Raw genomic sequence first — 81924 nt, 5'->3', positions numbered from 1 at the left:
AAAATATTAGATGTTTTGAATCAATATCCTAATATGAAACTTGATATTCGCTCGCATACTGATAGCCGTGCTTCCTTTAAATACAACGAAGCTTTATCTGACAGAAGAGCTAAATCAACTATTAGCTGGTTAGTTCAAAACGGCATTAATGCAAATCGATTAACAGGTAAAGGATATGGGGAAAGCCAGCTGGTAAACAAATGTACGGACAACGTAAAATGTACCGAAGAAGAACACCAAATGAATCGTAGAAGTGAATTTATTATTACGGATTTGTAATCCAAATATTCTTTAATATCAAAAAACCCATCTCGTTTTTTAGAACGAAGATGGGTTTTTCTTTTTAACAATTAATCTATTAACAAACAACTATGATTTTGGTAACAAAACAGCATTTACAACATGAATTACACCATTAGATTGATTTACATCAGCAATTGTAACCTGAGACATTCCTCCTTTTTCATCTGTAACATATAATTTTTTTCCTTTCATCCAGGCTGTCAAAGTTCCGCCACTCACTGTTTTTAGAGTCGCTTTTCCATTTCCGGCTTTAATTGCTTTTGCAATATCAGATGCATTCATTTTTCCAGAGACTACATGATAAGTCAAAATAGTTTGCAGCATTTTTTTGTTTTCCGGTTTTAATAAAGTTTCTACAGTTCCTTTTGGTAATTTATCAAAAGCGGCATTTGTTGGGGCAAAAACGGTGAACGGTCCTTTTCCTTGTAAAGTTTCTACTAAATCGGCTGCTTTTACTGCAGCAACCAGAGTAGTATGATCTTTAGAGTTAACAGCATTTTCAATAATATTTTTAGTTGGATACATTGGTGCTCCGCCAACCGTTACTGCTTTTTGAGCGAAAGAAGTGACTCCAAATACTAATGCAAAAAATGCTACTGATAAAAATTTTCTGGTTTTCATAATGTATATTTTAAAGTTATATAAAGTCATTTACGACAATGTCTTCGATATGGTTTTAAAACAAATAAAAAATAAATCACTTTTTCAATTAAACACTATATATCAATCATTTACATCTGTTTATTTTTTTCTTAAAATAAAAAAAACAGTTCTAAAAACAAGAAACTGGGCTTTATGAGATAGGGTAACCTTAATTTTTAATGTGATTTTAGCTAGTGTAAAGATTTAATTAGTTTTCATTGTTTTCAATAGCAAATGCAACCTTCTCTTTTTATGAAAATTAAAACAAATAATACACTTGGAAAAAAGCAAAACAATAAAAATAAATTTCCTGCAAATAAACAAACTGAATTTCGTCTCAGAAAATTTACTGTTTCTGTCTCAATGTTTAACTATATTTGTAGATTAACAAAAATTATTAGAACAACCAAAGGCAAAGAATTAACAAAATGAAAAGAATGGTCAGATATATTTTTAAAAAAGCAATCATCATTTTGATGACTTTTTTTGTTTGTCTGCCGTGTTCTGCAAAAAAAGAATTCAAACAAATATTAGAAATTCCATTTTCTGATTTAGAGGCTTCGGAAAAACCAAATAAAAATTCGATTTGCCAAACCTTTACAAAATCAGAAAAGACAAAACTTTCTACTTCTAATCATAAAAAAAGTTTACAAAAATGGAATTACAATTGTGATTTAACTGTAATTCTTCACAAGACTTTATCTCTTCATTTCAATCCTTTTTTAAACTTTCAAATTGCTTCATCAGTACCTATTTACATATTGCATGAACAATACCTGATTTGATTTTTAATATAAATTTTCAATGCTTCAATAAGACTTTTATTGGAGTTTTCTGTATTTCATTTAATTAAATTTCAATTCAAATAACTATGAATAATCAATCATATACCGGAATGTTTACCACAGCATTACGCTGGGTAGCTGGCTGGACTTACTTTTCTGCTTTCTGGAGAAGACTATTATTAGAAAACAAACTCAATCCTGAAGAAGCAGGATATATTGGCGAAAAATTCAATCATTTCTTACCCAATGCACTTGGTATTAAACCTATTATTGAACATCTTGTTTCAAATCCTGACCTTCTTTGGTGGGCAATGATTTCCTTTACTATCATTGAGGGTATTGTTGGGTTATTTTTTATGCTTGGACTATTTACCCGATTGATGAGTATTGGTGTATTTAGCTTGGCCTTGGGAATTTTATTAGGTTCAGGATGGCTAGGAACAACGTGTTTAGATGAATGGCAAATAGGTGTTTTAGGAGTAGCCGCAGGATTTACTATTTTTCTTTCTGGTGGAGGAAAATATTCCCTTGACAACTATTTTATAAGGAAAAATAAAAGTTATACTTTAAAAAAATGGTTTCACTTCGCAGCATCAGGAACATTGCCTTTAGAAGAAAAAGTAATGAACCGAATTGTTCTGGTTGGCTCCCTTTTTATTTTAACACTAACCCTATTCACTAACCAATATTTTCATGGTGGCGTATATGGCAAATTACACAATCTTTCTGTTCGTCCCCATGTGAGTATCAGCAATCTTCAACTTCAAGATCAAACTTTATTATTTACTGTATTTAGAGATGAGGGAGCAGATGTGTATGGTTCTTTTCTAATTGGCATAAAACTGATAGATGAAAAAGGAAATACCGTTTTTGAGCAAACACAAAACCAACTTTCAAAACTGAGTTTAGCACAAATTAAAAATGCTTATGTAGCAAAAGTAAAACCTGGAAAACACAGCTTAATCCTTCCCTTAGGAGCAAAAGCAATATTGAGTTTTCAACAAAATGAATTTAAATATTTAAAAGGAAAATATACGCTGGAATTACTGGATATTAGCGGTGCAAAATGGCAAGAAAGTCTTTTTGTAAACTAAATATTTCTATTTTTTTATAAAAAAAGGTTTTCGAAAAATAGTATTTCGAAAACCTTTTTTACTACCTATAAAATGATTCTATTATAAATTTTTAATCACAAATTCACTTCTTCTGTTTAATTCATGCTGTTCTTCGGTACAGGATTCACTTGGCTGGCATTTTACAATCTGAACCGTTTCTCCATAACCTCGGGCAAAAATTCTTTTCTTATCAATACCCTGACTCAGGAAATACTCTCGGGTTGAATTAGCTCTCTGAGTTGATAAATCTAAATTATATTTATCATTTCCGCGATTATCAGTGTGTGAGCCTATTTCTACGACCATTTCCGGGTATTTTTTCATTAATTCGATTACTCGGTTCAAAATAGGTTTAGACTCTTTTCGAATATACCATAAATCATAATCAAAGTAAATAGGATCAGTTTTAATCAGTAATCGCTCTTTATCCTTAACAATATCTTTTTCGGCAGCAACGATAGCAGCGATCTTCTCTTTTTTCTTGGTTTCGGCATCTGCCAGCTGTTGCTTTTTCTTTTGTTGCTCAATCGCAAGTTCCTCTTCCTTAACAACTTTTATTGATTTTAAAGCCATCGAAGCATCATTTACTTTCTTTCTATCTTTATACAATTTCAGAAACTTTGAATCATTAGTATATTCTTCTTTAGACGCATATACGGTATAACTTTTTTCACAAGCTACTGAAAAAGAAAAACGTCCATCAGCAGTGGTAAAAGCGGATTCTATTTCTTTTTTATTAGCATCCTGCAAACTTACTTTTGCTTTTTCTAACGGAAGTTTAGTAGTAACATCAGTAATAATTCCTGAAATATATTGCATGCAATTTTCAACTACCAGTGGCTGGATTTCGCTTATTTCGTAAATATCATCTCCGCCTTTTCCGCCTTTTCTATTCGAAGCAAAATAACCGTGTTGTATATCTGAATCTATTACAAATGAAAAATCATCATATCCTGAATTTACTGGTAAACCAACGTTTACTGGCTTAACAAACTCGTTATTTTTTATTTCAGAAACAAAAACATCCATAAAGCCATAACCTGCATGACCATTCGAAGAAAAATACAATTTGTTATCTTTCGAAATAAACGGAAACTGTTCTTTTTTATCCGTATTAATTGTGGATCCAAGATTTTTTGGCGTACCATAATCGGAACCTAAAATGGGTACACTGTAAATATCAAAAGAACCTATTGAACCCGGCATATCTGAAGCAAAATACAATGTTTTTTCATCCGTACTCAATGCTGGATGTTCTACAGAGTAATTATCACTGTTAAACGGTAAAGCGGTTATATTTCGCCATTTTCCATCAACTAATTCGGCTTTAAAAATTTGAAGTACCGAAACTTTATTTTCGTTTTTAACTCTTACCCCATCTTTAGAATTATTGCGTGTAAAATACATTGTTTTTCCGTTTTTTGTAAAAACAGCATTCGATTCATGCAAAGGAGAATCTAATTCGACAGCAAACTTTTTAATGGAATCAACATTCATATTCTTAAGCGAAACCGACATTAAATCTAAATAACTCTCATTATTCCATTTATATACTTTTTCGAATGTAAACGGTTTTCTTTTTACAGCTGCAAAGACTAGTTTGTTTCCTAAGAGAACAGCTCCAAATTCTGAATTATGCGTGTTGATATTCAAATTTTTAATATCAAATCGATTGCCTAAAGCCGAGATGTTTTCCAGAATCAGATTGTCTTTTTCAAGATTCTCAATCGTTTTTTGGTTATTGGTACTTAAATAATAATCCCGCATTACCTTATTGGCTTCGTCATAATTTCCGGAAGCTTTCAGCGTTTGTGAATATTTAAAATAATATTCAGCATCAGCTGCTTCGGGAAACATCGAAATCAAAAAACGATATTGTCGCTGAGCATTCGCATAATCATTGGTATAATAATAGCTGTCTGCTAAGTTTTTTACTACTTCAAAGGAGCGATTTTGATCTATAATCCTTTCATACACCGGAATGGCTTCGCTATAATATGTTCTTTCGAATAAGCGTTTGGCTCTTTGTAAATCCTGTGTTTGTGCCTGAGCAAATTGTAGTGTGAATACAATTAAAATAAGGTATATTCTTTTCATTGCTGTCATATTAAAAGAATCTAGGTGATTTATCATATCCTTTGCCTAAAAGATCGATATTAAACAAAACAAAAACTTCATGGGTACCGGAATTGAACTGCCCTAAATTAGAAGTGGTATAGTCATAAGCATAACCTACATTAATCCCTGGTGAAACTTTAATGCTCATCAAAGCGCTTACAGCATCATCAAATCGATAGGCCGCGCCTAATTCAAACTTTTCATTAAATAATACATTAGCCGAAACATCTAAGGAAACCGCTGAACCGGCAACAATTTTAGACATAAAAGCAGGCTTTAATTTAAAAGTATCTGATAAATTAAAAACATAACCTCCGGTGAAAAACATGTGGATTTTTTCAGAACCAAAAGCATTGATCCCGGAGCGCTCTTCAATATGTTTTGATGAAAGTAAATTAGGTGTTGATAAACCCAGATAGTAATGATCTGTAAAATAATAAGCTCCTACCCCTATATTTGGGAAAATAGTATTAATATTTTCTTCAAAAGCAGGATCTGTTGATGAGTCACCAGTTTCAAATTGAAAACCGTTAAAATTAGTTTTAAACGAAGTAAAACCCGCTTTTAATCCAAATGATAATTTGGCTGTAGTATTCAAATCTAAAACATAGGCAAAATCAGCATAGAAATTATCTTCTTTTTTTGCTCCGTCGCCAATGTCGTCAGAGATTAATGAAAACCCCATTTCTACTTTTTTAGTTAACGAAGTATGTCCAAAAAAATTGAAGGTTTTAGGAGCTCCTTCCATTCCTGCCCATTGCGAACGATATAAAACTCCAAAATCTAACATTGCCTGTGTACCGGTTGCATAAGCCGGATTGACAATATTCATATTATACATATAATGAGTGTATTCAGGATCTTGTTGTGCTGATGCTTTTATTATAAATAATAAAAAGCTTATGATAAGTATTTTTCTTTTCATTAGAAATTTAATTTTTAGTGTAACAAAAATCAACTATCGGTTTAAGTATAGTCTTCCCTGAAGTGGTTTTCTATTTCCTTTATTAGGATGCAGAATATAAAAGTAAACTCCGTTAGGAGCTACTCCGTCAATTCCCACTTTATAATCCGAATTTTTACCGTCCCATGCCGGTTTATCTTTATTCCCTTTAAAAAGTAAATTTCCGTAGCGGTTATAGATTTCTAATGCAAAATCAGGATAAAGGAATTCAATTTGCGGAATTCTGAAAGTATCATTTCTGCTATCTCCATTTGGTGAAAACCCATCCGGAATAAAAACAGTACAGTTCTCAAGTGCGAAAGAAGTCGTGTTATTATCTAAAACAACTGCAATACAAGCATTCGAATCATTGACTAAAGAATGGAGTGTAAAATTTGTAGTTCCTGAATTTGCTAAAAGTTCCATAGGAATTATAAAGCTGGCTTCTCCTGAGCTAACTTCGGCGCTAATTGTTTGATTTGAAGCCATATTTGCTCCAGTCAATGAATAATTAAAAGTAACATTAGTTATATCACCCAACCCTGACAACTGAACGACTGTATCTCCTTCTAAACATTCATTCTCAATGCTCAAAGAAATTTCTGAAACATCCGGTGTGGCATTAATTGTAAATATTTTTGATAAACTTACAGCACTAGTACAGCCTGTAGTCCTGTTTACAATATTAGTGATAGTAAAAACCGTATTGGTTCCTGTATTAGGAATTAAATTAGCCGGTATGGCAAAATTTGCAACGCCATTTACAGCCGTAAAATCTATTTGTTGATTTGCAGCTGTATTATCACCCGAAAGACTGTACGTAATTCTATAACCTCCATTTGCTAAATTAGTATCTCCCGAGATTACAACTGCGGCATCATAACCACTACAAATTGGTTCAATTGTAACAGTAGCAGTATTAATTTTAGGCAAAGGAGAAATAGTCAACACATCAGAAATGATTCCTAAAAGATTCGTACAAATTCTACGACTTTCTGTTCGGACAATGTTTGTAATAGTAAAAGTATAACTACCTATAGCCGGAAGATTTACTTTATCAATATCAAAAACAAAATCGCCATTCACAAATTCATCATTTACTGAAAAAGATCTTGTAGTTGTACCATCAAAAAGACTGTAGGTAACAATATAATTCCCCGGAGGAATATTTTGAGGTCCTTTAGTCAACGTGGCTGTATAAGTAGCTGTAGCTATTTTGTCTTCACAAATATCCGAATTAACAACTAAGGTGCTTCCTCTAAAATCCAATGGATCTTCGATAATAATTTGAACTCTGGTTTCTGAAAAAGTACAAATAGGATTAGACGATAAAACCTTATATACAAAACTATAAACTCCGGCTCCAAAGTTATTGTAGATGTTTTCTACATTAATTCTGTTATCAGCAGTAGATGTTAACTCATTTGTACCGGACAAGTCAGTCCATCTTCCGCCAGTATCTTCTCCTGCGAGTCTGTCATTCAAATTGAGGTTGCTATGCACACTTAGATCATCGGTACTACAAAGCAATAAATTAGATGGTGCTCCGGAATCAGGTTTTTCAAAAATAGATACTGAAACTGTAGCTGATTGCTCCGGACAGGTATCTACAGCAGCAATTGTATATGTGTACAGATAAGTTCCTATACCTAAAACATTTGGTTTAATTGTGTTTCCCACTAAAGAAGCTGGATTGCTAATAGCTGTCCATACACCATTTTGCTGTGGTCCCAGTTGAGTTCCGTCAAATGCCTGAAACAAATTAAACAATTCATCATCATCACAGGCAGTAACATTAGGACTGGGAATACCTGCATATGGTCCAATTTTGAGAGTAACTGTAGCCGTATTAATTGTACAACTTGAAGGATCCTGAACATAAGTATAGGTATAAATACCGCTATTACGTAAAGTTTGAACATTTACAAATCCATTAAAAGTACTTTCTTCTAATGGCTTGGAGTTATCAATCCAAGTTCCGCCTGTTGCAGGACTTCCTCCTAAAAGACTAAAAAGATTAATACTGCTATTAGCAGGATCCTGAATATTACAAATAGTTACGCTATTGTCTTCTCCAGCACATTGCGAATAACTATTTGTGGATAAAAAAAACAAAAAAAGAAAAGAACATTTTATAAAATTGGCTTTTATAAAAGAAAGTAATTTTACTATCATACAGTACTTTTTAGGGTTAGATTTGGGGTAAAGTAAAGCTAATGTAAGAAATAAAGTAGTAAGAATATCAAAAAAAATCGACAAAATACATCAAAAACGTTCTACATCTTATTTTGAGAAAACTATTTCTAAAATAAGATATAAATTCTTTCAGTTTTGAAATTACCCGAAAATTAGTTCAAAAAAAAAGGTCCCGCAAATTGCGGGACCTTTCAATTATAAAAAAGTTTGAGAATTATTTTTTCTCTGATTTTTCCATTTTAGCTTTCAATGCAGCTAATACATCATTGTTATCTCCTAAAGTTGCAGCTGGTGCATTAGTAGTAGAAGCAGATGAAGTATTTTCAGTTGCAGCTTTCACATTTTTCTCTTCTTCTTCACGGAAGATAGCTGTGTGAGAAGCAACTACTCTTTTGAATTCTTTGTTGAATTCAATTACTTTGAAATCAGCAGATTCACCTTTTTTCAATTTCTTTCCGTCTTCTTTTTCAAGGTGACGAGTAGGAATGAAAGCAACGATATCATCTCCAAATTCTACAGTAGCTCCTTTGTCAACAATTTCAGAGATTTCTCCGTTGTGGATAGTTCCCACTGCGAAAGAATCTTCGTATTGATCCCAAGGATTAGCAGTAGTTTGTTTGTGACCTAAAGATAATTTACGTCCGTCAACATCTAATTCTAATACAACTACGTCTAATTTTTCACCAACATTTACAAATTCAGATGGGTGTTTGATTTTCTTAGTCCAAGACAAGTCAGAGATGTAGATTAATCCATCAATTCCTTCTTCTAATTCTACGAAAATACCAAAGTTTGTAAAGTTTCTAACGATACCTGTATGTTTAGAACCTACCGGGTATTTAGAAGTAATATCAGTCCAAGGATCCTGAGATAATTGTTTGATACCTAATGACATCTTACGATCGTCTCTGTCTAAAGTTAAGATTTGAGCTTCAACAACATCACCTACTTTTACGAAATCCTGAGCAGAACGTAAATGAGTAGACCATGACATTTCAGAAACGTGGATTAAACCTTCAACACCTTCAGCAACTTCGATGAAAGCTCCGTAATCAGCAATAACAACTACTTTACCGGAAACTTTATCACCAATAGTTAAGTTAGCATCTAATGCATCCCATGGGTGAGCGTTTAATTGTTTCAATCCTAATTGAATTCTTGTTTTCTCATCATCAAAATCAAGGATTACAACGTTCAGTTTTTGATCTAATTCAAGAACTTCAGATGGGTGGTTGATTCTTGACCAAGAAAGGTCAGTAATGTGGATTAATCCGTCAACACCACCTAAGTCAATAAATACACCATAAGAAGTAATGTTTTTAACAACACCTTCTAATACTTGTCCTTTTTGTAATTGACCGATGATTTCTTTTTTCTGTACTTCAATATCAGCCTCGATAAGCGCTTTGTGAGATACAACAACATTTTTGAATTCGTGGTTAATTTTTACCACTTTGAATTCCATAGTTTTATTTACATAAACATCGTAGTCTCTAATTGGCTTAACATCAATTTGAGATCCTGGTAAGAACGCTTCAATTCCAAAAACGTCAACGATCATACCACCTTTAGTTCTGCATTTAACGAAACCATTAACGATTTCTCCTGTTTCATTAGCTGCAATAACTCTATCCCAAGATTTAATAGTACGTGCTTTACGGTGAGATAATACTAACTGACCTGTTTTGTCCTCACGGATGTCAATTAATACCTCAACTTTGTCACCTACTTTTAAGTTTGGATTGTAACGGAATTCATTTAAAGAAATAACACCTTCAGACTTAGCATTGATATCAACGATAACGTCTCTATCAGTAATTCTAACTACAACTCCTTCAACTACTTCTTCCTGGTCAGTAGAGATGAAAGTTTTAGATACTAGTTCTTCAAACTCTAATAAGTTTTTTTCATCTACTGCATCAATACCTTCTTCAAAGTTGTGCCAGTTAAAATTTGCTAAAAACTCTTCTTGTGATTTAATTTGTTCAGACATGCTGATAAAATATTTGTATTCTGCATTCTCTCGAGTTTCTTAATGTGATAGAAAACAACAGAAGTTGTTTGTATAATTAGTTGATACCTAAAGGAAACTCTTATTCACCAAAAGGTGTGCAAAATTAATTCTTTTTTACGAAACTACAAAACAAATCCCGCTGATAATCACCACTAAACCCAAACTCTACGCCATTTATACACTTTTTTTCTTTTTCAACAGCACAATGAGTTGGTTTTCAAAGCACTTCCCTCCTGCTGTCCGCTCTATCTCTTGTCTCGTCCCAAAAGACGAGACAAGAGGATGCCGCTGCCATCAGGGCTATTTAGTTCGTTTTATTTTCAAAATACATTTTGTAAAGATATTTTGATATATTTGAAAACAAATACTGACGTTTATCAGACAAAGCTAGCCAATTTTGGGCCGATAGGTATGATAAAATCAGGCCTATCTACAAGTTAGTGATAATTTTACAAGATAAGCAGTTTAAACAAGAACAATAAATGGACGAAATATTTCTGACAATAATTTTAATTTTAGTAGTTCTGATTCCTACTGCTTTTTGTATTTGGTTAGTGTATATTTTATATTCAATCCCAGCCAAAAGCGGACAAAAGAAACTTGGAATATTTCTTTCTTCAATAGTTGGATTATTTTTTATTTATATAGCTGTAAGTATGATATTTGAAGATGAATTATTTTCAAAAAATGAAGCCGAAAATTTATTAGCTGAACAAAATATTACTTTAAATAATGATTTTGAACTTCTCGAAAATAAATCAATGTCAGCAATCGGCGATTACTACCATACATTTACTTTAAAAATTACTGCGGAAGATAAAATAAAGATAATTAACGAAATTAAGAGCTCTAAAAATTTCAATCTAGATTCTAAAATTGAGAATTATTTTGACAATCGAGAGGATTATTACAATGGCCCTAAAAGAATTAAAAATTATGAAACTGAAAAGCAATTCGTAAGAGAACTTTTTGAACCGCAAGGAAAAGGAAATGCACCAACTTGGAGAAAAATAGAAGTTGACAAAAATGAGAATACACTAACATTTGAAGATATTGCTGAATAAAAAACTACCCGATAGCGCGGATTTGCAATCCGTGCCGGTAAAAATGAGCAAATAGAAATACTTTGTCGAGCCACTTACGGAGTTCCCTCATTCTTCGGAAAGACAAGTTTGCGGCTAAGAATACTTTAACACAAGAGCGAGAAAGTTCTTTTCGTGCCCGCATTTATAATTAATTTTTTTTTAAAGTATATTTACAATACAAAAGCCGCCTGTTTCAATATAGAAACAGGCGGCTTTTTTTAATTTAATATGTAATTTGAATTATACTAATCGCTCAACATTTACAATTTCTAATTCCTTTTGTTCAGTATTAAAATTCCAGTGAATTACATCGCCTATTTTACATCCAACTAGAGCCAAACCAATGGTACTTAAAATAGATTCGGTATTATTGCGTCTTTTTGCACGATCAGGTGCTACAAGAGTATATATTTCCTCCTGATTTGTAGTTTTATTTTTAACTGTAACTTTTGTATCAATTGTTACCACGTCTAAAGGCAAATTTTTTCGTGTAACCTGTTTTGCTTTTTTTAATTGATTTTTTAAAACTTCTTCTTCTTCAACAGTTACTTTTTTTCTTCTAACATGATCTTTAATCAAATCATAAATACCTGTTGTTAATACAATTTCTTGTTCTGCAGCTTGAATCATTTTTTGTTCTTTTTATATCAATACTTAAAGCTTCATTGAATAGTACCCAAAATTATTCCTCCCCTATACTTTCGAATTGGAAAAGAACAACAATAAATCAGCTTAGTAATGATTGATGAATTATTAATTTATAAAGAAATAGGAAAAATTCCCTGCCTTGGGCGGACAGGGCTTACTTTATAAACTCTTTAGAACATTTTAAGAATGAGTCGTCATGCAAATAGAACAATATAAATAACTGCCCTATTGCAACGGTAATGATTGAATAAAAAAATGAGAAATCCATAGTCTTTTCAATTGAAACAGCAAGCTACAAATTATAAAGGGAACAACCACTTCTTTTAACAATTTGAAAACAATTAAAGCAGTAACTAGACAAGTGAAAAAAACAAGATATCGATATTCCTAAATTTAGAATCTGCTAAGTGTCCTCATGAAGCAAATTTTATAGAAGTAATTTAAAACACTGACTTTTAAACCATTTAAAAACTGAAAAATTGACATTTCATTCTTAAAAATTAATAAAATTTTCAGAATCAAAAAGACATAAAAAAAGCCAACAACTAACGTATTGTCAGTATTTTGCAAATGGTATTTTCTTTGCTGTTACACTATAAAAATATTGTTTAACTTAAAATTTTATTATTATTATGACACTTGTTAGATATCAAAATCAATGGCCTGGTTTATTTGACAGATTTTTTAATAATGATTTCGAAGGTTGGAATAGAAATAATTTTTCAATGACCAACACTACTCTACCTAATTTAAATATTAAAGAAACGAAAGATTCTTTTTTAGTAGAAGTAGCTGCTCCCGGTTTTGAAAAATCAGATTTCAAAATTGAACTGAATAATGATTTATTAACAATCTCTTCAGAAAAAAAAGTAAACAATGAACTCAAAGACGGAGAAAGAATTACCAAACAGGAATTTAGCTACCAGTCTTTCAGTCGCTCCTTTACGCTTCCTGAACATGTGGATGAAGAAAAAATTTCGGCTAAATATGAAAACGGAATTTTATTTATCGATATTCCTAAAAAAGAAGAAGCGAAACCAAAGCCTCCAAAACTTATCAGTATCAAATAAACCAAACTGTTAGCTAAAAACAAAAAATGAGTTAGGAATTACCTAACTCATTTTTTATAGGATTACGTTTAAAAGTATCTTTAATGCTTGTAATTTTCAATCACCTTCGGATCGTGTTTGTGCTTAAACAAAATGCCAAAAGCCACGGCAATTATCAAAGCATACAAAGCAAATGTCAACCAAATGGTTTGCCAGTCTTTCATAAAAACAGCCTGACTTAAAACTCCGTCTGTATCAATTTTTATATTCTGATTTTTAAGAAAATCAATCATCAACACATTTGACGGTTCCGTTTTTAAGAAACCGGCTAATTCTGTAGTATTCGTAAATGATTTGGTAAAAAAACGATCTATTGCCCATCCTGAAGTAAAACTCCCTATCACAGCACCAAAACCATTCGTCATCATCATAAACATTCCCTGAGCAGAAGCCCGGTTTTTAGAATCGGTATTGGTTTCTACAAATAAAGAACCTGAAACATTAAAAAAATCAAATGCCATTCCGTAAACAATACAAGACATAATAATAAGCCACAAGCCATCCAGCGGATTTCCAAATGCAAAAAAAGCAAAACGCAATACCCAGGCCATCATACTGATTAACATTACTGTTTTTATCCCAAAACGTTTCAGGAAAAAAGGAATTGCCAGTATAAATAAAGTTTCGGATACCTGAGAAACAGACATAATGATGGTGGAATATTTCACAACAAATGAATTTGCATATCTAGGAAAATATTTAAATTCATCTAAGAAAATATCTCCGTAGGCATTCGTAAGCTGTAATGTACTGCCCAGAAACATCGAGAAGATAAAAAACAAAGCCATTTTATAATCGGCAAATAACTTAAAAGCACCTAAACCCAGTATATCCACTGTAGAAGCATTTTCTTTTATCAGTCTTTGCGGTTTGCTTTCCGGTAAAGTAAAAGCATAAATACCTAATATTACCGCTACAATTCCGGCTATGTAAAACTGATAAGCAGTTGCTTTATTACCGGTTAGATTAGTTATCCACATCGCGGCAATAAAACCAATAGTTCCATAAACCCTGATGGGCGGAAAATCTTTTACAATGTCGCTTTTATTAAGGAGTAGTCCATTATAAGAAACAGAATTACACAATGAAATAGTGGGCATATAAAAACACATTGCCAGTAAAATAACATATATAAAAGTGGTGGAGTTAGTTACTATGGGCAAACAAAACAACACTGCTGCATACAGTAAATGAAGTATTCCGTATAATTTTTCGGCATTTACCCATCTGTCAGCGATTATTCCTGTTAGTGTAGGCATGAATAACGAAGCGATTCCCATGGTACTAAAAACTAAACCAAATTGAGTACCATCCCAGTTTTTTGTTCCAAACCAGTAATTTGCAATTGTAATTAACCAGGCTCCCCAAACAAAGAACTGGAGAAAACTCATTAACGCTAGCCTAAATTTAATACTCATTTGAAAGAATTTTGATATTTATAAAATTCCGAAAATCAAATACTGGTTTTTACAACAATCAACTCCTAAGAATTTCATTTACTACCTCTAAAACCAAATCAAACTGCTCTGCACGTGTCAGATTAGAATTGTCTATTTCTACCGCATCATCAGCTTTTGCTAAGGGCGAATTACTCCTATGAGTATCAATATAATCGCGCTCTACTACATTATTAAAAACTTCTTCAAAAGTAACGGTATCCCCTTTTTGAAGCAATTCGTCATAGCGTCTCTGAGCACGGGTTTGAGCACTGGCTGTCATGAATATTTTAAGTTCAGCTTCCGGAAAAACAACCGTTCCTATATCCCTTCCATCCATCACAATACCTTTGTCCTTCCCCATTTCCTGCTGTTGCTCGACTAATTTAGTGCGAACTTCTGTAATCTCAGCTACTTTACTCACAAAACCGGAAACTTCAAAACTTCGGATTTGTTTTTCTACGTTTTCACCATTCAGATACATTTCGGCAAAACCCAATTCGGCATTAAACTTAAATTGCAAACGAATTGTTGGCAAACTTTTTATTAAAGATTCTTTATCAAAAAAATCATTATTAATATATCCTTTTTGCATCGAAAAGAAAGCAATTGCACGGTACATTGCTCCCGTATCTATAAATACATACCCTAAATGTTTTGCCAGTTGTTTTGCCAAAGTACTTTTGCCGGTAGAAGAAAATCCGTCAATTGCAATTATAATTTTTTTATCCAAAATGAAGTTATTGAAATTATTAAGTAAATAAAAAGCAATAAAAGTACATTTTTTTAGCCTTAGCAAGCAAAGATTCCGGGGATATAATTTAGAAAAAACAAAAACGGCTACTGAATGTTTTCAATAGCCGCTTAGGTTAACAATTTGATTACAATTATTTATCTTTTGTAAAAGGAATTTTTCTGGTTTCACTTACAATCATATCAAATCCCGTTTTGTCTTCGTTGAACTGAAATTTCAAACCGGCACGTTTAGATTCAAAAAAATCTTTACCTATAGGACTTAATGAAAATTCCGGATAATCAGTAATTTCAACATTTAAAAGAGTATTTTTCTCTGTAATTACAATTTTAATAGGCATTCTGGAATTAGAATAACTTCCTAAATAAGGATCTAAAATAATATCTTTCTCAATTATTCCCTTGTCAGAAGTCCAGCTGTTATTGGCCCCATTAATATCAGGAAAAACATGATTCGGATCCAACGTTATACTTTCTATTTCTTCTGTCGAATGGTGTTTAAAAGTCCACTGCACATTTTTTTGCCAAACCTCTACAGGCAGTTTAACGCGCTCTGTTTTTCCGCTTTTTGTTTTGATGTCCATAATCACCGGCATTGGCATTTTTTCAAAATTCTCAATGGTAATTAAAACACCGTTTTTAGGATCATTTTTAATGTATTTTATCGCATTAACGCCCTGATCAAATTGCCAGTTGTATTGAAACCATCCTCTCCAGAACCAACTTAAATCTTCACCGCCTACATTTTCCATTGTTCTGAAAAAATCATCCGGTGTAGGATGCTTAAAAGCCCATCGTTCTACATATGTTCTAAAAGCTCTGTCAAAGCGATCTTCACCTAAAATTTGTTCTCTTAGTATAACTAATCCCGCACTGGGCTTGGAATAACATAAAGTACCAATGTTTGCTTCTTTCATATTATCCGGTGAACTCATCATGGTTTCTAAATCGGCTCTTGTATAAGTAGACGCACTCTCATGCATGTCTTCTTTTTCACCTTTATACTCGCCATTATTAAAATCAACATCACTCAATGTATTAATAAAAGAGTTAAATCCCTCATCCATCCAGGCAAATAAACGTTCATTAGAACCTACAACCATCGGAAACCAGTTATGTCCAAATTCATGATCAGTAACTCCCCACAGGCTTTTCCCTTTAGCTTTCCATCCACAAAAAACAATTCCCGGATATTCCATTCCTCCTTCATTCCCTGCTACATTTGTCGCTACAGGATAAGTATATTCCAGCCATCTTTTAGAATAATTCTCTATCGAATGTTTTACATATTCTGTAGAACGTCCCCAGGCTTCGTTTCCTGCACTTTCTTCCGGATAAGCAGATAAGGCTAATGCTTTTTTTCCGCTTGGTAAATTAATTTTGGCTCCATCTAAAATAAAAGCTGCCGAAGATGCCCATGAAACATCACGAGCGCTATTCAACTTATAATGCCAGGTTTTAGTAGTTGAAGCCGGAGCTTTAGCCGCTACTACATCTTCAACAGAATGAATCATCACTGTCTGGTCACTTTCTTTAGCCTGATTGAATCGTTTGAATCCTTCTGATGAATACACTTCTTTTGGATTTAATAATTCTCCGGAACAAACTACAATATGATTGGACGGAACGGTAAGAGAAATATCAAAATCACCATATTCTAAATAAAACTCTGAAGCACCCAGATAAGGATTTGTATTCCAGCCTCTAATGTCATCATACACACACATACGCGGATACCATTGCGCTATAGTAAATATTTTTCCGTTTTTAGTTTCCAGCACTCCTGTTCTATCCGAGCCTTCATTAGGAGAAATATAGGAAAACTCTATTTTGAATTCTACTTTTCCTCCTTTAGATTTTAAGGTTTCAGGTAAAAAAATCTGCATACGGGTATCGCTAATCAGATATTTAGCCTCTAAATCTTTAACTTTCTTATTATCGATTTTAATTATTTTAACCGATTTAATTTTATGACCTCCATCAAAAATTTGTCCTTGTTTTCCGTTTCTACTTCCGGTTACAGGTACAATTGCTTCACCACGGGAATCTTCTTTAAATAAGTTTTGATCTAAATTTAGCCATAAAAACGACATTTCATCCGTACTATTATTGGTATAAGTAATAATATCAGTACCTGTGATTTCATTTGTTTTTTCATTTAAACTGGCTGTCAGTATGTAATCGGCACGATTTTGCCAGTATGCAACTCCTGGTTTTCCACTTGCTGAACGTGTACTTGTTCCATTTTTAGTATAAAAAAACGGAGCAAAAGCATCGTGGTAATCATAGTTAGATTTTTGCTTTAAAATGGTAGTTTCCTGAGCTGTTAGAGCGCTTGCCCCTAAAAAAAGAGCTATTTGAAAGATAACTCCCAATCGAATGTTTTTCATATATTTTCAATTTGAAACAAATTAATAAAAAAAATTACACATTACTTTAATATAATTTAAGGTTTAATTAAAATTTATGAAATATATTTATGCGGACTTAACTTATTTAAAAAAATACGCTTTGATTACAACAATTTCTAATTCCGAACTTACAGCAAAAATAAATCATAAAGGAGCAGAATTATGCTCTTTAAAATCTAATTCAACCAGTAAAGAATACATCTGGGAAGGGAATCCTGAATACTGGGGAAAACATTCACCTGTATTATTTCCTATTGTGGGAACACTTAAAAACAATTCTTTTAAAATTGGAAATTCTCAATATAATTTATCCAGACATGGCTTTGCAAGAGATTTAGTATTCGAATTAACAGATAAAAAAGAAGACAAGGCTGTTTTTTCGATTCAATCAACAACTGAAACCTTAAAAGTTTATCCTTTTGAATTTGAATTACAAATTATTTACACTCTTGAAGGTCCAAGTCTGAACATTGAATACAAAGTAATTAACCGAAGTAAATCTAAAATGCCTTTCTCCATCGGGGCACACCCTGCTTTTGCATTAGAAGGAAATTTCGAAAACTATGCAATTGCTTTCGAAAAAGACGAACCTTTGGTTTATAATCTTTTAGAGAATGATTTAATTTCAGACAAAACGGAAACAATCGAAAAACAGGATGATTTAGTAGCAATAAATTATGCTTTATTCGAAAATGATGCACTTATATTTAAAAATCTGAAATCAAAAAGCTTAACTATAGTAAAAAACAAAACGACGTTACTTGAAGTTGCTTATAATGGATTTCCGCATTTAGGAATCTGGACTAAGCAAGACGCTCCGTTTATTTGTATCGAACCTTGGTATGGTTACTCAGATACAAATGATGCTACAGGGAATATTTTTGAAAAAGAAGGCATTCAAATAATAGAAGCTAATGAAGTTTTTGATTCAAAATTCAGTATTGCGATTTTTTAAAATTAATAATTGTAAAATTACTATTTAATACCCGTATCCTAATTAATATAATTATAGTAAATACTTTACAGCTAAAAAACATATATTTGCGTAGCTAACTGGCATTTTACATCAAAAATGCCAGGCTATGAACGACTATGAAAAAACTCACTCTCTCTGTCATTATTTTATTATTTTCGATAACACTACAAAGTCAGACTTATATTAAAATTAACGGATTATCCGCTTTAGTGGGAGTACCACAAGTAGGAATAGAAACAAGCATTGGAGCCAAATCTACCCTGAGTATTGATGTTTTTGCGTCATTCTGGAAATCTTTTGATGGAAAACCCATGCAGGCAGTCATGTTAACACCGGAATACCGCTACCATTTTAAAGAAAAATACAATGGTTTGTATGTAGGTGCTCATACCGGACCTGATGCTTATAAATTACAGAAATGGAATTACTGGGGAACTAATAAATATGAAAAAGGTTTGGGTTACCGGATAGGTGCCACCATTGGTTATCAAAAAAAATTAAGCGATAAATTAACATTAGATGCTTTCTTAGGAGGTGGATGGCATCAGGGATTTTACAAAGGATATTATACTGATGGAACGCCCGGAAGATATGAATCAGCTACAAAGTATAATAAAAGCGGGGAATGGCTTCCTTATAGAGGTGGTATTATGATTTCTTATAAGTTATAAAGAATCAAATTTAGATAAAGAGTTCACATACAGCTGCTCCACTTTTTTTCTGGCCCAATCTGTTTTTCTTAAAAAAGTCAAACTTGATTTTATGCTTGGATTTTCAGTGAAACATTTAATTTTTATTAATTCGCCTAAAGTGTCAAAACCATAAAAATCTACTAATTTTTCTAATATTACTTTTAATGTTACTCCGTGAAGCGGGTCATTTGATGTTTGTTTTTCCATAAAGCAAATTTATACCAATTTCATTAAAAAATTGTGGAATTTTAGTAATTGTTCTACATTTGCAATCCTATGCTAAAAACTGTCAACATACTTAACAAAAGAGCTCGATTTGATTATGAAATAATCGAAAAATTCACTGCCGGAATTGTTCTTGCAGGAACAGAAATCAAATCTATCCGTTTGGGAAAAGCAAATATTACCGAAAGTTTTTGTGAATTTAGCGGTACTGAACTCTTTGCTATCAACACTTACATAGAAGAATATTCTTTTGGTAACCAATTTAACCATAAATCCAGAAGCGAAAGAAAATTGCTTTTAAACAAGCGAGAATTAAAAAGTCTTGCCCGAAGTGTACAGGCCAAAGGTCTTACGATTATCCCCTTGCGCTTGTTTACAAATGAAAAAGGCATTGCAAAACTGGAAATTGGACTTTGCAAAGGAAAGAAAAACTACGACAAACGGGAATCTTTAAAAGATCAGGACACCAAACGTGACTTAGACCGTATCAAAAAAGCTTTTAATTAATAGTTATTTTTTTTTAGAGTAAGTTTGAATAATCGAATTTAAATGACTAAATTTGTCATGACATTTAAATTCAATTAAAAATGAAAACATTACTTAAAAATGCCCGTGAAAAAAAAGGACTCAAAACAAGAGAACTGGCTCATTTACTTGAGATTGATCAGGCACTGGTAAGTAAATTTGAAAGTGGCACACGCAAACCTACTAAAGAACAAATTCTAAAACTGGCAAACCTGCTGGAAATAGATTATGAAACCTTAATGGTAGCCTGGCTCAAAGAGAAAATTCTTTACGAAATAGGTGATGATAATCTGGCTTTGAAAGCTTTAAAAGTCGCAGAAGATGAAATAAAATTAAACAAAAAATCTTCGGGAAAATTAACTTCAAAAACATTGCAGAGCGTTTTAGATGAAATTAATATTTTAAAATCAAAATTAGATCAATATCGTCAATATGACAGCTATAGAATATCTCAGGCGTTAGAATTAGAGTATACCTTTGAAAGCAATAGAATAGAAGGAAATACACTTACACTTCGCGAAACTGATTTAGTAATCAATGAAGGATTAACTATTTCCGGTAAAAGCATGAGAGAACATCTGGAAGCGATAAATCATCAGGAAGCAATTGCTTACATTAAACATTTGATGGAGAAAAAAACCGTTATTAACGAGCGGGAAGTTTTATCTATTCATAATTTAATTTTGAGAGGAATCCATCCCGAAGATGCCGGAAGATATCGAAAAGTTCAGGTGATGATTAAAGGAAGTACTTACATGCCTCCGCAACCCTATATGGTTGCTAAAGATATGGAAGACTTTTTTATATGGTATGAAACTCATAAAAACAGCCTTCATCCTGTAGTTCTTGCCGCTGAAATGCATGAGCGTTTAGTTACAATTCATCCATTTATTGATGGAAACGGAAGAACTTCACGCTTAATTATGAATTTAATTTTATTGCAACACGGTTATGTCATTGCAAATATAAAAGGAGATTATGAAAATAGAATGCAGTATTATCAATCCCTTGAAACAGCACAAGTTCACAGTAACAAGGAAGATTTTTTACTGTTTATTGCTCAGATAGAAAAAGAGAGTCTAGAACGTTATATTACTATTATTGCTCCATAAAAAAACCATTCGGTGTCAAATCCGAATGGTTTTTAATTTTAATTTTTATCTTCTAATAAAGGTACGAATCTAAATTCGCCCAATTCGTGTTTTTCAAACTGTGTTTCGTTTTTTCTGATAAGCAGCGTCATTACCTGAACATCTTCTCCCAGCGGAATTACTAACCTGCCTCCTATTTTTAGCTGAGCCATTAAGGGTTTAGGTATAATCGGTGCTCCGGCAGTCACAATAATACCATCAAAAGGACCATAAGTAGGCAATCCTTTATATCCGTCACCAAAGGTGAGATGTTTAGGCCTGATTCCTAATTTAGGTAATAAAGCCGATGTTTGTTTAAACAATTCATTTTGTCTTTCTATACTGTACACTTTAGCACCCATCATGCACAAAACAGCGGTCTGGTAGCCGGAACCGGTACCTATTTCTAATATTTTATGGTCTTTTTTTATTTCCAGTAACTGCGATTGAAATGCTACCGTATAAGGTTGTGAAATGGTTTGTCCGGCACCAATAGGGAATGCTTTATCCTGATAGGCATAATCTTCAAAACTGGAATTCAAAAAAAGGTGTCTTGGGATTTTTTTTATCGCATCAAGTACTTTTAAATCAGTAATTCCTTTTTGCTGCAAAGTGCTTACTAATTGATTGCGAAGTCCTTGATGTTTTGCTGTATCTTTCAATGCGTGGAGTTTATTTTTTGGTAAAAATAGCAGTAAAAATTCCAAAATCCAAAATCCAAAATCCAAATCAATTATTCTATATTTTAATTTGAATTTCCTATTTTTGTTAAAAATACATTATCATGCTAAAAGTAGGAGTTTTAGGTGCCGGTCATCTGGGAAAAATTCATTTGCGTTTATTACAACAATCTGAAAAATATGAATTAGTTGGTTTTTATGATGAAAATCAGGAATACGCTCAAAAAATTTCAAAAGAATTTGGATACACAAACTTCAATACTATTGCTAAATTAATTCACGCTGTAGATGTAATTGATATTGTTACTCCTACCCTTTCACATTATAAATGTGCCAGAGCAGCAATCAAATCAGGAAAACATGTTTTTATAGAAAAACCTATTTCCAACACTATTGAAGAAGCCGAAGAAATTATTGCTTTAGCAAATGAATATAGCGTAAAAGGACAAGTAGGACATGTTGAACGCTTTAACCCTGCTTTCATTGCTACTAAAAGCATGATCGAAAACCCTATGTTTATAGAAACGCATCGCTTGGCCGAATTCAATCCGCGTGGTACCGATGTTCCTGTAGTTTTAGACTTGATGATTCACGATATTGATGTGATTTTAAGTGTGGTAAAATCTAAAGTAAAAAACATTAGTGCCAGTGGTGTCTCCGTAATCAGTGATACTCCGGATATTGCCAATGCCAGAATCGAATTTGAAAATGGCTGTGTTGCTAATTTAACTTCGAGTAGAATTTCGATGAAAAACATGCGAAAAACCCGTTTTTTCCAAAAAGATGCTTATATATCCGTTGACTTCTTAGAAAAAAAATGTGAAGTAGTAAAAATGAAAGACGCTCCGGAAGTTCCCGGTGATTTTGATATGATTTTACAAAATGCCGAAGGAGTAAAAAAGCAAATCTATTTTTCGAATCCTGACGTACAACAAAATAACGCTATCTTAGAAGAATTAGAAACTTTTGCAGATGCTATTGTTAATAATACAACACCAATTGTAACTTTAGATCAGGCAACAGAAGCTTTAAGAGTAGCACATCAAATTATAGCTTGTTTTAAGAAATAATTTTAAAAATAAAAAAATAAGTTAGCCACGAAATCACGAAGCAATTGGTGAATTCGTGGCTAAAATATAAATATCAATTTTTACAAAAATGAAAATAGTAGCAGTAATCGGTGCAGGAACTATGGGTAACGGAATTGCTCATACTTTTGCCCAAAACGGTTTTACCGTAAAATTGATTGATGTTTCCGAAGAAGCTTTGGAAAAAGGAATGACTACTATTTTTAGCAACCTGGACAGAATGCTGGCTAAAGGAAGCATCACTGCCGAGGACAAAATGAAAACCATCACCAATATTATTTGCTATACTGATATTGAAGACGGAGTTGTAGGTGCTGATTTAGTGATTGAAGCTGCAACCGAAAATCTGGATTTAAAACTGAGAATATTTAGGAAGTTGAACGAATATTGTTCGCACAACACCATTTTTGCAACCAATACTTCTTCTATTTCTATTACTCAAATTGCAGCTGCGGTAGCACATCCGGAACGGGTTATTGGGATGCATTTTATGAATCCTGTTCCCATAATGCCATTGGTGGAAGTGATTCGCGGATACAATACCAGCGATGAAGTCACACAGTTTATAATGGCATTAGCTGGAAAATTAGGAAAAACAGCTGTAGAAGTTAATGACTATCCCGGATTTGTAGCCAATAGAATCCTGATGCCCATGATTAATGAAGCCATCGAAACCTTATACAACAAAGTCGCCGGAGTGAGCGAAATTGATAATGTCATGAAATTAGGTATGGCACACCCAATGGGACCATTACAATTGGCTGATTTTATTGGTTTAGATGTGTGTCTTTCAATAATGAATGTGATGTACGAAGGCTTTAAAAATCCTAAATATGCTCCTTGCCCACTTTTAGTGAACATGGTAAATGCTAAAAAATTAGGTGTGAAATCAGGCGAAGGATTTTATGATTATTCAGAAAATAAAAAAGCCGAAAAAGTTGCTAAACAGTTTCTTTAATAATTTTAATTAAACAAAAAGTTTAAAATGTCCATACAATCAAATTTACAAAATATAAAATCTTCTCTTCCTGATCATGTAACGCTGGTAGCAGTTTCTAAAACAAAACCCGTTGCTGATTTAATGGAAGCTTATAATGCAGGTCAACGAATTTTTGGTGAAAACAAAATTCAGGAAATGACTGAAAAATGGGAACAAATGCCCAAAGATATTCAATGGCACATGATTGGACATGTTCAAACCAATAAAGTAAAATTTATGGCAGAATACGTGAGTTTGATTCATGGCGTAGATAGTTTGAAATTATTACAAGAAATCAATAAACAAGCTCAAAAACACCATCGTGTAATTGATTGTTTGCTTCAAATGCACATTGCCGAAGAAGAAACTAAATTTGGTTTGGACGAAAAAGAACTACATGAGATTTTTGATTTTATTCAGAACAATGAAGGAAGCATGAAAAACATTCGTATTTTGGGATTGATGGGAATGGCTACTTTTACGGATAACCAGGAGCAAATCAGGAAAGAATTTACTCATTTGAAATCTATTTTTGATACTCATCAAAATCTGAAATCTGAAATCTGTAATCTACAATCTCTTTCAATGGGTATGTCCGGCGATTATAAAGTAGCTATTGAGTGTGGCAGTACGATGATTCGTGTAGGAAGCAGTATCTTTGGAAATCGTAATTATCAATAGCAATGACAATGACAATGACAATGACAATGGCAATGACAATGGCAATGACAATGGCAATGACAATGACAAATTCAATAACTCTGAATAACAATTAATAAAATGGAACTCAACGAACCTAATTTTGATAAAATATACAATTTAGAAGACAGATTAGTTCGTTTTGCTGGAGAAAGTATTTTCTTTGTTAGAAAATTAGAGAAAACATTTGAATTGGATTATTATAAAAATCAATTAATTAGATCATCCGGAAGTGCTGCCCTCAATTATGGTGAAGCACAAGGAACAATAACAAGCAATGATTTTATTTTTAAAGTTTCATTGACGGTAAAAGAATTGAAAGAATCCAGAAATTCATTAAAAATTCTAGATTATATAAAAGCTGGAGATCCAGAAGAAAAAAAATGGCTTTTGACGGAAGTTGAAGAACTTATCGCAATTGCTTCAAAAATGATAAACAATAAGAAATAGTTCAATTGCAATTACAATAACAAATTTCAATTTTAAGAATTGTTATTGATTTATCTTAATTGAGATTGCAATTGATTATTGAACTTGACATTCAACATGTACGCAATATTAGACATAGAAACCACCGGAGGGCAATTCAACGAAGAAGGAATTACCGAAATCGCTATATACAAATTTGACGGACATCAAATTGTGGATCAGTTCATCAGTCTTGTGAATCCGGAAATCCCCATTCAGCCTTTTGTGGTGAAATTAACCGGAATTAACAATGCCATGTTGCGTTCGGCTCCAAAATTTCATGAAGTTGCCAAACGTATCGTTGAAATAACTGCTGACTGTGTTTTAGTAGCTCACAATGCTGATTTTGACTATCGTATTCTTAGAACCGAATTTCGTCGTTTGGGTTATGATTTCAATACAAAAACCCTTTGTACCGTAGAACTATCTAAGAAATTATTACCGGAACAAACTTCACACAGTTTAGGAAAGTTAGTTCGTGCTTTAGGAATTCCTATGGCCGACAGACATCGTGCCAGCGGAGACGCCATGGCTACAGTAAAATTATTCAAAATGCTATTGGATAAGGATGTTGAAAAAGAAATAATTACCGGCTTAATCAAATCGGAAATCCAAAAAGGGATCGCACCAAAACTACTGGATATCATTGAAAGTTTACCTTCAAAAACCGGTGTTTATTACATTCATAATGAAGAAGGTAAAATTATTTTTATTGGCAAAAGCCGAAATATCAAAAAAAGAGTCAATCAGCATTTTACAGGAATCACCCGAAGTTCAAAAAAAATTCAGTCGGAAGTTTACACAGTAACTTTTGAAGAAACCGGAAACGAACTCATAGCACTGATAAAAGAAGCTCAGGAAATTAAAATAAACAAACCGATTTATAACCGCATGTCCCGTAAAAATCATTTTTCGTGGGCTATTTATTCTGAGAAAGACAGTGATGGATATTTGAGGTTAAAACTTCAAAAAACCGACGGTAGAAAAAAAGAGATTCTTTCTTATATAAATGCTGCTGACGGAAAAAATGCGCTCTACAGTATTACCGAAAATTATCAGTTATGTCAAAAACTAACCGGTTTATACGAGAGTAAAACAAATTGTTTTCAACAGACTATTAACGAATGCGACGGAGCTTGTACAGGAGCAATTTCTCCGTCAGAATACAACCTGAGAGTACAAAGTTTTATAGACAAAAACTGTTTTGACAATAAAAATATGATTATTATTGACAAGGGCAGAAATGTTAATGAACGAAGTGCGGTGTTAGTAGAAAATGGTGTTTATAAAGGGTATGCGTATTATGACTTAAACTATCAGATTAACAATCCCGAGATTTTAAAAAATATTTTAATCCCAATGTACAGCAATAAGGAGATCCAACGCATTATTCAAACTTATATCAGAAAAAACAAAGCATTAAAGATTATCCATTTTTAGATTTTAATCAATGGCAAATTCAAAATCAATATTCACTTCTTTTAGAAAAAAAGTCTATGTAATCATTTATCAGACGGACACTAAAGCAGGACGTTTATTTGATTTAATACTATTAGGACTCATACTTTTTAGTGTTCTTCTGGTAATGATGGAAACGGTTTCCGGATTCAATTTAAAATACCATTCTTATTTAATTACATTAGAATGGATCATTACCGCTTTATTCTCTCTGGAATACCTACTTCGGATTTTCTCTATAAATAAGCCTGTCCGTTATATTTTTAGTTTTTATGGCATTATTGATTTACTGGCTATTTTACCCATGTATGTTTCTCTTTTTGTGGTAGGAACTAACATTTTAACCGTTATTAGAGCCTTACGCTTATTGCGGTTATTCAAAATTTTAAACAATCCTCAATTTAATACCCAATCAGTAAAATTAAAGAAGGCACTTATCGCCAGCCGGAATAAAATAGTCATTTTCATCTATTTTGTTTTGATAAGTACTATTCTTATTGGTTCCATAATGTATTTAATCGAAGGTAAAGAAAGTGGTTTTACCAGTATTCCGGTCAGTATTTACTGGACCATAGTCACTTTAACAACCGTAGGCTATGGTGATATTTCACCGCAAACCCCTTTAGGACAATTTATGGCTTCATTAGTAATGATTTTGGGTTATGGTATTATTGCGGTTCCCACAGGAATTGTAACGGCTGAAATTGCCCGACACAACTATGAAAAAGATACTATTTATCAAAATCCCTGTCCTGAGTGCGGGAACGAAGAATATCCCAAAGATGCTAATTTTTGCCCTAAATGCGGACATGCTTTAGAAAAACAAACAACATGAAACACCTAATTACCATAGTAGGGCCTACAGCTATAGGAAAAACAGCTTTGAGTATTCAATTAGCTAATTATTTTGGCTGCGAAATTGTTTCCTGTGACAGTCGTCAGTTTTTCAAGGAAATGACCATTGGAACCGCCGTTCCAAATCCAAAAGAATTAGCAGCAGCCAAACATCATTTTATACAGAATAAATCAGTTTTTGAAAATTATACGGTAGGCGATTTCGAAAAAGAAGCTATCACAACCATTGAAGAATTATTTAAAACCAATGATTATGTGGTTCTTGTAGGCGGATCCGGATTGTATGTTAATGCAATTCTACAGGGTTTTGATGATTTTCCTGAAATTAATCCTGAAATACGTCAGGAAGTCAACACAAACTATGAAAAATTAGGTATCGGTTATTTGCAGGAGCAACTAAAAAAGCACGATCCTGATTATTTTGAAAAAATCACTGTCGAAAACCCGCAAACATTGCTCAATCCGCAACGCATGATGCGATTTGTCGAAGTTTGCATTGGAACAGCAAAACCCTATTCTTCTTTTTTAAATCAAAAGAAAAACGAAAGAAGCTTCACTCCTATTCTCATTGGTTTAGAAGCCGAAAGAAACGTGATGTACAACCGTATCAACCAGCGTGTGGACATTATGATGAGCGAAGGCTTACTGAAAGAAGCTAAGGATTTGTATCCAAATAAAGAATTAAATGCGCTACAAACCGTGGGCTACCGAGAATTGTTTGCTTATTTTGACAAAGAGTTTTCATTAGAATTTGCAATCGAAGAAATCAAGAAAAACACACGCCGATTTGCAAAACGCCAGCTAACCTGGTTCAAAAGAGATGCAAACACCCGATGGTTTCATTTTGAAACACCTACACATCAAATAGTCGATTATATCCATTTAAAACAAAAATCTAAAATCTAAAATCATAAATTTCCATGCCAATAGCACCTAATTTCACTTCGATATTAAGCAAAGACTACGAAATCAACTTCACGCAATGTTTGCCGTCAGGAAACCTGAAATATACGGAATTATGTAATTTGCTACAGCTTACAGCAGCAACACATTCTGAAATTGGAGGAATTAGCTTTACGGATATGCAGGAATTTGACCAGGCCTGGGTTTTGAGCAGAATGCGTGTAGAAATTAGTGCATTACCGAAATGGAAAGATATCGTAACGGTAAAAACATGGATTAACAGTCTGGAAAATTCCCGATCAGTACGTGCTTTAGAAGTATATGTAAACGGAGAAAAAATAGCAGGTTGCGAGACTTTTTGGGCTGTTTTCAACACACAAAAACGTCGCCCTGAATTACTTACCCTCGCTCACGATCATTTTGAATTATTCCCGGATATAAAGGCTACTGAGGAAGGGTTTTCTAAAATTGATATTAATCCCGAAAAAGAAGAAGTTTTCAGTAAAACCGTAATTTTATCTGATTTAGATATTGTAAATCATGTTAACAATGTCAAATATCTGGAATGGTGCATGGATTTAGTAGATGAAAATATCATTTTGAAGCAAAAAATAAAAAGCTTCGAAATGAATTTTATGAAAGAGCTTTCCTTGCGGGATGAAGTGATGATTCACGAGAATGTTTCTGATGATGTGATTGTTTTTAGTATTACCAAGGAAGATAAAAACTGTTTTGCATTGCAGTTGAATCTGGCATAATTTTTCCGAAATAATCCTAAATTTTCCTAATTAAAAGTTATAAATCCTTTTAAAATTTTTTAGCCTGACTTTTTTTGATTTAATTTAAAGTTCAAAAAAAAGTCATTATCGAAAATATTTTTAAAAATACAGAACCTATTCATTTAGTAAGTAATGCGCATTCGCAAAAAGATTATTTTCCATTAGATTTATCTGTTTCTAATTCCGATTTAGCCAAAGTAAATCTAACAGATGCGGCTGCCGTTGCGCTTTACATTGAACAACAAGCCAAACTTCAGGATGCCAAAGTGGCTTATGGCGGTTATCTGGAAGAACGAAATTTATACCGGAGAAGTCCCTATTTTAAAAACGAAACCATTGAAGAACGTAACATTCATATAGGAATCGATTTATGGACTCAGGCAGGAACAGCAGTAATTTGCCCATTAGATGGCTGGATTCATAGTTTTAAAAACAATGATGCTGTGGGTGACTATGGTCCCACCATAATCTTAAAACATCAATTAGAAAATACTGTTTTCTATACTTTATACGGTCATTTATCGTTAGAAAGTATAAAAAATCTACAAATCGGAACGTTTTTCAAAAAAGGAGAACAACTGGCAAGCCTGGGAGATTCTTCTGTAAATGGTGATTATGCTCCGCATTTACATTTTCAGATTATTAAAAACATTGGCAATTACCAGGGAGACTATCCTGGTGTTTGCAGTAAATCTGATTTGGATTTTTACAAAGATAATTGCCCAAACCCTAATTTATTATTAAAAATTAAAAACTAAAATGAAAAAACTGATCGTAATCTTAAGCCTAATTGCAGTAGTAGGATGTAAATCAAAAAAAGCACATCAAAAAGTTGAAACTGTAAAATTAACAACAACCCAAATCAACAGTAGTCAAAAAAACAAAGCGTATGCGTTAGGAAAACGTGTTTTGATGACTTGTAATACTTCTAAATTCAAACCTTTTACTAACAGCGAAGCCACTCAGTCAGTCATTAACAATATTACTATCGAAAAACTTTCTAAAACCTGTACTAAATTCAGGCAATGGTATGGTACTTTTAAAGATTTAGAATTAGCCGAAGTTTATCAAAACACCGATGACCACATAACCGTTTACCGATTTAAAGCTTTATATACTAAAAAAGTAGCTAATAAGGAATTACGTGTTTTTATGAATGATGAGAATCTTGTTTCTGCCATAAAAACCTCCGATTGGGTAGATCATTTTACCTATTAACAGATAAAACCATGATGAAATTAAAAATACTCTTGCTGTTTTTATTTATTTCTATTACTGCCAGAAGTCAGGAAACAATGACTTTTAAAGCTAAAAATTACAAAGCAACTTCTGTCTGGAATTTTATAACTCCCAATTATGCATTAACTAACGAAGTCAAAGTACAAATAGCCAAAACAGAAAATGGTGGTATTCTAAAGCTCTCAGCTGCTACCACCAATACTAATTTTATACTTTCCGGTACAGTGTATGTGTATTTAAGCGATAACAGCTTTATCAGCTGTACAGATAAAGGTATTTTTGAAAACAGTCAAAACACTCTCAATTCTTATTTTGTTTTTACTGCTGCTGAAATGACTAAATTAAAGCAATCAAATATAGCATCCATACGCTTTAATATTAAAGGGACTTCTAATGATTTTAGCAGTCAAACCGGAAATTTTACAGCCATTAATAAACAATCCAATTTTACTATGACTCATACAAACAGTAAAAACACATTTGATACCGTCAAAGAAATCAGCTCGTTATATCTTTAGCATTTAAAAAACAACTATAAGTACTATTATTTTTACAATTTTAACATTAAAACAACTTACACAAAGAAATATATTCTTACATTTATATCGGATTTTAAATTTTTAAGAACATTTATAAGTTGGTTAACATGACAGCTTCAGTAAAAACGATACATCAATTATATACTTCCATTGCTAATGGAGATGTTTCTAAAATAGAAGAATGTTATGCTGATAACGTAAAATTTCATGACCCGGTATTTGGTTTCTTAACTGCAGATGAAGTTCCTAAAATGTGGAAAATGCTAATTTCTAAAAGCAATAAAAACCTGGATCTTGATTATAAAATCATTACAATTAATAAACATACGGCTGAAGTAAAATGGACGGCGGTTTATTTTTTTGGTAAAAATAAAAGACAAATTACAAACCATATTCAATCTAAATTCCGTTTTAAAGCAGGTCTTATTGTCAAACAAAATGATGATTTCAATATCTGGAAATGGTCACAACAAGCTTTTGGACTCCCGGGACTTCTTTTTGGGTGGACCGGTTACATGCAACGCAAAATCCAACTAAAAGCATTGTCTTCTCTTAAAAATTTTAATAAAACTGCATCTTAGAATATTTCAATATTTTTTTTAACAGCAATTGTTAAAAAACAACAAAAAGGATTACCTGCTTTTATTGGGTTGTTTTGTATCAAATATTTATCTTTAGAAAATCTAGAATAAAACAACAGGAATGAAAGAAAAAATCCATAAAAAATTAAATGAATTACAAGCCACTGCTATTTGCGGAAATGATATTAGTTCTTCTTGTCTTTATGTTTCGGCTTTAACAATCATGTATGCAGGTCAATATGCCTGGATTTCTTTATTAATTGTTGCAGTAGTACTTTTTTTATTCAGAAAAATATATGGCGAAGTTGTAGGTGCTATTCCTCTAAACGGTGGAGCATATAATGTACTTTTAAATACTTCTTCTAAAAAAATGGCTTCACTTGCCGCTACCTTGACAGTTTTGTCCTATATGGCAACAGCAGTTATTTCTGCCTCCGAAGGCATGCATTACCTTCACGGTATTTTTTCCTTCATTGATGTACACATAGCCACTGTTGTAGTATTGCTTGCCTTTACTTATCTGGCCATTTTAGGAATTGGAGAATCGGCATTTGTTGCTGTAATCATATTCATTATTCACTTAATAACCCTGAGTTTACTGGTATTTGCATCCGCATGGTTTTTAATCAATCATGGTTTAGACACCTTTCATTTTAACTGGAGTCTTCCTATTACTTCTGATGGTATTCCACATGCTCTTTTTCTGGGTTTTGCAGCTGCAATGTTAGGAATTTCCGGTTTTGAAAGTTCTGCAAATTTTGTTGAAGAGCAGGAACATGGCGTTTTTCCTAAAACACTTCGCAACATGTGGGGAATTGTTAGTTTTTTCAATCCTGCATTAGCTTTTTTAATTATTTGTATCATCCCTTTAACCGAAGTAGGCGAACATAAAGAATCCCTGTTAGCCTTTTTAGGACATACAACTGGCGGAACCTGGCTAGCTTATCTCATTTCTATTGATGCTGTTTTAGTACTTTGCGGAGCTGTTTTAACTTCATTTGTGGGAGTTTCAGGGTTGTTAAACCGTATGACATTAGACCGTATTTTACCTAATTATTTTTTAAAACAAAATAAAAGAGGCTCTAATTATCGAATTATAATCAGCTTCCTGTTGCTTTGCGTATCGGTTTTAGTTGTTACCGAAGGAAATATTGTAGTATTGGCAGGTGTTTATACTTTCTCCTTTTTAGCCGTTATGGGATTATTTGGTATTGGAAACTTATTATTAAAATTCAAACGGAAAAAATTACCCCGACCGGAAAAAGCAAGAGGTGTTGCCGTAGTAGTAGCAGTAAGCCTTGTTATAACCGCATTTATTGGAAACATCGAGCTTAATGTAGATTCTTTTTATACCTTTTTACAGTACTTAGTCCCTGCATTGCTTTTTATTGCTATCATGCTAAACCGCTCTTTTTTGATTTTAGTTCTTATTGAAGCTCTTGAATATTTTTACACTCCGTTACGAAAATTAGTCATCTTCAGTAATCGTTATTTAATAAAATTGAACTTAAAAATCACCTCTCAGGAATTTGTATTTTTTACTAAAGGAGATGATGTAGCCATCCTGAACAAAGTGATGCAGTATGTTCAGAATAATGAAACTACCCGTAAATTAAAAATTGTAAACATTAAACTCGAAGGAGCAAATAATGACCCTTTGATTATTGATTTAAAAGTATTAGACAGAGCTTATCCTGAAATTGACATTGAATTTATAGAATTAGAAGGCGTTTTTGGTCCTGAAATCATCGATGAATTATCTGAAAAATGGAAAATTCCTAAAAACTTTATGTTTATTGGTTCTCCGGGAGATCGTTTTTCTTATCGAATTTCTGAGCTTGGTGGTGTTCGTTTAATTATGTAATTCAGTTCATCATTATTTTATTATACTTATTCCGATATTCTAACGGAGTCAGTCCTGTCATTTTTTTAAAAATGGTTCGAAAAGATTTGGTGTCCGTATAACCTATTTCAAACATGACTTCGTTGATGTTTTTTCGGCTATTTTCGAAATTTCGCTTGGCAAATTCTATTTTTACCCGATTGATGTATTCTAAAACTGAGTTATTAGTCACTAATTTAAAACGTCTTTCAAAACTGCGACGTCCTAAGGCTACATGCTCCGCCAGTTCATCAATAGAAATACGATCTTCAATATTGTTTTCAATAAAATCCTGCGCTTTCTTGATAGCTTCATCAGTATGATTTTTTTGTCCCTGAAACAATGCAAAAGCCGCCTGACTTTCTCTGTCTATGTCTATGGCAAAATATTTAGAAGCTAAAATTGCTGTAGATCTGTCGGTATATTTCTCAACCAAATGCAATAAAAGATTCCAATACGAATTAGCACCACCACTGGAATAAAGGCGGGATTCTTCCGTTAAAATACTGCCTTCAACCACTTCAACCTGTGGGAACATCCCTCTAAATTCATTTTGAAAACCCCAATGCGTTGAACATTTTTTCCCATCCAATAATCCTGTAGCAGCTAACAAAAAAGCACCAACACAAAGCGAAGCTACCTCTGCTCCTCTTTGATATTGCTCTTTTATCCAGGGCAAAAGTTCTTTGTTTGCGTTAATAGCAGTTTGCATATCACCAAATAAAGCCGGTATAATAATCAAATCAGTGTTTTTAACCTCATGAATCAGTTGGCTGGCGTTCACAGTATACATACCGTTATTCAGTTTTATTTCAGATGTAAGCCCAACTAAGTGTACTTTAAACAAAGGTTGCATTTTGGCTACAGCCAAAAACTGATTAACTGCAGAAAACAAATATTGAGGATCAGCTATGGCTTGTAAAACAGAAGATTCAGGTACTAAAATACTAACATGCTTCATTTTGTTTATTTTATATTCAACATTCAAAAATACTTTTTTTAATATACATTCTTTTTATCAGTATCAAAAATACTACGTATATCGAAAATATGTCCTGCTAAAAATATTTCAAAAACAACAAATTTGCAAAAGAGATTTGTATCAATTAATTTTAGTATCTTGTAGATTAATAATTTACCAACTTAAAACCCATAAAATGAAAAAATTAACGATGCTTTTAGGTCTGTTGACAGTTTTGACAATTGTTTCCTGCAGGGAAAAAAAAGATCCACCACCACCTCCGCCTCCGCAAGCTGAATCAGTACCGGCTGAATCAGTACCGGAAGCGTCTAAAGAAGAAGCTGATGGCACTTCTGTAAATGTGGGTACTGATGGTGTTGATATCCAGACTAAAGACGGGAAAAATGAAACTAAAGTAACCGTTGAAGGTGGAGAAGCTAATATAGAAATTAAAAAATAATACTCTTTAACAAAAAAACTAAAGGCCAATACAAAAAACTGTATTGGCTTTTTCTTTTATCTACCTCAATATTAACATTTTGTAATTATTTATACTGTACTTCATTTTCCTGTTTCCTTTTTATTTATTTTTATACAATACCGTTTTTTGACGTAAATCCCCTGTTTGTTGTCATTATTACACATTTATATTTATGTCAAAATGATGGAACTTTGTAGTATTAATAATCCTATAAATTAAAAATAAAATGGCAAAAGTATCTATTTACCTCAATTTTCAGGGCAACACTGAAGAAGCTTTTAATTTCTACAAAAAAGTATTTAATACTGAATTTGTGGGTTCGATTATGTACAATAAAGACATTCCTGCTCAGGAAGGTCAACCTCCTCTTTCTGAAGAAGACGGAAACAAAGTAATGCATGTGTGCTTGCCTATTTTAGGAGGAACTCAAATTATGGCAACAGATATGCTGGAATCAATGGGACACAAAGTGATCATTGGCAATAATACGACTATCAACCTGGAGCCTGATACCAGAGAAGAAACGGAACGTTTATTTAATGCCTTATCCGAAGGTGGTTCTGATATTGCACCGTTACAGGATATGTTTTGGGGTGATTATTGGGGCTGTTGTCTGGACCGTTTTGGAATCCGCTGGATGTTTAATCACCATCCTGAAAATTAAACTACTTCAGGGCAGGTCCACAATATATTGGTAAAATTAAACCAAGTTATACAGACAATAAAATCGGTGTAAACCGATGTTACCTGTAACAAAAAAGTAAAAAGGATAATTTAAAAAAAAAAAGACTGCCTTAGACGCAACTTTAATCAGAAAAAACAATCTATTACTATGAATTCATTATATCCTTGTTTGTGGTTTGATGGTCAGGCCAAAACAGCAGCAGCATATTATTGTTCCATTTTTCCGAATTCTAAAATCACAAGCGAAAATCCAATAGTGGTTCGTTTTGAATTAAATGGTTTTCAATTTATGGGATTGAATGGTGGACCACAATATCAATTTTCAGCTGCTAATTCTTATGTTGTCGAATGTGATACTCAAGAAGAAATTGACCATTACTGGGGAAAGCTTGGTACTAACGGAGTTTATAATCAGTGTGGCTGGCTGGATGATCAATATGGCGTTTCCTGGCAGATAGTTCCTGCCATTTTAGGGGAATTAATGGCTGATCCTGAAAAAGCGCCACGGGTGATGCAGGCCTTTATGCAAATGAGTAAATTTGATATTGAAACTTTAATGAATGCTTAAAAATTATAAAATGACAACAACAAAAAAGAATAAAATTATTTTTTGGACAGCAACCATTCTTATTTTCTTATTTGAAGGCGTGATGCCTGCGTTAACCTCGCAATCAGAAATGGCAAAAGAAGGAATCAGACATTTGGGTTATCCGGAATATTTTGGGAATGCTTTAGTCGTATTCAAAATTCTGGGCGTTATCGCTTTAGTAGTTCCGCAAGTTCCAAAACGGTTGAAAGAATGGGCTTATGCCGGTTTCGCATTCGATTTTATTTTTGCAGCCATCAGCCATTATGCCGTTGACGGAATGGGTTTTAATGCTTTTTTCCCGTTTATTGTATTGGGCGTTTTGATGGTTTCTTATGTGTATTATCACAAAATTAACTCAGTGAATTCCTGAAAAAAGTTTAATCCAGTTTAAAATGATAGAAGTTTTTTGCACAAATATCACTTGTAAAAATCAGGCAGCTTTAATTTTGCAAAAGCTGTCTGAAACTTTTTCTAATTGTCACTTTAATTTTGATCTGGAAGATTGTGATAATATTTTAAGAGTCGAAAGCAAAAACCGAACTATTAATGTGGATTCAATTGTAAATATTGTTCGTGATTCAGGCTACCAAATTAGTATTTTAGAAGATATTTAAGCGAGCTTTTTAGTCTAATTCATCAAAATTAAAACTCCAGTCCAGCTCTTTTTTATACCATAACTCTCCCTGAGAAACTTCTAGCGGACAATCAAAATTATTGGTATAAAGTGCTCCTGTTCCCAATCCCTGAGGCATTAAATTATGCTGTAAAAAAGTCCATTGTGCAATGGCATTTAAGCCAATATTGCTCTCTAAGGCAGAGGTAATCCACCAGCCAATCTGATGTTTTTCAGCCAGCGAAATCCACTCTTTTGTTCCCTTAAAACCGCCTACAAAACTCGGCTTCAAAATGATATATTGCGGCTTGATTTTTAGTAATAATTGTTCTTTTTCTTCGAATTTAAAGATACCAATCAGCTCTTCATCCAGAGCAATAGAAAATGGAGTGGTTTTACACAGCTCTGCCATCCTGTCAGTGTTGTTTTTTTGAACAGGCTGCTCAATACTATGTAACTCAAATTCAGATAATTGATTTAATTTAACTAAAGCTTCATTTAAAGGAAAAGCACCATTAGCATCTACCCTGATTTCCACCTGTTCAGCGGTAAAATGTTGGCGAATAAAACGCAATAATTCGAGTTCTTTTTCAAAATCTACAGCACCAATTTTAAGTTTGACACATCGAAAACCCTGCGCTAGTTTTTCTTCAATTTGCTGCTTCATAAAAGCAGGTTCTCCCATCCAGATCAAGCCGTTAATTTCGATTGCTTTTTCACCTTCAGTAAAGGCAGAAGGAAACAATAAAAAAGGGGTTTCACTCGCTAAAGACTGAAACGCCATTTCGACACCAAACTGTATCGAAGGAAACTCTGTTAAAGCATCCCAGAGCGCTTCTTTTCCTAAATGAATATTGGCGCAAGTCCATTGTAATTTGGCTTCATAATCCGGTCTGTCATCAGCACTTAAACCTCTTAGAATTCCGCACTCACCTATTCCTTTTTTTTCGTCTTTTTCTAAGACTAAAAACCAGGTTTCTTTTTCAGTCATCACGCCACGGGAAGTTCCCGATGGTCGTTTAAAATTTAGAATGTATTTATGATAAGTTGCTTTCATTGTTTTATTAACCACTAAAATGTTTTACCGCAAAGGGAATATTTTACCGCAAAGATTCGCAAAGGTTTCGCAAAGTTCGCTAAGTTTTTTCACCATTAAGAAAATGAAGAGAATTAAGCTTAACTAAACTTAATTTCTTAATGGTTAATTTTTAAAATCTTAAATAAAAGAAATAATTGTTATAGTAACAACCAACTCTTTGTTCTATTTTCTTTATTCTATTTTCTCTACTTCAACAACTTCAAAACCTTATCGAAATCCTCATTTTGAATTCCTGCTTTTGCAAAAGCCTGATAATCGTCTTTTATTTTTTGAGTCCAGCTGATACTGTCTGTTACATTTTGATTTTGGTATTCTTTATAGATGGTTTTAGCTTTTGAATATTCGCCGTTTAATAAATAAGCGTGAGCTAAGTTTAGTTTTACTAACAACTCTGTATTATCCCGTTTTTCGCCTTCTTTCAGGATGTTTACGGCTTTTCCGTATTGTTTAGTAATCAGGTACCCATAACCCAAATTAGCGTAATCTAAAGCAGTTGCTTTTTGCTGATTGATAATTTCGTTATAGCTTTTTATCGCCAGACTGTAATTCCCTTTTGCAAGATCAGCGGAAGCTTTTGTTCTCAAATCATTAAAAACCGTATTTGCAATTCCGGTTTCTTCAAAACAACTCGCTCCAAAATCCTTATACGCCTTAGTTTGCTCCATAGGCAGCAGTTTTTGAAATTCTTGAAAAGTATATTGTTTTTGGATTTTTTCTCCAATACACACGCAAAAATCATCTGAATTAGCCATTTTTCTGGCCAAAGCCGAAGTTTTACATTGACTGATGATGTTTTTTCTGTTTCCTAAAGTCCAGCCTCTGCTTAATTTAGCATCTACCCACGGCACTACTTCGAGAATTATTTTTTGTTTCATAATCCAATTGGAACTTTCGAAACCAAAATACAATTTAGTTGTACCGGATTTTATACAAGAAGATTTATCAATAGAAAGACGTTTGGCATCTTTGCTTACCGCTGTAGTCTGAGCGAGGCAAGCCTCAGCAGTTTCTCCTTTTGAACTGTAGTTTTTAGCCAATTCATTAGTAGAAAAAACAGCATATTTGCATTTATCATCTCCTGAAATTTTAGACATTAAAAAAACAGCTCCGGCAGAACCCTGACTGATTCCTGTGGGATCCGGAATGGCTTTGAGGATAGAAACTAAGCTCCCGGCCATTTGCTGATTGTCATCCAAAAGCGTAATTCTATAAATCAACTCTGTTGTTCCGGCAGGAAAATCATCGGTTTCTAAAATGATTCTGTCTCTTGCCGAAACAACTACTTCTTTATAAGTTGCTCTTTCCTTATCCCAATAACCTGTTTTTTGAGCAAAACCGGATTGGTAAAAAATGCTAATGAATAGCACAAAAATTGTTTTTTTCACAGATGTAGTTGTATTACGGGATGAAATTTAGCCCAGATGGAAGTGAAAATCCTCAGGTGGCGGTGTTCGCCGCCTGAGATTGTAACGTACAGCTGGAAATAGCTCCAGATTACCACGTTCCTCACAATTACAATTCGATACTATCTCCTATTTCCAGCAGCATTAAATCTTTGCCTTTATCAAAAAACTGCTGAATGGCTTTTTTATGATCGATTTTGATGTATCCGAAAGTATCATAATGATACCCCAAAACCTTATCGCATTCCACAAAATCAGACGCCAGAATAGCGTCTTCAACATCCATTGTGAAATTATCGCCTATTGGGAAAATGGCTAAATCCAGTTTGGTTCTCATTGGAATCAGTTTCATATCCATTGTCAAAGCGGTATCTCCGGCGATATAGATGTTTTTATGCTCGCCTTCAATAACAAAACCACCCGGATTACCACCGCAGCTTCCGTCAGGGAAAGTGCTCGAATGAATCGCATGGACATATTTTACTTTCCCAAAGTCGAAATTCCAGCTTCCGCCATGATTCATAGGATGTGCCTGAAATCCTTTGGCAGCATAATAACCTGCAATTTCTGCATTAGAAACAATGACTGCATTGGTGCGTTTCGCAATTGCTTCAACATCCAGAACATGATCTCCATGAGCATGAGTTACTAAAATATAATCGGCTTTTAAAGTATCGATATCAATGTGTTCCGCTAAAGGATTTCCTGAAATAAAAGGATCTACAATAAGATGTTTTCCACCTACTTTAATCCCTAAAGCAGCGTGACCATAATAAGTTATTTTCATATTTTATTTTTTTAAAAATGATTAATAATTACTAATTACTATCGTTTATCTTCCGCCCAAAAGCGCATTAACAACTATATCCGAAAAAAAGTAAATCATACACAACGACAATAAAACCGAAAGCAGGAATGTACTTAAAGCCAGTTTTTTTAATTCCGGATCTAAGTCCTTAGGAACTTTATTTTTAGAAACAGTAATTAAATGATTTGTTAAAGGAATATAAGCCAGTAAAAATAAGTATTGATCAAATTTAAAATTGCTGATGAGTGCAAATCCCATTATCAGAACCATGGCGCTGACAATTAAAAAATAATGGTAATTTTTAGCTTTTTCTCCACCAATTTTCACCACAATAGTATTTTTACCTGATTTTTTATCGGAAACTTCATCACGCATGTTGTTCAGGTTTAAAACGCCTACGCTTAAAAACCCAATAGCCATAGCTGGTAAAACCAACTCAAAATCTATTTGTTTGGAATATAAAAAGTTCACTCCTAAAGTACTTACCAGCCCGAAAAAGATAAAAACAAATAAGTCACCATAGCCGCGATAACCGTAAGCCGTATTCCCTACCGTATATCTAATAGCAGATAAAATCGCTAAAATTCCTAAAATAAGATAAAAGACAGAATAATATATATTAGTATCTCCAAAGGCATAATAAATCAAAGCTATTGCCGAAAGCAACGTCAAAAAGGAAGTAATAATTATAGCGCGTTTCATAGCTGCAGGAGTAATCACACCACTTTGAATGGTGCGTTTGGGTCCTACCCGATCCTCATTATCGGTTCCTTTCATTCCGTCGCCATAATCATTGGCAAAATTAGAAAGGATTTGCAATCCTAAAGTGGTTAGAATAGCAAAGCCAAAAAGCCTCCAGTTAAAAACTTCAGTGGGTGTTAATATTTCATCGGTAGGATGTGCCAGAGCATACATACTACCTACTATAATTCCTGATACAGACAAAGGTAAGGTGCGCAATCTTGCGGCTTCAATCCAGTGTTTCATTTAAAGTTAGAGATTAGAATTTAAAAATTAGAAATTAAAGGAGGTTAGAAATTAGAGATGTAATTGTATCGATTTAGTTTCCTGCGGTACTTCTAACTTCTTACTTCTACCCTCTTACTTCCTTTTATGGTAACCATTTCTTTTCAAAATTAGGCTTTCTTTTTTCCAGGAAAGCATTTCTACCTTCCGTAGCTTCTTCGGTCATGTACGCTAAACGGGTAGCTTCACCGGCAAAAACTTGTTGGCCTACCATGCCGTCATCAGTAAGATTCATTGCAAATTTCAGCATTTTGATAGATGTTGGCGATTTAGCCAAAATTTCCTGAGCCCATTCGTAAGCAGTCGCTTCTAATTCGTCATGAGGAACAACTGCATTGACCATTCCCATTTCAAACGCTTCCTGAGCGGAATAATTACGTCCCAGAAAAAATATTTCGCGGGCTTTTTTCTGTCCCACCATTTTAGCCAGATAAGCAGATCCGTAACCGCCGTCAAAACTGGTTACATCAGCATCAGTTTGTTTAAAAATAGCGTGTTCTTTACTTGCCAAAGTCATATCACACACTACATGCAAACTATGTCCGCCACCTACAGCCCATCCGGGAACAACTGCAATAACTGCTTTAGGCATAAAACGAATCATTCGCTGTACATCTAAAATATTCAGTCTATGGTAACCATCTTCCCCTACATAACCCTGATGTCCACGTGCTTTTTGATCACCACCACTACAAAAAGACCAAATACCATCTTTTGTACTTGGACCTTCAGCAGAAAGCAATACCACTCCTATCGAAGTGTCTTCCTGAGCATCATGAAAAGCATCTAAAAGTTCTGAGGTAGTTTTGGGTCTGAAAGCGTTTCTGACATTGGGTCTGTTGAACGCTATTCTGGCAACACCGTTGCATTTTTTATAAGTGATATCTTCGTATTCTTTTGCAGTGATCCAATCCATTTTAATGGGTTTAAATTATTATAGCGTAAAATTAAAGCATTTTTTACACTTTATCTATTCAATCGTTTATTTAGGTTCAAAAAAGAATCCTAACCTCAAAACAAAATTAACACAACAAAATAATTAACCCATAATTTATCAGTTCAAAATAAGTATTTTATTACCTTATTTTTTTATATTTACAGTAATTCCTACATATAAAAACTATGTGATTATGAAAACATGGAATACTTACACTTCAACTGTAAAAAACAACATCCTGCATCTTTCTCAAGAGCATAAAGATTTGAAATATTGGCGGGATGATATGTTTTCAAACACTAATCATTTATATCATTCCATTAAGTATCATTGCCTTGATTCCTTCACTGATTTGGGCTTTTGAAGAAAAACTTTACCTGATGGTTGTAGTTGATATTTTATCGGTGGGAATGGCAATTTTTACAGGAATTAAAAAAGGTATCAAAATAAAACAGCGCAAACTTTTATTTATTGGTACAGTATATATTTTAAGTTCTTTTTTAATTTATTATGTTGGTTTAAACAGTACACTGTATTTACTTGCCGCCTGTTTTTTAGCCACTTTTATTTATACTTTTAAAAACCAATATGCTCCTGCGTTTTTTAATGTCTACATCTCTGTTTTTTACATTGTGTTATATTATCTTGAGCTTACTCCGCCTCACAATATCAATTTTAAAACAAGCGAACTTTTTGCTGTTTTTTCCAATCTTATTTTCCTGAGCTTTTTAGTTTGTTCCTTGGTTCCTAAATTGTTTAATGGTCTTGACGAAAGTTTCAAAAACAATATCAAACACACTACTAAAATCGAAATACAAAATGAGGTTTTAAAAGAAATTACCTGGATACAATCGCATGTGGTCAGAACTCCTTTGTCCCGATTAATGGCCATAACCAATCTTTTGAAAGAAAACGACAATACAGAGGAAGAAAAAATATTTCTAATGGATAATATTAGCGTTTCATGCAATGAATTAGACCAAATTATTCAGGATATTGTTTCCAAATCAGAAAAAATACGTTCCTCAGAAAAGTAGTTTAAGAATAGTTGTAACCACTTGTCTCTTCATCTCCGACTCTAATTATGATTGCAGTAATCCTTCTCCCGTTAATCCGATTCAAATGTTAAAATTTAATAAATAATCCTTTTTTTTCTAACGCCTAAAACTTTTTTTTATTAATTTTAGACATAGTTAGTTATGGAATTGGTGAAATATTTACAATGCAGACTAACGACAGAGTTCTTCACTGATTTATTAACTTAAAAAAAGAATATTGAAACAAACAACAAGCTTTATCACTCTTTTTTGTACGTTACTAAATATAAACTTCGGAAGAAAAGAGCCCAAAAGGGAAACCCTGATGCCTGTTAGAATTTATTCAAAGTAGCACCTACGGTAAACAAATTGGATTACTATACAAGATGAAAAAAATCATTAAAATGAATGCGTAAAATCCAACGAAACTTTTTATACCAACGGTTTTTTATTGCAAAATGAGATTCCAAACAGTAATTAGAGGTAAAAAAAAGATAAAGAAAGAACAGTAAACGAGAAACTATCTAATTTGGTTTCCAATTGTTAAATACATTATAGCTGATCCAAAAATAAGAATAGCTATAAAAGAGAAAGACTAACCAACAGGATTAGTCTTTCTTTTTTTATTTTTAATTCGAATTTACCCTCCAATAGTAATCATCGACCGATTGTCCTGATTTAAAACCGGATTATCCACCTCTTCGACCGTAGTCATTCCGGCTCTTACTTTCTTCTTATTTTTAATTGCTGAAGCTATATTATTTTCTATCGCTTCACCATTTCGATAAGGAGTCAATAAATCAGTTTCTGAGTTGGAAAACAGGCAATTCTTGATTTTTCCATTTGCCGTAAGGCGAATTCTGTTGCAGCCGTCACAAAACGGATTTGTAATAGAACTAATGATTCCGAAGCTTCCCAAGTAGTTTTTTATCCTGAATTCTCTGGCTGTGAAGTTTTTTTCATCTTCTAATTTCTCCAAATTGAATTCTGAAAAATGAGCCGAAAGTTGGTCTAGAATTTCTGATTGAGAAACCATTTTACTCCTGTCCCACTGGTTTCCTGCAAAAGGCATAAATTCGATAAAACGAATCGAAATGGGTAAAAACTCCGTCAAATTAATAAAATCAATGATTTCGTTATCATTAAAACCTTTAATTAAAACGACATTAACTTTTACCTTAAAATCATTATTCAGCAGCAAATGCAAATTATCAATTACTTTTTCGAATTGATTGCGAAGTGTAATGGTATTGAATTTAGCAGAAACCAAAGTATCCAGACTCAAATTGATTTTTTTGACTTTAAATTGCTTTAAAACTTCAATATGTCTGTCAATTAGAATTCCGTTTGTAGTTATCGAAATTTCGGTTTCTAATTGCGCTAATTTTTCTATAATTTCCGGAAAATCTTTTCGCAACAGCGGTTCTCCTCCAGTTAATCTTATTTTGTCAACTCCATTATTTACAAATGCTTGGGCAATAGCAAAAACCTCCTCGGCTGTCATCAGCTCCTTTTTAGGAGTCAATGCAATTCCTTCGGCAGGCATGCAATACGTACAACGCAAATTGCATTTTTCTATCAAAGAAATACGCAAATAGTTGTGTTTACGTCCAAAATCATCCGTCAATATGGTGTTATTTGGCATCATGATTACTCCCTTTTAGGATATGAAAAACATGTAAAACATGCGGAAAAACAGCATCCATAGATTCTTTGGCTCCGTTAACAGAACCAGGCAAAGCCAAAACCAGACTGTCGCCAATAGTTCCCGCTACCGAACGCGAAAGCATCGCATACGGCATTCGATCCTGTCCGTAATTGCGAATCGCTTCTTCAATTCCGGGAATCCTGTTTTCTAATAATGGTTCTAAAGCTTCCGGTGTGACATCTCTTGGCGAAAGCCCGGTACCTCCTGTAAAAATCACCAATTGGTTTTCCTGAACGTATTTTTTAGTTCTGTCCTGGATAAAATCAACCTCATCAGGAATAATTTCGTAATGCGTAGTTTCTACTCCGTAAGATTCGAGCTTTTCAACAATAACTTTTCCGGAACGATCTTCTTTATCTCCTGCAAAAATAGAATCGGAACAAACAAAAACTGCTGCTGTTAAAACATCACGGAATTTATTTTTATAAGACGATTTCCCTCCTTTTTTCTCCACTAATTTAATAGTCGAAATTTCGATGTTTTTGTCAATTGGTTTCAGCATATCGTACATCGTCAACGCTACAATAGACGCACCATGCATGGCTTCAACCTCAACTCCGGTTTTATAAACGGTTTTTACCGTAAAAAGAATATCAATCGTTAAATCTTTAATTTCATAAGCAACCGCCGTATATTCAATCGGCAACGGATGACAATCAGGAATGGATAAATGCGTGTTTTTTACAGCAAATAATCCAGCAGTTTTAGCCATTTCAAGCACATTGCCTTTCGGAACTAAATTTTGCTGAATAGCTTCAATCGTTTCCGGCAAACTTACTTTTACAGTTGCCATGGCAGTTGCCGAACGTAACGTACTTATTTTATGGGTAATATCAACCATTATTATTATTTATTTATTTTACCACAAATTACACTAATTGACACAAATTTTGTCCTGTTTTAATTTCACAAATAAAATTAGTGCAATTGCTTCGCCTATTCACTATCGCTCGGGTCGTATCACCCTTTTTTTTAAAGCGAACAACCTATTTATTTTGTTTCCAAATGAAATCTTCATTCTCGAATATTTCTTTGCCAAAGATAGGCACATCGGTCTTAATCCAATTCACAATAACTTCAGTAGCCTCATAAACCTGAGTTCTGTGTCCCGCAGAAACAAAGACAAACAAACAAATTTCGCCTGCTTTAACCACCCCTAAACTATGGTAAATGTGCATACAAACCAAATCAAATTGCGCGAAAGCCTTTTCCCTAACTGCAGTCAAAGCTTCATTTGCCATTTCTTCATAAGCAGTATATTCAATTGCTTTTACGACATTTTCTTCATGAACATCGGCACGAACCTGACCTAAAAAAATGTTATGTGCTCCAATGGTATGCTTGCCTTGATGTTTAGCAATGGAATCGGCTATAAACTCCGGAGAAATGGCTCCTTGTATAAAGACTTTTTTACTCATTTTGATATTTTTAAAAGCTAAATAATAGCCCACGGATAAAACTGATTTAACAGATGAAAACGGATTTTATTTCTTTCTAATAAGATCATATAAGCTAAAATGCTATTTTTTATATTACTATAAATCATTCTTACTACTCATATGCTCTTTTGTTAAAACTAAAATCAATCCAATTAAAAAAACTTACATGACTTATATGGTAAAAAATATTTTTTCCTATTTTACAAAACAGAGACAGCGTTATTAGCTATAACTCCTTGTAGTTTTAAAGCACCACCTGCAATACTTTGTACTTTTAAAAATTGATTTTTTTTAAGTATTTCAACTGCTTTTTTACTTCTGATACCTGTCTGACAATAAACCAAAATCATTTTATTCGAATCCAATTGATCTAAATTTTCTTCTAAATCAGAAAGTGGAAATTGGATACTATTAGGTAAACTTATTTCAGGTAATTCCTCCTCATTTCTAACATCCAGAAAAAGAACATCCGGATTATCGATGTGTTCTAAAGCTTGTTTCGCTGAAATTTCTAAAACTGTATTGTATTTTTTTTCGAAATCCAATCGACTCAAAGAGATTGAATTGTTTTTAACTAAATCAAATTTTTGCTGTTCATTAGTGAGCATATTGTAAATCAATAATTTACCCGAAAGAACATTCCCCATTCCAAGCAGCATTTTCAACACTTCACTGGCCTGAAACATTCCGATAATTCCAACTGAAATCCCCATTACTCCGGCATCAACACAGTTTTCACTATTCGAAGTTTCGTCGGGAAAAAGACAGCGGTAAGTAGGTCCGTTTTGGAAATTAAAAACAGAAACCTGACCTTGGAATTTAAAAACAGAGCCATAAACAAATGGTTTATTGGTTACAACACAGGCATCGTTAATCAGATATTTGGTGTGCAGATTATCAGTCGCATCGACCATAATGTCATAATATTCGAATAATGAAATGGCATTTTTAGCATTCAAAGTATCCGTAATGGCATTAATTTGTATCGAAGGATTTAAAGACAAAGCCATTTCTTTCGCTTCTGATGCTTTTGATTTTCCTATTGCATCATTTCGGTAAATGACCTGGCGTTGCAGATTAGTGATTTCAATGGAGTCATCATCAATAATTCCTATTTCTCCAATTCCGGCTGCCGTCAAATAAGGCAAAATTGCCGCCCCTAAACCACCGGCACCAATAATCAATACCTTAGCATGACCTAGTTTTTCCTGACCTTTTTCGCCAACTTCGGAAAGTATAATTTGCCGATTGTATCGCATCATTACTACTAATTAACATTATTCAATATAACTATCCGTTTCTTTATTACCAATTATAGAAATGGAACACGGATGAAACTGATTTTAACAGATTCTCACTGATTTATATTCAAAACAGCTACAAAAAATCTGTTTCTATCTGTACAATCCGTATTATCTGTGACCTATTTTTAAGTCGGTGTAGCGGATAGCCATAATTTTAACCTCCTGCAAACGGAGGCAATAAAGCAACAACATCGTTACTCATTAACATATAACTGTTAGTGTCCTGCACCATTTTTTGATTGACCGCGATGCTATATGAAAGCGAACTCAAATCGTATTTTTGTTCTAATTCATCCACTAATTCCTGTAATGACAGATTGGAAATCGCAAGCGTTTCTCCATCTACTTTTGTTTTCTCGGCTACAGCACCAAAATATTTTACATCCAGCATTATTCAGTTACATTTAGATTTTGAAAAATAAATTCGTCATCACTATACCCTTCTTTCGTAAAAACTGCCAGTTCAGAAGCATGCTTTACCACTTCACCTATAACAATAATGGCCGGTGATGATAATTGATGTTCAGCCACTAATTTACTAATAGAACTTACCGTTCCTGTTACTTTTTTCTGCGTATCTTTCGTCCCGTTTTGAATAATGGCTACAGGTAAATCATCCGTTCTGTTGTTTTGATAAATCGCTACAATTTCGTCCAGTTTATGCATTCCCATCAAAATCACCACTGTTGCAGATGATTGTGCTGCCAAACTAACATCTGTAGATAATTTATGTGCTGATGTTGTTCCTGTAATTACCCAAAAACTTTCGGAAATCCCTCTTTGAGTCAAACTAATCCCATTAGAAGCAGGAACACCTAATGCCGAAGATATTCCGGGAACAATAGCTGTTTGCAAACCATGTTTTTGAGCAAATTCAATTTCTTCACTTCCTCTGCCAAAAACAAATGGATCTCCTCCTTTTAATCGCACTACATGACCGTGTTTTTGAGCCATAACCACAATTAATTCATTAATTTGATCCTGAGTATAAGCATGGCATCCAAAACGCTTCCCTACAAAAACAATCTCAGTTCCTGCGGCAGCATATTGCAATAAATCCTCATTTACTAATGCATCATAAAGTATTGCATCTGCATCTCCAATAGCTTTTATGGCTTTTATGGTAATCAATTCCACATCGCCCGGACCAGCTCCTACAATTGTCAACTTTGGTGTTTTAGCCTTTTTCATAATCTTCCAATTTTGGTATTCAATTCCTTTAATTCCGCAAGCGAATTTACATTTTTAAACTGCTTACTTCGTTCTCCCGCAACTTCTATTATCTGATGATTCACTTTTTCTAACAAGTGCATCATTTTTAAATCATTCTCTTCAATAGCCTTTTTTAAAATCGGTATTATTTTTTTCGAATAAATTCCAATCAAAGGGTGTATTTTATTTTCATCTCCAAAAACAGACACTTCAAAATTCGATGTGTGTTTTGCTATCAATTCTAATAACAATTCCGTTGAAATCAGCGGAACATCACAACTTAATATCAAATTATTATCTGAATTCGAATGAACCAAAGCCGAATAAATTCCGCCAACCGGTCCTTTATCTAATTCAATATCTTTTATTTTTTTATAAGGCAAATAATCATAATCGGATGTATTTGTCACTAATTGTATTTCATTACTAATGGGCAAAGCCGCTTCAATAATATGTTCTATAAATGGTTTTTTATTAAAAAGAACCAATCCTTTTTCTGATTGCATCCGGCTGCTTTTGCCACCACAAAGAATGGATAGGTTTACTTTTTCCATTTTCTTTTAATTTAGGGGCAAAATTACAACTTCCTGATGCATTTTCACCTCTGTAACATCATGAGGAACAACAATCAAGCCATTTGCTGTTGAAAAAGTATTCAGCATGGCTGAACTTTGACTTTCTAAAACAGTAACTTTTTCATCATCATAAAATGCTTTTAAAAACAATGTTTTTCCGGAAGTATTCTCAAAATCACTATTGATTTTTCGTTTTATTTCCGGTAGATGTATCGCCTCAAATCCCATTAACTTTTTCAAAGCAGGCAAAGCATACACATAAAAACAAGTCAGTGACGAAGCCGGATTTCCCGGTAACGCAAACACTAGTTTATTTTCTTTTTTTCCAAAAAACAAAGGCTTACCCGGTTTTTGATTGATTTTATAAAACAACTCCGTTACACCATTTTTCAGCAAAGCTTCTTTTACATAGTCGTAATCTCCTACCGAAATTCCGCCTGAAATTAGAACTACATCAAAATTAGACAGACAGCTTTCAATCACTATTTTTGTTTTTTTCAAACTATCTTTTATCTTAAAAATGCTTGTTTTTTTTATTCCAACTGCCTTTAAAGCGGCTTCAAGCATCAGCGAATTGCTTTCGTAAATTTTACCTTTCGGTAATTTTTTCCCGGCTGATACTAATTCGTTTCCCGTAACCAGAATAGCCACTTTTGGTTTATCAAATACCTTTATTTTTGTAATCCCTAAACAGGCCAGAAAACCAATAGCTGCCGGAGTAATTACCGTATTTTTATCCAGAACTAATTCGCCTTTTTTAACCTGCTCCCCTTTTGCTCTTACATTAGCATGAGTCGCAGGCATTTTTTCGATTAATAGCAAATTATCCTTTACAATTGTATGCTCCTGCATTACCACAGTATTAACATCATCAGGAACAAAAGCACCTGTAAATATGCGAACTGCCTGATTTTCTTTGATTTCATCGTCTGAAAAATCACCTGCCTGAACTGTTTTCAGTATTTCAAATTGATTGTGTTCACCGTGAGTAAAAGCGTATCCATCCATCGCCGACTGACGAAAAGGTGGCATATTTATAGGAGAATAAACTGCTTCTGCCAAAACATATCCCAGTGATTTGTCCACTTTGATTTTTGTAATTGGCATTTTACAACTGTTCTCAGCTATTAAATTTAAAGCTTCTGCTACTTGAATCATAAAAATCAATTTTAAAACTAAGTATTAATACTTATGCAAATATACGTAATTTTGATTACTACCTCTATAAAATGATGTGGAAATGTGTCGAAATACAATAAAGATAATTTACATCTGATAAATTGCGAAAAAACAAATAATTTAATGTTTTTTGTTAAAAATTCTTAAAACAGAATAGGTTATTAAAGAGGATGAAACTATAAAAACCCAAATCCATCTTATTCATTAGGCAAAATCAACGAAGAAGTAATTTGCTCCAAAATCTCAAAAGCGGTTTCAGCCATTTTATTTCCCTTCGTATCTACAAGCGGATTGATTTCGCAAAATTCGATACAAATCACTTTTCGGGAAGCAATAATCTGATTAATGATTGCAATAGCTTCATACTGATCAAAACCTTTAGAAACCGGTGTTCCTGTACCATTCGAAATTAAATCACAATCCAGAGAATCGACATCAAACGAGATATAAATCATATCACAATTAGCTAATTGCGACAAAGCTCTTTCTACACAAAGCTCCAGACCTTTATAACGAACCTCTTCTACTCTGAAATTTTTTATAGCTAATTCAGCCATTTGGTGGTCTTCTGCTTCTTCCGTATCCCGAACCCCAAAATAGATTAAATGCTCCGGATCAATCTTAGCTCCTTCCACACCAATGTTTTTCATTTCTTCCCAATGTTGTTGGGTTTCAGGAATAACTTCGTTAATCTGGCATTTTAGATTATCTACTGCTAAGGCTGCCGCCAAAGGCATTCCGTGAATATTTCCCGATGGAGATGTATACGGAGAATGCAAATCGGCATGAGCATCAATCCAGATCACACCTAAGGTTTTATGGGGATAAACAGCTTTTATCCCGCTTATGGTTCCCAATGCCGACGAATGATCACCTGACAAAACAATAGGTAAAAAATGCGCTTCTAAAGTGCGTTTGATCGTATAAGAAACCCGCGTACATTGCTCCAGAACAAATTCGATTCTTTTAGCAAATGCGTTTCGGGTTTTATCATAAATAGTTTCGTTATGCGTTTTTACATCTTCATACGTAAACTGATTAAAATACTCACTGCCACGATTAATGGCAGCAATTTCTAAGGCGTCAACTCCTAAATCAGAGCCACGGGTTCCTCCACCAATATCCGAACGGTTTTTTATCAACTTTACAACCCGATCCATATTCTTTTATTTAAAATCGTTTAATGCTTTTTCGATAATAGAAAGACAATCCTGTATTTGACTTTCGGTAATCACTAATGGTGGCGCTAAACGGATTTTGTTTCCGTGAGTAGGTTTAGCCAGCAAACCATAGTCTCTGAATCTCAGGCATATTGCCCAAGCCAAATCAGAATCTTCATCACAGTCAATTACAATGGCATTCAACAATCCTTTTCCTCTTACCAGAGAAATCAAAGAATTTTTAGCAGCAATTGCATTCAATCCATCTCTTAAAATTATTCCTAAACGCTCGGCATTTTCTGCTAATTTTTCTTCTTTTATTACTTCTAATGCCGCAATTGCAACAGCTGCAGCTACAGGATTTCCTCCAAAAGTAGAACCGTGTTGCCCCGGTTTAATCACATTCATAATACCATTATTAGCTAAAACAGCCGAAACCGGATACACACCACCTGACAAAGCTTTTCCTAAAATCAGAATATCAGGTTGTACCTTTTCATGATGTACCGCTAATAATTTTCCGGTACGGGCAATTCCTGTTTGCACTTCATCAGCAATAAATAATACATTGTGTTTTTCACATAAAGCTTTGGCTTTCGCCAAATAGCCTTCGCTTGGCACATAAACTCCGGCTTCACCCTGAATAGGTTCTACCAGAAATCCGGCAATATTATTTGATGATTCCAATACTTTTTCTAAAGCATCCAGATTATCATATTCAATTTTGATAAATCCTTCGGTAAAAGGACCAAAACTCTTACGAGCAGTTTCATCATTCGAAAACGAAATAATAGTGGTCGTTCTTCCGTGAAAATTATTCTCACAAACAATAATTTGTGCCTGATTTTCATGAATCTTTTTTACTTCATACGCCCATTTTCTACATAATTTCAAAGCGGTTTCCACAGCTTCGGCACCTGTATTCATGGGTAATACTTTGTCAAACCCAAAATATTTAGTCACATATTCTTCATAAACACCTAGCTGGTCATTATAAAAAGCACGCGAAGTCAAAGTTAACTTTTGCGCTTGCTCCACCATCGCTCCTACAATTTTAGGATGACAATGACCCTGATTTACTGCCGAATAAGCCGATAAAAAGTCATAATATTTTTTTCCGTCAACATCCCAGACAAATACACCTTCTCCTTTTTCAAGAACTACCGGTAACGGATGATAATTATGAGCTCCATAATTACTTTCTTTACTAATTAAATTTTCTGATTTTGAAGATAGTATTTGTTGCATTCTTTCTATATATTTAATATTATGATTCAGATTACAAAATTACGTATATTTTATTGCCTATCAAAACCACAACTTAAGAGTTAAAATCAAAATTAGCTGCGAAATAGTGTGATTTAAATTTCTAAAAAAGCTTATAAGTAAGCATTATATGATATCAAATTTATTTTCAGATATTTGTGTTTCACTGTAATTATCAGCCTTTCTAAATTATGAAAAAAATAATATTCCTTCTTGCCTTTAGTTGTTTGGCTTCCTGTCAGGGTACCAAAGACATTAGTACAAAAAGTATCTACAATCCAACCAAATACAACAATACTATTACTGCCGACGAATTAAAAACCCACCTTTACATTGTGGCCAGCGATTCTATGGAAGGAAGACAAACGGGTTCTGCAGGACAAAAAAGAGCCGGTAACTATTTAATTAGCCAATATCAAAAAGACAAAATCCCTTTTCCAAAAGGAGCTCAAAATTACTACCAGCCTGTTCCTGCTTCCTTTTTGAATGCCAGGAAAAATCAAAATCTTAGTGATTCCGAAAACATTTGGGCATACATTGAAGGAACTGAAAAACCGGATGAAGTAGTTGTAATTTCGGCTCATTATGATCATGTAGGGACAAAAAACGATGCTATTTTTAATGGTGCTGATGACGATGGTTCAGGAACAGTCGCTTTACTGGAAATTGCACAAGCTTTTCAACTGGCTAAAAAAGAAGGTCATGGTCCCAAACGTTCTATATTATTCCTTCATGTTACTGCCGAAGAACATGGTTTACACGGTTCCAGATATTATATCGAAAATCCTTTGTTTCCAATAAAAAATACCGTTGCCAATATTAATATTGACATGATAGGACGCCGTGACGAAGCTCATGCTGCATCTAATAATTATGTTTACTTAATTGGTGCTGACAGACTTTCAAGTGAATTAGATGAAATTTGCAAAACGGTAAACGAAAAATATGTTCAACTTAATCTGGATTATAAATACAATGCTTTAAACGATCCTAACAATTTCTACCGTCGGTCAGATCATTATAACTTTGCCGCACTGGGTATTCCATCGGTTTTTATTTTTAATGGTACTCATGCTGATTATCATCGAAAAACAGATACTCCTGACAAAATAGAATACGATGCCTTGACTAAGAGAACCCAACTCACCTTTAACATTGCCTGGGAATTAGCGAACAGGGAAAACCGAATCGTGGTGGATAAAAAATAGGACGTTATCATTCCACACGAATTACACGAATTCTCACGAAATACTGTCTTGAATACAAATCATTACAACAGCTACAATTAGTATAATTCGATTTAAATGCTGATAAAATTAGTGACAATTGGTGTAATTCGTGGTTTACTTTTTTTAAAAAACTTGGTGAACTTTGCGAAAAACTTAGCGAACTTTGCGGTTAAAAATTATCCGTAATACCAACATACATTGACACTACATAAAAATATGAAATTTAAAGCAGTACTATTTGACCTTGACGGAACACTCGTAAACTCCCTAATTGACATTGCCGATTCTATAAATAAAGTACTTCAGGGGAATCAATTACCTACTCATAGTTATGAAGTTATTAATAATTTTATTGGCAGCGGACTCCGGGTTCTGGTAACCAAAGCCCTTCCGGAAACTCATAGAAATGAAGAAAATATCGAAAAACATTTTCAAGCTATGATGCTAAACTATCGGGATAATTGCACTAACAAAACGATTGTCTATGATGGAATTACGGAACTTTTAGAACAACTGAAATCCAGAAATATCAAAATGGCAATTTTATCGAATAAAGCGGATGAACTGACTAAAAAAATTGGTCTTACTCTATTTCCTGATTATTTTGAAATTGTAATGGGTTTGAAAAGCGAAGCTACTAAAAAACCAAATCCGGCAGCTGCCATTGAAATCAGCAACGATTTAGGTTTTTCTGTCGAAGAGATATTGTATGTAGGTGATTCTGATATTGACATGCAAACAGCTAGAAATGCTAATATGTATGCTGTAGGGGTTACCTGGGGATACCGCCCGAAAGAGGAATTACTAGCCGAAGGTGCTCAATCCATCATCAATCATCCACTGGATTTATTGGAACTTTTATAATATTCGAAATAAAAGCCCACGGATAAAATTGATTTAATACAGCAAACACAAGCCACAAATTACACGAAAAAACACCAATTCAGATGTCTTAAATATTCCACAAATCGCTGTCAAAATGCAGTTAAAAATTGGTGAGATATTTTTTAGAATAAAATATTTGTGCAAATTGGTGTAATTTGTGGTAAAAATAAAACTCGTATGGTTGCCGTATAACTTATATAAAGATTTTATATATCTGTGTTTATCTGTTCAATCCGTTTTATCAGTGTTCCAATTTTTAATAAGATTAAAAGCAAAAAAACATGAAATACAAATGCATCATTTTTGATTGTGACGGTGTACTGGTAGACAGCGAAGCTATTTCTATTGGCACCTTAGTGAATATGGCAAAAACACATGGCGCATTCATTGATGAAATTGAGGCACACCAATTGTTTTTAGGTAAATCTCTGGAATTTTGTTTTGATTATATCGCTGATTTGGCTAACAAAAAACTGCCTGACACTTTTGAAGCAGAATTTAGAAAATGTACCTTCGAATCCTTTCAAAAAAATTTAAAACCCATAGAAGGAATTCATGAATTGTTAGCCAAAATCAATGTTCCGATAGCGGTTGCTTCTAATGGTCCTGCTGATAAAATCAGACTCAATTTGACTGCCACGCAGCTAATTGATAAATTTGAAGGAAATATTTTTAGTGCTTACGACATTAATAGTTGGAAACCCAATCCCGAATTATACCTGCATGCAGCCAGAACTATGGGATTTGACGTTCAGGATTGTGTTGTAATCGAAGACAGTCCGGCGGGAGTTCAGGCAGCTTTAACAGCTGGTTTTGATGTTTTTGGTTTTACAAATCACGCTAACTTTGATGCTTTACAGCAAATGAATATTCCTTTATTTGATGATATGGCACAACTTCATTTACTTTTACAATAATTATTAAATCATAAAAATGACTACACATCTGGCATTACTTCGCGGTATCAACGTTTCCGGGCACAACATGATGAAAATGGATGCGCTACAAAAAATGCTTGAAAACATGGGGTTCACTAATGTAAAAACATACATCCAAAGCGGAAATGTATTTGTAACTACAGAAGAAGAGAATCCTGCGGCCGTGGGTTTTAAAATCAAACAGGAAATTTTCAGAACCTTTGGACACGATGTTCCTGTGGTAATGATCAATAAATCAGACTTAGAAGCCTGTCAAAAAAACAATCTTTTTTTACAGGAAAATAATGCCGATACTAAGAAACTATATGTTGCGTTTGTATCCATGGAACTGCATAAAGACCGGATTCATGATTTAAAAATGAGTGCTGTAAAGCCTGATGAAGTACATCTTGATAAAAACAGAATTTTTATTAAATACGCTGTTTCGGCAGGAAAAACCAGATTAGACCAAAAATACATTGAAAAAAAACTGAATCTTACCGCTACCATTCGGAATTGGAATACAGTAACACAATTATTAAAAATGTATGAAGAATTGGAACAGCAATAAACCACAATAACAATCTGATGGATTTTTAATCTAAAAAGTAAGATTCTCATAAAAAGATGCATACTTATTTCTAAATCAATAAAAACAACTACTTCTAAGTAATTTCATTAACAAAAATACGTATTAATACTTATTTTTAAATTACATTTGTGCTATTAAAAACTGAGTTCAACTCATAAAATAAGAACAAAATGAGAGGAATTACTACTGATTGTACCAGTTGCGTCAATGCCAATTGCTTTATTAAAAAACACTTGCATCTTGAAAAAATGCAGGATTTTGTTTTGGAAAAAACCAATTATACCTGTAAAAAAGGACAGCAATTCATGATTGAAGGTGCTCCTATTCAAGGATTGTATTTTATTTACAAAGGAAAAGTAAAGGTTTTAAAAACAGGAATTTATGGTAAAGAGCAAATTGTTCGCCTTACTACTGACGGAGATACATTAGGTTTCAGGGGTTTTGGAACCAGTAATCGGTATTTAATAGCGGCTTCGGCAATTGAAGATACCGTATTGTGTAATTTCAGCAATGATATTATGCATGCCATCCTGAAATCAATTCCGGAATTTACGTATGACATGATGTTATTTTATGCCGAGGAATTGAATAAAAGCGAAAATAGGGTTAAAAAAATTGCCCAAATGAATGTACGCGAAAGAGTGATTGATATCTTATTGTATTTGCTTAAAAAATTTGGTCATACTAATAATTTACTCAACATCAATTTATCCCGAAAAGAAATTGCTGATTTTGCCGGAACAACTGACGAACAGGTAACACGCATTCTTTCGAGTCTGAAAAAAGAAGGACTTATTAAAATAGTCAACAAAAAAATTGGTTTACTGCAAGCAGATAAATTAAATAACGAAATTATAGAGCATAAATAATGTTATTCTAAAGCTTTCAAAATCGCTTTTCTTTTTATTTTTCCGCTTTCTGTTCTTTCAAATTTTGGAACAAAAAAGAGGTTTTTGGGTTTTTCATATTTATCCAAAACATCAAAAACAGTTTCGGCTACTTCTTGCTTTTCTCCTTCGATCACTAAAACTAATTTTTCTCCTAATACCGCATCCGGAATACCTCCTACAAAAAAAGGAGTTTTAATTTTATTAACGAGTTTCTCTTCAATTTGTTCCGGAACAAGTTTTATTCCGCCACTGTTTACCACATTATCCATGCGACCTAGAAGCACAAATTGGTTGTCATTTATTATTTGGACCAAATCATTCGTACACAAAATTTCCTCACTCACTGATGGTGCATGAATAACTAAACAGTTTTTTTCATTTTGAGAAATACTAGCATGAGGCAAAACAGTAAAAGCGCCCTCACCTACTTTTTTAGCAGCAATATGAGTAATGGTTTCGGTCATTCCATAAGTTTCATAAACTTCTGTGTTAGTGTTTAGGAGTTTTTTTGTTAAAGAATCATTGAGTTTAGCTCCGCCAACAATGAGTTTCCTTACTTTATGCAATTCGTTTAATGAGTTTTCAAGCTGCAAAGGAACCATGGCAACAAAATCATATTTTTTGTTTAAATCTGCTAATGGATTTGAAGTTGGAGCCACCACATCAATGGCTAATCCTAAAATAAAACTTCTTACCAGCATCATTTTTCCGGCGATAAATTGTACAGGCAAACAACATAAAGCAGTGTCTCCTGGTTTTAAATTAAAAAAATCTCCCGTTGCTAATGCCGAGTTCACCAACTCTTGTTTGTTTTTTCTAATACGCTTAGGAATCCCGGTTGTTCCGGAAGTCTGTAAATCAATATACGGTTTTCCGTCAAACCAGTCCAGCAAAAACTCTCCTATGGCTTTTTCATATTCATTGCCTTCTTTTATCAGATAATAACCGGCAATTTGCAATTCGCTGCTCTTTAAATGAACCCCGTTGAATTTAAAAAAATTGTGAATGTTTTTATAAGTAACTTTTCTCATAATTATTAGCTTACATTGATGTTTCCTGTTAGTTTTTCTTTCCAGTTATGCCATTTGTATTTGCTACTAAAGATAAACAAAAGCATTGGGTAAACCAGTACCACCGGCAAAATAATATCATAACCGGCCTGAGGTTCTGACAAATCTTTAAAGATAGAATGAGTTTGAAAAGCAGACCAGTCAGAGGTAATCAACAAAGCGCCAATAAGATTATTTGCTGCATGAAAACCCAGTGCTAATTCCATTCCTTCATCCATTAATGTTATAATTCCTAAAAACAAGCCAGTCCCGATATAGTAGACAAAAATGATATTTCCCAGTTTTGAAACTTCAGGATTAAAAAGATGCATTCCTCCAAAAATTAAGGAAGTCATTAGCAAAGGTAACCATTTATTATGAGCCAGATTAGCAAATCCCTGCATTAGATAGCCTCTAAAAACATATTCTTCGGTACTGGTTTGAACAGGAACCAGCGCCACAGCAATCACAAAAAGAACAGCAAACGGAATGGGTTTAAAATCCAAAACGTACAAAGTGGGATTTAACCAATAAAAAATTAATGTAGACACAATTGAAAATACCGCCCAGATTCCAAAAGAAAAGAAAACTCTGTTCCAGTCCACTTTTTTCCGGGAAGTAGTCACGGAAAGGAAAGTTTGTCTGTGCAAAAATTTAACCACAAAAAAAATGGCCGCTAAAGCAAATACAAATGAAATCAGGATTAGAAAAAAAGTAAGATTGGGTTCGAAAAAATGCATGATTTCGTCATTAGTCGACGGATAGCTTTTTCCGCTAATAAAGATTTTTGCAATTACCGCCAGCATTAAAGGAATTTGTCCCACAAAAGAGGCAAAAATAATCAGTACTGAACCCACTAAATATTTCCAAAATTTATTTTCCGAATGAACTCCCTGTTCTATAAACATCTATTTTATGATTTAAAGTAATACTATTAAACTTTCAAAAGCTATTTTTGTACTTCGAAAATACCCTTTTTATTCCAAACTATAAAAATAAACCCCATGATTGAAGTATATCATAATCCGCGTTGCGGGAAATCAAGAAACTGTCTGGCTTTTTTAGAAAATACTAATCAGGAATATAAAATCATCAAATATTTGGACGAAACACCTGATGCAGAAGAACTTAAATCTTTATTAAAAAAACTCAATCTTAATGCTATTGAATTAGTACGTCAAAAAGAAAAAATCTGGATTGAAAATTTCAAAAATACAACCATGACTGATGACGCTATAATTCAAGCGATGGTAGCCAATCCTATTTTGATAGAAAGACCTATTATTATCAAAGGAAATAAGGCTATTATAGCCAGAGAAACGGATAAAATGGAAGCCTTTTTCAAGGACTAATGTGGTTTTAACATTTATTTAATATTTAGAGATTAAACCATCTGCCGTTTTTCGACTCATAAAACAAACAATAAAAATTCAAATAATGCGACAATCATTAAGATTCATTTTAGGTCTCACCTTCTTTTTTACCTTTCTAAACAGTTTTGCTTCAATAGGAGATCCTATTGCTGAACCTACAAAGGAAAAAATAAAAATATCAGGGACTGTAATTGAAAAAATAAGTAAACAACCTCTGGAATATGCAACTGTAACGATTACAAATTCTAAAGATCCAAAAGCTATTACCGGCGGAATTACGAATGCTAAAGGTAATTTTTCTATCGAAGTAGCTCCGGGTATCTACAATATAAAAATTGAATTTATTTCTTTTAAAGCCATTGAATTCAATCAAAAAAATCTTCAAAAAAATACTGATTTAGGAACACTTGCACTGGTTGAAGACATTGCACAACTGGACGAAGTAGTCATTCGTGCTGAGCGATCCACTGTTGAAATTAAACTGGACAAAAAAGTATACAGCGTAGGTCAGGATATGATTGTAAAAGGAGGAACTGTAAGTGATGTTTTAGAAAATGTCCCTTCTGTTTCTGTGGATGTAGAAGGAAATGTTAGTTTACGTGGCAACGAAAACGTACGTATTTTTATTGACGGGCGTCCTTCTAATGCGCTAAATATGGCTGAGGCTTTACGCCAAATTCCAGCAGATGCCATTGATAAAGTAGAAGTAATCACTAACCCATCTGCTCGTTATGATGCCGAAGGTGGAGCCGGAATCCTTAACATTGTTTTGAAAAAAGGAAAAAACTTAGGTTTTAACGGAAGTTTTATTGCTTCAATTGGAGATCCTGAAACTTATGGTGCAAGTGCAAATTTGAATTACAAAACTGAAAAATTAAATTTCTTTACTTCAACCGGATACGATTACAGAACAAGCGAAGGTGCAGGAAAAACCAATTCAACATACTTTAACAGCGATGAATCGATAAGAAATTATATTGACGAAACTAAAAATACGGAACGTCTTAGAAAAGGAATATCTACTAAAACTGGCTTAGAATGGACTGTTGCTCCTAATACTTTCTGGACTAATTCCATTAGCTACCGTGACAACAGAGGAAATACAAGCGACATTGTAAAATACAACAATTATGATGCAAATAGAATCTTCACTTCCACTCGTGAACGTATCAATGACGGATTTGATTCGGGAGAAAATGTAGAATTTGCTTCTAATTTTCTAAAGAACTTCGATGATAAAGGACACAAATTAACGGTTGATTTTTCGTATGCTACAGAAAAAGATGCTGAGAGCTCTTCTATCACAGATCAGGTTTTAGGAAGTACTAATGCTCCTAATAATGATATTACTATCAATGACGAAAAACAAAATCAATTGCAATTGCAGGCCGATTATGTTTTACCTATTGGAGAAGGCGGTCAGTTTGAAGCCGGTTACAAAGGAAATTTCAACAACTTAGATAATATTTACAGCATTAATAATAATGGTACAATTAATCCTAATTTATCAAATACTTTAGAGTACAAAGAAAGAATCAATGCGATTTATACGCAATATGGTTTTAAAGTTAATAAATTCTCTTATTTGTTTGGTTTACGTTGGGAAGACACAAAAATTGATATCAATTTATTAGATGAACCCGGTAGTAGTTTCAACACTAAGAAATACAATAATTTTTTCCCAAGTGCCTTTATAAACTATGAACTGTCTGACGAAAGCAGCGTCTCTTTAAGTTATAGTAAACGTTTATCCAGACCCAGAGGACGTTTCTTAAATCCGGCAACTAACTATTCCAGTAATATTAACATCTTTCAAGGGAATCCGGATTTAGATCCTTCTTTTACCGATAAGTTTGATTTTGGTTACCTTAAAAGATGGGAAAAAATAACTTTCAATACCTCTTTGTATTATGAAAGTACTAAAAACGTATTCACTTTTGTACGTTATCCTAATGGAGATGTTGTTGAACAAGAGATTGATAATACTGATGATGGTATCGATAATCCTGTATTAACCGAAACACCCGTTATTTTGAGTACTCCTGTCAATCTGGGAAGAGAGCATAAAATTGGTTTCGAATTTACCCTAAACTACAATCCATTAAAAATATGGAAACTGAACAGTAGTTTCAACCTTTTCAATTCTAAAACAATAGGAGAAAATAAATATAAAGATATTAACGGGGTAGAACAAACTCAAAACTTAGACAACGAAGCTTTTTCCTGGTTTACCAGAGTAAGTTCCCGTTTAACACTTCCGGCAAAAGTAGATTGGCAATTATCCGGAATGTATTTTGGTCCAAGAAATACAGCTCAGGGTAAAAGCCTAGGTAATTATGTGGTAAATATGGCCTTCAGTAAGGATATTTTAAAAGATAAAGCTACAATTGCATTGAATGTAAGTGATCTTTTCAATTCCAGAAAAATGAGATCAGAAACTAATTTAGACAATGTTTCTTCTTACAGTGAATTTCAGTGGAGAAGAAGGCAAATTAATTTGTCTTTCACTTACCGTTTGAACATGAAGAAAACAGATAAGGAAAAGAATGCTCCTAAAAATGGCGGCGATGAAGGTGGTGGAGAATTCCCTGGATAATACAACTAAAAGGAAGCCGTCTCAAACTGAGGCGGTTTTTTTATTTCAGAAATAAAATTAAATTCATAGCATAAAAAAAAGGATTCGCTTTCACGAATCCTTTTTTATTGAACAATCAATAATTATAGTGATTGCTGTTTTTTTGCTCTCTTTTCTTTGAATCTTTCCCAAGTAGCACCTCCTACCCAATAGGATACGAAACTAACTAGAAAAAACATTAACCAGAATCCCATTGTAAGGATGGTTAAGAAAAGTAAAAAGCCTAAATACTGTGAAAATTCAAACATGTTTTCCGGAATTTTGAATGTAGGCACAAATGTAACAGTTAATTTTTTTCTTAGCAATAAAAACAACACTCAATTTTCATAAAAATACATTTATCCGTACATTTAAGCTTCATTTTGATTTCCGGGAGCTATTTCCTGCTGTCCACTCTATCTTTTATGTCTTAAAGAAAGACATAAAAGGATGCCGTTTCCATCAGGGCTAGGGCAGTTGTTTTTTGAGGACAAACAGACTAATCCGGAAATAAAAACAGACACAAATGACACAAATTCAGACATTGTAATATTTCACGAATCTGCCCAAAGGCAGATACAAATTGGAGTAGTTTATTTTAAAATCATTCCTATTTGTGTTATTTCGTGTAATTCGTGGCGAAAATAACTCGTGCGTTTGCCCTGAGTCGTTTTCATCATGAACTTATTTTCTAAAAAACAATTAAATTATAGACAACTATGAAATTCCGAATTGAAAAAGATACACTGGGCGAAGTACAAGTCCCAGCCGATAAATACTGGGGAGCACAAACAGAACGGTCCCGAAATAATTTTAAAATAGGCGCTTCGGCTTCGATGCCTACAGCAATCATAATGGGTTTCGCATATTTAAAAAAAGCCGCTGCTTACACTAATTGTGATTTAGGCGTTTTGAACACCGAAAAAAGAGATGCCATTGCCACAGTATGCGATGAAATTTTGGAAGGAAAATTAGACGATCAGTTTCCGTTGGTTATTTGGCAAACCGGTTCCGGAACACAAAGCAACATGAACGTAAATGAAGTGATTGCTAACAGAGCACAAGTACTAAAAGGATTTGAAATTGGCGAAGGAGAACCATTAGTTAAAGCCAATGACGATGTCAATAAATCACAATCTTCTAATGACACCTTCCCTACTGCCATGCACATTGCTGCTTACAAATCCATCATTGATATCACCATTCCGGGAGTGGAAAAATTGCGAGACACATTAGATATTAAAGCAAAAGAATTCCACAACGTCGTAAAAATAGGCCGCACCCACTTAATGGATGCTACTCCGCTAACATTAGGACAGGAGCTTTCCGGTTATGCAGCACAATTAAACCATGGATTAAAAGCTCTCAAAAACACTTTAGCACATTTATCCGAAATCGCTTTAGGCGGTACAGCTGTAGGTACAGGATTAAACACGCCCAAGGGTTATGATGTAAAAGTGGCTGAATATATTGCCAAATTTACAGGATTACCATTTATAACTGCCGAAAATAAATTTGAAGCCTTAGCAGCTCATGACGCTATTGTAGAATCGCATGGTGCGTTGAAACAACTGGCGGTTTCTTTAAATAAAATTGCGAATGATATTCGAATGCTGGCTTCGGGACCACGCTCTGGAATTGGAGAAATCCTGATTCCCGAAAATGAACCGGGTTCTTCGATTATGCCCGGAAAAGTAAACCCAACCCAATGCGAAGCCCTGACAATGGTTTGTGCTCAGGTGTTGGGAAATGACGTTGCCATTAGCGTAGGCGGCATGCAGGGACATTATGAACTGAATGTTTTCAAACCCATGATGGCTGCCAACTTCCTGCAATCGGCACGATTATTAGGAGATGCCTGTGTTTCTTTTGACGAACATTGTGCTCAGGGAATCGAACCTAATTACAAACGCATTAAAGAATTGGTCGATAATTCTCTGATGTTGGTTACCGCTTTAAATACTAAAATAGGTTATTACAAAGCCGCCGAAATTGCGCAAACCGCACATAAAAACGGAACAACTCTTAAAGAAGAAGCTGTTAGTTTGGGTTATGTAACTGCTGAGGATTTTGATAACTGGGTAAAACCGGAAGAGATGATTTAAATTGGGAAGTTAGAAGTTAGAAGTTGGAAGTGACGAAACTTGCTGTCTAACTTTTTTTATGCAAACATGGACTTCCTTTACTTCCAACTTCTAACCTCTAACCTCTAACCTCTAACCTCTAACCTCTAACCTCTAACCTCTAACCTCTACAAAGTCCTCCAAATAAGAAAACCTCTGGGTCAACTTTCCGTTTTCAGTTATTTTTGCGCGAGCTAAAATTCCGTCTTTGTCGCCATTAAAAAAAGCAGGCATTACTTTTTCCAGAAACATTTCACCAAAACCTTCGCTGGAATCTTTAGGCAAAGCACAAGGCAAATTATCCACTGCCATAACCACAATTGCAGCAGGATGAAACAAATCAACTTCCTTATTTTCTAAGGGTAAATATCCATAAAAAGGTTCTTCAATAGTAGAAGAACGCAATGTACTGGCTATTGGTCCGTTTAAATCACAGGAAATATCCGCAACTACTTTTATTTTACAGTCTTTGGATTGCAACATTTGCTGTGTCAGAATCTTTGGCGCTTCATTCGCATAAAAATGTCCTGTAATCACAATATCCGAAACCTTTGTAAAACGTTCAAAATTACTTTCGTAATCCTGCGGATTTTGAAAAAAATCGGCGATTTCTAAAACAGCTCCGTCTTTTCTTTTATTATAATCTAAAGCATCAATTTGAACATAAACAGGCTGTGTATAATTCTTAGTTAAATAATTATCCACCGTAACCGATTTTACTTTTATGGCATCGAGCATTTCCTGAACTCCGCCACCTACTTTTCCCCTTCCGGTAACCACAAATTTTATCGGTGGTAAAACAATTCTTTTTAAATGACGAATTAATTCTTCTTTTCCCGAAAGCGTTTCAACTTTAGGTAATTTAAACAATTCAAATTTGATTCCAAATGCACGAATACTGTTGTAAGCACCAACCATTCCTGCATAACGACCAAAACCAATCAGGCGGTTATTAGTAGCATCTACAAGTGTTTCATAGTCATAAAAATCAATGTTTTTTTCCAATAATGCTTGTAATAAGCCTCTGTTATAAACTTGTTTTTTAATAGTATGCGAAAAAAAGAAATAAGATTTATCAGGAATTAAACTCTCCACGGGAACCTCTTTTACTCCTAACAGCACATCACAATCAGTCACATCAGTCACCACCTCAATTCCTGCATTTTGATATTCTGAGTCACTAAATATCCTTACTGGCGAACTTTCCACTTTAATGCTTATTTGCGGGTACAGTGCTTTCAGTTTTACTAATTCATCAGGAGAAAATACTACCCGTCTGTCAACCGGATATTTTCTTTCTTGTATAATTCCAAATTTCATATTTTATTATTTCATTAGTTTCAAACCACCGAGATAGTTCTATTATAAAAAGTCGATTTTGTTCTACAAATACATTAAAAGCTGAAAGCCAAAAACATAGAATAAAATCGATTAAAAACTTTCAAAAAATTCTGTTAACATTACAAAAAACGACTGGCAAAAACATTTGATTCTATATATTTGCCAATATAGTCCCCCTAGAAATGAATTTTATAAAAAAGACAAATATAATACAATTACTCCTGCTTATTTTAGTTTTGAGTGCTTGTAACCAAAAGAATAAAAAAGCAACACTTTCAGATGAAAAGCCAAAAGACACCATGCCTCACATGGAGCCTCCTACGAGAAAACTCCCTAAATTAACTTCTTCCTATATCAATGCTAAAAAGAATGCTATACAACATTTTTACAATAAAAACTGGCGTAACAATAGTATGAACGGTAGTTTTCTTGTGGCTCAAAATGGACAAATTATTTTCGAAAAATACGAAGGAATGGCCAATTTTAGGGACGAAAGACCTATAACTGCTACCACTCCACTTCATTTAGCCTCAGTAAGTAAAATTTTAACCGCATCGGCAATTTTAAAGTTAATAGACGCTAAGAAAATTGGTTTAGATCAAAAAGTAAATACCATTTTACGTAATTTCCCTTTCCCTGAAGTAACGGTAAAAATGCTTTTAAATCATCGTAGCGGCATGCGTAATTATGCCTATTTTACAGATAAAAAAGACGGAGTTTGGGACAGACATAATATTTTGACTAACAAAGATATTGTTCATTTAATGGCTACTAAAAATATTGGTCTTGAATCCAGAACAGGTACGCGTTTCGCCTATTGTAATACCAATTATGCCGTTTTGGCACTTATTATAGAAAAAGCGACAGGATTGAGCTATGAAAAAGCAATGAATCGTATGATTTTTAAACCACTGGGAATGAATCACACCTTTGTTTTTAATTATGACAGGGATAAGGACTCCATAGTTCCTTCTTATAAAGGCAATAAAGTAGAAATAGGAAAAGATTATCTTGATGCTGTTTATGGTGATAAAAATATTTATTCGACACCAAGAGATTTATTAAAATTTGATTTAGCCCGAAATTCACCTGGTTTTTTAAGCCCGAAATTACTAAAACTGGTTTATACCCCTTTTAGCAATGAGCATAAGGGCGAAAAAAATTATGGTCTTGGTATTCGAATGATTAACTGGTACACGGGACAAAATTTCTATTTTCATAACGGATGGTGGCATGGGAATACTTCTTCCTATATCACTTTATTAAAAGAACATGTAACCATTATTGCACTATCGAATAAGTTTACCACAAAGACCTATCAGGTTAGAAAATTAGCTCCGTTATTTGGCGATTATCCATTTAAATTAGACAGAGACGAAAAAGAGGAATAATTTTTGTACTAACAATAGCCTGATGAATAACAATAGTAAATTATAAAATTGTATATTCGCGCACTCAAATTTTATCGTTTGAGTTCAAAATAAACTGGGGTCGACTGGTTTTGACAGCAAGTCGAATTGAACAGTAAGCACGTCGAGCATTGAGACCTTGCTCGTAAATATAAGATCTTAAACTTTTACACGGCGAAAATAACTACGCTTTAGCTGCATAATCCGAATTATAGTACGATTGCGCCACGTCCCTACAAGGTAGGGAAGCTGGATTCTCCTTGAAAGCCTTGGTTTGTGGCGTTCAGTTCAGGGGAACCGTAAAAATAAACCTAGATTTCCATTAGCTTCGGATGGTTTTCGAAAATTAAGAAGCTAAGTAGTTTGTGGCTGTTTCTGGCCTGGCAAACTATCGAAAACTCAATCAGGAAATAAGCGTGTAGAAAGCTCTTTAGTTGCTTGTTTGGACCCGGGTTCGATTCCCGGCGACTCCACTTAAAACCTTGTAAACAATTGATTTACAAGGTTTTTTATTTTTAGTTGACAATTTAGTTGACAATAATTTATTTTAAATTGATACCATTCTTCAAATTAGAAAACCTAATAACAGTAATTTTACGCATCATTAGTTCTAATTTTTTATTTGTCAATCCATTTTTTTGTAAAGCGCTGATCATTTTAATTTATGATTTAAAAATAAATTCTAATTCTATAAAGTTTTTATTCTCAACTTTATAATGTTCTTTCATTTCTTCATACGAGTTATAGAAATCCTCTTTTGCTTCTTCAACTGTTTTACCTTCTCCAATAAGTCCGTAAGGTACGTTATCTGAGCTAATATAAGCTCCATAAGTACCATCTTTTCCTCTTTCAATAATAACATTTACTTTCATTAAATTTTTATTTAATATCATTAATCAAAAATATACCAAAAATTTACGACATGAAATAAGTAATAATAAGGATAGTAAAAATAACATACTATTCCTTATTTATTAATTTCAATTTGCCAATCCAAGTTGTTTATTTTGGTTTTTAGTTCTGTTAATTTAGAAATAATGGTTTCAAATGATGGTGAATCTCCATAAATCATTTGCTCTTGCATTGTTTTGTAATCTGCTTTCCAGGCTTCAATGATGTCAGTTGAAGGAATAGGATTGATTGTTTGTGGTTGGTGTAAATTATAGTCTATATCACCAACTTTAGTAAATTTAAAACGATGCTTTACAATTGTCTCATAGAGTTCTTTATTTTGTAATGCAGCATCAGCAAACTTAGTCTGTGATAGCTGATACACATCGTATAAATGACGGCTCAATCGTTCTACCCTAATTTTTTCTTTTGGCTTGCTAAATTCTTCATGAAGCAAAAATATTTTTTCCAAAAAAGTTCGCTCTGGATTCACAGTAGGTATTATACTTGCTGGTTGTGAGAAAATAGTATTTGGAAACTCGATGTCTAATAGTGAAACTATTTCCTGAGTGCTAAATGGTTCTCTTAATGAACGACATCCTATTTCTATTTGAACTCTTGGTTTAATATAACCCGGAGTATCAATACTATTTGGATAATATAGATTGATAATCACTGGATCTTGATCAGATTCAGTTGTTTTAATGATCTCCCATTTTAAATTTTGAAATCCTTTTTCGGTAAATGCATTCTGTAACTCTATAAAAAATGTCTCCGATATGTAGCTGTTTGCAGCCTTTCTTAAAGCGGTTATTTGTTTTTTAGTAAGTTCCCCTTCAAATCCCAGAAATTGTCTGTCTATGGCTAAATCGACATCTTCAGAGAAACGATCAATAAGATTCCAGGCTTTGCTTAAAGATGTTCCTCCTTTGAAAACCAAATGAGCTCCCACAGTCATTTCAAAAATAGTAGTAAGTGTTTGTACTACCCACCAGTCTTTTTCTACTGCAAATGGAGCTAATCCTTGTTTATTACTTACTTGTTGTAGTATAGTTGTCTTTTCAGTGATAGGAAGCGCATGAAAACTTAGTTTTGTCATTACAGTGCTTTTTGCATTATTTTTTTTATCCAAACTGGAGCTAATTGTATATCATGTAGTAAATTAGATCGATCTTCTCCTTCCAACAGTTCAATAATTTTCTTTTCTTCATTAATAGTGATTTTATCGATACCAATTTCTCTTAAAGCTTGGATTACTAAACTACTAATTTCTCCTTTAGCTAATAAGTTTTTAGGAGTGGTTTTTTTGAATCTAATAGTTCGTTTTCCTACTTTAATTATTCTCGGGGCACCATCTGTAAGGTAGACCAAGTTCAGAGGAACTTGTGTGCTTAAACCTAAAGCATTCAATGCATAAACTCCAGTGGGTACAATTTTCACTCTGTCTCTTTTAGCAATACCTTTAGCAACTTCTTCCGCTGAAGGCAATACCTCACCAATATATTGACTTATTATAGGCCGTACATAAATTCCTTGCGAGATTCGGGTAATTGTATTTTCTTTTTCAAGACGATGTAAAGCCAGACGAACTGCTTCTGAAGAACCAAAAGAATTGAAATCTTCCGGAAATATTAAAACACCTCTTGCTGTCTTTAAAATGTATTCTTTGATATTTTCGTGGATACTTTGCATTATCAGTATAGTTAAACATTTGTAACAAAAATAGTAAAAATTTGTTACAAAATGTAAAAATTTGTTACAAACTACTGCTGGTAATAATAGAATTATAAATAAATTGAATATGTTTAAAATTCAAACAATTAGTTTTATTCTACGCAAAAAATACGGTGATTAATCATCTTAATCACCGCATTGAATAAATCATAATAATAAAATTGGATTATACCTTTACTAATCCTTAAGCTGTTAATTGGTTGGGAATTTACATATACAAAATATTATTACTAAAGATCTTCGAGAAACTATTCATAAATTTAGTTTTTATAAAAGACAGTCTCAAATTATGTTTTTGACGGCTGCATTGGTAAAGTGGAATAGTGAATTTAAAGATTGTAGTTCTAAAACTTCCTTTGTTGTATTCTAACTGCATTTAAAATTGCCAACAATGCCACACCCACATCGGCAAAAACGGCTTCCCACATAGTTGCCAATCCACCGGCACCGAGAACAAGAACAATTGCTTTTACGCCAAATGCTAATCCAATATTTTGATAAACAATTTGTTTGGTCTTTTTTCCAATATTTATCGCTGTGAAAATCTTTGTTGGCTGATCATTTTGAATGACAATATCAGCGGTTTCAATAGTGGCATCACTACCTAACCCACCCATTGCAATTCCTGCATCGGCAAGGGCAACTACAGGGGCATCGTTTACACCATCGCCAACGAAAGCAATATGTAGATGCTCTTTTTTGAGTGCTTCTACTTTCTGAACTTTGTTTTCAGGTAACAAATCTCCATAGGCTTGATCGATGTTCAATTCTTTAGCAACAGCATCAACAACGGCTTGTTTATCGCCTGAAAGCATTACGGTTTTGACGTTTATTTTGTGTAAACTTTTTATAGCTTGTTTTGCATCTTCTTTGATTTCATCGGCAATTAGAAAATATCCCGCATATTTTTGATTGATGGCAATAACGATTATTGTAAATGGCGTATTTTCAATTTCTGCGTTGTAACTGATATTGAATTTCTTCATCAATTTTACATTTCCTGCCAAGATTTCGTTTCCATCTACTTTTCCTTTTAGTCCGTGTCCTGCTATTTCTTCGACATCAGTAACAGATATATTTTTTTCAGCACCTTTGGCATATTCCATAATAGCGGTTCCCACGGGATGGGTTGATTTGGTTTCGAGTGCCGATGCATATTTAACTAAATCATCTTCTGAAACATCAACGGCTACTACTTTTTGAACTTTGAAAACACCTTTGGTTAGTGTTCCTGTTTTATCCATTACGACTACTTGAATATTTGCCATTATATCGAGAAAACTTGAACCTTTGACTAAAATTCCGTTTTTACTCGCTGCGCCAATTCCTCCGAAATAGCCCAATGGAATTGAAATTACCAATGCGCAAGGACAAGAAATAACCAAGAAAATCAATGCCCTGTATAACCAATCGGCGAAAATGTAATTCTCGACAAACAGCATTGGAATTAAACAAATTCCGATTGCCAAAAACACTACTATTGGCGTATATATTTTAGCAAATTTTCGAATAAATAGTTCCGTTGGAGCTTTTTTAGCTGTGGCTTCCTGAACCATTTCTAAAATTTTTGAGAGCTTACTATCAGAATAAGCCGTTGTAACTTCCACCTGAACAACAGTATTTAGGTTAATCATTCCGGCAAGAACGGTTTCTCCTTTTTGTTTCGTATCAGGTTTACTCTCACCTGTTAGCGCTGCGGTATTTAAAGAGGCACTGTCTGAAAGCAATTTTCCGTCAAGTGCCAGTTTTTCTCCAGGGCGCAATTGAATAATTTCTCCAATGTTAATTTCAGATGCTTTTTTTGAAATGGTATTTTCACCTTGAATTACTGTAGCAGTATCAGGTCTTTGATCCAATAATAATTTGATGTTATTTTTTGCTCTTTGAACGGCTAGCATTTGAAATACTTCGCCAACGGAATAAAACAGCATTACAGCAACTCCTTCAGGATATTCGCCTATAGCAAATGCCCCAATAGTTGCAATTCCCATTAATAAAAATTCTGAAAATATTTCGCCTTTGCGAATGCTTTCAAAAGCTTCTTTTATCACTGGAAAACCCACTGGTATATACGCTACTATATACCAAGCAATACGTGTCCAGCCAGTGAACCATGATTGAGTAAAATAATTGTCCAAACCAATTGCAATTAGTAATAATACAAAACTAATTATAGCCGGTACAAACATTTGAAAGGTAGATTTACTTTCAGTTGAATTTTTGTGATCATTATCATCAGAATGATTTTCAGGATTATTCTCAGTACAAGAACATCCAGTTTGTCTGTCGTTTTTTTGATTTGTTTTTTCTTCCAATGTGCAACAAAGCTGCTTGCCGTTTGCATCGTATTTGTGTTGATGTTTCATTTTTTATTATTTTATTTTCTAGGTATAAAGAGAATAATTGCAATGCCAACAATTATAATAGCTGTTCCAATTAAGTCGTATTTATCTGGTTTAAAATTATCAATCTTCCACGCCCATAGTAAAGCCATTACGATGAAAATTCCACCATAAACTACATAAGCTTTTCCAAAAGAAGCGGTTTGTAAAGTCATTACATATCCATACAAAGTAAGTATTATTGCTCCAATAATGCCATACCAAATCGATTTTTCTTCTTTCAGCCAAAGCCAAACGAGATAGCCTCCACCGATTTCACATAAACCCGCAAGGATAAAAAATACTATTGTTTTTATAAATGGAATCATACTTACTTTTATTTTGAGATATTAATGTTCGTGTTCTCCGCCACCTTTCATAGCAGAAAGTAGATAAAACGCTCCTTTAATCACAATTTTTGCATTGGTTGGAATTGCTTCTACAAATTTTACTTCGGTATAGCCTAAATCGGTTGTTCCGGGTATAACTTCTATTGCCTTGAAATGTATTTCATTGTATCCTTCTTCCACGCCAACAGCTTCTTCAGCATGTGCTTCGCCTTCTTTGTGTTCGTGTGCTTCTGCTTTTTTAGCTGTGGCTTTTTCTTCGTGTTCCTCTTGAATATAAACAAAGTATTTATCTCCATTTTTTACAACAGCATCTTTGGGTAATGCAGGAACGGTTGCATTTTTAATATTGATATTGGCAGAAACATACATTCCGGAAATTAAATCTTTGGAATCAGCCGGATTAATTTTGGCGTGAACGGCGACGGTTTTGCTTTCGTTTGAAAAGGATTTATTGATGCCGAATATTTTTCCCTTGATGGATTTGTTTCCTTGGTTTGTCAAAATAAAATCGATAGTTTGCCCAACAGAAATAGTACCCAAGTCTTTTTCATAGACATTCAAATCTAAGTGCATTTGGCTATTATCAACCACTTCAAAAAGCGTTACTCCTGTTTCGGCAAATGCTCCTTTGGCAATACTTATTTTTCCAACATAACCGGATATAGGAGAAACTATTGGCACTAAACTTGAGCCGCTTGTAGTCATATTCAAGGCTTGTAATTTGTTTTTTGCAGCCTGTGCCCTTGCTCTTTCAACAGCTAGTTTTGCTTTCACTTCCTGAAGTACTTTTCTAGGATTTACTTCTTCGTCGCTCAATGTTTTCTGGCGATTGTATTCTAATTGCAAGTATTCAATATTAGCAATAGCCGAATTATAATCTTCCTGCATTTCAACCACTTCCAGATTTTTAATTGTTGCCAATACCTTTCCTTTGTTTACATACGTACCTTCAAGTACTAAAATATCCTTAACCGTTCCACCAATTAAGGTTGAAATATTAGCCATATTTTGTGGTGGAACAGTGGTGTATCCATTGGCTTTTATTACTAAATTCAGATTTCTGTTTTCTAAAGCCCCGGTTTCTATACCAACTGTTTTGAACTGTACAGCAGTTAATGCGACTTCATTTTCTGACTTTTCTTCTTCGTGACCTGCTTCTTCAGTTTTTTTATCAGCACAAGAATTTAGAGTAAAGAGAATAGAAAATAGAATAAAGAGGTTGAAGAAATAACCTAGTTTATTATTTTGTTTTAATAATATATTTTTCATCGTGAGAAATTTTATTTGTTAGAAATGGATGGGAATTGCAATTGAATTGCACTTTGATTATAAGCATTCGTAGCTTCGACATTTTGTTTTTTGATGTCGATAGCCTGATTTAAAAAACTAATGTATGTCCAATAACTCATATCGCCGTTTGCATAACTCTTTTGAGCCGTTGCAATGATTTGTTCTGCATATAGCAACCCTTCATTTTGAAAATATTCTAATGCTTTTTGTTGCTTATCGAAATTGTTTTTTAATTCCTGCATTTGTAATTTCAAAGCTAATTTATTTTTGTCCAATTCTAATTGTGCTTGCGAAATACTAATGGATGAAGCTTTAGCTTTGGCTGAGTTTACACCTCCAAATACAGGGATTTGTAAACCCGCTGTAAATCCTTGAAAATAAGATTTGGTATCAATTGTTTGTCCAAAATACCCCAAACCTAATTTTGGTGTTCGCAATGCTTTAAACGTTTTGGCTTCTTTTTCATAGACTGAAATTTGCTGTGAATAATAATCCGTTACTAAAGTCTCGACTTTTGACTGGATTTCATTGTTTTTAATTAAGTACTGCAATGCTGTTGTACTATCTGGAATAATATTGTCTTCTGTTTGAATAAAAAACTGCAATTGTTTTTGATAAATAGCCAAATCAAATTCGAGTTGCGCTTGTTGTGTTTCTATTTCTTTTGACTTTGCTTTGGCACTGATCACTTCAATTTTGCCGCTTTCGCCTGTTTCAAAACGAAGTTCCGCATTTTTTAGGAATTTCGAATAAATGGCTAACAAATCTGTGTTTAATTTTTGAATAGAAACGCCATACAAATATTGATAGTAGGCGATTGTTACTGCTTTTTCAATCTCATATTCGGATAAAGCTTTTCGTTTTTCGGCTAGTTTTACCAATTCTTCCTGCAATTGTCGGTTGGCTTTTGTAATGCTACCAATGGGAAAATACTGTTGTATCGAAACATTGTGGTCATAATCGACACTATTGAATTGTCCGCCCTGATATTGTACTTGCAATGGGTCGGCTTGAAATGCTGTCTTTTTAAGAACCGTTTGTTTCTCAATTTCCTTATCAGCAATTTTTAAATCGATGTTATTGGTTTTTGCCATTTGGATGGCTTTTTGTAATGAAACAGGCTGACTATTTTGGGAGAATGCCACGCAGCTAATCAGTAGAAACCAAATGGTTACAAAAGGCTGTCTTTTTTTAATTTTTTTAATTTTCATACCGTTTTCAAATAGTAAATACAGAATAGGCAAAACTATTAATGTTAGTAATGTAGCTGATAATAATCCGCCAATAACAACTGTTGCCAATGGTTTTTGAACTTCAGCTCCACCGCTTGTCGATAATGCCATTGGCAAAAATCCTAAAGAAGCTACGGCAGCTGTCATTAAAACAGGGCGTAAACGTGTTTTAGTACCCATTAAAACTCTTTGCAAGGGATCGGTTATTCCTTCTGCTTTCAATTGATTGAAACACGAAATCAATACAATTCCGTTTAATACTGCAATACCAAATAAGGCTATAAAGCCAATTCCTGCCGAAATACTAAAAGGCATCCCTCGCATCCACAGCGCAAAAACACCACCAATAGCGGACAATGGGATAGCGGTAAATATCAGTCCTGCCTGTTTGAAACTATTGAAAGTAAAAAACAACAAAATAACTATTAATCCTAACGCAATAGGTACAGCTACCGAAAGTCTTTTGGTAGCTTCAATTAAGTTTTCGAACTGTCCGCCATAGGTGACATAATACCCTGCGGGAAGTTTGAAATCTTTGTCTAATTTTTGTTGAATTTCTTCTACGACGCTTTTTATATCCCGACCACGAACGTTTAATCCAACTGTAATTCTACGTTTACCATTCTCACGAGAAACCTGAACTGGACCTTGCTCATAAGAAACCGTTGCTACTTGCGAAAGTGGTACTTGTTGTCCGTTTGGCAGTGGAACAAATAGATTACTCACATCCGTAATATCTGTACGATGAGCAGTATCCATTCGCACTACTACATCAAAACGTTTGCTTTCTTCGTAGATTTTACCGGCACTTTCTCCTGCAAATGAGGAACGGATAATTTGGTTAATATCCGTAATATTCAAACCATACAAGGCAATTTTATTGTAATCGTATTTTATAGTAATTTGGGGTAAACCTGTTACTTTATCTGCTTTTAAATCGCCAACACCTTCAATTTTATTGACTTTACCAATTAATTCTTTAGCTTTAGCATCCAAGATTTCTAAATCATCCCCGAATATTTTGATGGCAATATCACTTCGGCTTCCTGTCATCAATTCATTGAAACGCATTTGAATTGGCTGTGAAATTTCGATATTAGCACCTGGAATAGCTTCCATTGCAGACTTCATTGCATTGGCTAAATCTTCCCAATTATCGTAATCTCCAGTCCATTCGCTTTTATCTTTAAGCACAATAATTAAATCGCCACTTTCTATCGGCATTGGGTCGGTGGGAATTTCACCACTTCCAATTTTGGTAACTATAGTTTTAATTTCCGGGAATTTTGCTTTTAGAATTTTTTCATATTCCGTGGTTGTTTTAACCATTTGCGAAAGCGAACTACCTGTCATAATAGTAGCATTAATTGCTAAATCACCTTCCTCAATAGTAGGGATAAATTCTCCACCCATATTTTGAAAAATTACTATTGCCAATACAAATAATCCCAGTGAAATTGCCAAAACAGTTTTTTTGAAACGCAGTGCTTTTTCTAAAAATGGGGTATATATTCCTTCGAACCAAGCCATCATCCTATCACTGAAATTTGATTTGTGTTCCGTGTTTTTTGACAAGAACATTGCGCTCATCATTGGCACATAGGTTAATGATAAAACAAATGCTCCAATCACTGCAAACCCTACTGTCATTGCCATTGGGCGAAACATTTTTCCTTCTGTTCCCACTAATGCCAAAATTGGCAAATACACAATTAAGATAATAATTTCTCCAAAGGCGGCACTATTTCTAATCTTGGAAGCCGATTGATATACCTCGTCATCCATTTCTGCTTGGGTTAAATCTTTTTTCCTTTTTAATTTATGTAAATGGTGCATTGTGGCTTCAACAATAATTACTGCTCCATCGACAATAATTCCAAAATCAATTGCTCCTAAACTCATTAAGTTTCCACTTACGCCGAAATAATTCATTAGAATTACTGCAAAAAGCATTGATAATGGAATAACAGATGCTACAATTAATCCTGCACGAAGATTTCCCAGAAATAAGATCAGGACAAAAATTACAATTAACGCTCCTTCGAGTAAATTTTTGGTTACTGTTCCAATAGCACTTTCAACCAATTTTCCTCTATCAATAAAGGCTTCGGCAACAACTCCTTCGGGTAAGCTTTTGTTGATTTGAATCATTTTTTCTTTTACTCTATCAACAACTGCACTTGAATTTTCTCCTTTTAGCATTAAGGCTAAACCAGAAACTATTTCACCTTTACCGTCTTTAGTAGATGCCCCATAACGCAATGCAATGCCTTCTCTAACTTCGGCTACATTTCGAACTAAAATTGGGGCACCGTTTTTATTAGCAACAACTATATTTTCTAAATCTTTGATACCTGTTGCCATACCAACACCCCGAATGAAATAAGCATATTGATCTTTCTCAATATAAGCTCCACCTGTATTTTGATTATTTTTTTCTAAAGCATCAAAAATATCAGTAATGGTTATTCCTAAACTATTTAGTTTATTTGGATTAATAGCTACTTCGTATTGCTTTAATTTTCCACCCCAAGTACTAACTTCGGCAACTCCTTCGACTCCTTGTAATTGAGGAATGATAATCCAATCTTGGATAGTTCGCAATTTTATTGCATCGTACTTGTCTTCATAACCTTTTTTGGCATATACATCATATTGGTATATTTCTCCTAGACCTGTAGAAATTGGTGCCAATTCTGGTGAACCTGCATAAGATGGAATATTCTCTTTGGCCTGGTCAAGGCGTTGAAAAATTTGTTGACGAGCCCAATAAATATCTACATCGTCTTTAAACACCACCGTAACAACAGAAAGTCCAAAACGTGAAATACTTCGTAATTCGATTATTTTAGGAATTGTTTTTACAGCTTGTTCGAGTGGATAAGTGATTAATTGTTCTACTTCCTGACTTGCCAAAGTAGGTGCTGTGGTAATAATTTGCACCTGATTATTGGTAACGTCCGGTAAGGCATCCAGCGGTAAATTTTTAATAGAATAACTTCCCCAAGCGATTAGTACAAGGGTAAATAAGAGTATAATGAACTTGTTCTTTATACTAAATTGTATGATTTTATCTAACATTGAAAATAGTAGTAATGAATTAGAAATAAGCAAATAAATATTTGCCATTATTTGTGAAAAAGTCACAACTTTCTAACCCCGCCAAAATGGGCGGGGTATCATTATACTATTTGAGGTGGTTGCCAAATACTTCCGTAGAAATTGGAATAAAAAACAGATTTATAATATGGCTCTTTGGATTTTATAACTGTAGAAATTACAGGAAAATCATAACTGATAGCGGGAAAATAACTCAAAACCTGTGCACCGCAGCAATTACAAATGCAGAAAGGAGAACACAAATCTTTGCTTTTATCGTGTGAATGGTTATCATGTTCAGCCTGATGCACATTTAAAGAATGTACAGCACTATTTACTTCCATATCAGCACAAGGCATAGATGCCAAGGCTATTAAATAAATTGATAATATAATATTAAACCATTTCACGAGTGTAAAATTAAGAATTTAATTTTAAACATTTAAAATTAAATCTTTACTAATTGATTTATTATTCTAAAAAAATATTTAGTTTTGTCTAAAAATAAAAACCAATGATAACGAAAAATATTTTTAAACAATTATTCCTTTTGATATTAGTATCGATGGTTGTAATATCCTGCGAACCAACTTATACAGAAATTCCTGCTAATGAAGAAGTTTTAGATGGTACTGTAGAAGGGTTATCACATGAGGAATCAGCCCGTTTTTTGAGAGGTGATGTCGCATTTAACGAGGTTTTTACCCGCGAAACAGGACTTGGACCTATATTTGTTGCAACAAGCTGCATTAGCTGTCATGCAGGTGACGGTAAAGGACACCCTTCTACCACACTTACCCGTTTTGGACAAATTGATGAAACTGGAAACTTATTTCTACATCAGGGAGCACCACAATTACAAAACAGAGGATTACCAGGATTCATACCTGAACAAATTCCTGCTGGCGCAACTTTTGCAAAATTTACTCCACCTGCAAATACCGGTTTAGGTTTTATTGAATTTGTTACAGATGCTGATATTTTAGCAATGGCAGATCCGAATGATAGTGATGGTGATGGAATATCAGGTGTCCCAAGCTGGATAGATATCCCTGATTTTGTAATACCTGCATCAAATGCAATTTCTCAAAACGGGAAATACATAGGGCGTTATGGTAAAAAAGCGGCAGCTCATAGTTTGTTACATCAAACAGCAAATGCCTACAATCAAGATATGGGGATAACATCTGTATTCAGACCTATTGATACGTACACTAATTTGGAAATTGACCCTGAAGTTTCCACAAGTACTATAAATGATGTTGTTTTTTATCTGCAAACATTAAAAGCCCCTATTCAACGTAATCAAAATGATGCTGTTGTAAACCAGGGCGCAGCCATTTTTAATCAAATCAATTGTACAGGTTGTCATAAATCGGAATTGAAAACAGGTTATTCACCTATTAAAGCCCTTTCATATAAAACCTTTGCTCCTTATACCGATTTATTATTGCATGATATGGGAAGTGGTTTAGACGATGGTTACACCGAAGGAAGTGCAAAAACACATGAATGGAGAACCCCGCCTTTATGGGGAATAGGACTTTCTGAAGGTTCACAGGGAGGAAGCTATTTTCTGATGCATGACGGAAGAGCAAAAACTATTGAAGAAGCTATTTTAATGCATGGTGGTGAAGCTACTAACAGCAAAACAAATTATTTAAAACTTTCTCAATCGGAAAAAGAGGCATTAATGAAATTTATAAAATCATTGTAATTATGAACAGAAAAGAATTTTTAAAAACATGTGGTTTTGGCTGTTTAGCTGGAATTTCTGCCGTTACCCTTTTACAAAGCTGTAGTTCTTCCCGAATTTTGGAAAAAGAAATTATCGATTCTGATATTCTGGTTCCATTAACTGATTTTGTAATAAACAACAACAAAACAACCAAATATAGAAAATACTTAATTATTCAAAACGAGAAACTCCAATATCCTATTTGTGTGTATCGTTTTGACGAGAATAATTACAGTGCCCTATTAATGCAATGCACTCATCAAGGAGCTGAATTGCAGGTTTTTGGAGACAAATTACAATGTTCGGCACACGGGAGTGAATTTAGTAACAAAGGAAATGTTGAAAATGGTCCTGCTGACAGAAATTTAAGAAACTTCCCCATTACAATAGACAACAACACCCTTAAAATATCATTAAAATGAGATTAAAATTCCTTTATATAACATTTTTATTTTCTCTAAATTTCTATTCACAAATAGACCCTAGTTTACTAAAAAGAACCCAAAAAGAGAGTGCAAAACCGACGTTGAATATGGATGCGGTTTACAATCGTCCTTTTTTAAATATTGAGAAAACACCCATAGCTGTTGGAGGTTATCTAGAAGCTAATTGGCAACATCTTTACACTGATGGTGTTTCCGAAGGACATCAATTTCAGGCCAGACGATTAACCGTATTTATGTCATCGGCAATCAGTAAACGTGTGAAGTTCTTGAGCGAAATCGAATTTGAAGATGGCGGAAAAGAAATCGCCATAGAATTCGCCTCTGTTGATGTTGAATTTCATCCCTTGGTTAATTTTAGAGGAGGAATAATCATGAACCCTATTGGGGCTTTCAATCAGAATCACGATGGGCCAAAATGGGAATTTACCGACAGACCTATTTCAGCAACACAAATGTTACCGAGTACTTTTAGTAATGTCGGAGTAGGGCTTTTTGGCAAAAAATACTCGAATAATTGGATGCTTGGATATGAAGCTTATCTTTCTGGAAGTTTCGATAATTCGATAATTGAAAACATAGAAAACAAGACTTTTCTTCCAGCAGCAAAAAACAACCCGGATCGTTTTGAAGAAATAAATAGTGGAACACCTTTGTTTACAGGAAAAATAGCTATTCGAAATCTAAAAATTGGAGAGTTGGGACTATCTTATATGGGAGGTGTTTATAATAAATACCAAGATGAAGGTATAATTATCGACGAAAAAAGACGTGTTGATGTTTTTGCAATAGACTTCAACACTACTTTGCCAAAAGTAAAAACATTTATAACAGGTGAATGTGCATGGATTAAGGTAGATGTTCCTAGCACCTATGGACAGCAATTTGGTAACAAACAATTTGGAGGATTTGTGGACATTGTTCAACCTTTATTGAAAAAAAATATTTTAGGCTGGGAAAATTCTGTATTGAACCTTGCCTGCCGATTGGAATATGTTGACTGGAATGTTGGACGTTTTAATGAAACTGGTGAAAACATCGGAGAAGATATCTGGAGTGTAATGCCTGCTTTAAGTTTCCGCCCAACTGCTCAAACTGTTTTTAGATTAAATTACCGTTTTCAAAAACAACAGGATATTTTAGGAAATCCTCCTGCAACTACCGATGGATTCAGCCTTGGGGTTTCGACTTATTTTTAGAAAGTATTAATTCTTATAAATTAATGCTTTTTTAAAATCTAATGAATTCTTTGTAATAATCACATACTTTATTTTAAGTATCAATTTATAAATTATTATTTTTAACTTTAAGTAAAATAAACTGTCAATCTAATCTATAATCATTAACTATTTTAAGAGTAAATTATGTTAGAAAACCCGAAAAAAAACAAAATTGAGTTTAATGAAAATTACAAAGTAATGATATTACATTCTTCGTATTACAAAGCATTAGTTAACCATATTAAAGAATCGTATCCTTTAGTGTATCAAGGTTTGTGTTTTCATTCTCTTTTGGAACAATATGTAGAACCTAAAATAGTTGGAATTGTAAAATTAGAGATTGAATACAGAAAGCAAAATTATCCTCTTAGCGGATGCACAGAACTA

Annotated in this window: 79 protein-coding genes and 1 other RNA gene (1 of these 80 only partly in view); 42 read left to right on the top strand and 38 right to left on the bottom strand. The window is 33.7% G+C overall.

Annotated elements, in window-relative coordinates; all coding sequences use genetic code 11:
- Positions 1–279, top strand: a 279-nt coding sequence (locus BUB89_RS13125) for an OmpA family protein (protein ID WP_143161163.1), incomplete at its 5' end; no start/stop codon positions are given.
- A 90-nt stretch (positions 280–369) separates the two neighbouring features.
- Here the strand turns inward: BUB89_RS13125 and BUB89_RS13120 are convergent.
- Positions 370–924, bottom strand: a complete 555-nt coding sequence (locus BUB89_RS13120; RefSeq protein ID WP_073245806.1) for a fasciclin domain-containing protein — start codon at positions 922–924, stop codon at positions 370–372.
- A 458-nt stretch (positions 925–1382) separates the two neighbouring features.
- Here BUB89_RS13120 and BUB89_RS13110 point away from each other — a divergent pair, with 458 nt between their 5' ends.
- Together BUB89_RS13110 and BUB89_RS13105 are read left to right on the top strand one after the other, a co-directional pair.
- On the top strand, positions 1383–1730 hold the full coding sequence (locus tag BUB89_RS13110) for a hypothetical protein (RefSeq protein WP_141384448.1): 348 nt from the start codon (positions 1383–1385) through the stop codon (positions 1728–1730).
- A gap of 86 nt (positions 1731–1816) precedes the next feature.
- The gene (locus tag BUB89_RS13105) at positions 1817–2824 is read left to right on the top strand and encodes a TQO small subunit DoxD (protein ID WP_073245787.1); all 1008 of its coding nucleotides are present in this window, start codon (positions 1817–1819) and stop codon (positions 2822–2824) included.
- Between the two features lie 81 nt (positions 2825–2905).
- Here the strand turns inward: BUB89_RS13105 and BUB89_RS13100 are convergent, their stop codons facing one another.
- From BUB89_RS13100 to rpsA, 4 genes are all read right to left on the bottom strand, one after another.
- Positions 2906–4942: an OmpA family protein gene (locus tag BUB89_RS13100; RefSeq protein ID WP_073245804.1), complete on the bottom strand. Its 2037-nt coding sequence runs from the start codon at positions 4940–4942 to the stop codon at positions 2906–2908.
- 10 nt (positions 4943–4952) lie between these two features.
- A complete protein-coding gene (locus BUB89_RS13095; RefSeq protein ID WP_073245785.1) occupies positions 4953–5888 on the bottom strand; it encodes a PorP/SprF family type IX secretion system membrane protein in 936 nt (311 codons plus the stop codon).
- A gap of 33 nt (positions 5889–5921) precedes the next feature.
- The gene (locus tag BUB89_RS13090) at positions 5922–8081 is read right to left on the bottom strand and encodes a T9SS type B sorting domain-containing protein (protein ID WP_073245783.1); all 2160 of its coding nucleotides are present in this window, start codon (positions 8079–8081) and stop codon (positions 5922–5924) included.
- 235 nt (positions 8082–8316) lie between these two features.
- Complete coding sequence (rpsA, locus tag BUB89_RS13085) at positions 8317–10095, bottom strand: 30S ribosomal protein S1 (protein ID WP_073245781.1); 1779 nt, start codon at positions 10093–10095, stop codon at positions 8317–8319.
- A gap of 503 nt (positions 10096–10598) precedes the next feature.
- On the opposite strand from rpsA, the gene BUB89_RS13080 reads away from it, so the two are divergent.
- Positions 10599–11180: a hypothetical protein gene (locus BUB89_RS13080; protein WP_073245779.1), complete on the top strand. Its 582-nt coding sequence runs from the start codon at positions 10599–10601 to the stop codon at positions 11178–11180.
- A gap of 261 nt (positions 11181–11441) precedes the next feature.
- Here the strand turns inward: BUB89_RS13080 and BUB89_RS13075 are convergent, their stop codons facing one another.
- The gene (locus BUB89_RS13075) at positions 11442–11831 is read right to left on the bottom strand and encodes a GreA/GreB family elongation factor (RefSeq protein ID WP_073245778.1); all 390 of its coding nucleotides are present in this window, start codon (positions 11829–11831) and stop codon (positions 11442–11444) included.
- Positions 11832–12481: 650 nt separating this feature from the next.
- On the opposite strand from BUB89_RS13075, the gene BUB89_RS13070 reads away from it, so the two are divergent.
- Complete coding sequence (locus BUB89_RS13070; RefSeq protein ID WP_073245777.1) at positions 12482–12919, top strand: Hsp20/alpha crystallin family protein; 438 nt, start codon at positions 12482–12484, stop codon at positions 12917–12919.
- A gap of 80 nt (positions 12920–12999) precedes the next feature.
- Here BUB89_RS13070 and BUB89_RS13065 read toward each other — a convergent pair whose 3' ends face one another.
- From BUB89_RS13065 to BUB89_RS13055, 3 genes are all read right to left on the bottom strand, one after another.
- Complete coding sequence (locus BUB89_RS13065) at positions 13000–14376, bottom strand: nucleoside permease (RefSeq protein ID WP_073245775.1); 1377 nt, start codon at positions 14374–14376, stop codon at positions 13000–13002.
- A 58-nt stretch (positions 14377–14434) separates the two neighbouring features.
- Positions 14435–15127, bottom strand: coding sequence for a (d)CMP kinase (cmk, locus tag BUB89_RS13060; protein WP_073245773.1), 693 nt, complete (start codon positions 15125–15127; stop codon positions 14435–14437).
- A gap of 154 nt (positions 15128–15281) precedes the next feature.
- Positions 15282–17537 (bottom strand): M1 family metallopeptidase, encoded by a 2256-nt coding sequence (locus tag BUB89_RS13055; protein WP_073245771.1) that lies wholly within the window; start codon positions 17535–17537, stop codon positions 15282–15284.
- Positions 17538–17613: 76 nt separating this feature from the next.
- On the opposite strand from BUB89_RS13055, the gene BUB89_RS13050 reads away from it, so the two are divergent.
- Positions 17614–18513: an aldose 1-epimerase family protein gene (locus tag BUB89_RS13050; RefSeq protein ID WP_073245769.1), complete on the top strand. Its 900-nt coding sequence runs from the start codon at positions 17614–17616 to the stop codon at positions 18511–18513.
- Positions 18514–18650: 137 nt separating this feature from the next.
- The gene (locus BUB89_RS13045) at positions 18651–19205 is read left to right on the top strand and encodes a DUF3575 domain-containing protein (protein WP_073245766.1); all 555 of its coding nucleotides are present in this window, start codon (positions 18651–18653) and stop codon (positions 19203–19205) included.
- Here the strand turns inward: BUB89_RS13045 and BUB89_RS13040 are convergent.
- Complete coding sequence (locus BUB89_RS13040) at positions 19200–19433, bottom strand: VF530 family protein (protein ID WP_073245764.1); 234 nt, start codon at positions 19431–19433, stop codon at positions 19200–19202. The genes BUB89_RS13045 and BUB89_RS13040 overlap by 6 nt on opposite strands.
- Before the next feature lie 69 nt (positions 19434–19502).
- Between BUB89_RS13040 and smpB the strand changes: the two genes are divergently transcribed.
- Together smpB and BUB89_RS13030 are read left to right on the top strand one after the other, a co-directional pair.
- A complete protein-coding gene (gene smpB / locus BUB89_RS13035) occupies positions 19503–19958 on the top strand; it encodes an SsrA-binding protein SmpB (protein ID WP_073245762.1) in 456 nt (151 codons plus the stop codon).
- An 80-nt stretch (positions 19959–20038) separates the two neighbouring features.
- A complete protein-coding gene (locus BUB89_RS13030) occupies positions 20039–21088 on the top strand; it encodes a Fic family protein (RefSeq protein WP_073245760.1) in 1050 nt (349 codons plus the stop codon).
- 38 nt (positions 21089–21126) lie between these two features.
- Here BUB89_RS13030 and BUB89_RS13025 read toward each other — a convergent pair whose 3' ends face one another.
- Positions 21127–21768, bottom strand: a complete 642-nt coding sequence (locus tag BUB89_RS13025; RefSeq protein ID WP_073245758.1) for a protein-L-isoaspartate(D-aspartate) O-methyltransferase — start codon at positions 21766–21768, stop codon at positions 21127–21129.
- A gap of 122 nt (positions 21769–21890) precedes the next feature.
- Here BUB89_RS13025 and BUB89_RS13020 point away from each other — a divergent pair, with 122 nt between their 5' ends.
- From BUB89_RS13020 to BUB89_RS12960, 13 genes are all read left to right on the top strand, one after another.
- Complete coding sequence (locus BUB89_RS13020; protein ID WP_073245756.1) at positions 21891–22856, top strand: Gfo/Idh/MocA family protein; 966 nt, start codon at positions 21891–21893, stop codon at positions 22854–22856.
- 88 nt (positions 22857–22944) lie between these two features.
- On the top strand, positions 22945–23832 hold the full coding sequence (locus BUB89_RS13015) for a 3-hydroxyacyl-CoA dehydrogenase family protein (RefSeq protein WP_073245754.1): 888 nt from the start codon (positions 22945–22947) through the stop codon (positions 23830–23832).
- 27 nt (positions 23833–23859) lie between these two features.
- A complete protein-coding gene (locus BUB89_RS13010; protein ID WP_073245752.1) occupies positions 23860–24534 on the top strand; it encodes a YggS family pyridoxal phosphate-dependent enzyme in 675 nt (224 codons plus the stop codon).
- A 99-nt stretch (positions 24535–24633) separates the two neighbouring features.
- On the top strand, positions 24634–25002 hold the full coding sequence (locus tag BUB89_RS13005; protein ID WP_073245750.1) for a four helix bundle protein: 369 nt from the start codon (positions 24634–24636) through the stop codon (positions 25000–25002).
- A gap of 96 nt (positions 25003–25098) precedes the next feature.
- Positions 25099–26460, top strand: a complete 1362-nt coding sequence (locus BUB89_RS13000; protein WP_073245748.1) for an exonuclease domain-containing protein — start codon at positions 25099–25101, stop codon at positions 26458–26460.
- 10 nt (positions 26461–26470) lie between these two features.
- A complete protein-coding gene (locus BUB89_RS12995) occupies positions 26471–27313 on the top strand; it encodes an ion transporter (protein WP_073245746.1) in 843 nt (280 codons plus the stop codon).
- Positions 27310–28239: a tRNA (adenosine(37)-N6)-dimethylallyltransferase MiaA gene (gene miaA, locus BUB89_RS12990; RefSeq protein ID WP_073245744.1), complete on the top strand. Its 930-nt coding sequence runs from the start codon at positions 27310–27312 to the stop codon at positions 28237–28239. The genes BUB89_RS12995 and miaA overlap by 4 nt, the downstream gene beginning before the upstream one ends.
- Positions 28240–28253: 14 nt before the next feature.
- Complete coding sequence (locus tag BUB89_RS12985) at positions 28254–28994, top strand: acyl-[acyl-carrier-protein] thioesterase (RefSeq protein WP_073245741.1); 741 nt, start codon at positions 28254–28256, stop codon at positions 28992–28994.
- A gap of 287 nt (positions 28995–29281) precedes the next feature.
- Positions 29282–29773, top strand: a complete 492-nt coding sequence (locus BUB89_RS12980; protein WP_307723318.1) for a peptidoglycan DD-metalloendopeptidase family protein — start codon at positions 29282–29284, stop codon at positions 29771–29773.
- Position 29774: 1 nt separating this feature from the next.
- Complete coding sequence (locus BUB89_RS12975; protein WP_073245737.1) at positions 29775–30233, top strand: hypothetical protein; 459 nt, start codon at positions 29775–29777, stop codon at positions 30231–30233.
- 11 nt (positions 30234–30244) lie between these two features.
- Positions 30245–30772, top strand: a complete 528-nt coding sequence (locus tag BUB89_RS12970; RefSeq protein ID WP_083552777.1) for a hypothetical protein — start codon at positions 30245–30247, stop codon at positions 30770–30772.
- A gap of 128 nt (positions 30773–30900) precedes the next feature.
- Complete coding sequence (locus BUB89_RS12965; protein WP_073245735.1) at positions 30901–31374, top strand: nuclear transport factor 2 family protein; 474 nt, start codon at positions 30901–30903, stop codon at positions 31372–31374.
- Between the two features lie 121 nt (positions 31375–31495).
- Positions 31496–33238, top strand: coding sequence for an APC family permease (locus BUB89_RS12960; RefSeq protein WP_073245733.1), 1743 nt, complete (start codon positions 31496–31498; stop codon positions 33236–33238).
- 1 nt (position 33239) lies between these two features.
- Here BUB89_RS12960 and BUB89_RS12955 read toward each other — a convergent pair whose 3' ends face one another.
- Positions 33240–34217 carry a GlxA family transcriptional regulator gene (locus BUB89_RS12955; protein WP_073245731.1) on the bottom strand — a complete coding sequence of 326 codons (978 nt, stop codon included), beginning with the start codon at positions 34215–34217 and terminating at the stop codon, positions 33240–33242.
- Between the two features lie 196 nt (positions 34218–34413).
- Here BUB89_RS12955 and BUB89_RS12950 point away from each other — a divergent pair, with 196 nt between their 5' ends.
- The 5 genes from BUB89_RS12950 (at position 34414) to BUB89_RS12930 (ending at position 36585) form a co-directional block, all read left to right on the top strand.
- Positions 34414–34677, top strand: a complete 264-nt coding sequence (locus BUB89_RS12950) for a hypothetical protein (protein WP_073245730.1) — start codon at positions 34414–34416, stop codon at positions 34675–34677.
- 247 nt (positions 34678–34924) lie between these two features.
- Complete coding sequence (locus BUB89_RS12945) at positions 34925–35362, top strand: VOC family protein (protein ID WP_073245729.1); 438 nt, start codon at positions 34925–34927, stop codon at positions 35360–35362.
- A 168-nt stretch (positions 35363–35530) separates the two neighbouring features.
- Positions 35531–35950, top strand: a complete 420-nt coding sequence (locus BUB89_RS12940; RefSeq protein WP_073245727.1) for a VOC family protein — start codon at positions 35531–35533, stop codon at positions 35948–35950.
- A 10-nt stretch (positions 35951–35960) separates the two neighbouring features.
- On the top strand, positions 35961–36341 hold the full coding sequence (locus BUB89_RS12935) for a DoxX family protein (RefSeq protein ID WP_073245801.1): 381 nt from the start codon (positions 35961–35963) through the stop codon (positions 36339–36341).
- Between the two features lie 22 nt (positions 36342–36363).
- Positions 36364–36585, top strand: a complete 222-nt coding sequence (locus BUB89_RS12930) for a hypothetical protein (protein WP_073245725.1) — start codon at positions 36364–36366, stop codon at positions 36583–36585.
- Positions 36586–36594: 9 nt separating this feature from the next.
- Here the strand turns inward: BUB89_RS12930 and BUB89_RS12925 are convergent, their stop codons facing one another.
- From BUB89_RS12925 to BUB89_RS12905, 5 genes are all read right to left on the bottom strand, one after another.
- The gene (locus tag BUB89_RS12925; protein ID WP_073245723.1) at positions 36595–37641 is read right to left on the bottom strand and encodes an o-succinylbenzoate synthase; all 1047 of its coding nucleotides are present in this window, start codon (positions 37639–37641) and stop codon (positions 36595–36597) included.
- A gap of 227 nt (positions 37642–37868) precedes the next feature.
- The gene (locus BUB89_RS12920; protein ID WP_234982640.1) at positions 37869–39050 is read right to left on the bottom strand and encodes a tetratricopeptide repeat protein; all 1182 of its coding nucleotides are present in this window, start codon (positions 39048–39050) and stop codon (positions 37869–37871) included.
- Between the two features lie 145 nt (positions 39051–39195).
- Positions 39196–39873, bottom strand: a complete 678-nt coding sequence (locus BUB89_RS12915) for a metal-dependent hydrolase (protein ID WP_073245720.1) — start codon at positions 39871–39873, stop codon at positions 39196–39198.
- A 45-nt stretch (positions 39874–39918) separates the two neighbouring features.
- Positions 39919–40881, bottom strand: a complete 963-nt coding sequence (gene menA, locus BUB89_RS12910; protein WP_073245718.1) for a 1,4-dihydroxy-2-naphthoate octaprenyltransferase — start codon at positions 40879–40881, stop codon at positions 39919–39921.
- Positions 40882–41005: 124 nt separating this feature from the next.
- Positions 41006–41836 (bottom strand): 1,4-dihydroxy-2-naphthoyl-CoA synthase, encoded by an 831-nt coding sequence (locus BUB89_RS12905; protein WP_073245717.1) that lies wholly within the window; start codon positions 41834–41836, stop codon positions 41006–41008.
- A 302-nt stretch (positions 41837–42138) separates the two neighbouring features.
- On the opposite strand from BUB89_RS12905, the gene BUB89_RS12900 reads away from it, so the two are divergent.
- Positions 42139–42894, top strand: coding sequence for a hypothetical protein (locus BUB89_RS12900; protein ID WP_073245715.1), 756 nt, complete (start codon positions 42139–42141; stop codon positions 42892–42894).
- Positions 42895–43534: 640 nt separating this feature from the next.
- Here the strand turns inward: BUB89_RS12900 and moaA are convergent.
- The 10 genes from moaA to rocD form a co-directional block, all read right to left on the bottom strand.
- Positions 43535–44542 carry a GTP 3',8-cyclase MoaA gene (gene moaA / locus BUB89_RS12895; protein ID WP_073245713.1) on the bottom strand — a complete coding sequence of 336 codons (1008 nt, stop codon included), beginning with the start codon at positions 44540–44542 and terminating at the stop codon, positions 43535–43537.
- On the bottom strand, positions 44529–45443 hold the full coding sequence (moaCB, locus tag BUB89_RS12890) for a bifunctional molybdenum cofactor biosynthesis protein MoaC/MoaB (protein WP_073245712.1): 915 nt from the start codon (positions 45441–45443) through the stop codon (positions 44529–44531). The genes moaA and moaCB overlap by 14 nt, the downstream gene beginning before the upstream one ends.
- A gap of 145 nt (positions 45444–45588) precedes the next feature.
- Positions 45589–46020 (bottom strand): molybdenum cofactor biosynthesis protein MoaE, encoded by a 432-nt coding sequence (locus tag BUB89_RS12885; protein WP_073245800.1) that lies wholly within the window; start codon positions 46018–46020, stop codon positions 45589–45591.
- A gap of 221 nt (positions 46021–46241) precedes the next feature.
- Complete coding sequence (moeB, locus tag BUB89_RS12880; protein ID WP_073245710.1) at positions 46242–47303, bottom strand: HesA/MoeB/ThiF family protein; 1062 nt, start codon at positions 47301–47303, stop codon at positions 46242–46244.
- A gap of 196 nt (positions 47304–47499) precedes the next feature.
- Positions 47500–47736 (bottom strand): MoaD/ThiS family protein, encoded by a 237-nt coding sequence (locus BUB89_RS12875; protein ID WP_073245709.1) that lies wholly within the window; start codon positions 47734–47736, stop codon positions 47500–47502.
- The gene (cobA, locus tag BUB89_RS12870) at positions 47736–48536 is read right to left on the bottom strand and encodes a uroporphyrinogen-III C-methyltransferase (protein ID WP_073245708.1); all 801 of its coding nucleotides are present in this window, start codon (positions 48534–48536) and stop codon (positions 47736–47738) included. The genes BUB89_RS12875 and cobA overlap by 1 nt, the downstream gene beginning before the upstream one ends.
- Entirely contained in the window at positions 48533–49111 is a 579-nt protein-coding gene (locus BUB89_RS12865; RefSeq protein ID WP_073245706.1) for a molybdenum cofactor guanylyltransferase, read from the bottom strand. The genes cobA and BUB89_RS12865 overlap by 4 nt, the downstream gene beginning before the upstream one ends.
- Before the next feature lie 6 nt (positions 49112–49117).
- Positions 49118–50290, bottom strand: a complete 1173-nt coding sequence (locus BUB89_RS12860; protein ID WP_073245704.1) for a molybdopterin molybdotransferase MoeA — start codon at positions 50288–50290, stop codon at positions 49118–49120.
- Positions 50291–50508: 218 nt separating this feature from the next.
- Entirely contained in the window at positions 50509–51471 is a 963-nt protein-coding gene (locus BUB89_RS12855; RefSeq protein WP_073245702.1) for an arginase, read from the bottom strand.
- Positions 51472–51477: 6 nt separating this feature from the next.
- Complete coding sequence (gene rocD, locus BUB89_RS12850; protein ID WP_141384451.1) at positions 51478–52719, bottom strand: ornithine--oxo-acid transaminase; 1242 nt, start codon at positions 52717–52719, stop codon at positions 51478–51480.
- A 209-nt stretch (positions 52720–52928) separates the two neighbouring features.
- Between rocD and BUB89_RS12845 the strand changes: the two genes are divergently transcribed.
- From BUB89_RS12845 to BUB89_RS12825, 5 genes are all read left to right on the top strand, one after another.
- Entirely contained in the window at positions 52929–53945 is a 1017-nt protein-coding gene (locus BUB89_RS12845; RefSeq protein ID WP_073245698.1) for a M28 family metallopeptidase, read from the top strand.
- A gap of 237 nt (positions 53946–54182) precedes the next feature.
- Entirely contained in the window at positions 54183–54830 is a 648-nt protein-coding gene (locus BUB89_RS12840) for an HAD family hydrolase (protein ID WP_073245799.1), read from the top strand.
- A gap of 302 nt (positions 54831–55132) precedes the next feature.
- Complete coding sequence (locus BUB89_RS12835) at positions 55133–55768, top strand: HAD family hydrolase (RefSeq protein WP_073245696.1); 636 nt, start codon at positions 55133–55135, stop codon at positions 55766–55768.
- A gap of 16 nt (positions 55769–55784) precedes the next feature.
- A complete protein-coding gene (locus BUB89_RS12830; RefSeq protein WP_073245694.1) occupies positions 55785–56339 on the top strand; it encodes a DUF1697 domain-containing protein in 555 nt (184 codons plus the stop codon).
- 191 nt (positions 56340–56530) lie between these two features.
- Positions 56531–57229, top strand: coding sequence for a Crp/Fnr family transcriptional regulator (locus tag BUB89_RS12825; protein ID WP_073245692.1), 699 nt, complete (start codon positions 56531–56533; stop codon positions 57227–57229).
- A gap of 2 nt (positions 57230–57231) precedes the next feature.
- Here BUB89_RS12825 and BUB89_RS12820 read toward each other — a convergent pair whose 3' ends face one another.
- Together BUB89_RS12820 and BUB89_RS12815 are read right to left on the bottom strand one after the other, a co-directional pair.
- A complete protein-coding gene (locus tag BUB89_RS12820) occupies positions 57232–58281 on the bottom strand; it encodes an AMP-binding protein (RefSeq protein WP_073245690.1) in 1050 nt (349 codons plus the stop codon).
- Positions 58282–58286: 5 nt separating this feature from the next.
- Positions 58287–59207 carry a CPBP family intramembrane glutamic endopeptidase gene (locus tag BUB89_RS12815; RefSeq protein ID WP_073245688.1) on the bottom strand — a complete coding sequence of 307 codons (921 nt, stop codon included), beginning with the start codon at positions 59205–59207 and terminating at the stop codon, positions 58287–58289.
- Positions 59208–59303: 96 nt separating this feature from the next.
- Between BUB89_RS12815 and arsC the strand changes: the two genes are divergently transcribed.
- The 3 genes from arsC to fumC all read left to right on the top strand — a co-directional run bounded on the left by arsC (position 59304) and on the right by fumC (position 64391).
- Positions 59304–59651 (top strand): arsenate reductase (glutaredoxin), encoded by a 348-nt coding sequence (gene arsC, locus BUB89_RS12810; RefSeq protein WP_073245686.1) that lies wholly within the window; start codon positions 59304–59306, stop codon positions 59649–59651.
- A gap of 85 nt (positions 59652–59736) precedes the next feature.
- Positions 59737–62268 (top strand): TonB-dependent receptor, encoded by a 2532-nt coding sequence (locus tag BUB89_RS12805; RefSeq protein ID WP_073245684.1) that lies wholly within the window; start codon positions 59737–59739, stop codon positions 62266–62268.
- A gap of 737 nt (positions 62269–63005) precedes the next feature.
- Complete coding sequence (gene fumC / locus BUB89_RS12790; RefSeq protein WP_073245678.1) at positions 63006–64391, top strand: class II fumarate hydratase; 1386 nt, start codon at positions 63006–63008, stop codon at positions 64389–64391.
- A 132-nt stretch (positions 64392–64523) separates the two neighbouring features.
- Here the strand turns inward: fumC and BUB89_RS12785 are convergent, their stop codons facing one another.
- The gene (locus BUB89_RS12785) at positions 64524–65729 is read right to left on the bottom strand and encodes an NAD(P)-dependent oxidoreductase (protein ID WP_073245676.1); all 1206 of its coding nucleotides are present in this window, start codon (positions 65727–65729) and stop codon (positions 64524–64526) included.
- A gap of 203 nt (positions 65730–65932) precedes the next feature.
- Here BUB89_RS12785 and BUB89_RS12780 point away from each other — a divergent pair, with 203 nt between their 5' ends.
- Both BUB89_RS12780 and ssrA read left to right on the top strand, forming a co-directional pair.
- Complete coding sequence (locus BUB89_RS12780) at positions 65933–67141, top strand: serine hydrolase domain-containing protein (protein WP_073245675.1); 1209 nt, start codon at positions 65933–65935, stop codon at positions 67139–67141.
- A 96-nt stretch (positions 67142–67237) separates the two neighbouring features.
- Positions 67238–67635, top strand: a transfer-messenger RNA (tmRNA) gene (gene ssrA / locus BUB89_RS12775).
- A gap of 186 nt (positions 67636–67821) precedes the next feature.
- Here ssrA and BUB89_RS12770 read toward each other — a convergent pair.
- The 8 genes from BUB89_RS12770 to BUB89_RS12735 all read right to left on the bottom strand — a co-directional run bounded on the left by BUB89_RS12770 (position 67822) and on the right by BUB89_RS12735 (position 78546).
- Positions 67822–68031: a hypothetical protein gene (locus BUB89_RS12770; protein WP_141384453.1), complete on the bottom strand. Its 210-nt coding sequence runs from the start codon at positions 68029–68031 to the stop codon at positions 67822–67824.
- A gap of 95 nt (positions 68032–68126) precedes the next feature.
- Entirely contained in the window at positions 68127–69149 is a 1023-nt protein-coding gene (locus tag BUB89_RS12765; RefSeq protein ID WP_073245798.1) for a nucleotidyl transferase AbiEii/AbiGii toxin family protein, read from the bottom strand.
- Positions 69149–69742, bottom strand: a complete 594-nt coding sequence (locus tag BUB89_RS12760) for a DUF6088 family protein (RefSeq protein WP_073245673.1) — start codon at positions 69740–69742, stop codon at positions 69149–69151. The genes BUB89_RS12765 and BUB89_RS12760 overlap by 1 nt, the downstream gene beginning before the upstream one ends.
- 386 nt (positions 69743–70128) lie before the next feature.
- The gene (locus BUB89_RS12755) at positions 70129–72150 is read right to left on the bottom strand and encodes a heavy metal translocating P-type ATPase (RefSeq protein ID WP_073245672.1); all 2022 of its coding nucleotides are present in this window, start codon (positions 72148–72150) and stop codon (positions 70129–70131) included.
- Positions 72151–72161: 11 nt separating this feature from the next.
- The gene (locus BUB89_RS12750; protein WP_073245670.1) at positions 72162–72494 is read right to left on the bottom strand and encodes a YnfA family protein; all 333 of its coding nucleotides are present in this window, start codon (positions 72492–72494) and stop codon (positions 72162–72164) included.
- Positions 72495–72515: 21 nt separating this feature from the next.
- Positions 72516–73784: an efflux RND transporter periplasmic adaptor subunit gene (locus tag BUB89_RS12745; protein WP_073245668.1), complete on the bottom strand. Its 1269-nt coding sequence runs from the start codon at positions 73782–73784 to the stop codon at positions 72516–72518.
- 11 nt (positions 73785–73795) lie between these two features.
- On the bottom strand, positions 73796–78118 hold the full coding sequence (locus tag BUB89_RS12740) for a CusA/CzcA family heavy metal efflux RND transporter (protein ID WP_073245666.1): 4323 nt from the start codon (positions 78116–78118) through the stop codon (positions 73796–73798).
- 101 nt (positions 78119–78219) lie between these two features.
- Positions 78220–78546, bottom strand: a complete 327-nt coding sequence (locus BUB89_RS12735) for a DUF6660 family protein (protein WP_141384455.1) — start codon at positions 78544–78546, stop codon at positions 78220–78222.
- Positions 78547–78650: 104 nt separating this feature from the next.
- Here BUB89_RS12735 and BUB89_RS12730 point away from each other — a divergent pair, with 104 nt between their 5' ends.
- The 4 genes from BUB89_RS12730 to BUB89_RS12715 all read left to right on the top strand — a co-directional run.
- Positions 78651–79853, top strand: a complete 1203-nt coding sequence (locus BUB89_RS12730; RefSeq protein ID WP_073245663.1) for a di-heme oxidoredictase family protein — start codon at positions 78651–78653, stop codon at positions 79851–79853.
- Positions 79854–79855: 2 nt separating this feature from the next.
- Positions 79856–80296: a QcrA and Rieske domain-containing protein gene (locus BUB89_RS12725; RefSeq protein ID WP_073245661.1), complete on the top strand. Its 441-nt coding sequence runs from the start codon at positions 79856–79858 to the stop codon at positions 80294–80296.
- The gene (locus tag BUB89_RS12720; RefSeq protein ID WP_073245659.1) at positions 80293–81516 is read left to right on the top strand and encodes a hypothetical protein; all 1224 of its coding nucleotides are present in this window, start codon (positions 80293–80295) and stop codon (positions 81514–81516) included. The genes BUB89_RS12725 and BUB89_RS12720 overlap by 4 nt, the downstream gene beginning before the upstream one ends.
- A 219-nt stretch (positions 81517–81735) precedes the next feature.
- Positions 81736–81924: the 5' portion of a hypothetical protein gene (locus BUB89_RS12715; RefSeq protein ID WP_141384457.1), read on the top strand. Its footprint extends 120 nt past the window's final position; the window shows 189 of its 309 coding nt (coding positions 1–189); its start codon is at positions 81736–81738; its stop codon lies off the right edge, out of view.

The organism is Flavobacterium flevense, from assembly GCF_900142775.1.
Taxonomy (GTDB): domain Bacteria; phylum Bacteroidota; class Bacteroidia; order Flavobacteriales; family Flavobacteriaceae; genus Flavobacterium; species Flavobacterium flevense.
This window is presented reverse-complemented; position numbering and strand designations above follow the sequence as displayed.

Coding starts and splice junctions, on each gene's coding strand:
- BUB89_RS12855 (WP_073245702.1), bottom strand. CDS start 51,471: ATGGATCGGGTTGTAAAGTTGATAAAAAACCGTTCGGATATTGGTGGA.
- fumC (WP_073245678.1), top strand. CDS start 63,006: ATGAAATTCCGAATTGAAAAAGATACACTGGGCGAAGTACAAGTCCCA.
- BUB89_RS12770 (WP_141384453.1), bottom strand. CDS start 68,031: ATGAAAGTAAATGTTATTATTGAAAGAGGAAAAGATGGTACTTATGGA.
- BUB89_RS13070 (WP_073245777.1), top strand. CDS start 12,482: ATGACACTTGTTAGATATCAAAATCAATGGCCTGGTTTATTTGACAGA.
- BUB89_RS13000 (WP_073245748.1), top strand. CDS start 25,099: ATGTACGCAATATTAGACATAGAAACCACCGGAGGGCAATTCAACGAA.
- BUB89_RS13095 (WP_073245785.1), bottom strand. CDS start 5,888: ATGAAAAGAAAAATACTTATCATAAGCTTTTTATTATTTATAATAAAA.
- BUB89_RS12945 (WP_073245729.1), top strand. CDS start 34,925: ATGGCAAAAGTATCTATTTACCTCAATTTTCAGGGCAACACTGAAGAA.
- BUB89_RS12955 (WP_073245731.1), bottom strand. CDS start 34,217: ATGAAGCATGTTAGTATTTTAGTACCTGAATCTTCTGTTTTACAAGCC.
- BUB89_RS12965 (WP_073245735.1), top strand. CDS start 30,901: ATGACAGCTTCAGTAAAAACGATACATCAATTATATACTTCCATTGCT.
- moaA (WP_073245713.1), bottom strand. CDS start 44,542: ATGATGCCAAATAACACCATATTGACGGATGATTTTGGACGTAAACAC.
- BUB89_RS12915 (WP_073245720.1), bottom strand. CDS start 39,873: ATGAAAATAACTTATTATGGTCACGCTGCTTTAGGGATTAAAGTAGGT.
- BUB89_RS13055 (WP_073245771.1), bottom strand. CDS start 17,537: ATGAAAAACATTCGATTGGGAGTTATCTTTCAAATAGCTCTTTTTTTA.
- BUB89_RS12825 (WP_073245692.1), top strand. CDS start 56,531: ATGAGAGGAATTACTACTGATTGTACCAGTTGCGTCAATGCCAATTGC.
- BUB89_RS12720 (WP_073245659.1), top strand. CDS start 80,293: ATGAGATTAAAATTCCTTTATATAACATTTTTATTTTCTCTAAATTTC.
- BUB89_RS13020 (WP_073245756.1), top strand. CDS start 21,891: ATGCTAAAAGTAGGAGTTTTAGGTGCCGGTCATCTGGGAAAAATTCAT.
- BUB89_RS13050 (WP_073245769.1), top strand. CDS start 17,614: ATGAAATATATTTATGCGGACTTAACTTATTTAAAAAAATACGCTTTG.
- BUB89_RS12755 (WP_073245672.1), bottom strand. CDS start 72,150: ATGAAACATCAACACAAATACGATGCAAACGGCAAGCAGCTTTGTTGC.
- moeB (WP_073245710.1), bottom strand. CDS start 47,303: ATGATGCGATACAATCGGCAAATTATACTTTCCGAAGTTGGCGAAAAA.
- BUB89_RS13005 (WP_073245750.1), top strand. CDS start 24,634: ATGGAACTCAACGAACCTAATTTTGATAAAATATACAATTTAGAAGAC.
- BUB89_RS12840 (WP_073245799.1), top strand. CDS start 54,183: ATGAAATTTAAAGCAGTACTATTTGACCTTGACGGAACACTCGTAAAC.
- BUB89_RS13010 (WP_073245752.1), top strand. CDS start 23,860: ATGTCCATACAATCAAATTTACAAAATATAAAATCTTCTCTTCCTGAT.
- BUB89_RS12805 (WP_073245684.1), top strand. CDS start 59,737: ATGCGACAATCATTAAGATTCATTTTAGGTCTCACCTTCTTTTTTACC.
- BUB89_RS12865 (WP_073245706.1), bottom strand. CDS start 49,111: ATGGAAAAAGTAAACCTATCCATTCTTTGTGGTGGCAAAAGCAGCCGG.
- BUB89_RS12975 (WP_073245737.1), top strand. CDS start 29,775: ATGAAAAAACTGATCGTAATCTTAAGCCTAATTGCAGTAGTAGGATGT.
- BUB89_RS13105 (WP_073245787.1), top strand. CDS start 1,817: ATGAATAATCAATCATATACCGGAATGTTTACCACAGCATTACGCTGG.
- BUB89_RS12815 (WP_073245688.1), bottom strand. CDS start 59,207: ATGTTTATAGAACAGGGAGTTCATTCGGAAAATAAATTTTGGAAATAT.
- BUB89_RS12835 (WP_073245696.1), top strand. CDS start 55,133: ATGAAATACAAATGCATCATTTTTGATTGTGACGGTGTACTGGTAGAC.
- BUB89_RS13110 (WP_141384448.1), top strand. CDS start 1,383: ATGGTCAGATATATTTTTAAAAAAGCAATCATCATTTTGATGACTTTT.
- BUB89_RS12760 (WP_073245673.1), bottom strand. CDS start 69,742: ATGCAAAGTATCCACGAAAATATCAAAGAATACATTTTAAAGACAGCA.
- BUB89_RS12740 (WP_073245666.1), bottom strand. CDS start 78,118: ATGTTAGATAAAATCATACAATTTAGTATAAAGAACAAGTTCATTATA.
- BUB89_RS12995 (WP_073245746.1), top strand. CDS start 26,471: ATGGCAAATTCAAAATCAATATTCACTTCTTTTAGAAAAAAAGTCTAT.
- BUB89_RS12985 (WP_073245741.1), top strand. CDS start 28,254: ATGCCAATAGCACCTAATTTCACTTCGATATTAAGCAAAGACTACGAA.
- BUB89_RS13040 (WP_073245764.1), bottom strand. CDS start 19,433: ATGGAAAAACAAACATCAAATGACCCGCTTCACGGAGTAACATTAAAA.
- BUB89_RS12750 (WP_073245670.1), bottom strand. CDS start 72,494: ATGATTCCATTTATAAAAACAATAGTATTTTTTATCCTTGCGGGTTTA.
- BUB89_RS12875 (WP_073245709.1), bottom strand. CDS start 47,736: ATGCTGGATGTAAAATATTTTGGTGCTGTAGCCGAGAAAACAAAAGTA.
- BUB89_RS13120 (WP_073245806.1), bottom strand. CDS start 924: ATGAAAACCAGAAAATTTTTATCAGTAGCATTTTTTGCATTAGTATTT.
- BUB89_RS12820 (WP_073245690.1), bottom strand. CDS start 58,281: ATGAGAAAAGTTACTTATAAAAACATTCACAATTTTTTTAAATTCAAC.
- menA (WP_073245718.1), bottom strand. CDS start 40,881: ATGAAACACTGGATTGAAGCCGCAAGATTGCGCACCTTACCTTTGTCT.
- BUB89_RS13080 (WP_073245779.1), top strand. CDS start 10,599: ATGGACGAAATATTTCTGACAATAATTTTAATTTTAGTAGTTCTGATT.
- BUB89_RS12765 (WP_073245798.1), bottom strand. CDS start 69,149: ATGACAAAACTAAGTTTTCATGCGCTTCCTATCACTGAAAAGACAACT.
- smpB (WP_073245762.1), top strand. CDS start 19,503: ATGCTAAAAACTGTCAACATACTTAACAAAAGAGCTCGATTTGATTAT.
- arsC (WP_073245686.1), top strand. CDS start 59,304: ATGATTGAAGTATATCATAATCCGCGTTGCGGGAAATCAAGAAACTGT.
- BUB89_RS13045 (WP_073245766.1), top strand. CDS start 18,651: ATGAAAAAACTCACTCTCTCTGTCATTATTTTATTATTTTCGATAACA.
- BUB89_RS12950 (WP_073245730.1), top strand. CDS start 34,414: ATGAAAAAATTAACGATGCTTTTAGGTCTGTTGACAGTTTTGACAATT.
- BUB89_RS12925 (WP_073245723.1), bottom strand. CDS start 37,641: ATGAAAGCAACTTATCATAAATACATTCTAAATTTTAAACGACCATCG.
- rocD (WP_141384451.1), bottom strand. CDS start 52,719: ATGCAACAAATACTATCTTCAAAATCAGAAAATTTAATTAGTAAAGAA.
- BUB89_RS12935 (WP_073245801.1), top strand. CDS start 35,961: ATGACAACAACAAAAAAGAATAAAATTATTTTTTGGACAGCAACCATT.
- moaCB (WP_073245712.1), bottom strand. CDS start 45,443: ATGGTTGATATTACCCATAAAATAAGTACGTTACGTTCGGCAACTGCC.
- BUB89_RS12830 (WP_073245694.1), top strand. CDS start 55,785: ATGACTACACATCTGGCATTACTTCGCGGTATCAACGTTTCCGGGCAC.
- BUB89_RS12960 (WP_073245733.1), top strand. CDS start 31,496: ATGAAAGAAAAAATCCATAAAAAATTAAATGAATTACAAGCCACTGCT.
- BUB89_RS12725 (WP_073245661.1), top strand. CDS start 79,856: ATGAACAGAAAAGAATTTTTAAAAACATGTGGTTTTGGCTGTTTAGCT.
- BUB89_RS12785 (WP_073245676.1), bottom strand. CDS start 65,729: ATGAAATTTGGAATTATACAAGAAAGAAAATATCCGGTTGACAGACGG.
- BUB89_RS13075 (WP_073245778.1), bottom strand. CDS start 11,831: ATGATTCAAGCTGCAGAACAAGAAATTGTATTAACAACAGGTATTTAT.
- BUB89_RS12900 (WP_073245715.1), top strand. CDS start 42,139: ATGATATGTTTTCAAACACTAATCATTTATATCATTCCATTAAGTATC.
- BUB89_RS13030 (WP_073245760.1), top strand. CDS start 20,039: ATGAAAACATTACTTAAAAATGCCCGTGAAAAAAAAGGACTCAAAACA.
- rpsA (WP_073245781.1), bottom strand. CDS start 10,095: ATGTCTGAACAAATTAAATCACAAGAAGAGTTTTTAGCAAATTTTAAC.
- BUB89_RS12730 (WP_073245663.1), top strand. CDS start 78,651: ATGATAACGAAAAATATTTTTAAACAATTATTCCTTTTGATATTAGTA.
- BUB89_RS13015 (WP_073245754.1), top strand. CDS start 22,945: ATGAAAATAGTAGCAGTAATCGGTGCAGGAACTATGGGTAACGGAATT.
- BUB89_RS13065 (WP_073245775.1), bottom strand. CDS start 14,376: ATGAGTATTAAATTTAGGCTAGCGTTAATGAGTTTTCTCCAGTTCTTT.
- BUB89_RS12930 (WP_073245725.1), top strand. CDS start 36,364: ATGATAGAAGTTTTTTGCACAAATATCACTTGTAAAAATCAGGCAGCT.
- BUB89_RS12780 (WP_073245675.1), top strand. CDS start 65,933: ATGAATTTTATAAAAAAGACAAATATAATACAATTACTCCTGCTTATT.
- BUB89_RS12940 (WP_073245727.1), top strand. CDS start 35,531: ATGAATTCATTATATCCTTGTTTGTGGTTTGATGGTCAGGCCAAAACA.
- BUB89_RS12970 (WP_083552777.1), top strand. CDS start 30,245: ATGATGAAATTAAAAATACTCTTGCTGTTTTTATTTATTTCTATTACT.
- BUB89_RS12745 (WP_073245668.1), bottom strand. CDS start 73,784: ATGAAAAATATATTATTAAAACAAAATAATAAACTAGGTTATTTCTTC.
- BUB89_RS12885 (WP_073245800.1), bottom strand. CDS start 46,020: ATGAGTAAAAAAGTCTTTATACAAGGAGCCATTTCTCCGGAGTTTATA.
- BUB89_RS13100 (WP_073245804.1), bottom strand. CDS start 4,942: ATGAAAAGAATATACCTTATTTTAATTGTATTCACACTACAATTTGCT.
- BUB89_RS12860 (WP_073245704.1), bottom strand. CDS start 50,290: ATGATTCAAGTAGCAGAAGCTTTAAATTTAATAGCTGAGAACAGTTGT.
- BUB89_RS12845 (WP_073245698.1), top strand. CDS start 52,929: ATGAAAAAAATAATATTCCTTCTTGCCTTTAGTTGTTTGGCTTCCTGT.
- BUB89_RS12905 (WP_073245717.1), bottom strand. CDS start 41,836: ATGGATTGGATCACTGCAAAAGAATACGAAGATATCACTTATAAAAAA.
- cobA (WP_073245708.1), bottom strand. CDS start 48,536: ATGAAAAAGGCTAAAACACCAAAGTTGACAATTGTAGGAGCTGGTCCG.
- miaA (WP_073245744.1), top strand. CDS start 27,310: ATGAAACACCTAATTACCATAGTAGGGCCTACAGCTATAGGAAAAACA.
- BUB89_RS13090 (WP_073245783.1), bottom strand. CDS start 8,081: ATGATAGTAAAATTACTTTCTTTTATAAAAGCCAATTTTATAAAATGT.